Raw genomic sequence first — 115,343 nt, 5'->3', positions numbered from 1 at the left:
GGGGGCCTGGTCCGCCCGGCCGCGGGTGTACCCGGCCTTACGCGTCCGGGGCGGGAAACCTAAGGCACTCAGTCGTCCCTGCCCAGGATCAGCCCCGAGGTGGGGACGCCGGTGCCCGCGGTGACCAGCGTCCTGGCCGCACCGGCGACCTGGTTGACCGAGGTGGAGCGGATCTGCCGGACCGCCTCCGCGATGCCGTTCATCCCGTGCAGATACGCCTCGCCCAGCTGACCGCCGTGAGTGTTCAGCGGCAGTTCGTCGCCCGCCACGAAACCGGCGGCCTCGCCCGGCCCGCAGAAGCCGAACTCCTCCAGCTGCATCAGGACGAACGGGGTGAAGTGGTCGTAGAGGATGCCCACGTCGATGTCGGCGGGAGACAGCCCGGAGGTCCGCCAGAGCTGCCGGGCGACCACTCCCATCTCCGGCAGCCCGGTCAGCCCGTCCCGGTAGAAGCTGGTCATCTGCTCCTGGGCCCGCCCCGCGCCCTGGGCCGCGGCGACGATCACCGCAGGCGTCCCGGGCAGGTCCCGGGCGCGTTCGGTGCTGGTCACGACGATCGCCTGACCGCCGTCCGTCTCCTGGCAGCAGTCCAGCAGCCGCAACGGCTCCACGATCCAGCGCGAGGCGGCGTGGTCGGCGAGCGTGATCGGCTTCCCGTAGAAGTAGGCGGCCGGGTTCCGCGCGGCATGGCGCCGGTCGGTGACCGCGACGTGGCCGAAGACGTCCGGCGTCAGCCCGTACGTATGCAGATAGCGCTGGGCCGCCATCGCCACCCAGGAGGCGGGGGTGAGCAGCCCGAAGGGGAGGTTCCAGCCGAGCGCCGCGCCCTCGGCGGTGGGCTCGCGCCGCTGCACGCCGGAGCCGAATCTGCGCCCGGAGCGCTCGTTGAAGGCGCGGTAGCAGACGACGACGTCGGCCACCCCGCTCGCCACGGCGAGGGCCGCCTGCTGGACGGTGGCGCAGGCCGCGCCACCGCCGTAGTGGATACGGGAGAAGAACGACAGCTCACCGATGCCGGCCGCCTGGGCGACGGTGATCTCGGGGCTGGTGTCCATGGTGAAGGTGACGAGACCGTCGACGTCGGAGGGCGACAGGCCGGCATCGTCGAGCGCGGCCCGCACGGCCTCGACGGCCAGCGTGAGCTCGCTGCGCCCGGAGTCCTTGGAGAACTCGGTCGCCCCGATGCCGACGATCGCGGCCTTCCCGCCCAGCGAATCCGCCCTGCGCACGCTCATCCCGTCACCTCCGGCCGGGCGTCGGGAGCGGAAGCGTCGGAGAGGGGATGCACGGACGCGTCGGAGGTGGCGGGACCGATGGCGACGGGAGCTTCGGGGACGGCGGGCAGAGCGACGGTGACCGTTCCGGCGACGTGGCGGCCCAGGCCGTTCGTACCGACGACCGCCACCTCGGCGACGGGCACGGGACCGGGGGTGAGCGCGGTGACGGTCCCGGTCAACACCATCGTGTCGCCCGGGTAGTTGGGCGCACCCAGGCGGATCGCGACTCCGCGCAGCACCGCGGAAGGACCGAAGTGATCGGTGATGTAACGGCCGACGAGGCCATTGGTCGTCAGGATGTTCATGAAGATGTCCGGCGAGCCCTTCTCCCGGGCCAGCTCGGCGTCATGGTGCACGTCCTGGTAGTCCCGGGAGGCCACCGCCCCCGCGACGATCAGGGTCCGGGTCACCGGAATCTCCAGGGGCGCCAAGGCGTCGCCCACCCGCGCACCGCGCCCGTCCGCCCGCTTCACGATGACTCCCTCTCCTCGGCGGTGCCCGTCAGCAACAGGCCCAACTCCTGGAGTACTTCACTGCCGCACCCCAGATACGCGTCGAGCTGCCGGCCCCAGAGGAAGTGCCGGTGGACCGGGTGATCCAGGTCGGCGCCGGTCCCTCCGTGCAGATGCTGCCCGGCGTGCACGACACGTTTCCCGGCCTCCGAGGCCCACCAGGCTGCCGTCAACGCCTGTGTCGAGCAGGTCAGTTGGTGATCCCTGCGCCACGCCGCCTCGTACGTCGTCACCCGGATCGCCTCGACATCCATGTGTGCGTCGGCGGCGCGCAGCAGGACCGCCTGGTTGGTGGAGAGCGGTCGGCCGAACTGCTCGCGGGTCGCGGTGTGCTCGACGGCCCGCGCCAGCGAACCGGCGCACACCCCGGCCTGCAGACCGGCGAACGCCGTACGCCCGGCGGCCAGCACCGACGCGTAGGCGCCCACGCTCGTACCCGTGGCCGTTCCCGTTCCCGTTCCCGTTCCCGTACGGGCCCCTCCGTCGGACCCGCCCGCCCCGCCCAGCCGTTCGCCGGGCGCGCCGTCGAGGACCAGCCGTCCCGCGGACCACGGAGCCGTGGTGTCCACCGGCAGCACCGTCACCCCCGCGTCACCGGTCCGTACGATCCACAGGCACTGATCGGCATCGGCCACCAGCACATGGGTCGCGTCCCTCAGCCACGGCACATAGGGCACCACCCCGCTGAGCCCCGCCCCCGCGCTTCCCGCACTTCCCCCGCTTCCCCCGCTGACGCCACCGCCACTGCCACTGCCCGACCGCACGCCGCTCCGCGCCGGGAAGGCCCCGGTCGCCACGGCCGTACCGTCGTACAGGTCGGGCAACAGCCGTTCCCGTTGCTCCACCGTGCCGTGCTCGGCGACCGCCAGCACGCCATAGACGCAGGTGGCCGCGAACGGCACCTGCGCCGTGGTCCGGCCCTGTTCCTCCAGGAGCAGCACAAGGCCGAGCAGCCCGATGTCCTCGACGGCTGCGGGCAGCCCCGCCGCGCACAGCTCCTTCCACAGCTCCGTGTCCGTGCCGGTCCCGGCCGCCGCCAGCCGCTCGGGCGTCGACAGATCACCGAAGATCCGCGCGGCGAGCCCCTGCGCGGCGGACTGCTCCTCCGTGGGCGTGAAGTCCATGTCACCCCTCGCTCTCTCGGAAGTTCTCCCGGACGCTCTCCCCCGGATCCCGCAGGTTCCCCGGGTCCCGCAGGTCCCCCGAGTCCCGCAGGCCCCCCGGGTCCCCGCGGAAGACCGGGTCCCCGCGGAACACCGGCAGTTCCAGACCGGGGTCCGTACGCAGGAACTCCAGCCGCACCGGCAGGCCCGTGCGGACCTCGTCGTACGGCACACCGATCACATTGCTGACCATGCGTACGCCCTCGGCCAGTTCGATCAGCCCCACGGCGTACGGCCCGCCCTCACCGGAGGCACTGAAGGCGGGGAACGGCGGGTGGTGCATCACGACATGACTGAAGACGGTGCCCTCGCCGCTCGCCTCGACGGTGTCCCAGTCCTGGCCGCCGCACGCGTTGCAGCCGGGCAGCCACGGGAATCGCAGCGTCCGGCAGTCGCCGCACCGCTGAATCAGCAGCTTGTGTTCGGCGACTCCCGCCCAGAATCCGGCGTTGTCCCGGTTGATCACGGGCCGGGGCCGCAGAGCCGCCGCCCCCGTCCCCGCGCCACCCTGCTGGTCCGCACCACGCCGCTCGACCGCGCCACGCCGCTCGCCCGCGCCACCCTGCTGGTCCGCACCACGCGGCCCGCCCGCGCCGCCCTGTCGCTTCGTCGCGGGCGTGTACTTGAGGATCCGGAAGCGGTGCGTCCCGGCGGGCTCCCCGCCCGCGCGGACATCCATCCGGGTCGTGACGAAGTAGCCCGTCCCCAGCTTGGTGGTCTTGCGCGGCGACACCGACTCGACGACCGCGTCGAAGGTGATCCGGTCGCCGGGGCGGAGCGGCCGCAGATACTCCTGCTCGCAGTCGGTCGCGACCACCGAGGTGTACCCGGCGCCGTCGAGCAGGCCGAACAGCTCCTCGTACGCCGGTGAGCGGTCCGAGTGCCCCGAGAGACCGCCCATCGTCCACGCCTGAAGCATCGTCGGCGGGGCGATCGCGCCGGGCCCCCGGTACGCGGCCCCGGTGTCCCCCATCGCCTCGCACCAGTGCCGGATCATCGCCTCGTTGACCAGGTCCTTGCCGACGCCCGCCGTGGCCGCGGAGCATCCCTCGTACGCCTTCAGCCGCCCGTACAGCTCGTCCGCCGGGGCCGCCGCGCCCGTCGGCCCCGCCGGGCCGCCCGTCATCGCCTGCCCCTCTTCATGCCGAGCCGCATCGTCGCGACGATCTCCCGCTGCACCTCGCTCACCCCGCCCCCGAAGGTGTTGATCTGCGCCGCCCGGTTCATCCGCTCCAGCTCTCCGTCACCGGCCCCGTCGCCGAGGGAACCGAGCGAGCCACCGCGGACCAGCGCCGCCTCGCCCAGGATCTCCTGGCAGATCCGGTACACCTCGACAGCGCTCTCGGTCCCCACGAACTTCACGCCGCTCGCCTCGCCGGGAGCCAGGGACCCCGCCCCCACGGAGCCCACCAGACGCCAGTTGAGCAGGCGCGTCGCCGCCAGCCGGGCGTACGCCTCGGCCAGCCGGGCCCGCACCCACGGCTCGTCGGCCCGCCGCCGGCCCGTCACGGGGTCGGGGGTCCGGACGTGCGCGAGCGCCGCCCCGTAGAAGTCCTCGGCCTGCATCCCGATCGCGGCCAGGGCCACGCGCTCATGGTTCAGCTGGTCGGTGATCAGCCCCCAGCCGCCGTTCTCGGCACCGACGAGGTTGGTGGCGGGGACCCGGATGCCGTCGTAGTACGTGGCCGTCGTGGTCAGCCCGCCCACCGTCTCGATGGGCGTCCAGGAGAAGCCCGGGGCGCTCGTCGGCACCAGGACGATCGAGATGCCGCGGTGCTTGGGCGCCGCCGGATCCGTACGGCAGGCGAGCCAGATCCAGTCGGCCTGCTGGGCGTTGCTGGTGAAGATCTTCTGGCCGTCGATCACCCAGTCGTCGCCGTCCCGCACCGCTTTCGTCCGCAGGGCGGCCAGGTCCGTACCGGCTTCCGGCTCGCTGTAGCCGATCGCGAAGACCAGGTCGCCGCTGAGGATCCTGGGCAGGAAGTACGCCTTCTGCTCCTCGGTCCCGTGCTTCATCAGGGTCGGCCCCACGGTGTTGAGCGTGACCATGGAGACGGGGGCACCGGCCCGGTACGCCTCGTCGAAGAAGACGAACTGCTCGTCCGGCCCCCGGCCCTGTCCGCCGTATTCGACGGGCCAGCCGAGACCGAGCATGCCGTCGGCGCCGATGCGGCGCAGCAGACGGCGCTGCTCGGCGCCCTCCCGGACCTTCGTCGCGGGCATCACATCGCGGAAGTACGTGCGGAGTTCGGCGCGCAGCCGCTGCTGGCGCTCCGTCGGGGCGAGGTGCACGGTGGCGGGCCTCCCGGGCATACGGATCAAGGCTCTGACAGTTTCCTGACTGTCCGTCAGGTTCACTCGCCCTGTCAAGACCGGAGCCACGACCCGTACACGCCGCCACCCGTCCCGCCCCGTCCCACACGGGCACCCGGCGGACCACGGCCCGGCACCCCCGCACCGCCCGACACCGCACCTGGCACTCCAGCACCGCGCAACACCGCACCCGGCACCCCAGCCCTCCGCGGCACCACACGCGACGGCCCGCGCGACGACACCGAAGTGCCGCCCCGCGGGCCGTCGTTCGGCCTTCCGGGACCCACCCCCCAGGGGGCCCCGGAAGGGGGCTCACCAGAAGGGAGTGAAATGCACCGCGACGTTCGTATGGGACTGATTGATCGGCGCGATGGCGGGGCCGTCGACCTGGGCCGAATTGCTCTGGTTCGACGCACCGGCTCCGACGGCCTGCTGCTGCGACGTGGACGAGTTGCCGCCGTTGTTGCCGCCGACACCGCTGCCGCCGACCGTCGCCACGGCCGCGTTCGATCCGTCGTTGGCGAACGAGCCGTTGTCGGCCACGGCCACCCCACCGAAGAGCGCGGCCGCGAGCGGCAGCGCGGCAACAGCGGCGAGGACGCGAGCGGTACGGGTGCTTGCCATGTCAATTCCTCCAGGAACCGAAAATACGGCACATATGCGTCTGATTCCGGGGCAGTTGGCCGACCGTCCCGGCGTTGGTCACGACGTCGCGAGACCAAAGTTGCCCACCGGACCCCGGGCGAATCCCGGCGCCTGACCGATTCCCCCACAAGCGTGAGGAACAACTGATAAACCTCTTACCCGCCCCCGCGACCGAGCCCCTCTTCCCTTCTTCGAACGCTTGTACGAAAATAGATCCATGGCCACCATCGACCGGCAGACCGCCACCCTGGCCCTGGCCCATGCGCTCGCCGCCGCCGAGCGCGGGCTCCCCGTCTTCCCCCTGGCCGCCACCAAGCTCCCCGCGCTGCGCTCCCCCCACCGCGGCGAGAGCCCGCCGGTCCACTGCCGGGGCGCCTGCGGCCTGCCCGGCCACGGCGTCCACGACGCCACCACCGACCCCGCCGCCGTGCGCGCCCTCTTCGCCGCCGCGCCCAGGGCCACCGGCTACGGCATCGCCTGCGGACGTGCCCCGCACCGGCTCGTCGGTGTCGATCTCGACATCGACACCACCGGCGGCAACGACTCCGTGGCCGCCCTCCAACAGCTGGCCTTCCAGCACCTGTTCACGATCCCGCCGACCGTCACGGTGCTCACCCCGAGCGGCGGCCGCCACCTCTGGCTGACCGGGCCCGCCGACATCTCCGTACCGAACTCGGCCGGCCGCCTCGCCCCCGGCATCGACATCCGCGGCACCGGCGGATATCTGGTCGGCCCCGGCTCCGTCACCACCCACGGCATGTACCGCTTCGCCCCCGGCACAGCCGGCCTCGTCCCCGCGCCCTGCCCCCGCGCCCTCCTGCGCCTGCTCACACCCCCCACGCACCCTCCCCGCCCCTCGGGCCACCCCGCGCGCGGGCGCCAGGGGCAGGGCCTGATCCAGTTCGTCCTCGCGGCGCACGAGGGCCAGCGCAACACGCGCCTGTTCTGGGCGGCCTGCCGCGCGTACGAACACGGCTTCGGCGACGAACTCGCGGACGCCCTCACCGATGCCGCCGTCCGCACCGGCCTCACCGAGCACGAGGCCCGTGCCGCCATCGCCTCCGCCGCCCGCCTCACCTCGGGCCGCCCCGGACGCGGCTGAGCGCACGGCCAGCCGACCGGGCCGGGCGGCATGTCCGCATTGCCGGTTCCCGGCAGCGAGCGGCACCTCACAGGTGCCGCCCTCACCCGTGTTCCGCTCGGCCGTCACCGCCGGACAATGCCCGGATGACCCCCGCGAAGACCGACCCGCCCATCCGGAGCAGCCGCACGGCGATACTCGGCGCCTCGGTGTTCGGCCTCCTGTGCGTGCTGGTGGCGACGTGGCTGCTGCTGGTGCCCACGCGCGGGGCACTCGACGAGGAACGTGCCTTCCGGTCGGCGGTCGGGTGCGCGTCGGACGGCAGCGTTCCGGGCGCCCGGGGCGACGACTGCCTGCGGACCGTCGAGGCACGGATCGACCGGGCCGGGAGAGTGGAGCGGGGCCGGAAGACGGCCCGGTTCTGGCTGTACGTCACCGAGGCGGACGGAACATCCACCCGCACCCGCCTCCCGGGCAGCCCGGACGAACACCCGGTCACCCGGCCGGGAACGCGCGTCGACGTCACGTACTGGCGGGACCGGATCCGGTACGTCGACTTCGAGTCCACACGCCGGTACACGAACGCGGACCCCCGCGGCGACTACCGGCTGCCCTGCGCCTTCGGCCTGGGCCTCGGCCTCTACGGGCTGCTCCTCACGTCGGGCGTGTATGTGGCGGCCCGGCGCTCACGGACCTCGGTCCGAGCCTTCTCCTGGCAGGTCAATCTCACCGTCGCGGGAGCGCTCTGCCTCACGGCGCTCGCGGCTGCCGCACCGTGGCTGACCGACAGCGCCGGGTCGGCGTTCCGGCTCGTCGGCCTGTCCGTCCCCGTGGTCCTGGCCGCCTGCTGGACAACCGCCCTGCTCCTGCGCCGCCGAAGGAGCGACGGCGACGACACCATCGCGGTGACACCGTCCGCGCCCACCACGGAACACTGCTTCCCGGGCACGGTCCTGGGCGACATCCCGTACGCGGGCGCCGGCGGCTACCTGGTGGCCGGCCCGGCTCTCCTGGCGTCGACCCCCGACCCGACCGGCACCGCCTTCCGCCGGGAGGTCCCGTCCACCCTGACCCCGGTCCGCGTCCGCCCGCCCTATCTGACGGACCCCGGCCGCCCCGACCACCACTGCTGGGTACTGGAGTGCGAGGACGGCGGCGTACCGGTACTGATCATCACCCGCAAGAAGACGATGCCCCGGGTCCTGGGCGCCCTCCGGCCGACGCCTTCCACCGCCCCGAGGCAGCCCTGACGCCGCGCCCCGCCCGAAGCGGACCAACGACCGTTCCTGCGGCCGCCCCTCAGGAGTTCGGCCGGTCCGTGGGCGCGCCGAGACCATGGCCCGATGACGCAACAGGCGCCCCTGGCACGGCGGGAGAGACGGAACCGGCCGGATTCGAACCGGCGTCCTCACAGTTTTGGAGACCGTGCGCGACGACCTCTGCGCTACGGCTCCGCCCCGCTGGCCATCCTGCCAGCCGAGGGAGCCGACCCTCGCACCAAGGCCCCAGGAACGAGTCGGCCGATCGTCCCGGACGAACCCCACCGCACCACCGCGCACCGAAACGGCCCCCGACCGTTTCACCCGGTCAGGGGCCGTACTCATGGCGGTGGGTGTGGGATTTGAACCCACGGTCACATCGCTGCGACGACGGTTTTCAAGACCGTTCCCTTAGGCCGCTCGGGCAACCCACCCCGCGTCATCGCCCCGTCGAGCCCCGAGACCCGACGGTTCGCCCGGCCCCGCGGCCGGTTCGACGCGTGGGACAGCCTAGCCGGTCAGCTGTCGCCCTTGCGCTCGCCCAGGGTGACTTCGGCCGTCGCGGTCCTGCCGTCGCGCTTGTAGGTGAGCGTGACCTTGTCGCCCGGCTTACGGGTCCAGATCTCGCCGATCAGGGTCGGGCCGCTGTCGACCACGGTGTCGTTGAACTTCGTGATCACATCGCCGGCCTTGAGACCGGCCTTCGCCGCGGGGCCGTTCGGGGTGACCGCGGCGGTGCCGCCCGCGCCCTCGGCCGAGATCGCCGCGCCGCCGGTCTTCTCCTCCATCGTGACCGTCGCGCCGATCACCGGGTAGACCGGCTGACCGGTCCTGATCAGCTGCTCGGCGACGTTCTTCGCCTGGTTGATCGGGATGGCGAAGCCGAGACCGATGGAGCCCGCCTGGGACTGTCCGGCGCTGCCGCCGCTGGTCGACTGGATCGCCGAGTTGATCCCGATGACCGCGCCGCCCGCGTCGAGCAGCGGGCCGCCGGAGTTGCCCGGGTTGATCGAGGCGTCGGTCTGCAGGGCGCTCATGTAGGAGTTCTTGTTGCTGGAGCCGTCGCCGGAGGCCACCGGGCGGTTCTTCGCGCTGATGATGCCCGTGGTCACCGTGTTGGACAGGCCGAACGGCGCACCGATCGCGATGGTCGAATCGCCCACCGCGACACTCTCCGAGTTGCCGAGCGCCAGCGGCGCGAGGCCCGACGGCGGCTTCTTCAGCTTCAGCACGGCGACGTCGTAGCCCTGCGCCCGGCCGACCACCTCGGCGTCGTACTTCTTGCCGTTGGAGAACGTCGCCGTCAGCTGGCCGCTGTCCGCCGCGGAGGCCACCACGTGGTTGTTGGTGAGGATGTGGCCCTCCTTGTCGTAGACGAAGCCGGTGCCCGTACCGCCCTCGCCGTCGCCGCCCTGGGCGTCGATGGTGACCACGCTGGGCAGTGCCTTCGCCGCGACTCCGGCCACGGTGCCGTCCGCGCGCCTGAGGTCCTTCGGGGTGTCGGAGGCCTCGACCGTCGTCGACCCGTTGGAGGAGCCGTCGCCGTTGCGGTCGGCCGCCCAGAAGCCGAGGGCGCCGCCGATGCCGCCCGCGACGAGCGCCGCCACGGCCACGGCCGCGATCAGACCGTTCGCACGGGGCTTGCGCGGCGCGTCCGGCGCCGGAGGGACCGGGGCACCCCACACAGGGCCACCGCCGCCGCCACCGGCGTACGACGGGACGGCGGGCGGGGGAGGCGGCCAGGCACCCGCCGCGGCAGGGGACTGCGGGGCGGGGTAGGGCTGGTGGGCGGGCGACGGGGGTGGCGTCGGCTGCGACTGGGGCAGTGACTGCTCCTGGTACGTGGTGGCGTCCGCGCCGGAATCCGGAACGGAGGTGGCCGCCGTCGGGGGCGTGGCTCCGTCAGGGGTGTGCTCAGGAGCGGCGGCCGGCACTGGAGGTGCGGACGGAACGGACGGTACGGCCGGAACCGCGGTGCCCTCGTTGCCCTCGTTCTCGGTGCTCACAGCTCTTTACTCCTCGGTTCCACTCGGCATTCGGCAAGAGATCCGCTGTGCACGTGTCTGCGGTCAGCTTTTCCCACAGCACGTCAGGCCACTGTAAGCAGGACCTGTGCATCCGCACACCAATCTTTACATCAGACAAAACCGTCCTCCATGACAACGTGCGCGCACCCGCCGTGTCACGGTGACACCATGACTCGGTGACCCACGCACGGCAGCACACCCCGCACACGCCCATCCAGGTCATCGCCCACCGCGGGGCCTCCGACGATGCCCCCGAGCACACCCTGGCCGCGTACCGGAAAGCGATCGAGGACGGCGCCGACGCCCTGGAGTGCGATGTCCGGCTCACCGCGGACGGAGAGCTCGTCTGCGTGCACGACCGCCGGGTGAACCGCACGTCCAACGGCCGCGGCGCCGTCTCCGCCCTGGAGCTCGCCGACCTCGCCGCTCTCGACTTCGGTTCCTGGAAGGACCGCGAGGAGTCACCGGACTGGGATCCGGTGCCGGGCGAGCTCACCTCCGTACTCACCCTCGAACGCCTCCTGGAGCTGGTCACCGAGACCCGGGCGGCCGGGCGGCCCCTGCAACTGGCCATCGAGACCAAGCACCCCACCCGCTGGGCCGGACAGGTCGAGGAGCGGCTCCTCCAGCTGCTCAAGCGCTTCGGCCTGGACGCCCCTGCGGCCGAAGGCACCTCGCCGGTACGCATCATGAGCTTCTCCGCGCGCTCGCTGCACCGTGTGCAGGCCGCCTCGCCCACCCTGCCCACCGTCTATCTGATGCAGTTCGTCTCCCCGCGGCTGCGCGACGGACGGCTGCCCGCCGGGGCGCGGATCGCCGGACCCGGGATGCGGATCGTACGCAGTCACCCCGGGTACATCGAACGGCTCCACCGCGCGGGACACCGGGTTCACGTCTGGACCGTGAACGAACCGGCGGATGTCGAGCTCTGCGCGCGCCTCGGCGTGGAGGCAATCATTACAAATCGCCCGAAACAGGTCCTGTCCCAACTGGGCCGTCTTTAAGATCAGTTACAGGGAGTGCACCGGCGCACTCGTTGCGTGCCCGATCGTTACGAGTGCGTCACCGGTAATGCTTTGGCCGGTTTCCGGTCCGGTCACTCGGGGCATCCAATCCGTGGCGTGGGGCAAAGGAGGTCTCGGGGGTGGCGTTTGTGGTGGCACAAGAAGTGCCCACGTCGTCGAGCATGGCCGTTCCCCATGGCCCTGCCGGCGTGGGACAGGCAAGACATCGGATGCGCGAGCAGTTGCGCGGCAACGGGGTATCCGATGCGGTCCTCGACGACGCGGTCCTGATCCTTTCCGAACTTCTCAGCAATGCGTATCGGCACGGCAGACCGCTGGGGCGGCAGGCCGACGTCGGTGACGGTGACATCCGTGCCGCGTGGCGCGTGGACAGAAAGGGCGGGCTGACCGTCGAGGTCACGGACGGGGGCGGACCGACGCGCCCGATTCCGGCCACCCCTTCGGTGACGGCACGGGGCGGCCGGGGGCTCAACATCATCAGCGCCCTTGCCCAGGAATGGGGCGTACGGGACGGCTCCTCGGGCGAGGTCACCGTCTGGGCCCTGGTCGCCTCCAAGGTCTCCTCCAAGGTTTCCGCCAAGCAGCACCGGCTCAGCGGGCTCGGAGGGCTGGCCGGATTCGACGGCCTGGACTTCGTGGACGCCTTCGACGACGCGAGCTGAACCCGGCCGGGCAATCCCCTCCGCCGTTGCCCATCGGCCGTTGCTCCACGGCGGTTCCCCGCGGTCGTCGCTCCGCGGTCGTCGCGCCGCTCGTTCCGGCACGGTCGCGGCAGACTTTCCGGCAGTGCTTCCCGCCCCGTCGCGGCAGTCGTCCACGCGGGTGTGCCGCTGAGGGTCGGCACGTGCGGCTAGGCTCGCGCCGAGACCGCACTGTCGCAAACGGGAGAATGCCCAGCATGGCCAAGAAGCGCCCTCAGACCAAGGCCGGGAAGCAGCAGCTCAAGGACGGTGAGATCCCGGTGGTCGGGGCCCGTGAGCCCTGCCCGTGCGGCTCGGGCCGCCGTTACAAGGCGTGTCATGGACGCGCCGCCGCCCACGCCGTGACCGAGCTCGTCCACCGCCCCTTCGAGGGCCTGGCCGGTGAGTGCGACTGGGTGTCCCTGCGTGAGCTGGTGCCCGCCGCCACCGCCGAACTGACGCTGAAGGGCGGGCTGCCCGAGGGCGTGCCGTCCGTGACGCTCGCGACCGTCCTGCCGATGGCCTGGCCCGCCCTGCGCCGCGACGACGGCACCGTCCTGCTCGCCCTCCAGAACGACACCTCCTCCGGGGACCTCAGCCGGGACCTCGCGGACACCCTGCAACGGGCGCTGGAGACCGAGCCGGGTTCCCCGGTCGCCGCCCGCCGGGTGCCGGCCGACGGGCCGCGGCTCCAGGATCTGCTCGACCCGGACGCCGCGTTCGAACCGGTCGTCCACTCCGGATTCGAGTTCTGGGTCCCCGACGCGGAGAACGCCACCCCCGAGGTGTCCGCCTCCCTGGAGCGCGCCAACGCCGCGGCGATCCCCACCACCCTGCTCTCCGGCGTCGATGCCGCGTACTGGTGCGAGACCCCGGAGAAGAACCACCTGCGCTGGGTCATGCCGCACCCCGAGGAGCAGCTTCTCGACGCCCTCGCCCGGCTGCACGCCGCGGGCACCTCCTCGCTCGGCGAAGGAACCAGGCTGGTCGGGTCGTTCCGGGCGCACGGGCTGATGGTCCCCGTCTGGGACCTGCCGAGCTCGATGGGCGCCGAGGCGTGCGAGAAGCCCGCGGTGGAGTTCGCCGAACGGCTGGCGGGGGCACTCGCGTCGGACGCCCCCCTCACCGCCGAGGAGCGCCGGGCGCGGGGCGGGCTCACCAACCGCCAAGTGACGCTCAGCTGACAGTGACGACACCTGTGGGCATCTGGTGACTCGCGTCACAACTCCCCGTACTCACAGGTAAATCCCTGTCCGAATAGGCGAGATCGAATTTGCGAACGGCAGATCTCTTGTTACCGTTCTAAAAGCCCGGTCGCTGGTGCATCCCCCGTCGCCAGCGATCGGGCGTCCTCATTTCCGGGTGCGTTCCGGATACGTCGCGCGTACGGCAGCCTCGTGCGCGGCGCCCGCCGCGGAGCCGGGACCGGCCGTTCGGCACCGTCCCCAGGTCGCGGGAACGCCTCCTCTCCCCCATCAATCCGATGCGTGAGACGGCAGATTCGACCAGAAGCGCAGCAGCGGCGGAGCCTCGCCCCCGGACCCGCACCCGTCACGTCGCGGCGATGCGTCCACGTCTCACGCCCCTGCCCATGTCACACGTCACATGTCCGGGCCGGGGACATCCGCGTCGCGGTCACGGACCCCGGGCCGCGCCGGTGCTGTCCGCGGTGATGGAGCGTTCGCATTCGGACAATGGTCCGGGGCCGGAACTCCTATTCGGCACTGCCGAAGAAGAGGCATCGGAGGGTACGTCGGAAAGGTCACCGGAAGGGTCGTCAGAAAGCCTGCTGTCAGCAGATCTTGCCACTGGGGCACGGGATTCCGTATCTTCCGATACCGGTTCCGGACCACCCGGGTTCCCTGTGGAAGCGACCGGGGGAAGCAGTCCGGTGACGACGACCGGAGCCGTGGGGCCGATCATGCGGATTCGCGTCGGCTCCGCCTGGCGACTGTCCGGGAATTCCTGACGGTGGGCCGAGGATATCGGCGGAATACTCCACGCCGGGACGCCGGGCGCCCATTCACCGCAGACCCCGGGCGGCGCGCACCCCTGCGAGTGGGCCGCCCGAATCCGCGTCAGTACGCGAGTCTGCTGCCGCCGTCGGGTGCGCCGGTGCTCGCTTCGACCAGCGCGTCCAGGACCGCCTCCACATCGGGCAGCCAGGGTGCCGCGGACCCGGGGCCCGGCACCCGTTCCCAGTGCGCCTGCCCCGTACCGGCCTCGGACGGCGGCAGGAGGAGATAGCCGCCCTCGCCGTGGAACCGCAGCGAACTGGGCACCCAGTCCTTGGCGTGCAGCAGCTCTCCGAGCCGTTCCAGGGTGTACGGGGCCACCAGCAGCGACCACCGCGTCGGCGTCGCCACCACGGGCCCCAGGCGCAGACCCAGGCGGTCGAGGGCGGTCAGTGCGCTCGCGCCGGCCACGGCGGGCAGGCTCACCGCGCAGGGCGCGCGGCCTCCGGTGGCGAGCAGGACAGGAGCGGTGGGGCGGTTGGCCCACCACCAGCGCACCATGCGCTCGTCGGTGGTGGCCGCCAGGAGTCCGGGATCGAAGGGGTGCGCGCCGGGTACGGCGCACTCGGGGTCGGGGCAGGCGCAGCCGCGATCGCCGCGCGGACCGGCAGCCGCAGAGCCGACTCCGGGGAGCACGGGCCACCGCCATGCCGTGGCACAGATCAGCGCCGCGTCGAGCTGGGCAGGGCCCCCCTTGCGCCGGAGCCTGCGTCGCCTTCCGAGGATCTCGCGCATGAGCGCTCGTTCCTTTCCGTTGAACGCCGAGGTCCACATCGCACCACGTGGGCGTTACCGCACGTGTGCGTCTCTTCGCTGTGCGTACTTGCTCAACAGTTCTGCGGTACGGGCAAGCCGTCGGTACCGAGCGTGAGCCGAGCCGAGCAGAGTGGAGCCGATTTGAGTGGAACCAAGCAGGGTCGAACTGAGCGGAGTCGAACTGGCCTGGCGGAGTCGAACCGGCCGAGCCGGATCGAGGCCGGCCACATCATGGCGAGGTGGCACGCACCTCGCGCGAGCCGTCCCTGGTGCAAACCCCGCCACTCGGGGGCGGAGGTGTAGCCGTCACGGATAAGGACGTCCGGGCCCGCTGCCAGGTTCCGGGGGCGATCACAACTGCCCCTGCTCATCATCGATTACGTACCCAGCATGCCCGGAATGACGCTCCCCCTGGGACTTCGTCCCGAGGGCACCCCCTGTCGAGCACGACCAGTCGACCGCAAATAGCTGCCATAGGGTGCATTTTTTGGCCAAGTTAAGAATCACTTGGACACCACGATTCCCGTGGGGACAATGCTGGACATCAGCTTACTTGTGCGTGTACATGTGGATGCCTTGATAGCGGCGCAGAATGACTTGGGGGTTTGCGATGCTATTCGACGAATCGCACCAGTCGGAAAGCTGGCTGCCATGAGCTCCCTACACCTGCCGAAAGTGGCTGGAATCGATCCCACAGTTCCGGTTTCAACGCACACTGCCGCACCTCTGACGGAAGTGCCTGCCGCCCCCGGAGCCTTCATCCAGGACCGTCTGGCGAGCTGGGTCTCGGATCTCACCACGCTCCACGAGCTCACCGAGCGCCTGGCCGGAACCCGCACCCTCGACGACGCCCTGCACGAGCTGCTGCGGGCCGGAGCCGCCCTGGTCGGCGCCCGTCGTGGACTTCTCGTACTGGAGCCCGCGGACGGTGGCGGACCGTCCATCACCATCGGACTCGGGCTCGCCCACGCCGAGCTCGGCAGCATCGAGACCGTGCCGCGCAGCGTCACCTCCTACGGCCGGATCCTCGACGGGCGGCCGGACGCCGAAGGTCCGCTCACCCACCGCGATCTGCTCGGCGACAAGGGCCTCGACCCCCGCCACCGCGAGGTGGCCGCCCGGCTCGGCTACGCCGCCAGCTACGCGCTGCCGCTCGCCACCGGGACGGGCGGCCGTCTCGGCGCGGCCGTCTGGCTGTACGACGAACCCGCCGAACCCCTGGAGCGTCAGCGGCACCTCGTCGGCCTGTACAGCCGTTACGCCTCCGAGCACCTGGCCCGGCTGCTCGAACTGGAACGGGCCAGGACCGAGGCCGCGCTCCTCGCCGAGGAGCTGCTGCCCACCCGGCTTCCCCGCGTCCCCGGCGTCCGGCTGGCCGCACGCCGTCTGGCCGCGGCCAGGGGCGGCGGCGACTGGTACGACGCCCTGCCGCTGCCGGACAGCGCGCTCGGCCTCGCCGTCGGCTCCGCGGGCGGGACGGGACCGGGCGCCCTGGCCGCCATGGGCCGCCTTCGGGCCGGCCTGCGGGCGTACGCCGTGATGGAGGGCGAGGATCCGGTCGCCGTGCTCTCCGATCTCGAACTGCTGCTCCGGCTGACCGAACCGTCCGGAACCGCGACCGCGCTCTTCGCGTACTGCGAACCCGCGGCCCGCAGGATCGTCCTGTCCGGGGCGGGACACTCACCGCCCCTGGTCACCGGCGAGCGGCGCACCGAGTTCATGGAGACGACCCTGTCCGCCCCCCTGGGCATGCTCGCCTGCTGGGAGGCGCCGAGCGTGGAGTTCACCCCCGAACCCGGCGAGACGGTGCTGTTCTACACGGACGGGCTGCTGCGCCGCACCGGCGACTCGATGGACCGGGCCTTCGCCCGGCTGCACTCCGCTGCCGCCGGGGTGCCCGGGGCCGCCCGCCACGACCCCGCCGCCGTCGCCGACCACGTGCTGGGGACGATGCTGCCCGACGGTCCCGACCGGAGCGACGGCACCGAGGACGTGGTGGTGCTGGCCGTGTACTTCGAGTGACGGCGACGGCCGCCGGCAGCCCGCAGTCCGCGCCGTTCGTCCCACCGCCGCCGCCCCGCGGGCGTCGGAGGTGTAACAGGTCCTTCTGCCCTGGGCCCCCTTCCGTACACCCGTACGATGGAGGCGGTCCAGTGTCGTATCAAGGAGAGACAAATCGTGTCTGAGGAGCTCACCCCGGAGAACCCGGAGCCGGAGACCGAAGAAGCAGAGCCGATCAAGCAGCGGAAGAACGGCCTGTACCCGGGCGTCTCCGACGAGCTTGCCGAGAGCATGAAGTCGGGCTGGGCCGACACCGAGCTGCACGGCCTCGAACCGATCGCCCAGGCGGAGCACACCGCCGCCCGCCGCGCCGCACTCTCCGCGCGCTTCCCCGGCGAGCGCCTGGTCATTCCCGCGGGCAACATCAGGACCCGCTCCAACGACACCGAGTACGCCTTCCGCGCCTCCACCGAGTACGCGTACCTCACCGGTGACCAGACGCACGACGGCGTGCTCGTCCTGGAACCGACGGGCGCCACGGGGCACGACGCGACGGTCTACCTCCTGCCGCGCTCCAACCGCGAGAACGGCGAGTTCTGGCTCGACGGCCAGGGCGAGCTGTGGGTGGGCCGCCGCCACTCCCTGACCGAGGCCGAGCAGCTGCTGGGCATCCCGGCGAAGGACGTCCGCGAGGTGGCGGCCGCACTGTCCGAGGCCACCGGCCCGGTCCGCAACGTCCGGGGCCACGACGCGGGCATCGAGGCCGCCCTGACCGACAAGGTCACCGCGGAGCGCGACGAGGAGCTGCGCGTCTACCTCTCCGAGGCCCGTCTGGTGAAGGACGCCTTCGAGATCTCCGAACTCCAGAAGGCCTGCGACGCCACGGCGCGCGGCTTCGAGGACGTCGTCAGGATCCTCGACCGGGCCGAGGCGACCAGCGAGCGCTACATCGAGGGCACCTTCTTCCTGCGCGCCCGCATCGAGGGCAACGACATCGGCTACGGCTCGATCTGCGCGGCGGGCCCGAACGCCACCACGCTGCACTGGGTCCGCAACGACGGCGCCGTCCGCGCGGGCGAGCTGCTGCTCCTGGACGCCGGTGTGGAGACCAATGACCTCTACACCGCCGATGTGACGCGGACGCTGCCGATCAACGGCACCTTCACGCCGCTCCAGCGCAAGATCTACGACGCCGTGTACGAGGCACAGGAAGCGGGCATCGCGGCCGTCAGGCCCGGTGCCGAGTTCCGCGACTTCCACGACGCCTCGCAGCGCGTGCTCGCCGAGAAGCTCGTCGAGTGGGGTCTGCTCGGGGATCTGTCCGTGGACAAGGTCCTGGAGCTGGGCCTCCAGCGCCGCTGGACCCTGCACGGCACCGGCCACATGCTCGGTATGGACGTCCACGACTGCGCCGCCGCGCGCACCGATTCGTACGTCAACGGCACCCTGGAGCCGGGCGTCTGCCTGACCGTGGAGCCCGGACTGTACTTCCAGGCCGACGACCTGACGGTGCCCGAGGAATACCGCGGCATCGGCGTCCGGATCGAGGACGACATCCTCGTCACGGAGGACGGCAACCGGAACCTGTCCGACAAGCTTCCGCGCCGGGCCGACGAGATCGAGTCGTGGATGGCTCAGCTGAAGAGCTGACCCACCCGCCGACCGGCAGACGGAGGGCGCGCCGCTCAGGACACCATGAGCAGCGCGCCCTCCCGCCATTTGAGGACCTTGTCGAAGCTCACGACCGCGCCCCGGCCCGGACGGTTGCCGAAGTGGACATGGTCGGCGAGCTGTTCGATGAGACCCAGGCCCCGGCCGCTCTCGGCGGTGGGCAGGGGTTGTGCGGCAGGGCGAAGCACGCGCCGGGCGGGAAAGCCCGGCCCCGAGTCGGCGACTTCGATACGGCATTTCTCGCCGTCCAGATACGCCGTGACCCGGTACTGCCCGGAGTCCGTACGGGGCTGCTCGTACCCGGAGTCCTCCCGGCCGCCGCCGTGTTCCACGGCGTTCGCACAGGCTTCGCTGAGCGCGACCGACAGGTCGTAGGAGATGTCCGGATCAACCCCGGCCGTTTCCATGGTGCCGAGCAGAAAACGACGGGCGAGCGGGACGCTCGCAGCTTCGCGCCGCAAATGGAGTGACCACCACATGCTCATGCTCCAGCCTCCTGGCTGCGGCTCGACATACCGATACGTATTGCCGCACAGGGCGCTTCGTAAGCACACAACGGCTGTGAGAGCCCTCATTCGGCGGATGCGAATATTCCGCACAGCGGTGTATGTACGGCCGTGCGATGGTGCGCGCGACGGGGGCGCGGTGCGGCGGGGAACGGCCGCGACGGGGTCGGCCGACCGGCCGCGCGGCCCCCGCGAACAGGTGCAACAAGCACTCTTGGGGACGGAAGTAGATCTTCCGGACCTGCCGTACGGACACCGGGGGCACAGTGCGATGATGTCCCGGCCATGTCCACGCCTGACGCACGTGCCGGAGCCGGTCTGCGGCTCATGAGGGCCGCGGTGTTCGCCGCGGTCTGTGTCGTGCTGTCCGCCGCGGGGCACGCTTTCGCCGCCGGTTCCGCAGTGCCCCTCTGGACGCTGCTCGCCGGTTTCGCCGCGATCTTCGTGATCGCCGCCTCGCTCGCCGGGCGCGAGCGGTCACTGCCCTCGATCGCCGGCGCCCTGGCAGGCGGCCAGCTCGCCCTGCACGCGCTCTTCGGGGCCGGGAGCCATGGCACGGGCGCCGCGAACGCGACCGGCGACCACTCCCTCATCCGGTTCGCCGCCGGGCTCGTGTGCGGCATGGGCCCGTCCCAGCTGAACGCCGCCGAGGCCCACCGCATCGTCACCACCGCGGGGATCGACCCGGAAGCCGTCTCGCAGGGGCACGACCACCTCGCGTCGGCCGGAGCGGCCGGCGCCGGGGCGGTACCCGGAGCCACGGGTACGGCCGGGGCGTACGGGCCGGTGATGGACCTGCTGCCGAACCTGCCCATGTTCCTGGGGCACCTGCTGGCCGCGCTCGCCACCGGCTGGCTGCTGCGGCGCGGCGAGATCGCCCTCTTCCGGCTGGCCACGCTCTCGGCGCACGGCGCCCAGGAGCTGACTGCCGCGGCCCGGCTGCGTGCCCTGCGGGCCGCGCTGGCTCTCGTACGCGCCCTGCGTGCGGGCCTGCCCGGACAGCTCTCGTCCGGGCCGCTCACACTCCGCACGGCCGAAGATGTTCCGGCGCCCGCCACCGGGGACCCTCTTCAGCACATGGTGACCAGGCGCGGGCCTCCCGCCGCGTACGCACTCGCAGCCTGACACGACACCTCCGCTTCGCCGTTCCACCGCTTCTTCGCGGACGGGTGTCGTGCTGCCGTCGCGCACCCGCGCGCCGGACCACCGTTTCCTCGTAGCCCTGTGGAGTGATCCCTGCCATGAACGTTTCACGCATCGCCATCGCGGGCGGCGTCGCCGCGTCCACCGTCCTGCTGCTCGCCGGTCCCGCCGCCGCACACGTCGGCGTGCAGCCGCAGGGCGAAGCCGCCAAGGGCGGTTACGCCACCATCAACTTCAAGGTCCCCAACGAGCGCGACGACGCCTCGACGGTCAAGGTCGAGGTGAACTTCCCGACCGACCACCCGCTGTCGTCCGTGACCCCGCAGGCAGTGCCCGGCTGGAAGATCGACATCACCAAGAGCAAGCTGGCCAAGCCGCTCGACGTACACGGCAAGAAGATCAACGAGGCCGTCTCCAAGGTGACCTGGACCGCGGACGGCAGCGAGATCAAGCCCGGCTACTTCCAGCAGTTCCCGCTCTCGGTCGGCCAGCTCCCCGAGGACGCCGACCAGCTCGTCTTCAAGGCGCTCCAGACGTACGACAACAAGGAAGTCGTCCGCTGGATCGAGGAGCCCAAGGAAGGCGCGCCCGAGCCCGAGAGCCCGGCCCCGGTCCTCAAGCTGACCGCGGCGGCGTCCGACGGCCACGGCGGCGCCGCGGCCGGCAAGGACACCGGCACGGACAAGGCGAGCGACACGGCCGTGTCGTCCAAGGACGAGAAGGCGACCGCCGCGTCCTCCAGCGACAACACCGCCCGCACCCTGGGCATCATCGGCATCGTCATCGGCATCGCGGGCGTCGCCTTCGGCGTGCTCGCGGGCCGCCGCCGTAACGCCTGATCCACCCGTTCCACCACCCGCACCACACTCAGGAAACCCCCATGCGCAGCAAGAAGATGGTGCTGACCGCGGCGTTCGCCGCCGCGGCCGCACTGACCCTGTCGGCCTGCGGCAGTGGTGACGACTCGGCGAAGAAGCCCGTCTCCGACGTCAGCACCCAGCCCACGACCCAGGCCGCGACCGTGCTCGACCAGCCGTTCACCAAGCCCGACCTCGTACTCACCGACACCCACGGCAAGAAGTACGACCTCCGCGAGGCGACCAAGGGCAAGCCGACACTCATCTACTTCGGCTACACCAAGTGCCCCGACGTCTGCCCGCTGACCATGAGCAACATCTCGCTCGCCAAGCGGTCGCTGCCCAAGGCCGACCAGGACAAGCTCCAGGTCGTCTTCGTCACCACCGACCCCGAGCGCGACACCCCGTCCTCCCTCGGCAAGTGGCTCGCGGCGCAGGACCCGTCCTTCACCGGACTCACCGGTGACTTCCCGACCATCCAGGCGGGAGCACGGCAGATCGGCATCGGCATCGACGCGCCGAAGAAGGAGAAGGACGGCACCGTCGTCTCGATGCACGGCGCCCAGGTCATCGCCTTCTCCCCGAAGACCGACCAGGGTTACGTGCTCTACGGCGAGGACACCACGTCCGAGGAGTACGCCAAGGACCTCCCCAAGATCCTCAAGGGGGAGACTCCGTGAACCGCCGCACGGCCCTCGCCGGCGTCCTGGCCCTCACCACCGGGCTGACGCTGGCGGGGTGCTCCTCGGACAGCGAGCCGGAGCTGAAGGTCGTCGGCGCGTTCATGCCGCAGCCCGTCAGCGACATGGCGGCCGCGTTCCTCGTCGTGGAGAACAGCGGCGGCACGGCCGACCGGCTCACCTCGGTGACCAGCCCGCTCTCTGACGACGTCACGATCCACGAGACGAAGAACCAGACGATGCGCAAGGTCACGTCCTTCGAAGTCCCCGCGGGCGGCGAGCTCGATCTTGAACGCGGTGGCAACCACATCATGTTCATGAAGCTCAAGCAGAAGCCCAAGCAGGGCGAGAAGGTCTCCATGGAACTGCACTTCGAGAAGGCCGACCCCATAAAGGTCGACCTTCCCGTGAAGGAGACCACCCACAACCCGAAGAAGCAGTGAGGGACTGACACCCATGACCGCCACCGCCCCGCGCTTCGGGCCGTCCCCGATACGACGGCCGCTCGCCGCGGCCTCGCTCCTCGCCACGCTGATCAGCCTGCTGTTCGGCCTGGTGCTGGCAGGCGCGAGCCCCGCGTCCGCGCACGCCGCCCTCACCGGGAGCGACCCGCAGGACGGGGCGGTGGTGGCATCGGCCCCCAAGGAAGTCACCCTCACCTTCTCCGAGTCGATCGCCATGGGCGACGACTCGATACGGGTCCTCGATCCCAGCGGCAAGCGGGCCGACACCGGCGCGCCGCGCGATCTGAACAGCGGCGGCACCGTGCGCTACGGCGTCAAGCTGCACGCCGGTCTGCCCGACGGCACCTACACGGTGGCCTGGCAGGCCGTCTCCGCCGACAGCCACCCCGTCTCCGGCGCCTTCACGTTCTCCATCGGCGCCCCGTCCGAGACCACGGTCGCCCTGCCCTCCGGCGGAGCGGGCGGCGGTCTCGTCGGCACCCTCTACGGCATCGCGCGCTACGCCGCGTACGCCGGGTTCGTCCTGCTCGTCGGCGGCTCCGTGTTCGTCCTCGGCTGCTGGCAGCGCGGCGCGGCCGCCCGCCCGCTGCAACGTCTCGTCGTACGCGGCTGGATCACCCTCACCGCGGCCACCCTCGCGATGCTGCTGCTGCGGAGCCCGTACACCGGCAGCGGCAAGCTCGCTGACGCCTTCGACCTCGACGGCCTGCAGACCGTCCTCGACACCAAGCCCGGAGCCGCGCTCGTCTCCCGGCTGCTGCTGCTCGGCGCCGGCGCGCTGTTCATCGCCGTCCTGTTCGGGGCGTACGCGAAGCGCGAGGACGAGAAGGTGAAGAAGGACCTCACCTTCGGGCTCGCGACGGGCGGAGCGGTCATCGCCGCGGGCATCGCCGGTACCTGGGCGCTCTCCGAGCACGCGTCGACCGGCATCCAGGCGGGCCTCGCCATGCCGATGGACGTCCTGCACCTGCTGGCCGTCGCCACCTGGCTCGGCGGGCTCGCCGCGCTCCTCGTCGCCCTGTACCGGACGCCGGACATCGGGAGCACGGCGGTACGACGCTTCTCGCGGGTCGCGTTCGGCAGCGTCCTGGTCCTCACGGCGACCGGCATCTACCAGTCCTGGCGCCAGGTCGGGTCCTGGTCGGCACTGACCGGCACCCGGTACGGACAGCTGCTGCTCATCAAGGTGGGACTGCTCGCGGTACTCATCGGACTGGCCTGGATCTCCCGGCGGTGGACCGGCCGGCTGACGGACGGCACGCAGACCGAGGCGGAGACCTCCGGGCAGGGGGAGATCTCCGAGCAGGCGGAGACCTCCGGGGAGGCGACTTCTGCGGAGGGTGCGACTTCCACGGAGGAGCAGGCGGGTCCGGAAGAGTCCGAGGCGCCGGTCGCGGGTGCACGGGAGTCCGAGGCTGAGGTCGCGGGTCCGGATGAGTCCGGGGCGCAGGTCGCTCCCGAGCGCGCCGCCCAACTCGCCCGTCAGCAGGCCGTCCTGACCGCCACGAAGAAGAAGCGGGTCCGCGACGCCGACCCCGAGCGTTCCGGGCTGCGCCGCTCGGTCCTGGCCGAGGCTGCCGTCGCCGTGGTGCTGCTCGCGGTGGCGACGGTCCTGACGTCCACCGAGCCGGCACGCACCGAGGAGGAGGCCGCTCGCGGCAATACGGCGGTGAGCGCACCGGTGTCCGAGGGCCCCGCCGAACTGAGCATGCCCTTCGACACGGGCGCCCGGAACGGCAAGGGGACCGTCCGGATCGAACTCGATCCCGGACGCACCGGCGCCAACGAGCTGCATATCTGGATCGACGGCAGCGACGGGAAGCCGATGGACGTCCCCGAGGTGAAGCTCGCCCTCACCCTGGAGTCCAAGGACATCGGCCCGCTGCCGGTCATCCCCGACCGGCTCACCGAGGGGCACTGGACGGCGAGCGGCGTCCAGATCCCGATCGCGGGTGACTGGAAGGTCGCCGTGACGGTGCGTACGTCGGACATCGACCAGGCCACCATCGACAAGAACGTAGAGATCGGCTGAGCACGGTGAGCAAGAGCACGAAGCGTACGAAGGGCGCCTCGACGGGAGCGGGCGCGGATTCCCGCACCGGCGCCGGTGCCCCCGGGCGCGACCTCGGTGGAGCCGGCGGCCCGGAGCACGGCCGCGGTGGAGCCGGTGGCCCGGAGCACGGCCGCGGTGGAGCCGGTTCCCCTGGGCGCGACCGCGGTCCTGCCGGTACCGGTGGCGTCTCGCGGCGGCGGCTGCTCGGCGGCGCGGGAGCGGCCGGGGCCGCCGGTCTGGTGCTCGGTGCCGCGGGTGGTGCCACCGGGTACGCCGCGACCCGGCCCGACGAGCCGACCGCTCTGACGGCCATCGGGTCCACCGAGGCGATGTTTCACGGGAAACATCAACCGGGGATCACCACTCCGCTTCAGGCCCGCGGCCATCTGGTCGCCTTCGACCTCGCGCCGGGCGCGGGACGAAAGGAAGCCGCCGCCCTGATGCGCCGCTGGTCGGCCGTGGCGGGGGAACTGATGGCGGGGCGCCCGGCCACGGACGGCGGTGCGGACGGGCCCGGCCATGACACCGGGATCGCGCTGGACGCCGGGCCCTCCTCCCTGACGATCACCTTCGGCTTCGGCCGGACCTTCTTCGACCGCACCGGCCTGACCGGCCGCCGGCCCGCCGGGCTCGACCCATTGCCGCCGTTCTCCTCCGACCACCTCGACGCCAGGCGGTCCAACGGCGACCTGTGGGTGCAGATCGGCGCCGACGACGCGCTGGTCGCCTTCCACGCGCTGCGTGCCATCCAGAAGGAGGCGGCGGGAGCGGCCGGGGTGCGCTGGCAGATGAACGGCTTCAACCGCACCCCCGGCGCCACGGAGCGTCCGATGACCGCGCGCAATCTGATGGGCCAGATCGACGGAACCGGCAATCCGAAGCGGGCCGACGACGACTTCGACGAACGGATTTTCGTACCCCCCGCGTCGGATGCTTCGCAGGACTGGCTGGCCGGTGGCTCCTATGCCGTCGTACGACGCATCAGGATGCTGCTGGACGACTGGGAGAAGCTCTCGGTGGACCGGCAGGAGCGGGTCATAGGGCGGCGCAAGGCGGACGGGGCCCCGCTCAGCGGCGGCACCGAGACCACCGCGATGGACCTCGACAAGGCCGGTCCCGATGGGCGGCTCGTGATCCCCGACAACGCCCACGCCCGGATCTCCTCCCCGGAGAAGAACGGCGGCGCGGCCATGCTGCGACGCCCCTTCTCGTACCACGACGGCATCTCGGCGGACGGCACCCCGGACGCCGGGCTGCTCTTCGTGTGCTGGCAGGCGGATCCGTACAAGGGCTTCGTCCCGGTGCAGCGCAAGCTCGACCGGGGCGACGCGCTCTCGCCGTTCCTCCGGCACGAGGCGAGCGGCCTCTTCGCGGTGCCGGGCGGCGCAGCGAAGGGTGAGTACGTGGGACAGCGACTCCTGGAGTCCTGACGCACGGGCCGGTGCGGTGCACCGCGACCGGGGCCGTGGACCGCGACCGGGCGGTGGACCGCGACCGGGGCGGTGCGGGCCGTGTGCCGGGGGACGCGTTCCGGGCCGGGCTCGGAGGCACGGGCCGGGGCGGCCGCCGGGCGGGCGTGGCACCGGCCCGGTCGCATCCTGAGACAGCACGGCAGCCGTCGTACAGCGCATTAGGGTGACCGTATGTCAGCCACGCGCTACGCCTATCTCGGCCCAGAGGGCACCTTCACCGAGGTCGCCCTCCGTACGCTCCCGGAGGCCGCCACCCGGGAACTCGTCCCGATGGTCTCCGTACCCGCGGCCCTGGACGCGGTACGCAACGGGGAGGCGGCGGCAGCGCTCGTACCGATCGAGAATTCGGTCGAGGGCGGTATCACGGCGACGCTCGACGAGCTGACCACCGGCGAACCGCTGATGATCTACCGCGAGGTCCTGCTCTCCATCACGTTCGCGCTGCTGGTGCGCCCGGGGACCAAACTGACGGACATCAAGACGGTCACCGCGCACCCGGCCGCTCAGCCGCAGGTACGCAACTGGATGGCGGCCCACCTCCCGCAGGCGGCGTGGGAATCGGCCGCCTCCAACGCGGACGGGGCACGGCTGGTCCAGGAGGGGCGGTACGACGCCGCCTTCGCGGGCGAGTTCGCTGCGGCGACCTACGGCCTGGAACCCCTCGTGACGGAGATCCACGACGCCGAGAACGCCCAGACGCGCTTCGTCCTGGTGGGCCGCCCGGCCCGGCCCTCCGCGCCGACGGGTGCGGACAAGACGTCCGTCGTGATCTGGCTGGGCCACGACCACCCGGGTGCGCTGCTCGAACTGCTTCAGGAGTTCGCCGTACGCGGGGTCAACCTGATGCTCATCCAGTCGCGTCCGACCGGGGAGGGCATCGGGAACTACTGCTTCGCCGTGGACGCCGAGGGTCACATCGCGGACCGGCGGGTCGGCGAGGCGCTGATGGGGCTGAAGCGGATCTGTCCGAGCGTGCGGTTCCTCGGCTCGTACCCGCGGGCCGGGGTGACGCCGGAGGAGGTGCGCCCGCTGCGGGCGGGGACCTCGGACCGGGAGTTCACGGACGCCTCCGACTGGCTGGCACGCAGCCAGGACGGCCGGATCTGACATTCGGCGGGGAGGGCCGGGCCATCGGTCCGGTCCGACACCGGCGGGAGCCGGGGCACCGGGCTCCCGTACCGCCCCGAGCGGTTGCCCGACGGTCCGACTTCCCGATTTTCCTGTGCCCACAGAGTTATCCACAGGGCAGTCCCTCAACCTGGGGACAAGTCGACACTGCAATGCGACATCATCGACAAATCGCCCCAGCGACCTCAGGCCCCACCAGGGGGGCAGGGGCCGCACGAGCGCCCCCGTGTCACCTCAATTCCCTTGATCAACTCTTTGGGGCGAGCAATTCCCACCCGAATGAGCGTGTGGGGTGGGTTTGGGAGGGAATCCATGAGCCTTCATCCAGCTTCCGGAACACTCCCTTCCGGCATCCACAGAACTTCTTCACAGCCTGTGGATAACTAATTCAACTCACACTCCCCTGTGGACAACATCGGGAACGCCGCCCCTCAACTCCCCTCCCACGGAAGGCCGGTACGTCAAGACCGGACGCCCCTTCTGCCCTGTTCAGGGGAATAGAACACCCTTTATTGACCCCCACGCCCGCCGAACACCCGAGGAACACCCGGCGATTGCCGCCAGGATTATCAATTCCGGCAATTCGGGCAAAGTGACACGCGCGGCAATATCGGTTCGAGTGCCAGAACCCCGCACCGGTAGCCTGGAGGGGTGATTGACCTTCGCCTGCTCCGTGAGGACCCCGACCGTGTTCGCGCCTCCCAGCGCGCCCGTGGAGAGGACGTCGCGCTCGTCGACGCCCTGCTCTCCGCCGACGAGCTGCGCAGGTCGTCCGGCGTCCGCTTCGACGAACTCCGCTCCGAGCAGAAGTCGCTCGGCAAGCTGATCCCCAAGGCATCCCCCGAGGAGCGCGCCGAGCTGCTGAAGAAGGCCGATCAGCTCAAGGCCGACGTGAAGGCGGCCGACGCCGCCCAGGACGAGGCCGACGCCGACGCCAAGCGGCTGCTGCTCCAGCTCGGCAACATCGTCCACGAGGACGTGCCGGTCGGCGGCGAGGAGGACTTCGTCGTCCTGGAGACGCACGGCACCATTCGCGACTTCGGAGCCGAGGGCTTCGAGCCCAAGGACCACCTGGAGCTGGGCGAGAAGCTCGGCGCCATCGACATGGAGCGCGGCGCCAAGGTCTCCGGTTCGCGTTTCTACTACCTCACGGGTGTCGGCGCTCTGCTGGAGCTCGCCCTCGTCAACGCGGCGATCGCCCAGGCGACCGAGGCGGGCTTCATCCCGATGCTGACCCCGGCGCTGGTCCGTCCGCGCGCCATGGAGGGCACCGGCTTCCTCGGCCAGGCCGCCGAGAACGTGTACCACCTGGAGAAGGACGACTACTACCTGGTCGGCACCTCCGAGGTACCGCTCGCCGCGTACCACATGGACGAGATCATCGACGCCGACAAGCTGCCCCTGCGGTACGCGGGCTTCTCCCCGTGCTTCCGCCGCGAGGCCGGTACATATGGCAAGGACACCCGGGGCATCTTCCGCGTCCACCAGTTCGACAAGGTCGAGATGTTCTCGTACGTCGACCCCGCGGACGCCGAGGCCGAGCACCGCAGGCTCCTGGACTGGGAGAAGCAGTGGCTCACCGGCCTCGGACTGCCCTTCCAGGTGATCGATGTCGCCACCGGTGACCTCGGGTCCTCGGCCTCCCGCAAGTTCGACTGCGAGGCCTGGATCCCGACCCAGGGCAAGTACCGCGAACTGACCTCCGCGTCGAACTGCGACGGCTTCCAGGCGCGCCGGCTCTCCGTCCGGATGCGGGAGGGGAAGAAGGTCCAGCCGCTGTCCACGCTCAACGGCACGCTCTGCGCCGTACCGCGCACGATCGTGGCGATCCTGGAGAACCACCAGCTGGCGGACGGTTCGGTACGGGTGCCCGAGGTGCTCCGGCCGTACCTGGGCGGGCGCGAGGTTCTGGAGCCGGTCTCCAAGTGACCTTTCCCTACAAGCTCGTCGCGACCGATCTGGACGGCACGCTGCTGCGTGAGGACCACACGGTCTCCGAGCGCACCCGTGAGGCGCTGGCCGCTGTCACCGCGGCCGGCGCCGCACACATCGTCGTCACCGGCCGCGCGGTCCCGTGGACGCGGCACATCCTGGACGACCTGGGCTACGAGGGCCTCGCGGTCTGCGGCCAGGGCGCTCAGGTCTACCACGCGGGCGAGCACAAGCTCCTGACCTCCCTGACCCTGGACCGGCAGCTCGCCGGGCTCGCGCTGTCCAAGATCGAGGCGGACGTGGGCCCGGTGGCACTGGCCGCGAGCCGGGACGGGCTCGACGGCGAGGTGCTGGTCGGGCCCGGTTACCGGGTCCAGGAAGGCCCGCTCCCGGCCGTGCTCGTGGACGACCCGGCCGAGATGTGGTCCGCCCCGATCAACAAGATCTACATCCAGCATCCGGAGCTCGACGACGACACCCTGGCGAAGAGGGCCCGGGAGGCCGTCGGCAGTCTGGTGAACGTGATCATGGCGGGTCCCGGGGTCGTGGAGATCCTGCCGCTGGGGCTGAGCAAGGCGACCGGTCTTTCGCTGGCCGCCCGGCGGCTGGGCGTGAAGGCCTCGGACACCGTGGCCTTCGGCGACATGCCGAACGACATCCCGATGTTCGGCTGGGCGCGGCACGGTGTGGCGATGGCCAACGCGCACGACGATCTGAAGGCCGTGGCCCACGAGATCACGGCATCGAACGAGGCCGACGGCATCGCGCTGGTGCTGGAGGAGCTGCTGCGGGCTTCCCGCCCGTAGCCGGGGCCGGTCCCAGCCCGGCCCCTCGTAGCCCGGCCCCTCGTAGCCCGGCTGCTCGCGGCGGAGGTGTTCGTGGCGCGGCGCCGTGTGTGACGGTGGTCTTCCGTGGCCGCCGAACGTGACGGTGGTCTTCCGTGGCGGAGGATGCGCGGATCGAACGCGCGCGGGGTTCAGAGCCCCGACGACGGCTTAGCAAGCCGCTGCCTTACCACTCGGCCAATCCTCCGGGAGGGTGGCCGCGCGATGCGCCGGAGGGCCACCCCGGGGGTCCTGCGGCGAGCGGGCGCCCGGTAACCGCTGTCGTTACCGGGGCGTCTGCCGTGGACCGCCCTGCGGGGAACTCGACGGACTCGGACTGTCGGTCATCGCCGCGCTCCTCTCCCGGTCCTGTGGCTTCTGTGCGTCCTACGACTGTGCCCCGTCGGCGGACTGCGGTCCACCGGTTTTCCTCGCGGGGCTGCCCGCGACCCGGAGGGCCGCGGGCAGCGGTGAAGGGACGCCGAGCAGACCGGCCGTGACACGGAGTACGGCGTTGCGCCCGGCATCTGTGGGCCGGGCCGGCCGGTCGTGCGGACCGATGGTCAGCGGCGCCTGTTACGGCGGCGCAGATCCTTCAGCTGGTGGGCGAAATCGTCCATGCGCGCGTCGATACGGGAGATGTCCTGCGAGACGTCCGACAGCCGCAGGCTGATGGCGCCGACCACCTGATGCGTCACGTCCAGCTTCCGGTCGAGGCTGTCGAACCGCTCCGACATCCGGCACAGCACCGGCCCCAGCTCCTGGAGCGCGCTGCCGACTCCGGCGAGGCAGCTCTCGATGCGCGTGACGCGCCGGTCGAGCGAGTCGTACCTCGACCGCAGCTCCTCCTCCGCGTCGAGAAGGTACGTGCGGACGCAGCGGGCGATGTCGCTGTCGCGAAGAAGCATGGCGACGTTGAGGACGGTCCGACGGGTGTAGAGCCGCAGCCGAGCGGCAGCCTGTGGATAACTCTCTCCCTGCGCCCCCTGCTCCCCCTCCCATAGCGACACCATGTCGCTATGGAAGGACCGCAGCTCAGAGCCGCGCAGCAGACGCATCCCATTCTCGGCGAGCTCTTGCTGATGCCGGTCCGTGAGCCTCCTGACCGAGGTTGTGGATACTTCGAAGTACCGGGCCACATCCTCTGTGCGAACGTGAATTCCGTCCGGGAGCATGACAAGGCTCTTGACCTTGTCGAGGATGTCGACGCGCCCCATCCGCTCGACGCGCAGCGCGCGCGATTCGAGCAGGGCGAGTTCCGTGGGCATGGGGTGCCTTTCGTACGCGGGAACGACGAGGGACGGCCCAGTCCCCGGGCTTCAGGGGTGGAGGACGCTCACGGTTGCCACTCACTCGATGACCGGCCCGGTGGACGAGGTCTCACCGGTGCCGGCACTCCCCGATTTCACGAAAGCTACGACGCCACAGAATCCAGTTGCCCCCACGCACCCTGCACAACGAACCGATAACCGCACCGTTACGCGGACAGCGGTCCGCTCATAGGACAACCCCCGCCCATCGGACGGGGGTTGTCCGGCCCCCTGAAGCAGGCCGGGAAGATCTAAAAGAAGTCGCTCACTCCTCGCCGGCCAGCTTCAGGGTGCGCAGCTTCTGACCCGCGTACCAGGTGGCGGCCACCGTGACACCGATCAGCAGCACCGTCGCGAGCGGCATGCCCACGTCGGAGGTGATCGCGCCGTCCCGGCCGACCTTCTCGGCGATCGCGAGGGACCACTGCTGCACGCTGAGGGTCCGCGCCCCGGGCACCAGGCTGCCGAACAGGGCCTCCCACACCAGGGCGTACACCAGGCCGAGGACCACCGCGTGGCGGCTGATCGTGCCCAGCAGCAGGAACAGCGCGCTGTACGCGATCGAGGCGACCAGCGCCGCGATCGTGTAGGCCACGGCGATCTGCTGTCCGTTGCCGTTCAGGACCAGACCGGCGACGAGGGTCGGCAGGGCGGAGAACACCATCGTCACGGCGATGGCCACGATCAGCTTCGTGAAGATGATCGTCGGCCGTTTCACCGGCTTGGCCAGCAGATAGACGATCGATCCGTCGTCGATCTCGGGACCGATGGCTCCGGTACCCGCGATCACGCCGATCAGCGGCACCATCGTGGCGATGGCGAAGCCGCCCAGCACGTTCGAGGCGACCTGGTCATCGGCCCCGGCGAAGGCCCGGACGGCCACGGCAATGGCCACCAGCAGCACGGGCAGGACGAACAGGATGGCGGCCCGGCGCCGGCCGAGCAGGGCCCGGTAGGTGAGCCGGGCGACTGTGGGGTCGTACATGACGCTTCACAGCTCCTTTCAGGCCACTACTCAGGCCGCTACGAGATAGGAAAAGACCGATTCGAGGGACTCGTCGGACGGCGAAACGGTCAGCAGCCGGATGCCCTGTTCCCGTGCCACCCTGGGCAGCAGTTCGGTGAAGCGCCCGAAGTCGACGGCCTGGATCCGCAGCGCCTTTTCGCTCAGGTCGACCTCGATCCCCGCCGTGGACGGGTCGGCGATGAGTGCGGCCGCGAGGGCCCGGTCGTCGCTGGACCGTACGAGATACCGGTGCGGCCGGTCCGTCATCAGGCGGCGGATCTTCCGGAAGTCACCGGACGCGGCATGCCGCCCCGCCACGATCACCTCGATGTGTGTGGCGAGCTGCTCGACCTCTTCGAGGATGTGGGAGGAGAACAGGACCGTGCGCCCCTCCGCCCCCATCTGTCGCAACAGCTCCATCAGCTGCATCCGCTGACGCGGGTCCATGCCGTTGAACGGCTCGTCCAGCAGCAGCACGGACGGCTCGTGAACCAGCGCGGACGCCATCTTCACGCGCTGGCGCATGCCCTTGCTGTACGTCGAGATCTTGCGGTCCTGCGCGTACTCCATCTGAACCGTCGCCAGCGCCCGCTGCGCCTCCGCGGCCCCCAGGCCCTGGAGTTCGGCGTTGGCGACGACGAACTCCTGGCCGGTCAGGAAGTCGTACATGCCCTCGCGTTCCGGGACGATGCCGATCTGCTGGTAGACCGCCTCGTTGCGCCAGATCGGCGCCCCGTCGAGCGTGACCGTGCCCGTCGACGGGGCGAGGAACCCGGCCATCATGTTGATCAGCGTGGACTTCCCGGCACCGTTGGGCCCGAGCAGCCCGGTGACACCCGGCCCCACCGTCATGCTCACGTCGTTGACGGCGACCACATTGCCGAACCAGCGCGAGGTGTGGTCGATCTCGATGGTGGTCACAGCCCGACCCTCCGGTAACGGCGCATCAGGACGGCGTACGAGCCGGCGACGAGCGCGAGAACAACGATCAGATAGACCACCCCGGTGCCCGTCCCCGGGCCTTCCCCGGAGGGGAAGGACGAGGTGGCGCCGAGGAACGCGGTCTGGACGCCGTCGATCAGTGTGATCGGCGAGAAGAGCCCCATCCACTGGACGGCTCCGGTGGACCCCGTCTCCCAGGCGATGGCCTGGACCGTGGACACCGCACCGTAGGAGATGGTCAGCACCGCGATCACCGCGGCGACACCGAACCCGCGGCGCGGGGTCAGCGCGGCCATCACCAGGCCGAGACCGGCGAACAGGACGGACAGCAGCGCCACCGACACCAGCCCCTGGCCGAACCACTTGGTCTGATCGGCGAAGTCGAACTTCGCGAGCAGGGAGCCCACGTACAGGATGAGCAGCGGCGTCCCGGTGAGCACGAACAGCGCCGATGCCATGGCCGCGAACTTGGCGACGACGTAGTCGACCCGTTCGATCGGCCGTGAGAAGTACAGGGGCACGCTCTTGAAGCGGAGGTCCCTGGAGACCGCCTGTGGCGCCTGCGCGGCGATGAAGAGGCCGATGACCGCCTGCAGATAGATCGCGTACGCCGTGTACTTGACCACCAGCTTCGACGCGTCCGGAGTGGCCATGGAGACCGCCACGAGGATCGCCGCGACGAGGGCCATCACACCGAACAGCAGCATCGGCAGCACCTTGGACTTGGCGGAACGGCCCAGTCCGAAGGAGCCCCGGAGGGTCTGCGAGTAGAGCGAGCGCCGCGCGTAGGCGCGGCCCAGACGCGGGCCGTCGTACGAGCGGTACCCGATGTTGTGGATCCGGGAGGTGTCGCTCCCGGTCACGGCCCCGGTCTCAGTGCTCATCGCGACCGTTCCCCTTCTGTTCTCCGGCCCCGGCGGCCACGGAGGCGGTCTGCTCCGCGGTCCGTGCCGCGGGAGCCTGTTCGGTACGGAACACCTCGGCGATGTGGTGGCGCCGCTGCTCCATCCGTACGAGGCCGAGTCCGAGCCCGGCGACGCTGTCGCGGACGATGTCGTACGTCTCCTCGCCGGTCGCCTCGACCAGCAGGATGTGGCCCGCGCCGGGCAGTCCTTCGGCGTCGAGACCGTCGTGGCCGATGAGCGCGACCCCGGCCGCGGCGAGCGCCTGTCGCAGGGCGTCCGTGCCGTCGGGGTGGGTGTCGCTGTCGGTCACCTCGACCGCGAGGGTGGTGGTGGTCTGGGTGAAGTCGCTGGTGGAACTGGACCTCAGCAGGGCGCCGCCGTCGATGACGACGACATGGTCGCAGGTGCGTTCCAGCTCGCCCAGGAGGTGCGAGGTGACCAGCACGGAGATACCGAAGTCGGTGTGGATCCGGCGGATCAGGCCGAGCATCTCGTCACGGCCGACCGGGTCCAGGCCGTTGGTCGGCTCGTCGAGGAGGACCAGTTTCGGGTCGTGGACCAGTGCCTGGGCCAGCTTCACGCGCTGCTTCATACCGGTCGAGTAGCCGCCGATGGGGCGGTAGCGCTCTTCGTACAGGCCCACGTGGCGCAGCGTGTCGGCGGTACGCTCGCGCGCCGCGGTCGGCGGCAGCCCGGACATCCGGGCCATGTGCACGACGAACTCGGTCGCCGAGACGTCCGGCGGCAGGCAGTCGTGCTCGGGCATGTAGCCCACCCGTTCCCGGATGGCGGCGCCGCTGGTCGCGACGTCGAGCCCGAGCACTGCGGCCCGGCCCTCGGTGGCGGGGGAGAGACCCAGCAGGATCTTGATCAGTGTGGACTTGCCGGCTCCGTTGGAACCCACCAGGCCGGTCACACCGGGTCCGATGTCCAAGGAGAGCCGGTCAAGCGCGGTCACCCGGGGGAACCGCTTGCTCAGGCTTTCGGTCGCGATCACAGTCACGTCTACGAAGGTAGTGGTGCGCACCACAGAGGTCGTCAGCCCTGGCGGCTGGTTCCGCCTCAGACTCCAGACGTAGGGACCCGTAGGGGGACCCCACGGAAGAGGAGTCACGAACCTGCGCCGGGGCCGGGGGCGATCGTGCGCCGGGGCCGGGGAACAACCTGTGCCGGGGCCGGGAATCGATCGTGTGCCAGGCCCGGAACCACGCGGCCGAGGGGTTGTCCACAGGTCGGCGCACGCCTCTTGACGTAGCCGCTGGACATTGTCACATTCATCAGTGTCACGTTACGGGCACGTACCGCACACGGCAGGGAACGGACGGTGGCACGGCATGGCCTCGGCGGTGAAGGACGCAACAGCCCTGGAGCTCCAGGGGTTCAGAGAGGTGCAGCGCCTCGCCTACGACTGCGCGGAGGCGGTCGCGGGCCAGCTCAGGCCGGGCGTGACGGAGCGCGAGGCGGCGCGGATGCAGCGCGAGTGGCTGCGCGAGCGGGGGGTGCGGGACTGGTTCCATCTCCCCTTCGCCTGGTTCGGGGACCGTACGGCGTTCGCCGGCTTCAAGGTGCCGCTGCAGTTCTTCCCCACCAACCGGAAGCTGGAGCCGGGAATGCCGTTCATTCTCGACATGGCCCCGGTGTACAAGGGATTCACGGCGGACATCGGGTATTCCGGCTGTCTCGGTCTGAGCCCCCTGCACGACAAGCTGCTGGCCGATCTGGAAGCCCATCGCGACCTGATCCTGCGCGAGGTGCGCGAACGCCGCTCGCTGCGCGCGATCTACGAGGACGTGGAAGGCCTCATGATCAGACAGGGCTACGCGAACCGGCACCGCGCCTACCCCTTCGGCGTCATCGCCCACAAGGTGGACCGCGTGGAAGAACGCCGCTGGTCCCCCCATGTCCTCGGGTTCGGAACCCAGTCGCTCAAGGGCCTGTTGAGCGACGCGCTGCACGGACACCGGGACGGCTGGTCGCCGCTGTGGAGTCCGTACAGCTTCTCCGACCATCCACCGCGGCCCGGACTGTGGGCGGTGGAACCCCACCTCGGATTCCGGGGTACGGGCGCCAAGTTCGAGGAGATCCTGGTCGTCACCGACTCCCGGGACCCCGAGGAGAGCGCCTTCTGGCTGGACGACGATCTGCCGCACGTGCGGCGCTGGGCCGAGGAGAAGGTGGCGGCGTGAATCTGTCAGGAGCGCGTGAGCGCTGGGTCCGCACCGGCGGAATCGAGCTGTGCGTGGCCGAGTTGGGCGACGAGAAGCAGCCGACCGTGGTGCTGGTGCACGGCTACCCGGACAGCAAGGAGGTCTGGTCGGACGTCGCCGTGCGGCTGGCCGAGCGATGGCACGTCGTGCTCTACGACGTGCGGGGGCACGGCAGGTCGACGGCGCCGAAGCCGCTGCGCGGCGGCTTCACACTGGAGAAGCTCACGGACGACTTCCTGGCGGTCGCGGACGCGGTCAGCCCGGACCGGCCGGTGCATGTGGTGGGCCACGACTGGGGTTCGGTCCAGTCCTGGGAGTTCGCCACGGTCACGCGCACGGAGGGCCGGATCGCCTCCTTCACCTCGATGTCCGGCCCTTCCCTGGACCACTTCGGGCACTGGATAAAACAGCGGATGACCCGCCCGACCCCCCGGCGCGTCGGCCAGCTCCTCGGCCAGGGAGCCAAGTCCTGGTACGTGTACATGCTGCATACGCCGGTCCTGCCGGAGCTCGCCTGGCGCGGGCCGCTGGGCAAGCGGTGGCCCCGGATCCTGGAGCGGATGGAGAAGGTGCCCGCGGGCGACTATCCGACGGCCTCCCTGCCGAACGACGCGGCACACGGCGCCTGGCTCTACCGCGACAATGTCCGCGCCCGGCTGCGCAGGCCGCGCGCCGACGCCTACGCCCATGTACCGGTCCAGCTCATCACGCCGACCGGCGACATCTTCCTCTCGGAGAAGCTCTACGACCAACTGGAGCACTGGGTACCCCAGTTGGTACGCCGATCCCTGCCGGCCAAGCACTGGGTACCGCGCACCAGGCCGGACCAGCTGGCGTCCTGGGTCAGTGAGTTCGTCGCGGCGAACGAGACGGCCCGCCGGGAGGGCATGCCGGTGCAGGACACGGTGGCGAAGGGGGCGTACGCCGACCGGTTCGGCGGACAGCTCGTCCTGATCACGGGCGCGGCGGGCGGCATCGGCCGGGCCACCGCCTTCGCCTTCGCCGAGGCGGGTGCCAGGGTGGTGGCCGTGGACCGTGACGCCGAAGGGGCTGCCCGGACGGCGGAGATGGCCCGGCTCATCGGCGCCCCGGCCGCCTGGGGCGAGGCCGTCGACGTGAGCGACGAACAGGCGATGGAGAAGCTCGCGGAGAAGGTCGCCGCGGAGTACGGAATCGTCGACGTCCTGGTGAACAATGCCGGGATCGGGCTGTCGGGCTCCTTCCTGGAGACCACCAGCGAGGACTGGAAGAACGTCCTGGACGTCAATCTGTGGGGGGTCATCCACGGCTGCCGCGTCTTCGGCAAGCAGATGGCCGACCGCGGGCAGGGCGGCCACATCGTCAACACGGCCTCCGCGGCGGCCTACCAGCCCTCCAGGGCACTTCCCGCCTACAGCACGTCCAAGGCGGCCGTGCTGATGCTGAGCGAATGCCTGCGGGCAGAGCTGGCGGAGCGATCGATCGGGGTCAGCGCGATATGCCCCGGCATCGTCAACACCAACATCACCGCGACCACGCACTTCGCGGGGGCCGACGCGGCGGAGGAGAAGCGCCTCCGGCAGCGGACCAGCCGGCTCTACGGGCTCCGCAACTACCCGCCGGAGAAGGTCGCCGACGCCATCCTCAAGGCCGTGGTGCGCAACCAGGCGGTGGTACCGGTGACGCCGGAGGCCCGGGGCGCCCGGCTGCTGTCCAGGATCAGCCCCGGGGTGCTGCGCGGGATCGCCCGGTTGAAGCCGCCGCTGTGAGCGGGCCGAGCGTGTCTTCGGCGACGGAGGACCGGGCACGGCCGGCTGCCGGGACGGCTGCGGGCAGCCGGACGGAACCGGGCGCCCGCGCCGTCACGGGCAGCCGGGCCGGCGCCGAGTACCGGATCGAGGATCTGGCGCATGCGAGCGGCGCCACCGTCCGCACGATCCGTGCCTACCAGGACCGCGGGCTGCTGCCGACACCGGAGCGGCGCGGGCGGGCCAATGTGTACCGCGAGACGCATCTGGCCCGGCTGCGGCAGATCGCCGATCTCCTGGACCGCGGCTACACCCTGGCCAGCATCAAGGAGCTGCTGGAGGCATGGGACGCGGGGCGCGGTCTCGGCGGAGTGCTCGGGCTGGTCGCCGAGGTGCACGGGCCGTGGACGGACGAGGAGGCCGACCGGATCTCCCGGGCCGAGCTCGATGTCAGGTTCGGCGGTGCCCAGGACGACGAAGCGGTAGCGGAGGCGGTGGAGCTCGGGGTACTGGAACGCGTCCCGGGCCGGGACGACGAATTCCTCGTACCGAGCCCCCAGGAGCTGGCCGTGGCGGTCGAGTTGCACGCCGCCGGTGTCCCCCTGCCCGCAATCTCCGCTCACTTGCGGGAACTTCGCGGCCAGGTCGAGCACATAGCGGCACGTTTCCTGGAGTTCACCACCGAGCATGTCTTCGCCCGCTACCTCGGCCACCGTCCCCCGACGGACTCCGACGCGGCGGAGGCGGCCTCCATGGTGCGACGGCTCCGGCCGCTCGCCCAGCAGACGGTGGACGCCGAACTGGCGCGGGCGATGCGGACCTTCGCGACCCGCCACCTGCACCACCACCTCGGGACCGAGGAGTCGTTCATCAACGGTCAGCCCCGTCCGGTGCTCCTGCCCGCCGCCACAATGGAGGCTGTCCAGGACCTTGTTGGCCGGGACAACGTGGCGGCCTTCGTCACGGCCGCTGCCGAACGTGAGGTGCAGGCCAGGACATTGGACGCACTTGCCTCATCTCACGCAGAAGCTAGGAAAGTTGATCAAATGGACTAAACCGCAGTCCACTTGTCCACAGAATCATCAAATTGCCTGTGGATAACCCGAGTTGGCTGTGGATCAAACCTGGGGAAGGAAATTTCTGCCGCGAACTTCGCATGAAATCCGGATGCACCGGGACACGCGTCACGGGCACTCTGACGTGATGGACGAAGCCCGCACCGTGAAGGTGTCCAAGTACCTCTCGAAGCATCTCCGGCACCGGCCCGAGCGCATCGGGATCACCCTCGACGCCAACGGCTGGGTCGCCGTCGACGAGCTGCTGCGGGCGACGGCGCGCAACGGCTTCGCCGTCACCCGTGCCGAACTCGACCACGTCGTCGCCGCCAACGACAAGCAGCGCTTCACGGTGGACGGAGAGCGGATCCGCGCCAATCAGGGCCACACCGTCGCCGTGGACCTCGGCCTGCCGCCTGCCGAGCCGCCCGCGTACCTCTACCACGGCACCGTCGCCCGGGTGCTGGACACGATCCGCAGCGAAGGTCTGCTGCCCATGGACCGCCACCATGTGCACCTGTCGTCCGACCGTGAGACGGCGACGCGTGTCGGCGCCCGCCGCGGGCGGCCCGTCGTCCTCTCCGTGGACGCGGGGGCGATGCACCGTGCGGGTCATACGTTCCGGGTCAGCGCCAACGGGGTCTGGCTCACGGACGCCGTCCCGCCGCAGTTCCTGCGCCTGCCCGGCTGACGCGGCGCGAACGCCGCCCGACAGCCCGGCGCCGTACACCTGCGCGGGGAGGTACCGGCCGGGCTCGGCTACGGCGTCCCGCCGGGGCGACCGGCGGCACCACCTGTCGGGGATGCCCGCCACGCGTATCGGCGGCCGCGGCCGTATCGTCGGGGCCATGCGTCTGAGCACTGTCATTCTGCCCATCTACCGCTGGACCGAAGGCCGTCAGGTCTGGCAGCGCGCCGAGGAGCTTGGCTTCCACGCCGCCTACACCTACGACCACCTGTCCTGGCGGACCTTCCGTGACGGTCCGTGGTTCGGTGCGATTCCGACCCTGACCGCGGCGGCCGCCGCCACCGAGCGGCTGCGTCTCGGCACCCTCGTCACCTCGCCCAACTTCCGCCATCCGGTGACGCTCGCCAAGGACCTGATCACCCTGGACGATGTCTCCGGCGGACGGATCACGCTGGGGATCGGCGCGGGTGGCAATGGATTCGACGCCACGACCCTGCGCCGGAGCGACGAGGAACCGTGGACTCCGCGCGAACGGGCGGACCACTTCGGCGAGTTCGTGCCGCTCCTCGACAAGCTGCTGCGCGAGCCCTCGGTGACGTACGAGGGCGAGTTGTACGCGGCGAACGAGGCCCGGAACATTCCGGGCTGCGTACAGCGCCCCCGGCTGCCGTTCGCGGTCGCCGCCACCGGCCCGCGCGGGCTGAGGCTCGCCGCGCGGTACGGCCAGGCGTGGGTGACCACCGGCGACCCCAAGGTGTTCGAGACCGGGACCCCCGAGGAGTCCGTGGCAGCCATCCGCGGCCAGTTCACGAAGCTCGGCGCCGCCTGCGAGAGCGTCGGCCGGGACGTGGCGGAACTGGACAAGGTCCTGCTCACCGGTTTCACCCCGGACCGCCCGCTGGAGTCGCTCGACGCGTTCGTCGACTTCGCCGGAACCCACTTCGCGCTGGGCTTCACCGAGATCGTGCTCCACTGGCCGGTCCAGGAATCGGACTTCGCGGCGGACGAGAAGGTCTTCGAGCAGATCGCCACCGACGCGCTGGCCCAGCTCGGCTGATCAGCACAGCGGCTCATTTCCGGCATATGCCGGAGGGATGTTCCGCAGCTCAGGGGCGCGCATCCTCAGATGTGCGCCCCTGCGCACGCCCGTGCACCTTCGTACGCGAGAATGAGGCGGTGACCTCAGCTACCGATTCGCCTCTGCCTGCCCTGACCCGGCTGATCGCCACCGACCTGGACGGCACGCTGCTGCGCGACGACAAGACCGTGTCCGACCGCACCGTCGCCGCCCTCGCCGCCGCCGAGGAGGCCGGGATCGACGTCTTCTTCGTCACCGGCCGGCCCGCCCGCTGGATGGATGTGGTGAGCGACCACGTCCACAGCCACGGCCTGGCGATCTGCGCGAACGGTGCGGCGGTGGCCGACCTGCGTGCCGACGGCGAGCTGCTCACGGTCCACCCCCTGGAGCGCGACGCCGCCCTCCACGTCATCCGCACCCTGCGTGAACGCGCCCCCGGCACCTCCTTCGCCGTCGAACTGACCACCGGCATCAACTACGAACCGGCCTACCCGCCGTTCCACCTGGACCCGGGTGCCACGGTGGCCGTCGCCGAGAAGCTGCTCCACGAGGACGCGCCGGGCGCCGGTGCCCCCGTGCTGAAGATCCTCGCCCACCACACCGAGCTCGCCCCCGACGACTTCCTCGCGCTGGCCCGTACGGCCGCCGGGGACCATGCCTCCTTCACCCGCTCCAGCCCTTCCGCGCTCCTGGAGGTCAGTGGGCTCGGGGTCTCCAAGGCCAGCACGCTCGCGGACTGCTGTGCGCGGCGCGGCATCTCGCCCGCCGAGGTCGTGGCCTTCGGTGACATGCCCAACGATGTGGAGATGCTCAGCTGGGCGGGTGCCTCGTTCGCGATGGGCAACGCCCACCCGGCGGCCGTGGCCGCCGCGTCGGGCACCACGCTCACCAACAACGAGGACGGCGTCGCGGTCGTCATCGAACGGATCCTCGCCGCCCGCTGACGTCGCCCGTCCGGGCCTGGGGCGGAGAAACGGCCACTGCCCGTCGGCCCGGACCCGTCAGATCCGCACGCCGTGCTCGCGCAGCCAGCGTGCCGGATCGACGCCGGAACCCAGCTGAGGGGTGAGCCGGACCTCGAAGTGGAGGTGCGGGCCGGTGGAGTTTCCCGTGGTGCCCGACTGCCCCACCCACTGACCCGCCCGCACCCGCTCCCCCTGGTCCACGGTGACGCCCGCCAGATGCGCGTACTGGGTGAAGTAGCCGCCCGTATGCCGCACCAGTACCTCGATGCCGAACGCGCCACCGCAGGAGACCGAGGCCACCCGGCCCGCCCCGACGGAACGCACCGGCGTGCCGATGTCCACGGCGAAGTCCTGCCCGGTGTGCCGGCGCGTCCAGTGCTCGCCGACGCTGTCGAACCCCGCCGACAGCTCGTACGTCTCCACCGGTGTCACCCAGCTCCGGTCGTCGGCCGGGCCGCCCGGCCGCTCGACACGTACGGCCCCCGAGCACTTCCCGGCCGCCACGCTGCGGTCCGCCTCCCCCTGGAGCTGCCACTGGGCCGACTCCAGCCTGGCCGCGATGCCCCGCTTGACGGCGGCCAGCCGGATCGTGCGTACCTCCAGTTCGTGCCAGGCCCGCCGGGCCCGCCGCTCGCCTGCGGCCAGGTCGCGTTCGGCGCTCCGGGCCCGTTCCAGCAGCCGGGCCACCGCCCGCTCCGCCTGCCGGGCCAGCCGGTGCCCGCGCAACAGCTCGTCCGGGTCGTCGGCGAGCAGGAGCCGAGCGGCGTACGAGAGGCCGCCTCCGCCGCCGCGGTACTGGGCGCGGGCGACCCGACCCAGGTCCGAGCGAACAGCCGCGAGGGTCCGCCGCTGCGCCGTGAGCCGTCTCTCGTAACGGCGCGCCGTCGCACGTTGCACGGCGGCGGAGCGCCTGCCCCGCTCGTACGCCTCGGTGGCCCTGGCGGCCTCCTCGTACAGCCGGGCGACCACGGCACCCGCGCCGGGCCGGGGATCGGAAGGGCCGGACGGACCGGGAGCACGGGAAACACCGGGCGGCCCCGAAAGACCCGAAGAACCGGGAGAACCTGAAGAACCCGGAGGACCGGCAGTTCGCGGACGCCGCTCCCCTTCGGCGGCCATCGCGTCGGCTCCCGGCACGGCGGGCAACGTCAGCAGGACGAGCAGAGCACAGACCAGCAGGACGACGAGTCGGTCACGGCGACGGCGACGCCAGCGACAGCGACAGCGACACAGTGCGGCGGAACGCATCTTCGGATCGTCGCCCCCGGCCGCCACGATTCCCGGGACCCCGAGGCGTCGTACGGCCGGTCGGCCTACTCCCCCCGACCGTCAGAGCGGGGCCTCCCACACCACCGTCGTACCACCGCCGTCCTCCCCGATCCCCGGGCCGAACCAGCTCGCCCCGCCCAGGGACTCGGCACGGCGGGCCAGGTTGCGCAGTCCGCTGCGGCGCCCGTCCTGCGGAATGCCCACCCCGTCGTCGGCGACCGAGAGGCGTACCGCGTCGCGCCCGTCCGGCAGGGTGGCCGTCGCGTCGACGACCACGTCGATGAGGGAGGCGTTCGCGTGCCGGAAGGCGTTGGACAGCGCCTCGCGCAGGGCCGCGATGAGGTTCTTCCCGGTGAGTTCACCGACGAGTGAATCGACGGGGCCGAGAAAGCGGTGCGACGGCTTGAAGCCCAGCGGGACCGCCGCCATGTTGATCTCGCGCAGCACGCGGGTGCGCAGTCCCGACGGGGCCTCGGCCGGTTCCTGCTGGAGCGCGAAGATGGCGGTACGGATCTCCTGGATGGTCACGTCCAGTTCGTCGACCGCCCGGCCGACGCCGGTCTGCACCTCGGGGACCTCCGACCGGCGCTGCGCGCTCTCCAGCATCATCCCGGTGGCGAACAGCCGTTGGATGACCAGGTCGTGGAGGTCGCGGGCGATCCGGTCGCGGTCCTCGTAGACGGCGAGCCGTTCCCGGTCCCGCTGTGCTTCGGCCATCATCAGCGCGAGCGCCGCCTGGGAGGCGAACTGGGTGGCCAGCGTCCGTTCCGTCTCCGTGAAGGGACGCCCGCCCCGGGCCCGTGGGGTGGCCAGCGCGCCGAGGACCCGGCCCCCGCTGTGCAGCGGCAGCATCATGCTGGGGCCGAACCGGCCGGCCAGCCTGGTGATCATGCGGGAGTCGGTGGCCGAGTCGTCCATGAACACCGCGTCACCGTCGAGCAGGGCCGCCACCACCGTGCTCTCCGCCGGAATGATCACACCGAGGGCCGCGGAGGGGTCGTCGGCGGAGACGGCGACGATCTCCAGACCGCCCTCCTCGGCGGGCAGCAGCACGATTCCGGCGGCGGAGTCGGCGAGATGGCGGGCCTGCTCGGCGACGACGGCCAGGGCGTCGTCGGCGTCGCCACCGGAGAGCAGCGCGGTGGTCACGGCCACCGAGCCGTCGATCCACCGCTCGCGCTGCCGCGCCGCCTCGTAGAGGCGGGCGTTGCCGATGGCGATCCCCGCCTCCGTGGCGAGCACCCGCACCATGTGCAGGTCGTAGTCGCTGAACTCGCCCCCGTCGTGCTTCTCGGTCAGATAGAGATTGCCGAAGATCTCTCCCTGTACGCGGATGGGCACGCCGAGGAAGGTCCGCATCCGGGGATGGCCGGGCGGGAATCCGGCGACCCGGGGATCGGCCGTCAGATCGGCCAGCCGGACGGGGACAGGATCGTGGATCAGCGCGCCCAGAAGGCCACGGTGCCCGTCGGGGCGGCGCCCGATCTCCCGGGCCACCTCGTCCGGAACCCCGAAGGTGACGAAGTCGGAGAGCCCTTCACCCGCTTCGTCCACGACGCCGATGGCGGCGTAGCGGGCGTGGGCGAGTTCGGCCGCCGTCTCGCAGATGCGGTCGAGCGTGGAGTGCAGTTCCAGGCCCGTGCCGACGGAACGCATCGCCTCCAGCAGTTGCGGGACACGGGCGGTGAGCTCGGTGGAGAGGCCCTGCAGGCTGCGGGTGGCCTGCGTCGCGGCTTCGAGTGAGTCCTTCGGGTCCTGCTCTGGCATGCACCGAGCCTAATTAGTACCGATTGGCAACGAAAGTCGGAACTCCCCTCAGGCCCCTGCCCGAACGGACGTCTCCGCCACGGACGCCTCCGCCATGGACGCCTCCTCCGCGGACGCCTCCTGCATGGACGGCTCCTCCTTGGACGCCTCCACCACCGGCACGGACTTCCGTGCGGGCTCCCCGACGCTCTCGCGCACCGTCTCCCGCTCGCGCTCCAGCATCCGGCGCAGCGGCCCCTCCTGCGCCACGAGCGCGGCGTACGGGCCACGCTGCACCACCCGGCCCGCGTCCATCACCAGCACCTCGTCGACGGCGTCCAGCCCTTCGATGCGGTGGGTGATCAGCACGGTCGTACGTCCCCGGGTCGCCGCCAGCAGGTCCGCGGTCAGGGCGTCCGCCGTTGCCAGGTCGAGGTGTTCCGCGGGCTCGTCGAGGACCAGGACGGGGAAGTCGGCGAGCAGCGCACGGGCCAGCGCGAGCCGCTGGCGCTGGCCGCCCGAGAGCCGCGCTCCGTGTTCGCCCACCAGGGTGTCCAGTCCGTCCGGCAGCCCTTCGGCCCAGTCCAGCAGCCGGGCTCCGGCCAGGGCCTCGCGCAGTTCGGCGTCGGTCGCCCCGGTACGGGCCAGCCGCAGGTTCTCGCGGATGGAGCTGTCGAAGACATGGGCGTCCTGGGCGCACAGCCCGACGAACGCGCGAACCGTGTCCCCCTCCAGCGCGCAGGCGTCGACTCCACCGACCCGGTACGTGCCCTCCCGGGCGTCCAGGAAGCGGAGCAGGACCTGGGCCAGCGTCGTCTTGCCCGCGCCGGAGGGCCCGACGACGGCGACACGCCGTCCGGGCACCAGCGTCAGGTCGACGGACTCCAGGGCGTTCCGCCCCGACCCCGCGTACCGGGCCGTCAGGCCCCGTACCTCCAGCGGGAAGGGTGAGGCGGGCGTCTCGGCCGGGCTCTCGGGTTCCCGCACCGGTACGGGGGCGTCCAGCACCTCGTGGACCCGCTCCGCGCTGCGCCTGACGCGCTGGCGGTACTGCACGGCGAGGGGCAGTCCGGTCACGGCCTCGAAGGCGGCGAGCGGGGTGAGCACCACGACCGCCAGCTCCACTCCCTCCAGCCGTCCGTCGTAGACCGCGGGTACGGCGACGAGGGCGGCGGCCACCACGGTGAGCCCGCAGATCAGGGCGGAGAGTCCACCGCCGAGCGCGGTCGCGGTCGCCGCCCGGGAGGCGATCCGGGTGAGGAGGCCGTCGGCCTCACGCACCCGGGCATGGCGGGCGGGCAGCGCCCCGGCGACGGTCAGTTCCGCCGTTCCGCCCAGCAGATCGGTGACACGGGTGGCCAGCTCGGCACGGGCGGGCGCGAGTTGACGCTCCGCGTGCCGGGCGCAGGCGCCGCTGACCAGCGGTACGCCCACCCCGGCGAGCAGCAGCCCGACGGCGAGCACCACGCCCGCCTCCGGGAGCAGCCAGGCGGTGAATCCGGCGGCGGCCGTTCCGACGAGCACCGCGGTCCCCGCGGGCAGCAGCCAGCGCAGCCAGTAGTCCTGCAGCGCGTCCACATCGGCGACGAGCCGGGACAGCAGGTCGCCGCGGCGCGTCGTGCGCAGTCCCGCGGGCGCGATGCGCTCAAGCCCGCGGTACACGGCCACGCGCAGCTCGGCGAGCATCCTGAGCACCGCGTCGTGGGAGACCAGGCGCTCGGCATAGCGGAAGACGGCCCGGCCGATGCCGAAGGCGCGGGTCGCGGTGACGGCGACCATCAGATAGAGCACCGGCGGCTGTTCGGAGGCGCGGGAGATCAGCCATCCGGAGACGGCCATGAGCCCGACGGCCGAGCCCACGGCGAGGCTGCCCAGCAACAGGGCGAGCGCCAGCTGACCGCGCTGCGCACCGGCGGCCTCCCGGACGCGGGCGAGCACCCGGCCCCCGGACCGGGGGGCGGTCTCGCGCAGCAGCGCGGGCTCGGGAAGGTCCACCGGGTCACCGGCGGCGAACGGTTCCTTACCGGCCGGACGCTGCGACGGTGCTACCGAGGCGTCCCGCTCTCCGTCGGCGGCCGTGGCGGCCCGCTCGGTGTGCTCACGCGGCTCCAGCGTCACCACACGGTCGGCGACCGCCAGCAGCGCCGGACGGTGCACGACCAGCAGCACGGTCCGCCCGGCCGCCAGCCGCCCGACCGCCTCGACGATGCCCGCCTCCGTCTCGCCGTCCAGGCTCGCGGTCGGCTCGTCGAGGAGCAGCAGCGGCCGGTCGGCGAGGAACGCCCGTGCGAGGGCGAGCCGCTGGCGCTGACCGGCCGAGAGCCCGGCACCGTCCTCTCCCAGCGGTGTCCGGACCCCTTCGGGCAGCTCCGCGACGAAGTCGTACGCTCCGGCGTCCCGCAGCGCCGTGGCCACGGCGTCGTCGTCCGCGTCCGGCCTGGCCAGACGCACGTTCTCGGCGATCGTGCCCGCGAAGAGGTGCGGACGCTGCGGCACCCAGGCGATCCGTTCGCGCCAGCGCTCGGGGGAGAGGTCGGCGAGGTCGGTGCCACCGACCCGCACCCGCCCCTCGTCGGGCACCGCGAAGCCCAGCACCACATTGAGGAGCGTGGACTTGCCGACGCCGCTCGGACCGACCAGGGCGACGGTCTCCCCCTGCTCCACGACCAGGGACGCGGCGTCGAGCGACGGTTCGCCACGGCCACCGTGCCGGACCGTCACATCCTCCAGCTCCAGCCGCAGCGACGCGGGGACGGCCCCGGTGCCGGCGGCCGGCGGCTCGGCCTCCAGGACCGAGAAGATCTCCTCGGCGGCCGAGAGTCCCTCCGCCGCCGCGTGGTACTGCGCCCCCACCTGCCGGATCGGCAGATATGCCTCGGGCGCGAGGATCAGGACCACCAGCCCGGTGTAGAGGTCGAGTTCCCCGTGCACCAGCCGCATCCCGATGGTGACGGCGACGAGCGCCACCGACAGCGTCGCCAGCAGCTCCAGGGCGAAGGAGGACAGGAACGCGATCCGCAGCGTCCGCATGGTGGCCCGGCGGTATTGAGAGGTGATCGTGCGGATCGATTCGGCCTGGGCCTTGGCCCGTCCGAAGACCTTCAGGGTCGGCAGCCCGGCGACCACGTCCAGGAAGTGCCCGGAGAGCCGGGACAGCAGCTGCCACTGACGGTCCATGCGGGACTGGGTGGCCCAGCCGATCAGGATCATGAAGAGCGGAATGAGCGGCAGCGTGACCACGATGATCGCGGCCGACACCCAGTCCTCGGTGACGATCCTGGCCAGGACCGCCACCGGCACCACCACCGCGAGCCCGAGCTGCGGCAGATAGCGCGCGAAGTAGTCGTCGAGGGCGTCGACCCCCCGGGTGGCCAGCGCCACCAGGGAGCCGGTGCGTTCCCCGCTCAGCCAGTCCGGGCCGAGCCGCGTGGCCCGTTCCAGGAGCCGGCCGCGCAGTTCGGACTTGACCGCCGCGCTCGCCCGGTACGCGGCCAGCTCGGTGAGCCAGGCGACGAGCGCCCGGCCCAGCGCGACCGCGGCGAGCAGAAGCAGTGGTGTGCGGAGTGCGGAGACCGTCATACGGTCCTCGAACCCGCCCACCACCACCTCGGCGATGAGCATGGCCTGGGCGATCACCAGCGTCGCACCGACCAGTCCCAGTGCCACCACGGCCGCCAGGAAGAAGCGGGTGGCCCTGGCGTACCGGAGCAGGCGCGGGTCGATCGGTTTCACGTGAAACATCTCCCAGAGGGCTCAGTGCGCGACGACACGTACACGTACACGCGCGTACGTCAGTGCGCGTCGGCGATGTGCTGCGTACCGATGCGCTTGCGGAACACCCAGTACGTCCACCCCTGGTACATCAGCACCACGGGCGTCGCGATCCCGGCACACCAGGTCATGATCTTCAAGGTGTACGGGGTGGACGAGGCGTTGGTGACCGTGAGGTTCCAGGCGTCGTTGAGCGAGGACGGCATGACGTTCGGGAAGAGCGTCAGGAAGAGCATGGCGACCGCCGCCGTGATCGTCACGCCCGAAAGTGCGAACGACCAGCCCTCGCGCCCCACCGCGATGGCGCCGATCGCACCGACCAGCGCCACCACGGCGATGATCATCGCGAGCAGGCTCCAGCTGTCGCCGTTGTCGGCCTGGGTCCACACCAGGAAGCCCAGCGCGAGCACCGCGGTGACCAGGCCCAGCTTGAGAGCGAGCTTGCGTGACCGCTCCCGGATGTCCCCGACCGTCTTGAGCGCGGCGAACACCGAGCCGTGGAAGGTGAACAGGAAGAGCGTGACCAGCCCGCCGAGGAGGGAGTACGGGTTGAGCAGGTCCCAGAAGTTGCCGACGTACTCCATGTCGGCGTCGATCTTCACGCCGCGCACGATGTTCCCGAACGCCACGCCCCACAGCAGTGCGGGGATCAGCGAGGTCCAGAAGATCGCGTTCTCCCAGTTGGTCTGCCACCTCTCCTCGGGCCGCTTGGCGCGGTACTCGAAGGCGACACCCCGCACGATCAGACAGAGCAGGATGATCAGCAGCGGCAGATAGAAGCCGGAGAACAGCGTGGCGTACCACTCCGGGAAGGCGGCGAAGGTCGCGCCTCCCGCGGAGAGCAGCCAGACCTCGTTGCCGTCCCAGACGGGCCCGATCGTATTGATCAGGACCCGCCGCTCCTTGCGGTCACGGGCCAGCAGCTTGGTGAGGACTCCGATCCCGAAGTCGAATCCCTCCAGGAAGAAGTAGCCGATCCAGAGGACGGCGATGAGCACGAACCAGACGTCGTGGAGTTCCATCTCTCAGCTCCTCTGCTCTCAGTAGGAGAAGGCCATCGGCCGGTCGGCGTCGTCTTCGTCATGACCGCCGATCTTGGTGGGCGGGTTGAGGTCGGCCTCCGTGAGTTCCGGCGGTCCGGCCTTGATGTACTTCACGAGCAGCTTGACCTCGATCACGGCGAGCACCGCGTAGAGCAGGGTGAAGATGGTCATCGAGGCGAAGACCTCGCCCTGCGAGACACCGGGGGAGACCGCGTCACGGGTCTGGAGCACGCCATAGACGACCCAGGGCTGACGCCCCATCTCGGTGAAGATCCAGCCCCAGGAGTTGGCGATCAGCGGGAAGAGCAGGGTCCAGAGCGCGACGATCCAGTAGAGCTTGGTGAGCTTCGGGCTCAGCGCCTTGTTCTTGAACAGGACCAGATGTGGCACTTCGTCCTCACCGGTACGCATCCCCGGTGGCAGCATGAACTTCTTCCGGGTCAGCCACAGCCCCAGGATGCCGAGGGCGAAGGACGCCATCCCGAAGCCGATCATCCAGCGGAAGCTCCAGAAGGCGACGGGAATGTTCGGCCGGTAGTCGCCGGGCCCGAACTTCTCCTGCTCGGCCTTGTTGATGTCGTTGATGCCGGGGACGTACGAGTTGAAGTCGTCGTCCGCGAGGAAGGACAGTATCCCCGGGATCGAGATCTCCACGGAGTTGTGGCCCTTGCTGACATCCCCGTACGCGAAGATCGAGAAGGGCGCCGAGTTCTGGCCGTCCCACAGCGCCTCGGCCGCCGCCATCTTCATCGGCTGCTGCTTGAACATCACCTTGCCCAGCAGGTCGCCGCTGACCGCGGTGAGCAGTCCGGCGATCACGACCGTGACCAGGCCCACCCGCAGCGAGGTCCGCATCACCGGGATGTGCTTCTTGCGCGCCAGGTGGAAGGCGGCGATGCCGACCATGAAGGCGCCACCGACGAGGAACGCCGCCGTGATGGTGTGGAAGAACTGGGTGAGCGCGGTGTTCTGCGTGAGCACGTGCCAGAAGTCGGTGAGCTCGGCGCGGCCGCGTTCCTTGTTGATCCGGTAGCCGACCGGGTGCTGCATCCAGGAGTTGGCCGCCAGGATGAAGTACGCGGAGAGGATGGTGCCGATCGAGACCATCCACATACAGGCGAGGTGGATCTTCTTCGGCAGCTTGTCCCAGCCGAAGATCCACAGCCCGATGAAGGTGGACTCGAAGAAGAACGCGATCAGCGCTTCGAAGGCGAGCGGTGCGCCGAAGATGTCGCCGACGAACCGTGAGTAGTCGGACCAGTTCATTCCGAACTGGAACTCCTGGACGATGCCGGTGACCACACCCATGGCGATGTTGATCAGGAAGAGCTTGCCCCAGAACTTGGTAGCCCTGAGGTACTTCTCGTTGCTCGTCCGGACCCAGGCGGTCTGCAGGCCGGCGGTGAGCGCGGCGAGCGAGATCGTCAGGGGGACGAAGAGGAAGTGGTAGACGGTGGTAATACCGAACTGCCATCGCGCCAGGGTCTCCGGCGCCAGAGCTAGGTCCACGTCGTCTTCTCCTTAGGTCGCCGTGGTCACAGCGGCAGCTTGCCCTGTTAATCCCGTCAATCACGGGACGAACCGTGACACGCTTGTGAACGCGTTCACATTCACAAGCATTATGGCGCACAGACTTTCGGGGCGTTCGTGCGGGGTACCCCTCTTCGGGCTTTCAGCACGATCCCCCCGCAATCCACCGGGAACGCCCCCGGACAGCACGGTGGCCCCGGACCCCGCAGGTCGGGGTCCGGGGCCACCGGTGGACGTACTGGCGCGACCGGCAATGGCCGGCCGCCACGGCCGAGGGCAACCGATCGCCGCCGATCGCCGCTCAACGCTGTCGGCCGAAGCCGCGCGGCGCCTCTCCGCGACAGCCGCGCGCGGCACTCCCCTGCTACAGCCGCGCGCGGTACTCCTCCGCCACCTTCAGGAACAGGTCGTTCGCCTCGCCCTCCCCGACCGAGACCCGCACTCCCTCACCGGCGAACGGCCGCACCACGACACCGGCCTTCTCGCAGACGGCGGCGAAGTCGCCGGTGCGGTCGCCGAGCCGCAGCCAGACGAAGTTGGCCTGGGACTCCGGAACGGTCCACCCCTGCCCCACCAGCCCCTCGTACACCCGGGTCCGCTCGCCGACCAGGAAGCCGACCCGTCCCAGCAGTTCGTCCTCGGCCCGGAGCGACGCGACCGCCGCGTCCTGCGCGAGCTGGCTGACGCCGAAGGGGACGGCCGTCTTCCGCAGCGCGGCGGCCACCGGCTCATGGGCCACCGCGAACCCGACCCGCAGCCCTGCCAGGCCGTACGCCTTGGAGAAGGTCCTCAGCACCGCCACATTGGGCCGGTCCCGGTAGATCTCGATGCCGTCCGGCACCTCGACATCACGGACGAACTCCCGGTACGCCTCGTCGAGCACCACCAGGACATCGCCCGGCACCCGGTCCAGGAACCGCTCCAGCTCGGCCCTGCGCACAGCGGTGCCGGTCGGGTTGTTCGGGTTGCAGACGAAGATCATCCGGGTCCGGTCGGTGATCGCGTCCGCCATCGCGTCGAGATCGTGCACCTCGCCGTCGGTCAGCGGCACCTTCACCGAGGTCGCCCCGCTGACCTGGGTGATGATCGGGTACGCCTCGAAGGAACGCCAGGCGTAGATGACCTCGTCGCCGGGGCCCGAGGTGGCCTGGAGCAGCTGCTGGGCCACACCGACCGATCCGGTACCGGTCGCCAGATGGGCGAGGGGCACACCGAAGCGTTCGGCCAGCTCGTTCATCAGAGCGGTACACGCCATGTCCGGGTACCGGTTGAAGTCCGCAGCCGCGGCCAGCGTGGACTCCAGCACGCCGGGCAGCGGCGGATACGGGTTCTCGTTGGAGGACAGCTTGAAGGCGACCGGTCCATCGGCGGCGGCCGGCTTGCCCGGCACATAGGCAGGCACACCGTCCAGCTCGGCACGCAGCTTGGGGCTCGTCTCGCTCACCGCAGGTCCTCCTAGGTCATCCGCACGCATCAATACTGCTCACCTTATGAGGATTGGGCCCTGCTGCGAATGGCGGGAGCGAGGAATCGTTCGAGGGGGGAGCGTTTCTCCGTCCCGACGCACGCCGGTGGCTCACTCCGTGGCGCGCGTCCCCCGAAGTGGTGAGTTGAGACCTCTTCGAAACATCGAACATTTAGTAGGCCCACACCGTCCGACACATGACACACTGAGGTTCAGGCACCCAACACCCTTTACTTGCAAGGCATTTGGTCGACGATGACCATGCAGAAACGTGCCTGTCAACGTGCGCATATGCGACCGGCCTGACCACCCCTCCGAGCCCTACTATCGGCTCGCCATGACAGCAGCAGGGAAGCACCAGGTGAGCCGGACGGAGACACCCCGGCGCAACAGCCGGCCGGGACGGGCGGGTATCCGGGACGTGGCCGCCGCGGCCGGGGTCTCGATCACGACCGTCTCCGACGCGCTCAACGGCAAGGGCAGGCTCCCGGACGCCACCCGCCGCCATGTCCGCGAGGTCGCAGAGCGCCTGGGCTACCGCCCGTCCGCCGCGGCCCGAACCCTCCGTACCGGCAGGTCCGGCCTGATCGGCCTGACCGTGACCACCTACGGGAATGAACCTTTCACCTTCACCGAATTCGCGTACTTCGCGGAGATGGCCAGAGCCGCGACCTCCGCGGCCCTCGACCGCGGATACGCCCTCGTCATCCTCCCCGCCACCTCCCGCCACGACGTCTGGTCGAACGTCGCACTCGACGGCACCGTCGTCATCGACCCCTCCGACCAGGACCCGGTCGTCACCGAACTCGTACGCCAGGGCCTGCCCGTCGTCTCGGACGGCCGCCCGGCCGGGACGCTTCCGGTCACCGCCTGGGTCGACAACGACCACCGGGCCGCCGTGCTCGATCTCCTCGACCACCTCGCCGCCGCCGGAGCGCGCCGTATCGGCCTGCTGACCGGCACCACCACCGACACGTACACCCGGCTGTCCACCACCGCGTATCTCCACTGGTGCGAGCAGGTGGGCCAGGACCCGGTCTACGAGTCCTACCCGGCCCACGACCCCTGCGCGGGTGCGGTCGCCGCCGACCGCCTCCTCGCCCGCCCGGACCGCCCCGACGCCGTCTACGGGCTCTTCGACCCCAACGGGACCGATCTGCTGGCGGCCGCCCGCCGCTACGGTCTGCGGGTCCCCGAGGACCTGCTGCTGGTCTGCTGCAGCGAGTCCACCGTGTACGCGAGCACCGAGCCGCCCATCACGACGCTCTCGCTCAAACCGCACCGCATCGGCACAGCCGTGGTCCAGCTCCTCATCGACGCCATCGAAGGCGTCGAACACGACGGTCCGGTGGAGCAGGTGATACCGACGGAGCTCATCGTCCGGACCTCCTCGCAACGGCGTCCGCCCCGCACCACCGTCAGTCCGCCACGATCGCCGAGCGGGGACTGATCGTATTATTCCGGACCAATTGGCCGGTGAACCGTGCGTGCGCCCGGATTCACCACCCCTGGTGCGTCACACAGCACGATCCGCATTCCTATGATGGGCGCACGACACCGCGGACCACCTCTACCAGGCACGGCCCGTCAGGTGTACGGCGGCGCGACGGTGGTGGAGGGGTCGATGACTCAGGGGGCCGGTCAGGAACCCGTGGTGCGGACGGCGACGTTGCGCGACTTCCGCGTACCGCCGTATGCGCAGACGCCCGTGCCTCGGCACCCACCGCACCCGGGCAACGCCCTGCCCGGCGACGAACCGCCGGAGGGTTACACGCCCACCGAACGCGATCTTCCCGTCATCCATCGCGGCGACACCGTCCAGGCGCGGACCGCCGCGGCCCCGCAGGCCGTTCCCGCTACGGAGCGCGGACCGCTGTTTGTCGTGGGTGACGTCCACGGCTATCTGGACGAGCTGCTGGCCGCCCTCGCCGAACAGGGTCTCGTCGACGCCGACGGCAACTGGACCGCGGGCAACGCCCGGCTGTGGTTCCTCGGTGACTTCACGGACCGCGGCCCGGACGGCATCGGCGTCATCGACCTCGTCATGCGCCTCTCCGCCGAGGCGGCGGCCGCGGGCGGCTACTGCAAGGCCCTCATGGGAAACCACGAGCTGCTGCTGATCGGCGCCAAGCGGTTCGCCGACACCCCGGTCAACTCCGGAGCCGGCACCGCCACCTTCCAGGCCGCCTGGCTGCTCAACGGCGGCCAGAAGACGGACATGGAGCGGCTCCAGGACGTCCACCTCCAGTGGATGTCCCGGCTCGACGCGGTCGTCGAGGAGGACGGGCACCTGCTGATGCACTCCGACACGACGGCGTACCTCGACTACGGGTCCACCATCGAGGACGTCAACGACACGGTGCACGCCATTCTCACCCGCAACGACGCCGACGAGTGCTGGGACCTCTTCCGCAAGCTCACCAAGCGGTTCGCCTTCCGCGACGAGGGCGGCTCCCAGGCGGTGCGCGAGCTGATGACGACCTATGGCGGACAGCGCGTCGTCCATGGTCACAGCCCCATTCCGTATCTGCTCGGCGAGGTCGGCTCGGAGGACGGCGAGAACGGCGCGGGACCGGTGGTGAACGGTCCGCATGTGTACGCCGACGGGCTCGCCATCGCCATGGACGGCGGAGTGACCATGGCCGGAAAACTACTGGTGGTCCAACTCCCCCTGCATGACTGAGGGCTGTCGGGGAAGGCGCATCCACGACCTGACTCCGCCGATCACCGGGCCCAATTACGGAAAGCCCCTGTCACCCCGTGCCGTGAGCGCTCTACCATCGGCGTATCAGTAGCAGGCTCTCCTCCGTTTCCGCCCGATCGCCCGGCCACCGCGGCGCATCAGGCCCTACGGAGCATCGGGGGATGCATATGACTAGCGCTCCGCACCTGCTGGCCGAGGACCGCCCCGAGTACGAGCGGATCCTCGGTGACGCACTTCGTCATGCTCATGAACGCCCGGATCTGGACGGCGTCGGGGACCGTCTCAATACGGAACAGCTGCGCACCATGGCGCTGAACGCCACGGACCTGATCACCGCGGCCGCCGCCACGGAGTACGAGCACTATGTGCGCGCCCGCGGCGAGCTGCGTACGCCCACGGGTGCGGCGGACCAGGACGAGGAGCAGGAACCGGACCTCGGTACACCGCTGGACGGCACGGACCGGACGGGCGGGATAGGCGCGGCCGTCACGGTCCTGGCTCCGGTCCTGGCGGGGACGGCCTCTCTGATCTTCCTGCTGGTCGGCTATGTACTGAAGGCCGTCAGTCCGTCGCTCGCCTTCGCCGGCACCATGGTCACGGCCGGGTGGTTCTTCGGGGCCCTCGCCGCGGTGGCCAGCCTCGTCGCCGCCACGGGGCTGCTGGTCACCGCGCTGCACAACGGCGCGTCCTCGCTGTCCGCCGAGAACGAGGAGCAGGAGCTTCCGGAAGAGATCGCGCGGGCCAGGGAGGCCTGGCGCCACGCCCTGCTGGAACGCGGCATCCTGCCGTTCCTGCGGGACGCCCTGGACGATCCGACCGCCGGTCCCGCCGCCCGGACCCCGCACCGCTCCCCGAACCGCATCCCGAAGATCGGCTACAGCAGCCCGGACTTCTCCGGTCCGGAGGACGGCCCCTCGGCGGGACCACGGCCGACCTTCACCAGCCCCGACTTCACGAGCCCGGACTTCGGCGGCCCCGAGCACCAGCCGGACTGACGCCCCCGGCCGGCGGCCAACACCCGCCGCCCACCGCCCGTCGGCCACCGCCCGTCGTCCACCGCCCCCGGCCGGTGAGCGACACCCCGCGCGCATCAGGCAGCCCGTGCCCGCCCCGCGCACGCCCGCGCGGACATCCGGTGATGTCTCGACGGACCGTGGAAGGCAGCCCGCCCGCGCACGCCCGCGCGGACACGGCAAAGGCCGGGGCAGCTCGCGCTGCACCCGGCCCGTGCGGTGTTCCGGCCCGTGACGGGCCGGAGCGGTGAATCAGATGCCCTGCGGAGCCAGCTTCGGGTTGGCACCGTACTCGTTCGCCTCGTACTTGCCCTCGGTGGCCAGGAAGACCAGCAGGATGATGCCGCCGACCAGCGGGACGAGCGAGATCAGGATCCACCAGCCCGAACGGCCGGTGTCGTGCAGCCGGCGCACGACGACCGCGATCGAGGGGACGATGACCGCGACGAGGTAGATGTAGTACGGGATCTGCGTGCCTATCACCCCGCCGATGACCATCAGGATCACGGCAGCGATGAAGTTGAAGAGCACGAACATCCAGTACTCCTTGCGGCGTGCGCGACCGCTGAAGCCTGCGTAGTTCTTGAGTACGTCCAGGTACCAGTTCATGGTGATTCCCTCCCCGGGCCCCCCGTGCGAGGGCTCACATTTTCCAGCCAGGCATGCCGGAAAGTAAGGCACAGATAAGGACGCGGTCAAGCGCAGGCGGGCCCGGGGCGAAACGTACATCCAGCTGCAGCTCTACCGTGTCCATACCGTCGCTCAACCAGTGCGGAATCCATGGCAAATAGCTCTTCCATGGCTGAAACGGCCTGTTGCGGACAGTTGTTGACACCCCCGTGTACCGGAGCACGGCGTCGCTCCGGGCGCAAAGGCCCCTGGGGCGAAGCCGCCAAGTCCCTCCGTGCGCGCTGCGGTTCCGCATACCCCGGACCCCTCCCCCGGAGCCGGGGAGCCGTACGAGCGCGGCAGCGTTGAGCGCCCGACGTGACCAGCCACTCGGCCACGCGGCCCTACCGCACTCCCGCTGAGGGCCAGAAGCGACAGCAACCGCACCGGGCCCTCCACCCGCCGCCTCCGGTATGACGTCCTACGATGCGTCAGTCTCCGGCGGATCCGGATCACCGTGCGGCAAGGGAAGTCCATGCGCCTGTCCAGCTACGTCAAGAAGGCCACCGTGAGCGCGGCGGCGATACCCCTCTTCGCCGGATGCACGGGGGAACAGAGTCCGGGTGGGACCGTGGAGCAAGCTGCGGAGATGCCTGCCTCCTGGACGGACCTGCCGGTGCGGACGGGCGCACGGGACGTCGTCCACACGGACACCGACCACCGGTCCTACGCCGTCAGGATCACGGTCAAGAGCCTGGTCCGGGGCTCGGAGGAGGACATGCTGGGGGCGCGCGTGGACAAAGAGCTGAAGGGCATGGTCCCCCACTACCTCGGCTTCGAGGTCACCAACACCGGTCGGACGAGGATCCCCGCTGCCTACATGGTGGACAGCGGCTTCGCTCTGAACGGCACCGACTGGGCGCGCGGGGAGAAGGTCCACGTCAGCGGCGGCAGGGCAGACGGGGTCGACCTGCCCTGCGCGGACACCGCTCCGAAGACGCTGGCTCCCGGCGACTCGTACGACACATGCGTGACCTACGCGCTGCCCGAGGGCGTAGGCGTGCTGTCGCTGACGCACAACGCCGACGGCTACCTCGACGAGGGCGGCGCGGTCGCCACCTGGCCCGTCGAGGGCGGCCTCAAGGCGGCGTCCGCAGGGCTGGCGGAGCCGGGCGACCTCGTCCGCGTCCGGTGGGACACCGACGAGGACGGCGTCCTCGAACTGCCGGCCACGCTGAAGTCCGTACGCCGGGGCAGCACGGCCGACCTCGCGGGTCTGGACCTCGGCCTCAACGAGAAGGAGCGGCGCGGCGTCCCGTACTACGTGTCGGTCACCTACACCAACACCGGCCCGAAAGACCTCTACGCCGACCAGGCCGACCGAGTCCGCCTGCTCACCGAGGGCGGTCGGCGGATACGGGGGAAGACCCCCTTCGTCCTCGACACGAAGATCCCCGGCTGTCCGTCCGACTGGGTCGCCCGGACGGTCCCGCCGGGCGACAGCGTGACGGAGTGCAGCATCCACCTGGTGACGGACGACGGCGACAAGCCGTTCGCGGTGGGTTTCGCGGAGGCGGGCCGGCCGGGACCGGTGGCCTGGCGGGCCCCCCTCCGCTGAGGCGCCCAGGTCAGCCGGCCGACCTGCCGCCCGTCTCCGCGATCGGCAGATAGACCCGGTTGCCCGAGGCCGCGAACTCCTTCGACTTCTCCGCCATGCCCGTCTCGATCTCCGCCCGCGAACCGCCGTGCTCGCGCCGGATGTCCTGGGAGATCTTCATCGAGCAGAACTTCGGCCCGCACATCGAGCAGAAGTGCGCCGTCTTCGCCGGTTCGGCAGGCAGCGTCTCGTCGTGGAACTCCCGCGCCGTGACCGGGTCCAGAGCCAGGTTGAACTGGTCCTCCCAGCGGAACTCGAACCGCGCGTCCGACAGCGCGTCGTCCCAGTCCTGCGCCCCGGGGTGCCCCTTGGCGAGGTCAGCCGCATGGGCCGCGATCTTGTAGGTGATCACGCCGGTCTTCACGTCGTCCCGGTTGGGCAGCCCCAGGTGCTCCTTGGGCGTGACGTAACAGAGCATCGCCGTCCCCCACCAGGCGATCATCGCCGCGCCGATGCCGGAGGTGATGTGGTCGTACGCCGGAGCGACATCGGTGGTCAGCGGGCCGAGCGTGTAGAACGGCGCCTCCTCGCAGATCTCCTGCTGGAGGTCGATGTTCTCCTTGATCCTGTGCATCGGGACATGGCCCGGTCCCTCGATCATCGTCTGGACGCCGAACCGCTTGGCGATCGTGTTCAGCTCGCCCAGCGTGCGGAGTTCGGCGAACTGCGCCTCGTCGTTGGCGTCGGCGATCGACCCGGGGCGCAGGCCGTCGCCCAGCGAGTACGTCACGTCGTACGTCGCGAGGATCTCGCAGAGCTCCTCGAAGTGGTCGTACAGGAAGGACTCCTTGTGGTGCGCGAGGCACCAGGCGGCCATGATCGAACCGCCGCGGGAGACGATGCCGGTCTTGCGACGGGCGGTCAGCGGCACGTACGGCAGGCGCACACCGGCGTGCACCGTCATGTAGTCGACGCCCTGCTCGGCCTGCTCGATGACCGTGTCCTTGTAGATCTCCCAGGTCAGCTCCTCCGCCCGGCCGTCGACCTTTTCGAGTGCCTGATAGAGGGGGACGGTGCCGATCGGCACCGGGGAGTTGCGCAGTACCCACTCACGGGTGGTGTGGATGTTGCGCCCGGTGGAGAGGTCCATGACCGTATCGGCGCCCCATTTGGTCGCCCAGGTCATCTTGTCCACCTCTTCCTCGATGGAGGAGGTGACGGCGGAGTTGCCGATGTTGGCGTTGACCTTCACCAGGAACCGCTTGCCGATGATCATCGGCTCGATCTCCGGGTGGTTGACGTTCGCGGGCAGCACGGCCCGGCCCGCGGCGATCTCCTCGCGTACGACCTCGGGCCCGACGTTCTCCCGGATCGCGACGTACTCCATCTCAGGGGTGATCTCGCCCCGTCGGGCATACGCGAGCTGGGTGACGGGGCGCCCGTCCCGACTGCGGCGCGGCTGGCGCGGGCGGCCGGGGAAGACGGCGTCGAGGTTGCGCAGCCCGCCGCGCGGCGAGGTGTGCTTGAGCCCGTCGTCCTCGGGGCGGCCCGGACGGCCGGCGTACTCCTCGGTGTCACCGCGGGCGATGATCCAGTTCTCCCGCAGCGGTGCGAGCCCGCGGCGGACGTCGGTGTCGATGGAGGGATCGGTGTACGGCCCCGACGTGTCGTACAGCGTCACGTCGTCGCCGTTGGTGAGGTGCACCTGACGGACCGGCACCCGGAGGTCCGGGCGCGAGCCCTGGACGTATCCCTTGTGCCATCCGATGGACTTCCCGGCCTCGTCGTCCGGTGCGTCCTGACCCTGCTGCGCATGACGCGCATCCCGGTCATTCTGCTTCGAGGCAGGCGTGCGTGCGTCCGATGTGGTCATGAGACCTACTCCCTACGCCGGCATTACCCGGTAACAGGTTCGGCGGTCGGCGCAGCATGTCCCGTACGGAGTACGGAGGTCAGCGCCCTCTCAGCCCGGTGCTCCGAGCTCCCGCGTGTGCAAAGGTGCCACCACGCTAGCGCCCTTCCTGGCGAGCTGACCAGAGGACCCCTCCCGTTCTTGCGATGATCGCCCCGTGACATCCCCCCAAAGCGACCCCGCACCCCACGACCACGCCCACGGCCACTCGCACAGTCACGGCCCCGCCGCGCCCGTCTCGAAACATCTGCGCAAGGTGATCGCGGCCGTACTGATCCCCTTCGCCGCCGCGGTCGTCGTCGGCCTGCTGGTCCTCTGGCCGGACGGCACCCCGGCCCACGAGCGCACGGGCGTCGGCTTCGACCGGCAGACGCAGCAGGGCAAGGTGGTCCGGGTCGACAAGGTCGACTGCAAGGACGTCAACGCCGCCCAGGTGCCGCCGACCGGTGACACCTCCACGCCGTCCGGGCGCGAGGCGGTCAACGAGCAGTCCGGGCTGTGCGAGAAGGCCACGATCGAGGTGACCACCGGAAAGGACAAGGGCCGCACATTCGTCGAGGTCGTCCAGCCCGACGCGCCCCGGCAACTGCGGCAGGGACAGGGCGTGGTCGTGGCGTACGCGCCCGACGCCCCCCACGACCTCCAGTACTCGGTGACCGATGTGAACCGCACGGTGCCGATGGCTCTGCTCGCCGGGATCTTCGCCCTCGCGGTCGTCGTCGTGGGCAGGCTGCGCGGGGTGATGGCACTGGTGGCGCTCGCCGTGTCGTTCGCCCTGCTGACCCTGTTCATCCTGCCGGCGATCCTTCAGGGGTCGAATCCCCTGGTCGTCGCGGTGATCGGGGCCAGCGCCATCATGCTGGTCGCCCTCTACCTGTGCCACGGGCTGACGGCCCGTACGTCCGTCGCGGTCATCGGCACACTGATCTCACTGCTGCTGATCGGGCTTCTCGGCTCGCTCTTCATCGGCTGGGCGAGCCTGAGCGGCAACACCGACGACAACACCGGTCTCATCCACGGGCTGTACCCGGACATCGACATGAGCGGCCTGCTGCTGGCAGGCGTCATCATCGGCTCGCTCGGAGTGCTCGACGATGTGACCGTCACCCAGACCTCGGCGGTCTGGGAGCTCCATCAGGCGAACCCGACGATGGGTTGGCGGGGGCTGTACCGGGCAGGTATCAGAATCGGACGGGATCACATCGCCTCGGTCGTCAACACCCTGGTGCTCGCCTACGCGGGCGCGGCACTGCCGCTGCTGCTGCTCTTCTCGATCGCCCAGAGCAGCGTGGGAACGGTGGCCAGCAGCGAACTGGTGGCTGTGGAGATCGTCCGGACGCTGGTCGGTTCGATCGGACTGGTCGCCTCGGTTCCGGTGACCACGGTGCTCGCCGCACTGGTCGTCTCCGCGGACCGCACAGGGCTCGGCGCGGAAGCCGGAGCTCCTGCACCCGTACGGACCGGGAGGGGCCGTCGTCGCAAGGCGTAACCGCGGACGACAGACAGACAACCCGTTCGGCCGACACTCTGTTGCTCTACAACCGACGCCTCATGTCTCCAGCGGGCGCCGTGCTTCTCTCTCAGCCGGCGTTCTGCTCCTCGGCGAGGATCCGGCCGAGTGCCTCTTCAAGGTTTCCGTCGAAGTCACCCAGCGTGTGCTCCTGCCCCAGCGGCACCAGCTTGTCCGTCCGGTCGAGGAACGCGACGAGGGGTGCCGTGCCGGCCCGGAACAGCGCGCGATCCGCGCCGACCTGGAGCCGGATGTGTACATCGCTCAATCCTTCGGGCTCGGTCGGCCCGATGTGTACATCGCCGTCGCCACTGGGGCTATTAAGACCGTCCAGAAGCAGCTCGCGGCCGAATGCCCAGGTCACAGGGGCATCGCCGGGCAGGTGAAAGGTCATCCGGATCGCATACGGATCGCTGACCTCGTACCGGAGCTCCACCGGAATTCGGAACGAGAGCTCCTCGGAGACGAGGAAGCTCATCATGACCTCTGCTTGAACCGACTCACGCATCGTTCAACCCCGCAGTAGATGAAACTGGCCAGGAATGATCCCCCATGGCCCTATTGACGCCATCGTGGTGCACGCGATAGCAGATCACAAGGAGTGATTTTTCAGATACTGATAGAGAACACGAACGAACGCAAGAGGCTCGCCACTTCGCCACGTAGTTGTTCGACTGCGGGGAGCAACCGATCTTCCTGGTCAAGGGGTACAGAAATGGCCACTGCGGCGAGCGTGCTACCTGCGGTAATCGGGATGGCGGCGCAGACCGTACCCAGTGCGTACTCCTGTCGCTCAATGACAGGTTCCGCACGCTCCATCGATCTGAACCGCTCAAGAAGCGACTGTCGATCTCGCACTGAGTAACGGGTCAGAGGTTGGACCGGATGGCGGTCCAGATGGTCCTCGCGGGCCTTCTCGTCGAGCTGGGCCAGCAGACACTGACCGATCGCATGCGCGTGCCCGGTCTCCCGGAACGCGGCCCACTCGTCCACCGCGGGGGCGGCGGGGGTGTCCGCGACCGCGATGAGCTCGATCTCACCCTCGCGGTAGACGGCGCAGTACACCGGCGCGCCGATGGCATCGCGCAGATGCGCGAGCGAGTCGCCGACGGTGCCTCGACGTTTCTGCACTGCTGGCAGACCAGTCAGTTTCTCAGCGGCTGCGCCGAAGACGAAGACACCGTTCTCCCGGCGGAGATAGCCCTCATGGGTCAGGGTGCGCAACAGGTGGTACGCGGTCGGGAGCGGAAGGCCCGCCTCCCGCGCCAGCTGCTTCGCGGGCGCTCCGTCCCGATGGGCGCCCACAGCCTCCAGCAGCCTCAGCGCCCGCTGAACCGAGCCGATCAGCGTCGGGACAGCGGCATTCGTTGCCGTGGTCAAAGGTCACCCCCAGGCATGGTGACGGGCGGTCAGCCCTCCCATGGGGGCCGCCCCCACGGGCCTGCCGCGAACCTGGGGTCCGGAGACCGGACGGACGTACAAACCACTGGTCATGGTGGTGACGGACTGTTACGTCCCAGAGGGCGGCAGCGGTGCCCCACTGTATCCGTATGACCCGTTCGGGGTGCGGTTTCCTGGGGGACTTAGCTCAGCTGGGCTAATCGTCGTAACTGTCCGTGGTCGCGGGTAGATGTCGCACCCGCTGCCGACCGGGGCCTCCTCCACGGATACGCGCCCCCACCGGTCTCCTCCGCCGGCCGACCGGCGAGGACGGTCGCCGCTACCGGTCGCCTCGCGAGGACCCGTAGCCGCTACCAGTCGCCTCGCGAGGAGGAGGACGACATGAACTTCCGGACGAGGAAGACGACACCGCCCACCAGGACGACGAAGACCAGCACCTTGAAGAGCAGGCCGATGACGAACCCGACCACGCTGGCGATCAGGCCGCCGAACACGACGATCGCGATGATGGGCACCGCGACCCACTTCACCCACCAGGGCATCCCCGCGAATATCTCCCGCACGGCCATCGCCTTTACCTCGTCTCTGTGAGTTCCTGCTTCGATGCTAGAGGCGCGGGAGTGGCCGGCGGGGGCCCCGGAGCCCTTGAACTCCCCTGATCCACCCCCTAGGGAACCCGGGGTCCGGGACTCAGCTCTCGGGCGGTGAGAAGACCACCATCACCCGGAGGTCCTCGGTGATGTGGTGGAACTTGTGGGCCACTCCGGCCGGTACGTACACGACGCTTCCCCTGCCGACCTGCGTCGTCTCCATGCCGACCGTGATCGCCGCCCGGCCGCTGACGACGAAATACACCTCGTCCTGCTGGTGGGGCTGTTGCGGATCGAGTTCACCGGCGTCCAGGGCGTACAGGCCGACGGACATGTTCCGTTCCCGCACGAACTGCAGATACGCGCCGTCGTTGGCGGCCCGCTCCGCCTCCAGCTCGTCCAGTCTGAATGCCTTCACGGCCCGTCCGCCCCTCGTACCCGTAGTGCCGGTGTCGGCCACCCGATCATGTCTGCCACGATCAGACACATGAAGAATTTCCTAGTCAAGACGATCGCCAACGCGGGTGCGCTGGCCGTGGCCATCTGGCTGGTCCAGGACATCACCCTCGACGGGGGCAGTACCGGCCGCAAGGCCCTCACCCTGATCGTGGTGGCCCTGCTCTTCGGCCTGGTGAACTTCCTGGTGAAGCCGGTGGTGAAGCTGCTCACCTTCCCGCTCTTCATCCTGACGCTCGGACTGATCACCCTGGTGGTCAATGCCCTGATGCTGATGCTGACCTCCTGGCTGGCCGGCCTGTTCGATCTCAGTTTCCATGTCGACGGGTTCTGGACCGCCGTACTCGGTGGCTTGATCATTTCTGTCGTGTCCTGGGCACTCAACGTCGTCCTGCCCGATGAGGACTGACCTCCGGGGCCCCGGAGCCGGCTCCGGGGCCGCTTGAGACAGTGCGGTGCGGACCGGTGGTACGCCGGGGAGAGAAGTGAGGAAGCAACATGAGCACCATGGGTGACGGAACACGGGCGGTGCGGGCGGGGCTTCCCGAACCGGAGCAGTACGAACCCACCCTGCCCGGTCCGGTTTTCGCCGCGCACTTCCATCTCTCCGGCGCACCCGTCGGCCCCTACACCTACGGCCGGGACTCCAACCCGACCTGGACGCATCTGGAGCGGGCCATCGGCGAGCTGGAGGCGCCGGGGGAGGAGGTCGGGACCACGGTCTTCGCCTCCGGTATGGCCGCGATCTCGGCCGTGCTGCTGTCCCAGGCACGCACGGGCGACACCGTGGTACTGCCGGACGACGGCTATCAGGCGCTGCCACTGGTCCGTGAGCAGCTGGAGGCCTATGGCGTCGAGGTGCGGACCGCGCCCACGGGAGGCGACGCTCAGCTCGCGGTCCTGGAGGGCGCCAAGCTGCTGTGGATCGAGACCCCGTCCAACCCGGGCCTCGATGTCTGCGACGTACGACGGCTCGTCGCCGCCGCGCACGCGGTGGGCGCGCTGGTCGCCGTCGACAACACCCTGGCCACCCCGATCGGCCAGCGCCCGCTGGAACTGGGCGCCGACTTCTCGGTGGCCAGCGACACCAAGGGCATGACCGGACACGGCGACATCCTGCTCGGCCATGTGACCTGCCGCGACCCCGAGCTGTCGGCAGGGGTACGGCGCTGGCGCAAGGTCGTCGGAGCGATTCCGGGCCCCATGGAGGCATGGCTCGCCCACCGCTCCCTGGCGACGCTGCAGCTGCGGATCGACCGTCAGTGCGCGACCGCGCTGGCGCTCGCCCAGGCGCTGGGCAGACGCGCCGAGGTGACCGGGCTGCGGTATCCGGGGCTGCCCACCGACCCCTCGTACCCCAACGCCGTACGTCAGATGCGGCGCTTCGGTTCCGTCGTGTCGTTCGTGCTGGCCGACCGGGAGACCGCCGAGCGGTTCCTGGCCGGGCTGCGGCTGGTCGACGACGCGACGAGCTTCGGCGGCGTACGCTCCACCGCCGAGCGCCGAGGCCGGTGGGGCGGCGACGCCGTACCGGAAGGCTTCATCCGCTTCTCGGTCGGCGCGGAGGACCCGGAGGACCTGCTGGCCGATGTCGAGCGGGCCCTGGACGAGGCGGCTCGCTAGGCGGTGCGCCGCGGAGCGGCATGCCGGAGCGGCGCCGGGCCGTGGATCTTTCGCCGTACGTCATGACGGGGCATGGCGGTCCGAGCCTCCCCCCTCGTGGCTCGGACCGCCCCGGTTCTCCATGCGCTCTCCGCCACTCCCCGCATGAAGCACCGCCTGGACAAGGCTAGTTGACTCTGCGTCAGTGTCCAATCACAGTAGCGGCAGCGGCCTATCGACATATCTATCGCTGTCCGGGACCGAGGCGGCGCGCTGCCGGGAGGGGGCAGGACATGGACCTGACTCTGCTGCGCACGTTCGTGACCGTGCACCGGGCGGGCTCCTTCACGCGCGCCGCCGCCCTCCTCGGGCTGTCCCAGCCCGCTGTCACCTCGCAGATCCGCACCCTGGAACGGCAGCTGGGCCGTCCGCTCTTCCTGCGCAGAGCCCGTGGAGTGACCCCGACCAGCATCGGCGACGAACTCGCCCACCGGGCGGCCCCCCATCTGGACGCGCTGGTCGAGATCGCCGAGACCGGGCTCGACGAGGAGTCGGGCGTACGGACACTGCATCTGGCCGGTCCGCCGGAGTTCACGTCCGTCCGTGCGCTGCCCGCTCTGGCCCCCCTGGTCTCCCAGGGCCTCGCACTGCGCAGTTCCTTCGTCCCGAACGCCGAGGAGACGCTGGAGGGGCTGGCAGCCGGACATCACGATCTGGCCATCACCACGGCCCGGCCGCGCGGCGGGCTGCTCACCTCGACACCGCTCTGCGACGAGGAACACGTGCTGGTGGCCGCGCCCCGCTGGGCCGGGCGGCTGGGACCCGGAACGCTGCGGCACAAGGGCCCCGTGGTGCTGGAGCAACTGCCGGTGGTCGAGGTGCACGAGAGCCTGCCGCTCGTCTCCCGTTACTGGGCCGCCGTCTTCGACAGCCGGCCCGCCGCGTCCGCCACCGTCATCGCTCCGGACCTGCGGGCGGTCCTGGAGTGCGCGGTGGCGGGTGCCGGGCTCGCCGTCCTGCCGCGCTACCTCTGTGAGCGGGCGCTGGAGCGGGGTGAGGTCGTGGCCCTGCTCGACCCCCCGGTCCCGCCGCTGCGCACGTACTTCGTGGCCGTACGGACCGGCACGCTCGCCCTGCCGCACATCTCGCGGGCGCACGAATGGCTGGTCCGCGCCGCTGTCGCCTGGTGACCCGACGGGCGGCGGGCGTTTCAGAACCCGTTTCCCGGGCCACGCTCTTGCCATGACCGAACGTCCTGTGGTCAAGCGCACCGCACGTGCCATCCTGCTCGACGGTGAGGACCTCGTCCTCATCAAACGCACCAAGCCGGGGGTGGATCCGTACTGGCTCACGCCCGGCGGCGGGGTCGAACCGGAGGACGCCACCGTCGTGGACGCCCTGCACCGCGAGGTCGACGAAGAGCTCGGTGCCAAGGTCGTCGATGTGGTGCCCTGTTTCGTCGATACCGTCGAGCACATCGCGGACGGCGGGGTGACCGGCGTGAAGGTTCAGCACTTCTTCGTCTGCCGACTGGAGTCGATGGACCCGTCGCGCCGCCACGGCCCCGAGATCGACGAGCCCTGCGGGGAGTACGAGATCGTCCGGGTGCCCTTCAGCAGGGTCGGGATCGCCGCGGTCCATCTCGTACCGCTGTCGCTGCGGCACTATCTGGACGGCAATATCGAAGGGGTACGGGCCATGCACGCGCCCGACCTGGGCTGAGGCGGCGCGGGCGGGAACAGCGAGCGGGAGCCACGGACATCGGAGCCTCCAGTCGCGGCGCTCTGCTGTCCGGCTGCATGAGCAGCGCTCTCTGCGCCCGAGCCCGCGGGCCGCGTACGTACGCCGAGTTCAGTACAGGCGGATACTCCCGTCGGCAGACGACCGGTCCCTCCGCGCTTGGCACCGTGTTTCACGTGAAACCACTCAAGCGTCCCGTTCGCCGGGGTCTCCTCGTCGCCCATGTCGCCGTCTCCGTGAGCTGGCTCGGACTCACCGTCGGTCTGCTGACTCTCGGTGTCGCGGCGTTCGTCACCGGGGATGCCGGCACCGCTCAGGCGGCCACCCGCGCCATGAAGATCTTCGGGGACTGGCTGGTGATCCCGGTGGCCCTCCTCTCGCTCCTCAGCGGCCTGGTGCTGGCCCTCGGCACCCCCTGGGGGCTCGCGCGTCATCGCTGGGTCTGGACGAAGTTCTGGCTGACCCTGATCACGGCGGGACTGTCGGTCTTCTCGCTGCGCCCCGGGATCGACGAGGCTGCCACCAGCGGCGTCGTGGACATCGATCTGATCATCGCGCCTTCGGTGGCCACGGCCACCTACCTCTCCATCACGGCCATCTCGGTGCTCAAGCCCTGGGGGCAGACCCAGCGCGGCCGGCGCCTGCGGGTCTCGGCCAGTTCCGCCAAAACGGTGGACGAGCGATCACCGCATCGGACAGCCTGACCTTCATGCACCGCCCACTGCCCCGGCCGCTCGCCGAACTGCCCATCCGACGTCTCACCCGGGGCGACCTGGTCGCCTGCGCGGATCTCTGCGAGGACCGCGGGTGGCCACGCGACGAGCACCGATGGGGCCTGCTGCTCTCCGCCGGTACGGGGTACGGCATCGATGCCCCCGACGGCAAGGGCCTGGTGGGAGCCTGCGTGGTGACCTCGTACGGGCCTCGGCTCTCCGCCATCGGCATGCTGCTCGTAGCCGGACGCTACGCCCGGCAGGGAGTCGCACGGAACCTGATGCGGTACGTGATCGAGGCCGCCGGAAGCACGCCTCTCTCGCTGTACGCGACAGCCCAGGGGCAGCCGCTGTACGAACAGCTCGGTTTCGGGGTCGTGGGCCGGGCGGAGCGCGTCAGCGGCTATTTCCGGCCGGACGGCGGGGCGAGCGGTGCCGCCACGGTCCCGTCCGCCGTGACCACCCGCCCGGCCTCGGCGGACGACCTTCGGGCCATGGTCAGGCTGGACCTCGCGGTCTTCGGTACCGACCGGACCCACATCATCGCCCGGCTCCCGGCATTCTCCGACCGGCTGCGGGTCGCGGAAGCCGACGGCGAGCTCATCGGCTACGCGGCACTCTGGCCCAGTGGAAACGCCCATGCGCTCGGCCCGTTGATCGCTCGGGACACGGCCACGGCCAAGGCACTCGTCAGCTCGCTCGCCGCGACGACGGACCGCCCCCTGCGGGCGGATATCGACGCACGCCACGAGGAGCTGCTCGGCTGGTTCGAGGAGCACGGCCTGGAGCAGGGCTCCCGTACGGCTGTGATGACGTACGGGAACCCCGGCCTGCCGGGTGACTGGGCCCGCCGCTTCGCCCCGCTGACCGTCGCGACGGGCTGACGGGGCGCCGCCGAGGGGCGGCTGTCAGAGGAGTGCGTCCGCGGCAGCCGACGCGAACCCGTGGTCCTGCTCGGGTGCGCCTCCGCCGACACCGATGGCCCCGACCAGCCGGCCGTCACGGCGGACGGGAACGCCGCCCGCGATGAAGAGCAGCGGCCGGTCGAGCGCGGTCGGCAGCGTGTGGAAGAGCCCGCCGGGCTGAACCGCGTCGACGAGGTCCGCGGTGGGAGCGTTCAGCTGAAGCGCCGTGTACGCCTTGCGGGTGCTGGTCTCGCCCGCGATGAGTACGGCCCGGTCGTCCCGCCGGAAGGCCAGCGGATGACCGCCCGCGTCGAGAACGGTGACGGCGACGGTGACACCTGCGGCCTCGGCGGCGGTACGGGCCGCCTCGACCAGTGCCTCGGCATCCTGGATGGTCAGCGGGGCAACGACGGTGGTGGGGGTGGTGGTGCTCATGGGGACTGCTCCTGTCGGTACGTGGTGCGTGGTGCGTGATACATGGGGGGTGCGCGTCGTGTGGCGTGCTGGGCGCGGGTGTGCGGTGAGGGCCGCGCCCGCCGGTGGGGCGGGGGTTCAGGGACGGGTCGCGGGGACGGCCACCGGCTCGGGGCTGTGCGCGGCGACGGCCACCGGTTCGGGGGTGTGCGCGGCGACGATCCGGCCGCGGACGGCGGTGCGGCGCTCCAGGGTGCTGGAGACGACGGCCAGCACCAGGGCGGAGGCGGCGAGCGCGGCGCCGACCCAGTTGGGTGCGGTGTAGCCGAGGCCCGCGGCGATCACGAGTCCGCCGAGCCAGGCGGACAGGGCGTTGCCGAGGTTGAAGGCTCCGATGTTGACGGCGGAGGCGAGGGTGGGCGCACCCGCTGCCTGGTCGAGAACCCGCTTCTGCAGTGGTGGCACGGTCGCGAAGCCCAGGGCGCCGATCAGCACGACGGTGACGGCTGCGGCGATCTTGTTGTGGGCGGTCATGGTGAACAGACCCAGCACCACGGCGAGCGCGCCGAGCGACACGTACAGCAGCGGCATCAGGTGGCGGTCGGCGAACTTTCCGCCGATCAGATTGCCACCGACCATGCCGAGCCCGAAGAGAACCAGCAGCCAGGTGACGGAGGACGTGGAGTATCCGGCGACCTCGGTCATCATCGGGGTGATGTAGGTGATCGCGGCGAAGACTCCGCCGAAGCCCAGGACGGTCATCGCCATCGCGAGCAGGACCTGGACGTTGCGGAACGCGGCCAGTTCATGACGGATGCGTACGCCTTCGGCCCTGGGCTGGTCGGGTACGAGTTTCGCCACACCGAGAAGACCGATCACGCCGAGTCCGGCGACGATGAAGAACGTGGTCCGCCAGCCGGCGGTCTGTCCGATGAAGGTGCCGAGCGGTACACCGACCACATTGGCGACGGTGAGCCCGGTGAACATCATGGCGATGGCCCCGGCCTTCTTCTGCGGGGCGACCAGATCGGCCGCGACGACCGATCCGATGCCGAAGAAGGCTCCGTGGGCGAGCGAGGCGATCACCCGTCCGGCGAGCATGACGCCGAAGACCGGGGCGACGGCGGACACCACGTTGCCCACGATGAACAGCCCCATCAGGAGCATCAGCATGCGTTTACGGGTGACCCGGGTGCCCAGCATCGTCATCAGCGGAGCGCCGAGCACGACACCGAGTGCGTAACCGGTGACGAGGAAGCCCGCGGTGGGGATCGACACCTGGAAGTCCGCGGCAACCTCAGGGAGCAACCCCATGATCACGAACTCGGTGGTTCCGATACCGAATGCCCCGATGGCGAGAGCGAGGAGCGCGAGCGGCATGGGTTTCACCTTCCCTGAAGATTGCGTCTGCGCCTAACAAGCGTCCACAATAATTGCAGACGCTGGTTAATTGCAAGCGCGGGCTATTGCAGACGTCCCCTATCCTGGAGGAACGCAGCTCCCGCACGGAGGAGAGACCCATGACCGCGACCGACCCCGCACTGACCGCCCTCTCCCAGGGCTGGTGCGCCCTCTCCCTGCTCCACGGAAAGATCGAGGGGCACATCGAACGGGCACTGCAGACCGGTCACGGCCTCAGCGTGCGGGAGTACTCGCTGCTGGGGGTCCTGAGCCGGCAGCACAGCGGGCCGGGCGGACATCTCCAGATGAAGCAGGTCGCCGACGCCGTCGTCCTGAGCCAGAGCGCCACCACCCGGCTGGTCACCCGCCTGGAGGACCGCGGCCTGCTGACCCGGTACCTCTGCGACACGGACCGCCGCGGGATCTACACCGACGTCACCGACGCCGGTCTCGCCCTGCTCGATGAGGCCCGGCCGACCAATGACACCGCGCTGCGCGCCGCCCTGGACGAGGCCGCCGAAAACCCCGAGCTCGCCCCGCTCGTCAGGACGGTCGAAGCGCTGAAGGTCCCCGTGTAGCACCCGCGAGCTGCGTATTGTGCCGATCATGAGTGATCTTGAGATACGTCCCGCTGTTGTCGACGACCTCGCGGCGGTCGTGGCCATGCTCGCCGACGACCCGCTGGGCGCACAGCGCGAGTCGCCCGACGACCTGACTCCGTACCGGGCCGCGTTCCAGCGGCTGGCCGAGGACCCGAACCAGCATCTTGTCGTTGCCGTGCGCGAGGACCGCGTCGTCGGGACGCTGCAACTGACCGTGGTCCCCGGGCTGTCCCGGCGCGGCGCCACGCGCTCGATCATCGAGGGCGTCCGCATCCACGGCGACGAGCGCGGCAGCGGTCTCGGCACCCAGTTGATCCAGTGGGCCGTGGACGAATCCCGCCGCCAGGAGTGCCAGTTGGTCCAGCTGACATCGGACGTCACCCGTACCGACGCACATCGCTTCTACGAGCGGCTCGGGTTCACCGCCAGCCATGTGGGCTTCAAACTGACGCTCTGACCGAACGAACGGGCACCCTTCATCGGCGCCGGCACCAGTGGAGGGTGCGTGTTTCACGTGAAACACGCACCCTCGGACGATCAGCTGCCGAGCCCGCGCCAGCCGCCCTCGTCCACACCGCCGGGAACGGCCGCCCCCGCGTCGTAGGGCTCCCGGGTGAAGACGAACGACCCCAGGTCGAGGTGGTCCACCGTCCCGTCCTCGGCGCGCACGATGCGCAGGGTCTCCCCCGCGTAGTAGCCGCTGAGGCCCGTCCAGGTCCCGTCCGGCTCCGCACGGAAGGCCGCACCACGACCACTGGTACGCAAGGGCTGCAACTCCAGACCCCGTTCCGCGACCAGCCTCAGCGCGAATGCGTGGGTGCCCCAGTACCAAGGGCCGGTCAGAGCCACCAACTCGGCGTCGGCCTCGGCCTCGGGCAGCGGGCGCCACGGCTCCGGGATGCGCGGCTCCGCCTCGGCGACGATCTGCACGAGGTCGGCGGCCACCACACCGGCGAGCAGCCCGGCCGTCGTGTTGGTGAGCACGACCGCGGCGACGTCGTCCTCCACGCTGAACCACAGCGCGGCGAGGAAGCCCGGCAGCGACCCCGTGTGCCCGACAAGAGTGCGCTCGTCCTGCCGGATGACCTGGAGGCCGAGACCGTAATTGCCGTACCAGTCACCGGACTCGGACGGTGCGGCCGGTTCACGCATCTCCCGCACCGAGGCGGCCCGCAGCACCCGCTCGTCCCCCTCGGCGAGGAAGGCGGAGAACCGGAGGAGATCGGCCGCGGTCGACCAGAGCTGACCGGCCGGCGCCATCAGGCCGAGGTCCTCCGCCGGTTCGGGCAGCATGACGTCCGCCCAGGGGTGCACGGCCCAACCGCCCGCGTGCGGTGCCTCCGGCCGGACCGTCGTACGGTGCATGCCCAGCGGCTCCAGGATCTCGCGGCGCAGCACCTCCTCCCACGACGCTCCGCGCACCGCCTCGATCAGTGAACCGAGCAAGGTGTAACCCGGGTTGGAGTAGTGGTGGCGATGGCCGGCCTGGTGCATGTGGGGCTGCTCACCGAGGACATCGGCGAGCTCGGGACGCTTGGTCCCCGGCGTCCGCTCCCACCAGGGAGCCGGCGTCTCGGCCCCCAGGCCCGCGCTGTGCCCGAGGAGCTGGAAGACCGTCGCGCTGCCCACGCCGGTGCCGGGAAGGTGCTTCTCCAGTTGGTCGTCCAGATGGATCAGGCCCTCGTCGCGCAGCCTCAGCACCAGCACGGCGGTGAACGTCTTGGTGATGGAGCCGATCCGGAACTGCGTATCGGTATCCGGGGCATGCCCCTCGACACAGCTGCGCGCGCCGCTCCAGACCGGCTGTCCCTGCCGCTGGACCGCGGCCACGAGTGAGGGCGTACGCCCTTCCACCTGCGCGGTGGCGGTGCGGTGCAGCAGGGCGCGCCGAGTACTGGGAAGCAGTTCTTCACTGGGGGAGGTCATGGTCAACAACTACCCGGCGCCCCGGCTCGGGGCGAGCCCTTTTCGCCGGACGCGGAAGGCGCTCGCCACGAGGGCGCCCGGCACGGGACGGCGACCTCGGGCCGAAGGGCCGGAAAGGAAGCCGGAGCGGCACCGGGAGGCTCAGCGCTTGCGGCTGTACGTCCTGACCAGCACCCCGTTCTCGAACGTGCGAACGTCCCTCAGCTCGAACTCGGTGACCGCGAAGCCGGACCCGAACATCGGCATCCCACTGCCGTACACCAGGGGATATGTCTTGATCACGAGCTCGTCGACCTCGTCCAGCAGTTCCCCCGCCAGCTGGGAGCCACCGCAGAGCCAGATGTCCAGCTCGCCGTCCTCGGCCTTGAGCTCCCTGACCCTGGCGACCAGATCCTCGGAGATGAGCTCCACATTCGGGTCGGGTGACTCCTTGAGCGTCCGGGACGCCACGACCTCCCGCAGGTGGCCGTACGGGCTGGTGGTCCCGGAGTCGAGCGCCAGCTGGTAGCTGGACCGCCCCTGGATCACGGTGTCGAAGCGCTGGGACTTCGCGTCCTGGAGCCCGAGCGACTCACGGCCCTGGACCGCGATCGTCTCCGGATACCCCGATGTGAGGAACCCGAGGAACTCCTCGCTCACGAAGGGGTACATCGTTGTCGCATCACCCTGGGGATCGCCGATGAACCCGTCGATCGAGCAGGCGATGAAGTACGTGAGCTTTCGCATGTGTTCCCCGTTCCACGTTCGGCGCAGGCCGAAATGTCCTGTTCACGGTGGCAGCGGCGGCTTGGCGCCCCGCACCGCGACCACTTCACTTATAGTGCTTCACATGTAGTGGTTAAGCAAGCCTCTTTTCCGGAGAGGCGATCGGACGGAGGAGAGGACCATGGCGAAGAACCCCGAGCGCAGAACGGCGCTCACGGACGCGGCGATCGAGGTACTGGCGCACGAGGGGGCCCGCGGGCTCACTTTCCGCGCCGTGGACGCACGGGCGGGTGTGCCGGTGGGCACGTCGTCCAACTACTTCAGCAATCGCGACGACCTGTTCATGCAGGCGGGCGCCCGCATCAACAGCCGCATGACCCCCGACCCGGCCAAGGTCGAGCGGGCGATGCGCCCGGAACCCTCCCGCGAACTGGTCGCCGACCTCATGCGCTGGCTGGTCCAGCGCATGGCCGAGGACCGCACCGGCTACCTGGCCATGCTGGAGCTCCGCCTGGAGGCCACCCGCCGCCCCGCCCTGCGGGCACAGCTGACCCGTACGGTGCGTACGGCATTCGACGAGAGCTCCGACTTCCACCGGGACGCGGAACTCCCGGGCGACAACGACGTGTTCCTGGTCCTCTACCTGGCCATGACCGGCGTACTCCTGGAGCACTTCACGCTGCCCGACATGCTGGCCGACACCGCTCTCGACCAGTTGGTGGAGACGGTCGTCACGCGCATCGTGCCCGCGCGGTAGGACGCGCCGGGCCGGCCACCGAGGGAGCGGTGTGTCAGTGGTGGGCGGCCATGTGGGCGAGGGTCTGTTCGGCGCTGTCGGGGGCGAAAGCTCCGTCGATGCCTTCAGCGGCGCCCTCGGCCGCCTCGATGGAGCGCGGCAGGAGGATCTCCTCGTAGGCGGTGACGGCGTCATCGAGGGAGCCGTGGCCGATGAGGGCCTGGGCGAGGTCGGCGCCGTCACGCATGGCGAGGTTGGCGCCCATACCGGAGAACGGGGACATCAGATGGGCGGCGTCGCCCAGCAGGGTGACGCCGGGGGTGTGGTCCCAGGTGTGGGGGACCGGCAGGGCGAACAAGGGGCGGTTGGTGTAGCCGGTGTCGGTGTCGGTGATGAAGCCGCACAGGGCGGGGCTCCAGTCGGCGAAGCGTTCCAGGAGGGCGTCGCGGACGGCGTGGGGGTCGGCCGGATCGACGCCTGCCCGCCGGTACCAGTCCTGCGGGGTGCGCATGCCGACGTAGACGCGGATGTGACCGCCGCTGTTGCGCTGGGCGACGATGCCGAGGTTGTCGTCCAGAGCCATCATGGTGCCGTCGCCGGTGAGGGCGGCCAGTGCGGGGTGGCGCAGGGCGGCGTCGTGCAGGCCGGTTTCGACGAAGGTGACGCCGGTGTAGACGGGGACGGCGTCGGACAGGACGCGGCGTACGCGCGACCAGGCACCGTCCGCTCCGACGACCAGGTCGGCATCGCTGCTGACACCGTGGGCGAAGTGCAGACGGTGGCGCCCTTCACCGAGCGGTTCGGCGCGCTCCAACCGGTGGCCCCACCGGACGGTGCCGGGGTTGAGGGAGCCGAGGAGGAGGTCGCGCAGCCTCCCTCGGTCGATCTCGGGCCTGCCCCGGCCCTCCTGGGGCGGGGCAGCGTCGAACAGTGTCTGCCCGTCGCGCCCGACCAGGCGCCACTGCTCACCCTCCGGGCGTGCCAGCGGGGTGAAGTCGTTCCACAGGCCGGCGGCACGCAGGGCGTACTGGCCGGTGTCCGGGTGCATGTCGAGGGTGCCGCCCTGGTCGCGGGCGGTCGCGGAGGCGTCGAGGTCGTGGACGGTGACGTCGATGCCGTGGCGTTGGAGGATGCGGGCGCAGATCAGACCGCCGGGTCCGGCGCCGATGACGGCGATGCGGGCAGGGGTGTGGTTCATGTCGTCTCCATGTGCTGCGGAAGTGGCGGCGAACATCACTGGCCACCGCTGTGAGGGAATCGGAGAGGTCGAGGGACGTCCGGCCGGTGCGATCCCGGCGGGCCCTCCGCCTCCACAAAAGCACGATCACTACAAAAGTGCAACGGTGCAACTTTTTAGATCAGACAACTTTGTGTATGATGTAGGAATGACGACTCCCATGGGGCGGCGTGAACGCAAGAAGGCCGCCACACGCCAGGCGCTCGCCGACGCCGCGCTGCGCCTTTTCATCGCACGCGGCTATGACGCGGTGACCCTGCACGACATCGCCGAGGCGGCCGACGTGTCCACCACCACGCTCCTCAAGCACTTCCCGGGCAAGGAGGCCCTCGTCTTCGACGAAGAGGCCGAGCAGGAGGCCGGACTCGTCGCCGCCGTTCGCGACCGCACGCCCGGCACGACCATCCCCGAGGCCCTGTGCGCGCACGTCAAACGGGTCCGGGTCCGCGCCGAGGACTCCGATGCCGACGCCGACTACACCGGCTTCCTCAACCTGGTGACCAACACCCCCGCCCTCAGCGACTACGCCCACCGCATGTGGATGCGCCACCAGGACGCCCTCGCCCACGCCATCGCCCACGACACCGGCGTCCCGCCCGACGACCTGCGCAGCGCCGCCCTGGCCCGCTTCGCCCTGGAGACCTCCGCCCTCGCCCACAGGGCCACGGATCCCGCACAAGCCGTCGACATCGCCTTCGATCTCCTCGAACGCGGCTGGGGCACCCCGGCCCAGCGGCCCGGCACCGGCCAGAACTGATCACCACCATGCGCGAGGAGCCGATCACTCCCACCGCGCAGCATTCCTAGTTCAGCACGCTGGGTTCCTCGTGCCGGAGCAATCGCTGGGCAACGAGCTCGGAGCGGGTCAGTTCGAGCAGCCGCCCCATCCAGTTCCGTCCCCGAGCGTCGGGGACATCTCTCCAGAAGGGCGAGTCCGAGAGGCCGGTGTAGCTGATCCTGGCGTCCCCTGTGGAAACGAGGACCTGGGCGATTTCAGGGTGCTGAGTGAACTTCGCGCGAAGGAGCTCCGCCATGACCGCGAGCCGGACGTCGGGCCAGTCACTCCGGTGCGTGGCCCGGCCACCCAGGTCGCGTGCCTCTCCGCCGGAAACCGCATCCCGGATTGCGCTTCTGTCGGAAGCGTCGGCTGCCGATAGCGCCCAGTACCCATGCACCACGGACGCATAGGACTCGCCGGCAAACACGATCCGTGCGGGGAAGTCGTTGCGGAGCATGAACAGACCCGGCTGTTCGGGCCACCCCTGTGGGTAGACGGTTTCGCGCGAGATCAGAGCCGGTCGGCCGGTTTCCGAAGGATCGTCGGCATGCCGGACGGCTCGCCACTCCTGCTCGCTCCGGACCCCCTGATCCCCGCGGCCGAAGTAGTCCAGGGCGTCCTGATGCAGCTCCGCCGTCACTACCGGGCCATCGCCGTCGACGGCCTCACCCATGTTCGTGAGCAGGATCCGCAAGGGACGGTCCTGGCGATCCATATCTCCGAGGACATAGATCCGAAGATGCGGCGGAACCGCCAGATATGCCGCTCGGAGAAGTGCTCGGTTGGACTCGTCCGGCTCCTGCTGAAAGCGTCGGATCGCATCCCAGCAACGATGCCCGGCAGTTGGCCGCTCATTGAGTGCTTCGATGCGGTCGGCGACTTCCAGGAGAAACCCCTCCGGTGTCAGCGGTTCGCCGTGCCGAGAGGCCCATATCGATGGTTCGTCGGGGAGCGGTGGAGCCTCAGGGTCGGTCACCGCCAATCGGCCCGTTGCCAGCAACTTCCCGAGGCCGGCCAGGTCCGTACGTTCTTCGCAGGTGATCGCTCCGTCCGCGAAGACGATCAAGTCGTCGAGGTGGTACTCACCGCCCGGCCGATTCCGCCGCCAGACGTGGCACCAGGCCCCATCGATCCTCTCTCCGTCCACCACCCGATACGTCGGTCCCCGCCACGTCATGAGCGCACGCTATCGCCTGCGAGACGACCATGGGCGTGGCAAGGAAGTCCCCCGTGCCGCTGCTTCCCGCCCGGCCGGGAACTGGGGTGGAATGTTCGAGGAGGGCCAGAGCGCTGCGGGCGAGACGCAGGCTCGGTGGCTGACCCGAATCGGACCCACCAGCCGGAATCAGGTCTGGGCCATGTCCACGAAGCGGGAGTAGTGGCCCTGGAAGGCCACGGTGATGGTGGCCGTCGGGCCGTTACGGTGCTTGGCCACGATCAGGTCCGCCTCGCCGGCGCGCGGTGACTCCTTCTCGTACGCGTCCTCCCGGTGCAGCAGGATCACCATGTCCGCGTCCTGCTCGATGGATCCGGATTCACGCAGGTCGGAGACCATGGGCTTCTTGTCCGTACGCTGCTCGGGTCCACGGTTCAGCTGCGACAGGGCGATGACGGGGAGCTCCAGCTCCTTGGCCAGCAGCTTGAGGTTTCGGGACATGTCCGAGACCTCCTGCTGTCGGCTCTCGGCCCGTTTCGAGCCGCCGGACTGCATCAGCTGCAGGTAGTCGATGACCACGAGCTTCAGGTCGTTGCGCTGCTTGAGGCGACGGCACTTCGCGCGGATCTCCATCATCGAGAGGTTCGGCGAATCGTCGATGTAGAGCGGGGCGGCCGAGACGTCCGGCATTCGCCGCGCGAGCCGTGTCCAGTCCTCGTCGGTCATCGTGCCGGAACGCATGTGGTGCAGGGCCACCCGCGCCTCGGCGGACAGCAGACGCATCGCGATCTCGTTGCGTCCCATTTCGAGCGAGAAGATCACGCTCGGCAGATTGCTCTTGATCGAACAGGCTCGTGCGAAGTCCAGGGCCAGCGTGGACTTACCCATGGCGGGACGCGCCGCGATGACGATCATCTGGCCGGGGTGCAGCCCGTTCGTCAGGGCATCGAGGTCGGTGAAGCCGGTCGGTACACCGGTCATCTCGCCGCTGCGTGAACCGATCGCCTCGATCTCGTCGAGAGCGCCCTCCATGATGTCGCCGAGGGGCAGATAGTCCTCGCTGGTGCGCTGCTCGGTGACGGCGTAGATCTCGGCCTGTGCGGAGTTGACGATCTCGTCGACGTCCCCGTCGGCCGCGTATCCCATCTGCGTGATCTTCGTGCCGGCCTCGACGAGCCGTCGGAGCACGGCCCGCTCGTGGACGATCTCCGCGTAGTACGAAGCGTTGGCCGCGGTCGGCACCGACTGGACGAGGGTGTGCAGATACGGCGCTCCGCCGACCTTGGTGATCTCACCGCGCTTGACCAGTTCGGCGGCGACCGTGATCGGGTCGGCCGGCTCTCCCTTGGCGTAGAGGTCGAGGATCGCCGTGTAGACGGTCTCGTGGGCCGGACGGTAGAAGTCGTGGCCCTTGATGATCTCCACGACATCGGCGATGGCGTCCTTGGACAGCAGCATGCCGCCGAGCACCGACTGCTCGGCATCGAGATCCTGCGGAGGCACCCGCTCGAAGCCGGGAGAGCCGCCGTCCCAGCTGTCCTCCGAGCCCCGGTCGTGCCGGTCGTCACGGCTCTTGCGGTCTCCGCGGCGCTGACGGGCGGGCAGACGGTCACTGGGACCGGTGTCGGCCCAGGGGTCGTCCAAAGGCTCGGGAATGCTCACCGGGCCACCTCCTCCCGTCCGCTTCGCGGACCTAGCCATGCCACTCTTTCTTACGGCACGGCACCGACAAACAGGCCGCCCGACTCCGCTTCCGGCGCGTCGAGTTCTGCGGGATTCCGAGGCCGGAACGGAGTGCGGGCGCCGGACCACGGTAGGCCGCTCCGCACCGTCAGCCAATCTGGTTATCCACAGGGCATGTGGACGACGGACCAGATGCTGTGGAGAACCCCGCCGAACCTGTGCACGGACCGGGGGACAGCACTGTGGACAAACTCATAGCCACTCGACCATCAAGGCCCTGACCTGCACGTTCCCCATCCACCGACTGTGGGGGAGAAAAACTTTTCCCCTCGATTCAAGATCGCTGCAAACCGTGCACACCTGAGCGCACAACCGTGACCCAAGTAAGGACTGCAATGGCATTGCATCTCTTACCTGTGGAAGATTAGATTGGCCCCCATGTCCCAGGCGCCCGCGACCCCTCCATCCAGCCGCAGAAGGCACGACCGCGAGATCATCGCGCTCGCTGTGCCCGCCTTCGGCGCGCTCGTCGCCGAGCCTCTTTTCGTGATGGTCGACAGCGCCATCGTCGGCCATCTCGGCACCCCTCAGCTCGCCGGTCTGGGAGTCGCCGCCGCACTGCTGATGACCGCGGTGAGCGTCTTCGTCTTCCTCGCGTACGCCACCACGGCCGCCGTCGCGCGCCGGGTCGGGGCCGGAGATCTACCGGCCGCCATCCGTCAGGGCATGGACGGCATCTGGCTCGCGCTGCTGCTCGGCGCGGTCGTGATCGCGCTGACCCTCCCCTCGGCCCCCTGGCTGGTCGAGGTCTTCGGCGCATCCGACACCGCGGCCCCGTACGCCACCACATATCTGCGGATCTCCAGCCTCGGCATCCCGGCCATGCTCGTCGTGCTCGCCGCGACCGGCGTCCTGCGTGGCCTCCAGGACACCCGCACTCCGCTCTACGTCGCCATCGGCGGATTCGCCGCCAACGGCGTACTCAACGCGGTCCTCGTCTACGGCGCCGGCCTCGGCATCGCCGGATCCGCCTGGGGCACCGTGATCGCCCAGGTCGGCATGGCGGCCGCCTATCTGATCGTGGTGGTACGAGGGGCGCGCAGGCACGGAGCCTCCCTGCGCCCCGACGCAGCGGGGATCAGGGCCAGCGCCCAGGCGGGTGTTCCCCTGCTCGTCCGTACGCTGTCGCTGCGCGCCGTCCTGATGATCGCCACCGCCGTCGCCGCGCGCCTCGGCGACACCGATATCGCCGCGCACCAGATCATCCTCTCGCTCTGGAGCCTCACGGCCTTCGCCCTGGACGCGATCGCCATCGCGGGACAGGCCATCATCGGCCGCTACCTCGGGGCGAACGACGCCAAGGGCGCACGCGAGGCATGCCGTCGTATGGTCGAGTGGGGGATCGGGTGCGGTGTGGTGCTCGGCGTACTGATCGTGCTCGCCCGCCCCCTGTTCATCCCGCTCTTCACCGGCGACCCGTCCGTCAAGGACACGCTGCTCCCCGCGCTTCTGGTGGTGGCGGTCTCCCAGCCCATCGCCGGAGTGGTCTTCGTCCTGGACGGTGTACTGATGGGAGCGGGCGACGGACGCTATCTCGCCTGGGCCATGCTGGTCACGCTGGCCGTGTTCGCTCCGGTCGCCCTGCTCGTTCCCGCCTTCGGCGGCGGCCTCACCGCACTCTGGTGGGCGATGACTCTGATGATGGTGGTCCGACTGGTGACTCTCTGGCTGCGTACCCGGTCGGGCCGCTGGATCGTCACCGGCGCCACACGCTGACCCCGCGTGCCTCCGCGAGCCGGTCACCGGTGCGGCAGGCACCCTCGCACCCCCGTGCCCCGAAATCGCTCCCGTCCACCCCGGCCCCGGCAGCTGTTTCACGTGAAACGAGCTGTCGTTTCACGTGAAACGACGAAGGGCCGCACCCCATGGGGTGCGGCCCTTCACCTAGCTCTGCTGAGCTCTGCCCTTAGGCAGCAACGACCTCGATGCCGAGCTTCGCTGCGACCTCGGGGTGCAGACGCACGGACACCTGGTGTCCGCCGAGCGTCTTGATCGGCGAGCCGAGCTCGACGCGACGCTTGTCGACGTCGGGGCCACCGGCAGCCTTGATCGCCGAGGCGACGTCGGCCGGGGTGACGGAACCGAAGAGACGGCCGGCGTCGCCGGAGCGAACAGCCAGACGGACCTTCACGGCCTCGAGCTTGGTCTTGATCTCGTTGGCCTGCTCGATCGTCGAGATCTCGTGGATCTTGCGGGCGCGGCGGATCTGCGCCACGTCCTTCTCGCCGCCCTTGGTCCAGCGGATGGCAAAGCCACGCGGAACCAGGTAGTTACGGGCGTACCCGTCCTTGACGTCGACGACGTCGCCGGCGGCACCGAGGCCAGAGACCTCGTGGGTGAGGATGATCTTCATGCTCTTGTCACCCTTCCCTTATCGCGCGGTGGACGTGTAGGGCAGCAGCGCCATCTCACGGCTGTTCTTGACTGCCGTGGCGACGTCACGCTGGTGCTGCGTGCAGTTGCCGGTGACGCGGCGGGCACGGATCTTGCCACGGTCGGAAATGAACTTCCGCAGCATGTTCGTGTCCTTGTAGTCCACGTACTGGGTCTTGTCCTTGCAGAATGCGCAGACCTTCTTCTTAGGCTTGCGCACAGGCGGCTTCGCCATGGTGTTTCTCCTGTGTGATCAAGAAGTGGGGGTACGAGCTGCCCTAGAAGGGCGGCTCGTCCGAGTAGCCGCCGCCGGAGCCACCGGAGCTGCCGGAACCGCCGGAGCTTCCGCCCCAGCCGCCTCCGCCGCCCTGCTGGCCCCCGCCCTGCTGGCCGCCTGCCGGCGCGCCGGTCGCCCACGGGTCGTCGGCGGGAGCACCGCCGCCACCCTGCTGGCCGCCGCCACCGGGACCGCCGCCCCAGTTGCCGCCGCCCTGCTGGCCGCCGCCGCCGCCGTATCCACCCTGACCGCCCTGGCCACCGCGACCGGTGGTCTTGGTGACCTTGGCCGTGGCGCTCTTGAGACTGGGGCCGACTTCCTCGACGTCCAGCTCGTAGACCGTGCGCTTGACGCCCTCACGGTCCTCGTAGGACCGCTGCTTCAGCCGGCCCTGCACGACGACGCGCATGCCTCGCTGGAGCGACTCCGCGACGTTCTCCGCCGCCTGACGCCAGACCGAGCAGGTGAGGAACAGGCCTTCGCCGTCCTTCCACTCATTGGTCTGCCGGTCGAAGATGCGGGGAGTGGACGCGACACGGAACTTCGCGACCGCCGCACCGGACGGGGTGAAGCGCAGCTCGGGGTCGTCGACGAGATTGCCGACGACCGTGATGACGGTCTCGCCTGCCATGGGTGAACCTCTCGGCGGGGATTGCTTCTGGCTGCTTGCTGCTACTCGAACCCGATGACCACTGAGCTAGAAGCTCAGTGGGTCTCGGGACGGAGGACCTTGGTCCGGAGGACCGACTCGTTCAGGTTCATCTGGCGGTCGAGCTCCTTGACGATCGCAGGCTCGGCCTGCAGATCGATGACCGAGTAGATGCCCTCGGGCTTCTTCTTGATCTCGTAAGCGAGCCGACGACGGCCCCAGGTGTCGACCTTCTCAACCTTTCCGTTGCCCTCACGGACAACGGAGAGGAAGTTCTCGATCAGCGGGGAGACTGCTCGCTCCTCGAGATCGGGGTCGAGGATGACCATCACCTCGTAGTGACGCATGTGGAACCCACCTCCTTTGGACTCAGCGGCCACGGTCGTTCCGTGGCAGGAGGGTCGTGATGCGTAAGCAACAGTGTCTCCGAGTAAAACAGCCGCCACTGACAATTCGCTCGGTGAAGAGGGACTCGCAGTGCTGGCCTGGGCAGACACCGGTGCAGACCGTACAGAGTACCTGTAGACCGGCTTCGGGTTGAAATCCGGTGCCCGGAGGACGCAATCTGTACACATCGGGTGTGAGCGGCGCTACAGTGCGCCGCCTTCCGGCCAGGAGGTACTCCATGGCACAGGCAATTCGATCCCGCTCATCCGTCTCTCTCTTCGCCACGGACGGCAAGGCTCATCCGCTCCAGGACACCCTGGTGGCTGTGACCCTGGTGCTCGGCGCTCTCGCCTTCGTGACGGCGATGTTCCACAGCCTGCACCTGATCAGTTCGTGGGCCGGGCTGATCGGCATTCTCACGGGCGCCTACGGGCAGTACGTCTCGGTGACCACCCGCGAGAGGTTCGCGCTGATCCTGGGCCTCGGCGCGTCCGGCGTCGGATTCTTCCTCGGAATGGCCCATGGCGGCCTCTTCGGAGGCGTGATCGGCTGAGTACGGGCCGCGCCCGACCGGGCACCGGCCCTTCGCGGCCGGCGCCCGGTCGGGCGGGGCCAGACCGGGCGCTCCTCGGTCACAGTAGGCTTCGGCGCGAGAGCCGGAGCCCCTGACCGATGGGGACACACCTGCCGAGGAGCCCCCCGCATGAGCCTGACCCTGAGGACCATCAGCCGAGAGCAGCATCTGGCGTACATCCAGAGTCTCTCCTCGGCCAGTCACTGCCAGGTCCCGGCGTGGGCTGATGTGAAGACCGAATGGCGCTCGGAGAATCTGGGCTGGTTCGACAGGAACGGCGAGATGGTGGGCGCCGGCCTCGTCCTGTACCGCCAGCTGCCCAAGATCAAGCGCTACCTCGCGTACCTCCCCGAGGGCCCGGTCATCAACTGGTACGCACCCAACCTGGACGAGTGGCTCCAGCCGATGCTCGCCCACCTCAAGCAGCAGGGCGCCTTCTCGGTGAAGATGGGCCCGCCCGTGGTCATCCGTCGCTGGGACTCGGCGGCCATCAAGTCCGGCATCCAGGACCCCGAGGTGAAGCGCCTGCGCGACGTCGAGGCCACCCACATCGAGCCGCGCGCCTTCGAGGTGTCGGACCGGCTGCGCAAGATGGGCTGGCAGCAGGCCGAAGACGGCGGTGCCGGCTTCGGTGACGTACAGCCCCGCTACGTCTTCCAGGTGCCGCTGGCGAACCGCTCCCTGGAGGACGTCCTCAAGGGCTTCAACCAGCTCTGGCGACGCAACATCAAGAAGGCCGACAAGGCCGGTGTCGAGGTCGTCCAGGGCGGCTACGAGGACCTCGCCGAGTGGCAGCGGCTGTACGAGATCACGGCCGTGCGCGACCACTTCCGGCCGCGCCCGCTCTCGTACTTCCAGCGGATGTGGACGGTGCTCAACTCCGAGGACCCCAACCGCATGCGCCTCTACTTCGCGCGGCACAACGGTGTGAACCTCTCCGCGGCGACGATGCTCGTCGTCGGGGGCCACGTCTGGTACTCCTACGGCGCGTCCGACAACATCGGCCGCGAGGTCAGGCCCTCGAACGCGATGCAGTGGCGGATGCTGCGCGACTCGTACGCGATGGGCGCGACCGTCTACGACCTGCGCGGCATCAGTGACTCGCTCGACGAGACCGACCACCTCTTCGGCCTGATCCAGTTCAAGGTCGGCACGGGCGGCGAGGCCGTCGAGTACGTCGGCGAGTGGGACTTCCCGCTCAACAAGCTGCTGCACAAGGCGCTCGACATCTACATGTCGCGCCGCTGACCTCCGGTGGCATCGGTGACGAAACCGGTGCCACTCGCTTCAATGGACACTCCACCAAGTACCGCACACCTCCGACTCCACCGCAGCCACCAGAAAGGTTCCGGGCCGGCCATGGCGCTCTCCCTCTACGTCGACACCGCGCGCTGGCGGGCGCACCAGAAGTCCGTGATCGACCAGTTCCCCGGACTCGTACCGGTCTGCAAGGGCAACGGTTACGGCTTCGGCCACGAGCGGCTCGCCGACGAGGCGATCCGTTTCGGTTCCGACACGCTCGCCGTCGGGACCACCTACGAGGCAGCCCGGATCAAGGACTGGTTCAGCGGCGACCTGCTCGTCCTGACCCCCTTCCGGCGGGGCGAGGAGCCGGTCCCGCTGCCCGACCGCGTCATCAGGTCCGTCTCCTCCGTCGACGGTGTGCACGCCCTGGTGGGCGCACGGGTGGTCATCGAGTGCATGAGCTCGATGAAGCGCCACGGCGTGAAGGAGGAGGAGCTGGGGCAGCTGCACGCCGCCATCGAGGACGTACGGCTCGAAGGCTTCGCCCTCCACCTGCCGCTGGACCGCACCGACGGCTCCGACGCGGTCGAGGAGGTCATCGGCTGGATGGACCGGCTGCGCGCGGCCAGGCTGCCGCTGCACACCATGTTCGTCAGCCATCTGCGCGCCGAGGAACTGGCCCGGCTCCAGCAGCAGTTCCCGCAGACCCGCTTCCGCGCCCGCATCGGCACCCGGCTCTGGCTCGGCGACCACGACGCGACGGAGTACCGGGGCGCCGTCCTGGACGTCACGGCAGTCGCCAAGGGCGACCGGTTCGGCTACCGCCAGCAGAAGGCCGCCTCGGACGGCTGGCTGGTGGTCGTCGCCGGCGGTACGTCCCACGGCGTCGGACTGGAGGCTCCGAAGGCCCTGCACGGGGTGATGCCGCGGGCCAAGGGCGTCGCACGCGCCGGACTGGCGACGGTCAACCGGAATCTCTCGCCGTTCGTCTGGGCGGGCAAGCAGCGCTGGTTCGCCGAGCCGCCGCACATGCAGGTGTCGATCCTGTTCGTGCCCTCGGACGCGCAGGAGCCGAAGGTGGGCGACGAGCTGGTGGCCCATCTGCGCCACACGACGACCCAGTTCGACCGTCTCGTGGACCGCTGACCCGTCCCGTACCCCTGCGGCCGGGTGACCCGGCCGCAGGTCAGTCGGCGGCGGCCCTGCTGTGCGCCGTGCCCCACTCCACCCGCGGTCCCTCGACCGCGGGTGCCGTGTGCCGGGACGGATGCACCACGGGCCCCAGGACGAACGCGTCCGGTGCCTTGTCGAGGACTCCGCCCGACGGATCGTCCGAGCCGTCGGTCCGCACGCCGTCCCGCTCGGGCAGCAGGATGTCCCGTACGACCACGGCGCAGAGGTACAGCGTTCCCAGCAGGTGCAGGGCGATCACGACCTGGTAGCCCTGCTCGGGCAGCCCCTGGTGCTTGTCGCCGCTGGTCGTGTACGCGAGGTACAGCCAGATCCCCATGAAGTACATGACCTCGCAGGCCTGCCAGATGAGGAAGTCCCGCCAGCGCGGCCTGGCCAGCGCGGCCAGCGGGATCAGCCAGAGCACGTACTGCGGTGAGTAGACCTTGTTCGTCAGGATGAACGCGGCCACCACCAGGAACGCGAGCTGGGCGAACCGGGGCCTGCGCGGGGCCATCAGCGCCAGCCCCGCGATCCCCGCGCAGAACACGACCATCAGCAGCACCGACGCCGTGTTGACGGTGTCGACCTCGATGGCCTTTCCGGTGCGCTGCGTGATGATCAGCCAGAACGAACCGAAGTCGATCGGCCGTTCCTGACTGAAGGTGTAGAACTTCTTCCACCCCTCGGGGGCGAACACCATCACCGGCACGTTGACCACCAGCCAGGCCCCCGCCGCGCCCAGGGCCGCCATCGAGAACTCCCGCCATTTGCCCGCCCGCCAGCACAGCACGAACAGCGGTCCGAGCAGCAGGACCGGGTAGAGCTTGGCGGCCGTCGCGAGGCCGATGAGGATGCCGAAGGCGAGCGCCCGGCCCCGGGACCACATGAGCATCGCCGCGGCCGTCAGGGCGACGGCCAGCAGGTCCCAGTTGATCGTGGCGGTGAGGGCGAAGGCGGGGGCGAGGGCGACCAGCAGCCCGTCCCAGGGGCGCCGCCGGTGCGTACGGGAGGTGCACACCGCGATGACCACGGCACAGATCATCAGCATGCCCGCGTTGACCATCCAGTACATCTGCTCGCGCTGCTGGATGGGGTCGCTGTCCGGCGTCAGCGTCAGCCAGGCGGCGACCTGCATGAACACCCCGGTCAGGACCGGGTATTCGAGGAACTGCATATCGCCGGTGAGCCGGTCGAAGTACGGCGTGAGGCCGTCGGCGAAACCGCGCCCGGCGAAGAGATGCGGAATGTCGGAGTAGCAGCCGTGGGTGTACTGCGAGGTGGCGCCCCTGAACCAGGCCCACTCGTAGCAGGGGATCTTCTGCACCATGCCGAGTGCGAACATCCCGATCGCCACCAGAGCGATGACCCGCACGGGAGTCAGGGGGCCGTCGCCGAGCCGCGCCCAGCGGCCCACCCGCCCGCCGATCAGCTCGCTGCCGGCCGCGGCGACCTCGTCCTGCCGCGTGGGCCGTACGACGGGCCGCTCCTGGTGCACGCTCGTGTCTTCTGCGCTTGGCATGCCGCACATCCTGCCGTACGGGACTGTGAGAGAGATGTTTCACGGGCCTGGAACACGGAGAGGGCCGCCGCACCGGGTGGTGCGGCGGCCCTCTTAGGAACGGCCCTCTTAGGAACGGCTCTCCTGGGGGCGACCCTCGTGGGCGCGGTCCTCGGCCGGTCGGCTTATGGGGCGGTTAGCCTCCGCCGCCCCACAGAGTCCCGTTCCCGTTCCCGTTCGTCCCGTTGGCGCCGTCCGTCGCGCCCTCGGCCGCACCGGAGTTGGCGCCTCCCTCAGTGCCTCCCCCGTCACCGCCCGCGGTCGTTCCGGTGGTGTCCCCACCGTTCGCACCGCCATTGGCGCCCGCGTTGGCGCCACCGTTGGCATTGTTGCACTCCCAGTCGAGCGGGTTGCAGGTGTTCGTCGGTGTGGGTGACGCCGTGGTGGGGTCGGGCGACGGCGTCGGGGGCGGCTCGGTGGAGGGGGTCGCCGACGGCGTCGGGCTGGGCGTCGGGGTCGGGCTGGCCGCGCCGCCGCCGTAGAGCGTCTCGCCCAGCGGCTGCGGCTCCGGGAAGCGCACGACGTCCTTCTTCTTCATCGCTTCGGCCATGTAGTCGTGCCAGATCGACGCCGGGAACGAGGCACCGTGGATCTTCTTCTCGCCACCCGTACCGAACATCTCCAGGAACTCGCGGTTCTTGCTGTTCTCGTCGTCGTCCAGCCGGAACATGCTGATGGCGGTCGAGACCTGCGGGGTGTAGCCGACGAACCAGGCCGACTTGTTGCCGTCCGTCGTACCCGTCTTGCCCGCCACGTCGCGGCCGGGGAGCCGTGCGGGCCTACCCGTACCGTTCTCGACGACGTTCTTCAGTACGTCGCTGACGTTGTCCGCGATGGCGGGGTCGAAAGCGCGCTTGGACTTCTTCTGGTGCCGGTAGATGACGTTGCCCTTGTACTTCACCTCCTTCACCGAGAACGGCTCGTTCTGCTGGCCGCTGGTGGCGAAGGTGGAATAGGCGCCGGCCATCCGGATGGCGCTGGGCGAGGACGTACCGATGGAGTACGACGGCACGGTCGAGTTCGCCATGTACTCGTCGTCACGCAGACCGGCGGCGAGGGCGACGTCCTTGACCTTGTCCGTCCCGACATCCATGCCGAGCTGGACGTAGGGGGAGTTCGCGGACTCCTGCATGGCGTACCGCAGGTCGATGTCGCCGTAGTCGTGGTTGCCGTCGTTGGTCTGGAGCCACTTGTTGTTCTTCTCGTCCTGCCAGACCTCGCCGTTGTACTTCTTGATCTCCAGCCGGTCGTCACCGTTGTAGACGCTCTTCGGGGACACCGGGGTGCGCGACGACTCGCCCTGGTCGGGGCCCAGCGCGGGATCGCGCTTGCCGTACTGCATCGCCGCGGCCAGGACGAACGGCTTGAAGGTCGACCCGACCTGCGCGCCGGTCGGGTCGGCGTTGTTGGTGTAGTGCTGGGTGGCGTCCTGACCGCCGTACGTGGCGAGCATGGCACCGGTCTTCGCGTCCACCGACGCGCCGCCGAACTGCACATGGGTGTCGGTCTTCGGGCGCTCCTTCGGGTCGATCTTCGCCTTGTAGACCTTCTCCACCGCGGCGCTGAGGGCGTCGACCTTGTCCTTCTCGAACGTGGTGTGGATCTCGTAGCCGCCCAGAGCGAGGGCTTCGGCGTCGACCTTGGGGCTGCTGTTGTTGATGAAGTACTTCTTGGCGAGGTCCACCAGGTAGCCGATCTGACCGCCCAGCTGGGCGTCCTTCTTCGGCTTCTTCGGCATCGGGAACTTCTTGTACGTGTCGCGTTCGGCCTGCGTCATCCGGCCGTCCTTGACCTCCTCGTCAAGGATCCACTTCCAGCGCGCCTTCGCCCGCTCCGTGTTCTTCGCCGCGGAGGCCTTCTCCTTGTCGACGTCGGGAGCACCGGCGGGGTCGTAGTAGCTCGCACCCTTGAGCAGCGTCGCCAGGAACGCGCACTCGCTCGGGTCGAGCTTGGAAGCGTCCTTGCCGTAGTACGTGCGGGCCGCGGCCTGGAGGCCCGACGCGCCGCGTCCGTAGTAGGAGACGTTCAGATAGCCCGCCATGACGTCGTCCTTGTCGCCATTGCTGCCGACCTTGAGCGTGATGAACAGTTCCTTGAACTTGCGGCTGAGCGTCTGTTCCTGGCTGAGCATCGAGTTCTTCACGTACTGCTGCGTGATGGTCGAGCCGCCCTGGGTCTCACCGCCCTTGGCCATGTTGAACAGGGCGCGGGCGATGCCCATCGGGTCGATGCCCCGGTCGTCCTCGAACGTCTTGTTCTCGGCCGAGATGACGGCGTTCCGCATCGCCACGGGGATCTGTTCGTAACTGATCACCTGACGGTTGACTTCGCCTCCGGTCGCCACCATCTGCGTACCGTCGGCCCAGTAATAGACGTTGTTCTGCGCCTTGGCCGCGTCGTTGACCTTCGGAGGGACGACCATCGCGTACGCGAGCCCGGCCGCGCCCATCAGCAGTCCGAGGAAGCTCAGACAGACGCCGGAGACCAGCCTCCACGACGGCACCCAGCGACTGAACCCGTATTTCCCGTGGCGCGGATAGTCGATGAAGCGCTTCTTGCCGGGGCGGCTGTCACCACGCCCCCGGCCGCGCGGGCCGTCGTGCCCGCCTCCGCCGCCACCGCGCCGTCGGCCGCCCCCACCGCCCGCGCCGGCTCCATGGCCCGCCTCCTCGGCTCCGCGCCGACGTCCGCCGCGCTGAGCGGCACGACGGGCCTCGGCGCGGCCGCCGTAGGGGCGCCCCTCGCCGTGCGACTCGGAAGGTGACTCGTTTGTTGCTCTGCGTGACGGTGCTGCGCGGCGTCCTGTTGGCTGCTGGGCGGCTCGTCTGGCCGCGGCACGCCCGCTGCCTTCCGGCTGAGGCGATTTGCGACGGTGCTCGCTCATGGAACGACTACTCCTCGGGCAGGCGAGAGCGCCTGGAAGCGGCAGTTGAGATCCGGTCCCCCCGAATTACGGACAAGCCCTGCGGAAGGCTCACCCGCAGCACATCCGGCAGTCCGCGATGACTGACGCCCGGCGGCGCCACTCGGTTCCCGGTGATCTGCATGCCGCACAGACTACGCACGGTCAAAACCCGCCTAGGGCCGAAGTTCACCCCAAACAACGCAAGTCGCTTCCTAAGAATTCGTGATGTGACGCCGTTCACGAAGGCTCCCCTTGTCGAACCGTGCGGACCGATCTATCGTGCTGATGTATCGACTCGATACATCAGCACGGCATAAGTTCGACGTACGAGCTCCACGGGAGCACTCGGAGCAGGAGGAGGCGAAGGTGAGCAGACGCTCCGGCATCCTCGAATTCGCCGTCCTCGGTCTGCTCCGCGAGTCCCCGATGCACGGGTACGAGCTGCGCAAACGCCTCAACACATCGCTCGGGATCTTCCGCGCCTTCAGTTACGGCACCCTCTATCCCTGCCTCAAGACGCTGGTCGCCAGTGGCTGGTTGATCGAGGAGCCGGGAAGTGCGCCGGCGGACCTTCAGCCGGCCACCGGCCGGACAGCGGCACCCGCCTCTTCACTCGCAGGGCGCCGCGCCAAGATCGTCTACCGGTTGACGGCGGAAGGTAAGGAGCACTTCGAGGAGCTGCTCTCGCACACCGGGCCGGACTCCTGGGAGGACGAGCACTTCGCGGCACGCTTCGCCTTCTTCGGACAGACGGAACGCGACGTGCGGATGCGCGTGCTGGAAGGCCGGCGCAGCAGGCTGGAGGAGCGTCTGGAGAAGATGCGAGCCTCCCTCGCCCGTACCCGTGAACGGCTCGACGACTACACGCTTGAGCTGCAGCGACACGGCATGGAGTCCGTGGAGCGCGAAGTGCGCTGGCTGAACGAGCTCATCGAGAGCGAGCGGTCGGGACGGGATCAGCGACGATCCTCGCCCGAGGGCTCCGCTCAGCAGGACACATCTGGAGAGACGGGCGGCCTGCCCCGGCACCGGGGTAACACCCCGCCGGATCCGTCCGACGACACCGCCAAGTGAAGTCCCCGCAGATCCGCAGGACTTCATCCTTCATCGGTCATACCGAGAACACACAGGGAGCAACCGGAATGGGTTCGGTTCGCGTAGCCATCGTAGGCGTGGGCAACTGCGCCGCCTCGCTGGTGCAGGGCGTCGAGTTCTACAAGGACGCCGATCCGGCCGGCAAGGTGCCCGGTCTGATGCACGTCCAGTTCGGCGATTACCACGTCAGCGACGTCGAGTTCGTCGCCGCCTTCGACGTTGACGCGAAGAAGGTCGGCCTCGATCTCGCGGACGCCATCGGCGCCAGCGAGAACAACACCATCAAGATCGCCGACGTGCCGAACACGGGCGTGACCGTCCAGCGCGGTCACACCCACGACGGTCTCGGCAAGTACTACCGCGAGACCATCGAGGAGTCCACCGAGGCGCCGGTCGACATCGTCCAGACCCTCAAGGACAAGCAGGTCGACGTCCTCGTCTGCTACCTGCCGGTCGGTTCCGAGGTCGCTGCGAAGTTCTACGCGCAGTGCGCCATCGACGCCAAGGTCGCGTTCGTCAACGCTCTCCCGGTCTTCATCGCCGGTACCAAGGAGTGGGCGGACAAGTTCACCGAGGCCGGTGTCCCGATCGTCGGCGACGACATCAAGTCCCAGGTCGGCGCCACCATCACGCACCGCGTGATGGCGAAGCTCTTCGAGGACCGGGGCGTCGTCCTGGACCGCACGATGCAGCTGAACGTCGGCGGCAACATGGACTTCAAGAACATGCTCGAGCGTGAGCGCCTCGAGTCCAAGAAGATCTCCAAGACGCAGGCCGTCACCTCGCAGATCCGTGACCGTGAGCTCGGTGCGGACAACGTCCACATCGGTCCCTCGGACTACGTGGCCTGGCTGGACGACCGCAAGTGGGCGTACGTGCGCCTTGAGGGCCGTGCCTTCGGTGACGTTCCGCTGAACCTTGAGTACAAGCTCGAGGTGTGGGACTCCCCGAACTCCGCCGGTGTCATCATCGACGCCGTGCGTGCGGCGAAGATCGCCAAGGACCGCGGCATCGGTGGCCCGATCCTCTCCGCGTCCTCGTACTTCATGAAGTCCCCGCCGGTCCAGTACTTCGACGACGAGGCCCGCGAGAACGTCGAGAAGTTCATCAGCGGCGAGATCGAGCGCTGAACCGGCCCGCACGGCTGACAGCCTCACCAGGGCGATGAGCGGCGACGCTCCTCCCCTGCCTCACGTCGGGGGTCCCCGGGCAATCCGCCCGGGGGCCCCCGACGTGTGTGACGCTTGCTCACATGCCTGTCGCGCGTGATCTGCGCATACTCCTGCGCCTTCGGAACTTCCGTCGCCTCCTCGCCGTGCGACTCCTCTCCCAGTCGGCGGACGGCGTCTATCAGGTCGCCCTCGCCGCGCACGTCGTCTTCTCTCCGGAGAAACAGACCTCGGCCGGCGCCATCGCCTCGGCGATGGCCGTGCTCCTTCTCCCGTACTCACTGATCGGCCCGTTCGCCGGCGTACTGCTGGACCGCTGGCCGCGCCGTCAGGTCTTCCTCTACGGCAACCTGTTGCGGGCGACCCTCGCCTGTTGCACGGCTCTGCTGATCCTCGGCTCGGTGCCCGACTGGCTCTTCTACGCCTCGGCCCTCTGTGTCACCGCCGTCAACCGCTTCGTCCTGGCCGGACTCTCCGCGGCCCTGCCACGCGTGGTCGACGCCGACCGCCTCGTCATGGCCAACTCCCTCTCCCCGACGGCCGGTACGCTCGCGGCCACCGCGGGGGGCGGTCTCGCCTTCGTCGTACGCCTGGTGGCCGACGAGTCCGATGCCGCGGTGGTCCTGCTGGGCGCGCTGCTCTACCTCCTCTCCGCAGTGGCTTCACTGAGCCTGCCCCGAGGACTCCTGGGACCGGACCCCGACGGAAGCCCACTGCGGCTGCGGGCGGCACTGGCGGTCACGGCCCGAGGGCTCGTCGCCGGACTGCGCCATCTGGCGGAACGCAAGGACGCGGCCCGCGCGCTGGCCGCCATGACCGTGCTCCGCTTCTGTTACGGCGCTCTGACCGTGATGGTGCTGATGCTGTGCCGCTACGCCTGGTCGGACAACGAGTCCGACGGCCTCGCCCTGCTGGGCCTGGCCGTGGGCATCTCCGGGGCGGGCTTCTTCGTCGCCGCCGTAATCACCCCGTGGGCGGTGGGGCGCGTCGGCCGGTACGGCTGGATGGTGGTGTGCGCCGGGACGGCAGCCGTCCTGGAACCCGCGCTGGGGCTGTCGTTCGCCCTGGTGCCGACGCTGATCGCCGCGTTCGTTCTCGGAGTCGTGACGCAGGGCTCGAAGATCGCGACGGACACGGTGGTGCAGACCGGGGCGGACGACTCCTTCCGCGGCAGGGTCTTCTCGCTCTATGACGTGCTGTTCAACGTCGCGTTCGTGGGCGCCGCGGCCATGTCGGCCCTGCTGCTGCCCCCGAACGGGAAGTCGGTCACCGTGGTGGCGGGAGTGGCGGTGCTCTACGCGGCCGTCGCGGTGGCGATGTTCCGATGGAGGCGCACGAGCACGGAGTCGTAGCGTGCACGAGGGGCGTTGTTTCACGTGAAACAACGCCCCTCGGTCCGCGGCGGTCGGTGATGTTTCACGTGAAACATCACCGACCGGGTACTCAGCTCTGCGCGGCCCACCACTCCCTGAGCGCCGCTACCGCCGCATCGTGCTCCATGGGCCCGTTCTCCAGACGCAGCTCCAGCAGGAACGCGTACGCCTTGCCGATCACCGGTCCGGGACCGACATCCAGCACCCGCATGATCTCGTTTCCGTCCAGGTCCGGGCGGATGGAGTCCAGCTCCTCCTGCTCCTGCAGCAGGGCGATGCGCTCCTCCAGCCCGTCATAGGTCCGCGAGAGAGCATTCGCCTTGCGCTTGTTCCGCGTCGTGCAGTCCGACCGGGTCAGCTTGTGGAGCCGCTCCAGCAGCGGCCCCGCGTCGCGCACATACCTGCGCACCGCCGAGTCGGTCCATTCGCCGTCGCCGTAGCCGTGGAAGCGCAGATGCAGTTCCACCAGCTGCGAGACGTCCTTGACCATGTCATTGGAGTACTTGAGTTCAGTCATCCGCTTCTTGGTCATCTTGGCGCCCACCACTTCATGGTGGTGGAAGGAGACCCGGCCGTCCTTCTCGAAGCGACGCGTCCTCGGCTTGCCGATGTCATGGAGCAGCGCCGCAAGCCGAAGGACGAGGTCGGGGCCGTCCTCCTCCAGATCGATGGCCTGCTCCAGGACGGTCAGGGAGTGCTCGTAGACGTCCTTGTGACGGTGATGCTCGTCACTTTCGAGCCGCAGCGCGGGAAGCTCCGGCAGCACCCGGTCGGCCAGACCCGTATCGACCAGCAGCCCCAGCCCCTTGCGGGGGTGTGAGGAGAGAAGCAGCTTGTTGAGTTCCTCACGGACCCGCTCGGCCGAGACGATCTCGATGCGGCCGGCCATCTCCGTCATGGCCGTCACGACCTCGGGGGCGACCTCGAAGTCCAGCTGTGCGGCGAACCGGGCGGCCCGCAGCATGCGCAGCGGATCGTCGGAGAAGGACTCCTCGGGCGTGCCCGGTGTACGCAGCACTCGTTCCGAAAGGTCCCTGAGGCCGCCGTGCGGGTCGATGAACTCCTTCGCCGGCAGAGCGACGGCCATGGCGTTGACCGTGAAGTCGCGACGCACGAGGTCTTCCTCGATGGAGTCGCCGTAGGAGACCTCCGGCTTGCGTGAGGTCCTGTCGTACGCCTCCGACCGGTAGGTCGTGACCTCGATCTGATAGCCGTCCTTCTGGCAGCCGACGGTGCCGAAGGCGATCCCGACCTCCCACACCGAGTCGGCCCACGGACGCACGATCCTGAGCACGTCCTCGGGGCGGGCGTCGGTGGTGAAGTCCAGGTCGTTCCCGAGCCTGCCGAGCAGCGCGTCGCGAACCGAGCCGCCCACCAGGGCGAGGCTGAATCCGGACTCCTCGAATCGGCGGGCGAGGTCGTCTGCGACCGGGGACACCCGCAGCAGCTCACTCACTGCGCGGTGCTGCACCTGACTCAGGGCGCTGGCGTTGTCTTCGTTGGCGTTCGGCACAACAGAAAAGGTTACGTGCATGGACCGGCCCGGACGTCATCGTTTACGGGGACCCTGCAAGACTCTCCCGATCATGTGGCTCGGACCCCAGCACTTAGCCCCGGCGCACATCGTTACCATGCGTGGACGCAGAACCGACAACGATCGACAGCAGTTGACGACGACGAGGGACGGGCAGGCGCGTGGCCGAGGCGGCAGACATCCAGGGGATCAGTCCCGCTCCTGCCCGCCGGTGGCTGCGGCGCACCGTCTCCGTGATCGTCGGGGCTCCGTTGCTGGCCGGGCTGCTGCCCGGTCTCCTGGCCGGTCCGACGGCGCATGCCGCAGAGACCGGCAAGGCGCCCACCGGCTCCCGTACGGTCGCCGTCTCCCTGAACACGCTCTCCCCGAGCGCACCGGTGGAGGGGGACACACTGACCGTTTCCGGCACCCTCACCAACAAGGGCAAGGCAACGATCAACGACGCCGAGGTCGATCTGCGGGTGGGCCCGCGGCTCTCCGGCAGGGGCGAGATCGATGATGCGGCCAAGCGCACCGGTTACGTCCCCGGAGTCGATCCGGTCGAGATCGGCGGCAAGTACACGCTGAAGGTCCCCGAGCTGCGCAGCGGAATCAGTCAGGACTTCACACTCGCCGTCCCCGTCGACAAGCTGGATCTGGACGACTCGGGCGTCTACCAGCTCGGTGTCTCGCTGTCGGGCCGGACCTCGGGTTCCGCATACGAGCAGGTGCTCGGCATCCAGCGTTCCTTCCTTCCCTGGCAGCCCGAGGACACCGACAGCAAGACCAAGCTGACGTTCCTCTGGCCGCTGATCACTTCCCCGCACGTGACGGCGGAGACGGGATCGGACGAACAGCAGACGCCGGTCTTCGCGAACGACGACCTCGCCATGGAGCTGGCCCCGGGCGGGCGGCTGGAGCAGCTGGTCTCGCTGGGACGGCAGCTTCCGGTGACCTGGGTCATCGACCCGGACCTGCTGGCCGGTGTCGACGCGATGACGGGGAACTATCAGGTCAAGGTCGGTGACACCACGGTCCCGGGGAAGAACCAGGCCGTCGCCAAGCAGTGGCTCACCTCGCTGGAAGCGGCGGTGGAGGACGGCAAGGTGATCGCGCTGCCGTTCGCCGACCCCGACCTGGCCTCCATCGCCCACCGCGGCAAGAACGTCTCCGGCACCCTGAGCCATCTGCAGACCGCTTCCGAGGTGGCCGCGTCGACGGTGGAGACCGTCCTGCACGTGAAGCCGTCCACGGACTTCGCCTGGCCCGTGAACGGGGCCGTCGACCCGTCGATCGTCGACATCGCCACCTCTGCGGGTGCACACAAGATCATCGCCCGCAGCGACAGTCTCCAGCAGACCGACAACCTGCCGTACACGCCGACCGCGGCCCGGCCGATCGGCGGCGGCACCACGGCGGTCGTCGCCGACGCCAGGCTCTCCACCGCGTTCGACGGCGACATGTCGAAGGCCGGCGCCTCGACCCTGGCGGTCCAGAAGTTCCTCGCCCAGACGCTGGCGCTGACCGAGCAGGCCCCGGACAACGCGCGCAGCGTCGTCGTGGCGCCGCAGCGGATCCCCACGGCCTCCCAGGCCCAGACGATGGCCCGCGCCCTGCAGGCGCTCGGCCAGGGCCACTGGACGCAGCCCCTCGACCTGGTGGCGGCGGCCGAGGTGAAGCCCGACGCGAAGGCCACCACCAAGGTGCCCAGGGCCTCCGCGTACCCGAAGAAGCTCCGCAAGCAGGAACTGCCCACCCAGGCGTTCCAGGACATCAGGACCACCCAGGACTCGCTCAACAGCTTCCGGGTCATCCTCACGCAGCCCGAGCGGGTCGTGACCCCCTTCGGCAACGCGATCAACCGCTCGATGTCGACGTCCTGGCGCGGCAGGACGCTGGAGGCACAGCAGTACCGTGACGCGGTACGCACGTATCTGCAGAGCCTCGCCAATGAGGTCCAGCTCATCGCGAAGTCGGACGTCACCCTGTCCGGCCGCAGCGCGACGATCCCGGTGACGGTGCAGAACAAGCTGGTGCAGGGCGTCGACCATCTGGTGCTCCGGCTGACGTCGGACAACCTCCGGCTCAAGTTCAACGACGACGGGGCCGTGGCCCAGCTGCCGGTCAAGATCTCGGGCGGGCACAGCCAGTCCGTGAAGTTCGACGCGGCGACCAGCGCCAACGGTCAGGCGCACGTCACGGCACGTCTCTTCACCGAGGACGGAACCCCGTACGGCGAGGAGATGACCTTCACCGTGAAGGTCTCCGAAGTGACCCCCACCGTGCTGCTGGTGATCGCCGGCGGACTGCTGCTGCTGGTCCTCGCGGGCGTCAGGATGTACAGCCACCGCAAGCGCACCGTCGCGGGCGTCGCGGCGGACGACAACGGCGGCGAACCCGAGCAGCCGAGTGACCCGGCCTCGGACACCGGTCCGGAAAGCGGGGCACCGTCGGGAACTGGTGAGAAAGTGGACCGTTGAGCGATGTCTGTCGTGGCCGGTCGGCCGGGGACGATGAGGTGGGGTTTCGATGAACGCGCCGTACGACGGTGACCGCGGCCAAGGCGCGGGCGGAGCAGGATCTACCGGCGGGCCCCCGGTACCCCCGGGTGCCGGCCAGGACGGCCCGGTGCCCCCCGACCCGTACCTCCAGCACGCCTACGAGCACGACCCCTACCGGGCGCAGGACCTCGCCGCCCAGGACCCGGTGAACGAGGCGCTGTACGACCGTGCCTCGCACCCGCCGCCGCCCCCCGGCACCTACCAGGAGCCGCAGCCGCTCTACCAGCAGCCGCCCGCGGCTCCGTACGCCCCCGACCCACGTCTCTGGGCGCAGACCCCGCCGCCCGAGCCCGCGGGCCCCTCCCGCCACCTCCCGTACGGGGACAACGCGGCGACCACCCAGTTCGTCGGCGTCGATGCCCTCGTCACACAGGCGTCCGAGAATCACGAGGAGCCGGACGCGTTCGCGCATCTCTTCCGCGACCAGGAAGGGACCGGGAGGCCACCAGGGCCGCCCGAGCCGGAAGCCGCCCCGGCGCCGGTACCGCCGAAGTCCGGCGGCCGGGCCTCCGGCCTGCTCAAGTCCAGCGCGCTGATGGCGGCCGGAACCCTCGTCTCCCGGCTCACCGGATTCGTCCGCAGCCTGGTGATCACCGCCGCGCTGGGTGCCGCGCTGCTCGGTGACAGTTTCACCATCGCGTACACCCTGCCGACGATGATCTACATCCTCACCGTGGGCGGTGGCCTCAACTCGGTCTTCGTACCCCAGCTCGTCCGCTCCATGAAGGACGACGAGGACGGCGGCGAGGCCTACGCCAACCGGCTGCTCACCCTGGTGATGGTCGCGCTCGGCCTGATCGTCGCTGCCGCGGTCTTCGCCGCGCCGCTGCTGATCCATCTCATGTCGAGCACGATCGCGAACGACGCGGCGGCCGACAGTGTGGCCGTCACCTTCGCCCGCTACTGCCTGCCGACCATCTTCTTCATGGGCGTGCACGTGGTGATGGGGCAGATCCTCAACGCCCGCGGAAAGTTCGGCGCGATGATGTGGACCCCGGTCCTCAACAACATCGTCATGATCTTCACGTTCGGCATGTTCATCTGGGTCTACGGCACCTCCGCCGAGTCCCGGATGGGGGTCGAGACCATCCCGCCGGAGGGCGTCCGGCTGCTGGGCATCGGCACCCTGCTCGGACTGGTCGTCCAGGCCCTCGCGATGATCCCCTACCTGCGGGAGGCAGGCTTCCGCTTCCGCCCGCGTTTCGACTGGAAGGGCCACGGCCTCGGCAAGACGATCAAGCTGGCCAAGTGGACCGTCCTGTTCGTCCTCGCCAACCAGGCGGGCGTCCTCGTCGTCACCCAGCTCGCGACATCGGCCGGCAAGCTCGCCGGCAAGGACGGCACGGGCTTCCTCGCCTACTCCAACGCCCAGCTGATCTGGGGCATGCCGCAGGCCATCATCACCGTCTCCGTGATGGCCGCGCTGCTGCCCCGCATCTCGCGCGCCGCCCACGACAACGACCCCGGTGCGGTCCGCGACGACATCTCGCAGGGCCTGCGCAACTCCGCGGTCGCCATCGTGCCGGTCGCCTTCACGTTCCTCGCTCTCGGGCTGCCGATGTGCACCCTGCTGTACGCCTCCAGCGGCACCGAGGCCGCACGGTCCATGGGCTTCATCCTGATGGCCTTCGCCCTCGGCCTCATCCCGTACTCCGTGCAGTACGTCGTGCTGCGCGGGTTCTACGCCTACGAGGACACCCGTACCCCCTTCTACAACACGGTCATCGTCGCCGCCGTCAACGCCGCGGCCTCCGCACTGTGCTACGTCGTGCTTCCCGCCCGGTGGGCGGTCGTCGGCATGGCGGCCTCGTACGGGCTGGCCTACGCGGTCGGTGTCGGTATCGCCTGGCGCCGCCTGCGCAACCGGCTGGGCGGCGACCTGGACGGTGCCAAGGTCGTGCGCACGTACGCCCGGCTCTGCCTGGCGGCGCTCCCCGCGGCCGTCGTCGGCGGCGGCGTGGGCTTCGTGCTTCTCGAAGTCCTCGGCGAGGGGGCCCTCGGTTCACTCGCCGCGCTGATCTGCGGCGGCATCGTCCTCCTGAGCATCTTCTTCGTAGCCGCGAAGAAGATGCGCATCGAAGAGGTCAACGGCCTGGTGGGTATGGTCCGAGGACGGCTCGGACGCTGAATAAGCGTCCTTCCGCACAACCATCGCCGGAGTCCGCGTGTCGTGCATAGCACCGGAGTGTGGGCACAATTGGCGTGACTGTGCAGAGCTGGCTGGCATCGCGCAACGGATGGGGAGGCAGGAACGACGGTGGCGGAACGTAGCACAGCTGCCGTCGACGTGGCCGACAACAGCGGCGACGAGCCGCTGACCGCCAAGGCGGACGAGGCCACGACCGACGGTACGACGGAAGCCAAGGACACAGCGGGCGAAGACCCCAAGGGCGCGGACGGTGAGCGGGAACCCTCCGCCGCCGTCCCGGCGACGCCCGATCTGCACAGCGGCCACAAACTTGCCGGACGCTACCGGCTCGAAGAATGCGTCACCCGTCTGGACGGTTTCAGCAGCTGGCGCGCTGTCGACGAGAAACTGCGCCGCGCGGTGGGCGTTCATCTGCTCCCCGCCGACCATCCGCGTGCCCGCTCCGTGCTGGCCGCGGCACGCTCGTCCGCCCTGCTCGGCGACCCTCGCTTCGTGCAGGTCCTGGACGCCGTCGAGGAGGACGACCTCGTCTACGTCGTCCACGAATGGCTTCCGGACGCCACCGAGCTCACCGCTCTGCTGGCCGCCGGACCGATGGACGCCCACGACGCCTACCAGCTCGTCAGCCAGGTCTCCCAGGCCATGGCGGCCGCCCACCGCGAGGGCCTGGCCCACCTCAGGCTCACGCCCGGCGCCGTCCTGCGCAGCTCGACCGGGCAGTACCGCATCCGCGGCCTCGCCGTGAACGCCGCCCTGCGCGGCATCACCGCCGAGCGCCCGCTGCGTGCGGACACCGAAGCGATCGGCGCCCTCCTGTACGCCGCGCTGACCCAGCGCTGGCCGTACGAGGACGACGCCTACGGTCTCTCCGGGCTGCCCAAGGGCATGGGCCTGATCGCTCCGGATCAGGTCCGGGCCGGCATCCACCGCGGTCTCTCCGAGCTCGCCATGCGCGCGCTGGCCAACGACGGCGCCACAGCCTCACGCCAGGAACCGCCGTGCACCACTCCTGACGAACTGGCCAAGGCCGTCGCGGCCATGCCGCGCATCCTGCCGCCCGAGCCCACCTTCACGGCACCGCCCGAGTACCAGCGCACCACCTACCAGCAGGGCACCTACGGCCGCCCGTCGGCCCGCCCCGTCTCGGCGACCCAGCCCGTGATGGCGCCCCCGCCGCCCCCGCTCCAGAGCCGTACCGGCAAAGCCCTCAAATGGGCCGTGTCCGCGCTGCTCATCGCCGCCCTGGGGCTCGGCAGCTGGCAACTCGCCGAAACGCTCCTCGACAGCCGCAACGACTCCTCGGACCCCGGCACCACGCAGACGACGAAGAACGAGGGCGACGAGAAGCCCAGGCCCGCCAAGCCGCTCCGCATCGCCGGAGCGACGGAGTTCATGCCCAGCGGGTCCGGGATACAGCAGGAGGATGTGCCCAAGACCATCGACGGCCTGCCCGGCACCTCGTGGATCACTCCGCAGTACCGGGGATATGCCAACTTCGGGAACCTCACCAACCGCAAGCAGGGCAGTGGCATCATCGTCGACCTGGGCAGCGTCCAGGACGTCACCGGCATCGAAGTAGCCATGTACCGCAGCGGCCAGGGCGCCGAGGTACGGGCGGCCGCACCGGAGGCATCCGCACCGTCGGCGCTCACCGACTTTCCCCAGCGGCTCGTCGAGCAGACGACGGCCGGGGGCACATTGAGCGGGAAGCTGACCGAGCCCCTGCGGACCCGCTACATCCTGGTCCGCATCACCGAGCTCCCGACGGACGGATCACCCGACCGGTTCCGCGGCGGGATCTCGGAGATCTCCGTCATGGGCTGACAGCTCCGGGTGGGGAGGCAACCCCTCGCCACCGGAGCTGCGCCCATCGACCCCGTTGATCTTGAGGAAGACGCCCCTCTTCAGCATCACTCCACGGTTTCCGGGTACCTCTACGCGGTCACAGCCACCGTTCACGGAGACATCGCACCAGCCTGAGCGACGGCCGCGGCAAGGGTTGCGGCACCAAGGCTCATGGCGGCAGCCTTCTTCCCATTGGGCACACCCGCATACGATCTGGCCAAGAAAGGGGGGACGGTGGCCTTCGATCCGTCAGCTCCACTCAGCGACGCGGAACTGCTCGCCCAGCACGTCGCGGGCGAACCGGACGCCTTCGGTGAGCTCGTACGCCGCCATCGCGACCGACTGTGGGCCGTGGCGCTGCGCACCCTCGGGGACCGGGAGGAAGCGGCCGACGCCGTCCAGGACGCCCTGGTGTCGGCCTTCCGGGCCGCCCACACCTTCCGCGGCCAGTCCGCTGTGACGACCTGGCTGCACCGCATCACGGTCAACGCCTGCCTCGACCGCGCCCGCAAGGCGGCCTCTCGCAAAACGGCGCCGGTCGACGACGCCGAGCGACTGGATCAGCTCCTGGAACCCCACGAGTCCGCCGAGGCTCCTGCGGAACGCCAAGATCTGCACCGCCAGCTCCTGGCGGCCCTGGCCACCCTGCCCGCCGAACAGCGCGCCGCCCTCATCCTGGTCGATATGCAGGGCTACCCCGTCGCGGAGGCGGCTCGCATTCTCGATGTGCCGACCGGCACCGTGAAAAGCCGCTGCGCACGCGGCCGGGCGAGACTGGTCCCCCTTGTCACCCATCTGCGCGGTGACAACGGGGATAGTGGCGGCCTCGCCGTGGGAAGGAACCGGACGCCCGGGACATCCGTCCCACCAGCGTCAGGACCAAAGGACGCAGGAACAAGTGATCCTGCTGCTGTTAAGGGAGGAGGTGGGCGCACGTGACAGCCACGACGGACACCGCTCAGCACCCGGACGTCTCGGAGATCTCCGACCTCACCGAAGGACTTCTCTCCCCTTCCCGCGCAGCGGAAGTGCGCAGCCATGTCGACGGCTGCGCACTCTGCGGTGACGTCCGCACCTCGTTGGAGGAGATCCGCGGGCTGCTCGGCACGCTCCCGGGCCCTCAGCCGATGCCCGAAGACATCGCCGGACGCATCGACGCCGCTCTGGCGGCAGAAGCCCTTCTCGACGCCACCGTCCCCGAAAGCACGGCCGATGTTTCACGTGAAACATCGTCGCCCACCGAGGACCTCGCCCCCCGGACGACCGCCCTCCCGGACCAGCGCACCGGCTCTTCCCCCGCCGGCCGCCCCGCAGGGCGCCCACGGGCCGCCACAGGACCGGGCCGCCACCCCTCCCGGCGCCGCCGCCGCGCAGTGATCATCGGCACGGCGTTCGGCGCTGCGGTGATCGCCATGAGCGCCTTTCTCCTCCAGCAGCTCCAGACCCCGCAGGACACGGCAAGCAGCCAGGCGGACAGCAGCGCCGCCTCGGCGGACAGCAGCACACAGACCTTCGCGGAGGGCACCCTCGAAGGCAGGGTGCAGGGCCTGCTGAGCAGCACAGCGGCCTCGGAGAGTCCCGACGGCCAGAAGCAGCAGCCGGAGGCCGGCACCAAATCCACCAATGAAGTCGGCGCTCCCGACTCCTCCGCGCCCAAGAAACCGCTGCGTACCCCTACCGTGACAGTGCCCCCGTGCGTTCAGCAGGCCACCGGCCGGAACACCCCGGCTCTGGCTCTCGACAAGGGCCGCTACCAGGGAACGGGCGCCTTCCTCGTCGTCCTGCCCCATGCCACCGACGCCACCCGCGTCCAGGCGTACGTCGTCGATGCCACCTGCGTCGACGCCACGCCCGAGGCCAAGGGCCGACTGCTGCTCACCCACTCCTACGACCGCCCCTGACAACGGCCCCGGCACGTCGGGAATGCATCCCCCGTAGGATCCGTTGGGTGGGGTGAGAGTCGTTGAACCGGCCCCAGTAGGCAGTAGGCAGTCTGCAGAGACGAGGAAGTAACCCGTGAGCGACGTCCGTAATGTGATCATCATCGGCTCCGGACCGGCCGGTTACACGGCCGCCCTCTACACCGCGCGGGCATCGCTGAAGCCGCTGGTCTTCGAGGGCGCCGTCACCGCCGGCGGTGCGCTGATGAACACCACCGACGTGGAGAACTTCCCCGGCTTCCAGGACGGCATCATGGGCCCCGAGCTCATGGACAACATGCGCGCGCAGGCCGAGCGCTTCGGTGCGGAGCTCGTCCCGGACGATGTCGTCTCCGTGGACCTCACCGGCGACATCAAGACCGTCACCGACACCGCCGGCACGGTCCACCGTGCGAAGGCCGTCATCGTGACCACCGGCTCCCAGCACCGCAAGCTCGGCCTGCCGAACGAGGACGCCCTCTCCGGACGTGGCGTCTCCTGGTGCGCCACCTGCGACGGCTTCTTCTTCAAGGACCACGACATCGCCGTGGTCGGCGGCGGCGACACCGCCATGGAAGAGGCGACCTTCCTCTCCCGGTTCGCCAAGTCCGTCACGATCGTCCACCGCCGTGACTCCCTGCGCGCCTCCAAGGCCATGCAGGACCGGGCCTTCGCCGACCCGAAGATCAAGTTCGCGTGGGACAGCGAGGTCGCCGGGGTCCACGGTGAGCAGAAGCTCTCCGGTCTGACCCTGCGCAACACCAAGACCGGCGAGACCTCGGAGCTCCCCGTGACCGGCCTGTTCATCGCCGTGGGCCATGACCCGCGCACCGAACTCTTCAAGGGTCAGCTCGACCTCGACGACGAGGGCTACCTCAAGGTCGAAGCCCCCTCGACGCGTACCAACCTGACGGGTGTCTTCGGTGCGGGAGACGTCGTCGACCACACCTACCGACAGGCCATCACCGCTGCCGGTACCGGATGTTCCGCGGCTCTGGACGCCGAGCGCTTCCTCGCCGCGCTCGCCGACGGCCAGCTCGCCGAGCCGGAGAAGACCCCGGCAGTCTGATCTTCCTCATCTCACCCCACCACGAGAGACTAAGGAGGCCGCCGTGGCCGGCGACCTGAAGCACGTTACTGACGACACTTTCGACGAAGTGGTCCTGAAGAGCGAGAAGCCTGTACTGGTGGACTTCTGGGCGGCCTGGTGCGGCCCCTGCCGCCAGATCGCCCCCTCGTTGGAGGCCATCGCCGCCGAGCACGGCGACCAGATCGAGATCGTCAAGCTCAACATCGACGAGAACCCGGCCACCGCCGCCAAGTACGGTGTGATGTCCATCCCGACACTCAACGTCTACCAGGGCGGCGAGGTCGCCAAGACGATCGTCGGTGCCAAGCCGAAGGCCGCGATCCTCCGCGACCTCGAAGGCTTCATCGGCCAGTAAGCACCACCCTGCGCGATGTTTCACGTGAAACGGGCCCACCCCTTCAAGGGATGGGCCCGTTTCGTGTCTCGGAGACTGACTGCTCAGAGCGGACGCAGTACCGGCTCCTTCTGTACCGCTCCCAGCAGCCGGTCCAGAGCGAGCTCGACGTCCTCCTTCCAGGAGAGCGTCGTCCGCAGCTCCAGCCTCAGCCGCGGGTACGTCGGATGCGGCCGCACCGTCTTGAATCCGACCGCAAGCAGATGGTCCGCTGGGAGCACACAGGCAGGCTCCTTCCACCGGGCGTCCCCGAACGCCTCAATGGCCTTGAATCCCCGCTGCAACAGGTCCTTGGCCACGGTCTGCACCATGACACGTCCCAGCCCCTGCCCCTGGTATCCCGGTGTGATCCACCCCGTGATGAGCTGAACGGCATCGGGGGAGACGGGGCTGGTGGGAAACGCGGTCGCCCGCGGGACATACGCGGGCGGCGCGTAGAGAACGTAGCCGACCGACACATCATCGACCTGAACGACCCGGCCGCAGGAACCCCACTCCAGCAGCACAGCGGAGATCCAGGCTTCCTTTTCCAGCTCGGCCCTGCCCGCTTTTACTGCGGCTTCCCCACTGACCGGATCAAGTTCCCAGAAGACGCACGATCGGCAACGCTTGGGGAGATCCGGAAGGTTGTCCAGTGTGAGCGGTACGAGTCGACGCCCCATGAAGGCGATTCCTCACTTCCTTCGCCCGCCGCCTCGCGTGCGGCTGTCAGCGCGCTCCGTTCGCGGAACAGACTGCCGACGAAACCTCCGACGGCCCCCAGGCCCAACCCGATGGTCATCAGTCGGCTGCGGCTCACTGCTCGCACGGTCTCCGGCCTCCTCTGAGATGGATCCAGGTGGATGCGCCATACCAGAACGCATCGTATCCACCCAGAGTTGATGCGGAAACCGAGAGAGAGCAAAGGGCGGGCTGTGTTCCGGCATTCGCCGGAACACAGCCCGCCCCACACGGGTCCTTCGACCTCAGCCGTCCGCGTCCTCTTCCGAGCCCTCGGCGAGTCCACGCTCCAGCACACGCCCCTCGCCCGGTGCGAGGCTGCCGAGAATCCGGTCCAGATCCTCCATCGAAGCGAACTCGACGACGATCTTGCCCTTCTTCTGGCCGAGGTCGACCTTCACCCTCGTCTCGAACCTGTCGGAGAGCCTGGATGCCAGATCGCTCAGGGCGGGCGACACACGCCCGCCGGCCCTCGGCCCCTTCGACTTCGGCGAGCTCGTGGGGCTCGACCCCATGAGCGTCACGATCTCCTCGACCGCGCGCACCGAGAGCCCTTCGGCCACGATGCGATGAGCCAGCCGGTCCTGCTCCTCGGAGTCATCGACGGACAGCAGCGCGCGGGCGTGACCGGCCGAAAGCACTCCCGCCGCGACCCTTCGCTGCACGGGCGGAGACAGCCGCAGCAGGCGCAGCGTGTTGGACACCTGCGGACGGGACCGCCCGATCCGGTCGGCCAGCTGATCGTGGGTGCATTTGAAGTCCTTGAGGAGCTGGTCGTACGCAGCCGCCTCTTCCAGCGGGTTCAGCTGAGCCCGGTGAAGGTTCTCCAGGAGAGCGTCCAGGAGCAGTTTCTCGTCGTCCGTCGCCCGGACGATGGTCGGAATCCGCTCCAGACCCGCCTCACGGCAGGCCCTCCAACGACGCTCACCCATGATGAGCTCGTAGCGGTCCGGACCCACCTTCCGCACGACGACGGGCTGGAGGAGACCGACCTCCTTGATGGAGGTGACCAGCTCGGCAAGAGCGTCCTCATCGAACACTTCACGAGGCTGACGGGGGTTCGGCGTAATCGATCCGATGGGGATCTCGGCGAAGTACGCCCCGGCAGAAGCCGTCGTGTCGGCAGCCGTCTCCCGCTCGGCCTCCGGGGCACTCGGCTCCGGCACCACCGATGCCTGCGGGAGTGTGGTCACCTTCGCGGCAGCCACTCCACGCTCGGCCGTCAGCACCGGAACCGTCCCGGGCGACGTCGAGCCGCCTCCCGGAGACGACACCTGCTTCTCCTGCGGAGCCGCGGGGATCAGCGCACCGAGCCCACGCCCCAACCCTCTACGACGCTCACTCACTGAATGCCCTCCGAGATGCTTTGCTGGCTGTTCTGACTACCCGTGTGGGCATGCTGGGCCTCGTAGTGCACCCCGACGCCCCTCAGGGCGATCTCACGTGCCGCCTCAAGATACGACAGCGACCCGCTGGATCCCGGGTCGTAGGTCAGCACGGTCTGCCCATAACTCGGTGCCTCCGAGATACGCACCGACCGCGGAATGCTTGTCCGCAGCACTTCCTTGCCGAAGTGGGTGCGCACCTCCTCGGCGACCTGCGAGGCGAGCCTGGTCCTGCCGTCGTACATCGTCAGCAGGATCGTCGACACATGCAGATCCGGGTTCAGATGTCCCCGGACCAGGTCGACATTCCTCAGCAGCTGCCCCAGTCCCTCCAGCGCGTAGTACTCGCACTGGATGGGGATCAGCACCTCGGCTCCGGCGACCATGGCGTTGACCGTCAGCAGACCGAGCGAGGGCGGGCAGTCGATGAGGATGTAGTCCAACGGCTGTTCATACGCCTGGATCGCCCGCTGAAGCCGGCTCTCCCGCGCCACCAGTGACACCAATTCGATCTCCGCACCGGCGAGATCGATGGTGGCGGGGGCGCAGAAGAGACCTTCGACGTCCGGGACCGGCTGAACCACCTCGGAGAGGGGCCGGCTCTCCACCAGGACGTCATAGATGGAGGGAACCTCGGCATGGTGGTCGATTCCCAGAGCCGTGGAGGCGTTGCCCTGCGGGTCGAGGTCGACCACCAGAACACGCGCGCCGTGCAGTGCCAGGGACGCGGCAAGGTTGACCGTCGAGGTCGTCTTGCCGACCCCGCCCTTCTGGTTGGCCACCACCATGACGCGGGTCTGGTCAGGGCGGGGCAGCCCCTCGCCGGCGCGGCCAAGGGCCTCAACCGCCAGCTGGGCCGCACGACCGATGGGTGTGTCGTCCAGCGGCGGCGGTGTTTCACGTGAAACACCCTCCCCCGCGGACTCGGTTCGGGGACCGGGGACCGGATCGGTCATCGGTCCCGCGATGTTGGCGTCGGACCGCAAGGATTCACTCTCCTCGACTTCAGGCTCGCAATGAACAGAGCCTGCCATGCTTTCGGGGTCGTGAACCAGCGAGGCCCGCTGTTCTGTGGATGAATCCACGTCTGTGGACAACTCGGTAGCCCTAACGGGCTTGCGGTCGCGCGGCGTGGCAGCCGCGCGGCCGCGGCTGATGATTCCCTGCAGCAGAGAGCGACGTTTCACGTGAAACACGATGCCCCCGCATCGCTACTACCAGGCCACGACACTCCGCACGAGGTACGTACAGCCTCATTACCGGAGCATTGCTGATAGACCGAACGAACCGGTACGTAACGGACTTCAGCGTTTCGTCACCCCGTCCATCCGACCGCGTCAGCGACGCCGACGCGTACGTCCCACCCGCGCGGCCTTGGCCCTCTTTGCGGCGAACCTCACACCACCGGGGCTCTCCCCGACCACCACACGCACCACCGTGGACGTCGGATCGACCACGCCCTCACCGACGTGCAGCACCTCGGTCTCGACCACCCCGAGCTTGCTCAGGGCGGCACGAGCGCCCTGGATCTCCTCCGCCGCGGTGTCGCCCTTCAGCGCCAGCATCTCTCCGTACGGGCGCAGCAGGGGCACGCCCCAGCCCGCCAGCCGGTCCAGCGGGGCCACCGCGCGAGCCGTCACCACATGAACGGGCTGCAGAGTCCCGAGAACTTCCTCGGCACGGCCACGGACGACCGTCACATGATCCAGTCCCAGCAGCTCGACGACTTCCTGGAGGAAGTTCGTCCGTCGGAGCAGCGGCTCCAGCAGGGTGATCTTCAGATCCGGGCGCACCAGAGCAAGCGGGATACCGGGAAGGCCGGCCCCCGAGCCCACGTCGCACACCGTGACCCCCTCAGGAACCACCTCGGAGAGCACCGCGCAGTTCAGCAGGTGACGCTCCCAGAGCCGCGGCACCTCACGCGGCCCGATCAGACCGCGCTTGACCCCGGCATCCGCAAGGAGCTCCGCGTACCGGACGGCTTCAGGGAAGACCTCTCCGAATACCGCCTGCGCCTCTTCAGGTGCCTGGGGGAGCTCTGCTGCCTCCGTCACGGGGACCGTCCTTCCGTACCGCACTAACGCACTGTGGGTGGCTGACTATCAGGCTGACAAAGATCGGCCCCGCCTGCGAACAGACGGGGCCGACAGTACAAGGATCCGGTCAGGCCGGGAGAACGACGACGAAGCGCTGCGGCTCCTCGCCCTCGGACTCGCTCCGCAGACCGGCTGCCGCGACCGCGTCGTGCACGACCTTGCGCTCGAACGGCGTCATCGGGTCCAGCTTCTTCGGCTCGCCCGAGGTCTTCACCTCGTCCGCGGCCTTGGCACCCAGCGCGGCGAGGATCTCGCGCTTCTTGGCCCGGAAGCCGCCGATGTCGAGCATCAGACGGCTCCGGTCACCGGTCTCCCGGTGGACGGCCAGCCGCGTCAGCTCCTGAAGCGCCTCCAGCACCTCGCCGTCGCGCCCCACGAGCTTCTGCAGTTCACGTGCCGAGTCGCTGATGATCGAGACCGCGGCCCGGTCCGCCTCGACGTCCATGTCGATGTCGCCGTCCAGGTCGGCGATGTCGAGCAGGCCCTCAAGGTAATCGGCTGCGATCTCCCCTTCCTGCTCAAGGCGGGTCAGAGTGTCGCTGCCCTCAGCGGCCGTGGAGGTGGTGCCTTCCGTCACGGATGGACTCCTTCTTACTTCTTGGACGGGTGCTTGGGCCGCTGCGGGCCCTTGCGCTGTCCGGACTTGGCTTGGCGTGAGGAGCCGGACGCGGGCTTGCCCGCCGCCTTCGGCTTGTCGTCGTCCTGCGAGGCGTCGCTCTTCTCCAGCGAGGTCTTGGAGCCCTTCTCGGCCGAATCGGCCGGGTCGGAATCCTTGGCACCACCGGCCGTGGCGGCCCCGGTCTGGCGCTTCGCCTTGGTCTGCCGCTTGGGCTGGTGCCGCTTCTGCGCACCGCCGCCCTCGGCCTCGGCCACGGCCGTATCGCTCTTGGCCACCGTGCCGTCCTCCTGAGCCGCGAGACCCAGCTTGCCCAGACCGGTGATGAACTTGCGCTCGATGTCATTGCGGTCCGGGCCCTTGGCGACGATCCGCTTGATCATGTTGCGCCTGGTCCGGCCGCGGACCTCGCCATGAGCGGTCACGCTCTTCAGCAGACGCCCCAGGTACTGGTCCTGCGCCTTGCTGCCCGGCGTCGGGTTCTGGTTGATCACGTACATCTGCTGACCCATGGTCCAGACGTTGGTGGTCAGCCAGTAGACGAGGACACCGACGGGGAAGTTGATACCCATCACGGCGAAGATGACCGGGAAGATGTACATCAGCATCTTCTGCTGCTGCATGTACGGGGTCTTCACCGTCAGGTCGACGTTCTTCGTCATCAGCTGGCGCTGCGTGAAGAACTGCGACGCGGACATCATCACGATCATGATCGCGGTGACGACGCGGACGTCGGCCAGCGAAGCCTGGAGAGAGGCGACCTTGTCAGCACTGTCCGTGAACTTCGCGGCCAGCGGGGCACCGAAGATGTGGGCCTGACGCGCGCTGTCGAGCAGCGACTGGTCGATGGCGCCGATCTTCTTGCCCGAGGCGATGGCCGAGAGCACGTGATACAGGGCGAAGAAGAACGGGGACTGCGCCAGGATGGGAAGGCACGAGGAGAGCGGGTTGGTACCCGTCTCCTTGTACAGCTTCATCATCTCTTCGGACTGACGCTGTTTGTCGTTCTTGTAGCGCTCCTGGATCGCCTTCATCTTCGGCTGGAGCACCTGCATGTTCCGGGTCGACTTGATCTGCTTCACGAAAAGCGGGATCAGGCAGATCCGGATCAGCACCACCAGGGACACGATGGACAGGCCCCAGGCCCAGCCCGTGTCATCACCGAACATCGCTCCGTACAGCTTGTGGAACTGGACGATGACCCATGAGACAGGTGTGGTGATAAAGCTGAACAGACTGGCAATCGTGTCCACTAATCAGGCTCCTTGAGCTTTGGACGAGGTCTCTGTGGCCGGGCTCAGGGGTTCGGAGACCGACCCCCCGGGCGGCACATCAGCGGCGGAGTCCCCGCCCTTGCCGCCGCGCAGAGCGTTGCGCAGCAACTCGTGCCAGCGCGGACGCTTGCGTGGCGGGACATGATCCACACCGCCGGGTGACCACGGATTGCATCGCAGGATGCGCCATGCGGTCAGCGCTGTTCCCTTGATCGCACCGTGTCGGTCGATCGCCGTATATCCATAGTGGGAACACGACGGGTAGTAACGGCAGACAGGCCCGAGGAGTGGGCTGATCGTCCACTGATACAGCTTGATGAGAGCCAGCAACGGGTACTTCATCGCGCGCCCCCTCCCAGGAGCCGCTGCAGGGCGGCGTCCAGGTCTCGGGCCAGCTGTGCATGGTCGGCGTCGCCCGATCCGGGCAGCGCTCGTACGACAACAAGGCTACCGGGGGGCAGCTGAGCCAGCCGTTCGCGGACCAGATGACGAAGCTGTCGCTTCACCGCTGTGCGTACGACCGCTCCACCCACAGCTTTGCTGACAACGAAACCCGCACGCGGCGGGGGAACAGTCTCCCCAGTCACGTGCGGGTCCGTTGCACCGCTGCATAGATGGACGACGAGTAGCGGACGTCCGGCTCGACGTCCTCGTCGTACCGCGGTCGCGAAGTCCTCGCGCCGCCTCAGCCGATTCTCGGTAGGCAGCACGTCATGACCTGTAAACGATCAGGCGGACAGGCTGCTGCGGCCCTTGCCACGGCGGTTCGCGAGAATCGCACGGCCGGCACGGGTACGCATACGCAGCCGGAAGCCGTGGGTCTTGGCGCGACGACGGTTGTTCGGCTGGAAGGTGCGCTTGCTCACTCGGGGGCTCCAGAAATGATTCGTGTGTTGGCGGGACATCGCCTGGCTGTCACCGTGCGCCCACGAGGAACTCGCGTAAACGCCTTAGTGCACCGCTTCACAATCACAGATCGTGATCTTTGCCCATCGGAGGCAGGCGGCAGCAGCCATCGACAACTCGACCTGGTCACGGTACGCGCGGCTACGCCATCCGGTCAAACCGGCCCCGCACGGGGCACCGCTATGCACAGCCTGTGGACAACAACTTGAACCACGCGGGTCGGCCTGACTACCTTGGCTGAACTCCGGTTCTTTTCCTTCCCGCCTGCCGGGCCTCACCCGACCCGACCCATCCCGTCCCGAGAACCACACATTCGTGGGACCTGCGAGAGAGCGTGCCCTGTGGCTGACGTACCTGCCGATCTTGCCGCAGTGTGGCCACGCGTGCTGGAACAACTCCTCGGGGAGGGCCAGCAGGGCATCGAGCCGAAGGACAAGCAGTGGATCGAGCGCTGCCAGCCGCTGGCACTCGTCGCCGACACCGCACTGCTGGCCGTCCCGAACGAATGGGGCAAGCGCGTCCTGGAGGGCCGGCTCGCGCCGCTCATCAGCGAGACGCTGACCCGTGAGTGCGGCCGCCCCATCCGGATCGCGATCACCGTCGACGACTCCGCCGGCGAACCGCCCACCCCGCCGGCGCCCCCGATGCACCAGCAGTCCCACCAGGGCCAGCAGGCCCACCGTTACCAAGGGCAGCAGCACGACGACTCTCCGCACAACGACGGGTACGACGGATACGGGCACCGGCCCTCGGACGACGGCATGCCGACCGCCCGCCCGGCCTACCCCGACTACCAGCAGCAGCGCCCCGAGCCCGGCGCCTGGCCCCGCACCCAGGAGGACCTCTCCTGGCAGCAGCCCCGGCACGGCGGATACCAGGACCGCGAGCAGCCCTCCGACCAGTGGCGCGAGCCGTACGGCACCGGGCGGCCCCAGCAGCCGCAGCACGACTACCGGCCGCAGCCGCCGGAGCGCCAGGGCTACGAGCAGCAGCGCCCCGACCGCCACGACATGCAGGAGCAGCAGCCCCAGCACCGCCAGGGCGGGCCCGGCCCCGGCCGCACCGGAGGCGGCGGTCCCGGTCCGATGGGCGCCCAGTCGGCGCCGCCGCCCGGTCCCGGCGAACCCCATGCCCGGCTGAATCCGAAGTACCTCTTCGACACGTTCGTCATCGGCGCCTCCAACCGGTTCGCGCACGCCGCGGCCGTCGCCGTCGCCGAGGCTCCGGCGAAGGCGTACAACCCCCTCTTCATCTACGGGGAGTCGGGGCTCGGCAAGACCCACCTGCTGCACGCCATCGGGCACTACGCGCGCAGCCTCTATCCGGGCACCCGGGTGCGGTACGTGAGCTCGGAGGAGTTCACCAACGAGTTCATCAACTCGATCCGTGACGGCAAGGGCGACACGTTCCGCAAGCGCTACCGCGACGTGGACATCCTGCTGGTCGACGACATCCAGTTCCTGGCGAGCAAGGAGTCGACGCAGGAGGAGTTCTTCCACACCTTCAATACGCTCCACAACGCCAACAAGCAGATCGTGCTGTCCTCCGACCGGCCGCCCAAGCAGCTGGTGACCCTGGAGGACCGGCTGCGGAACCGTTTCGAGTGGGGCCTCACCACCGATGTGCAGCCGCCCGAGCTGGAGACGCGCATCGCGATCCTCCGTAAGAAAGCGGTCCAGGAGCAGCTCAACGCCCCGCCGGAGGTGCTGGAGTTCATCGCCTCCCGTATCTCGCGCAACATCCGCGAGCTGGAGGGCGCGCTGATCCGGGTGACGGCCTTCGCCAGCCTCAACCGGCAGCCGGTCGACCTCGGGCTGACCGAGATCGTGCTCAAGGATCTGATCCCGGGCGGCGAGGACTCGGCTCCGGAGATCACCGCACCGGCCATCATGGCGGCGACCGCGGACTACTTCGGTCTGACGGTGGAGGACCTGTGCGGATCCTCCCGCAGCCGCGTCCTGGTGACGGCGCGCCAGATCGCGATGTATCTGTGCCGCGAGCTGACGGACCTCTCCCTGCCGAAGATCGGCGCGCAGTTCGGCGGCCGCGACCATACGACGGTGATGCACGCGGACCGCAAGATCCGGGCGCTGATGGCGGAGCGGCGCTCCATCTACAACCAGGTCACCGAGCTCACCAACCGCATCAAGAACGGCTGACGCACCGACTCGCCCCGCACGCCTGCCGACAGAACCGCCCCGCCTCTCTATGGGGCACCAGGCGAATCGGACGTACGAAAGGCGCCCCGGAAGGACTCTCCACGGTCCTTCCGGGGCGCCTTTTCGTCGTCGGCGACCCGTCGGTACGGCAGTCCGCACCCGTCGGCACGGCAGCCGGCACCCGCCGCCAGGGCAGTCGGCACCCGTCGTACGGGGTCGACACGCCCGGCGCGACGGCCTTCGTGAGTGTTCCGGATGCCTCCAGATGCCCTCCGGAAGGCGGCCAGAAGCCCTCGG

Annotated in this window: 102 protein-coding genes and 3 tRNA genes; 53 read left to right on the top strand and 52 right to left on the bottom strand. The window is 69.6% G+C overall.

The annotated features are described in order from the left end of the window. Window positions 1-68: 68 nt before the first annotated feature. The 6 genes from OG251_RS20175 to OG251_RS20150 form a co-directional block, all read right to left on the bottom strand. On the bottom strand, window positions 69-1,235 hold the full coding sequence (locus OG251_RS20175; RefSeq protein ID WP_073727571.1) for a lipid-transfer protein: 1,167 nt from the start codon (window positions 1,233-1,235) through the stop codon (window positions 69-71). Then, on the bottom strand, window positions 1,232-1,750 hold the full coding sequence (locus OG251_RS20170) for a MaoC/PaaZ C-terminal domain-containing protein (protein WP_326678497.1): 519 nt from the start codon (window positions 1,748-1,750) through the stop codon (window positions 1,232-1,234). Before OG251_RS20170 ends, OG251_RS20175 begins: the two co-directional genes overlap by 4 nt. Next, entirely contained in the window at window positions 1,747-2,913 is a 1,167-nt protein-coding gene (locus OG251_RS20165) for an acyl-CoA dehydrogenase family protein (RefSeq protein WP_326678496.1), read from the bottom strand. Before OG251_RS20165 ends, OG251_RS20170 begins: the two co-directional genes overlap by 4 nt. 1 nt (window position 2,914) lies before the next feature. Beyond that, on the bottom strand, window positions 2,915-4,078 hold the full coding sequence (locus tag OG251_RS20160; protein WP_326678495.1) for a bifunctional MaoC family dehydratase N-terminal/OB-fold nucleic acid binding domain-containing protein: 1,164 nt from the start codon (window positions 4,076-4,078) through the stop codon (window positions 2,915-2,917). After that, window positions 4,075-5,244: an acyl-CoA dehydrogenase family protein gene (locus tag OG251_RS20155; RefSeq protein WP_326681326.1), complete on the bottom strand. Its 1,170-nt coding sequence runs from the start codon at window positions 5,242-5,244 to the stop codon at window positions 4,075-4,077. The genes OG251_RS20160 and OG251_RS20155 overlap by 4 nt, the downstream gene beginning before the upstream one ends. Window positions 5,245-5,577: 333 nt before the next feature. Beyond that, complete coding sequence (locus OG251_RS20150) at window positions 5,578-5,889, bottom strand: hypothetical protein (RefSeq protein ID WP_326678494.1); 312 nt, start codon at window positions 5,887-5,889, stop codon at window positions 5,578-5,580. Between the two features lie 238 nt (window positions 5,890-6,127). On the opposite strand from OG251_RS20150, the gene OG251_RS20145 reads away from it, so the two are divergent. Then, window positions 6,128-7,012, top strand: coding sequence for a bifunctional DNA primase/polymerase (locus OG251_RS20145; protein WP_326678493.1), 885 nt, complete (start codon window positions 6,128-6,130; stop codon window positions 7,010-7,012). A gap of 125 nt (window positions 7,013-7,137) precedes the next feature. Then, window positions 7,138-8,241: a hypothetical protein gene (locus OG251_RS20140; RefSeq protein ID WP_326678492.1), complete on the top strand. Its 1,104-nt coding sequence runs from the start codon at window positions 7,138-7,140 to the stop codon at window positions 8,239-8,241. A gap of 129 nt (window positions 8,242-8,370) precedes the next feature. Here OG251_RS20140 and OG251_RS20135 read toward each other — a convergent pair. The 3 genes from OG251_RS20135 to OG251_RS20125 all read right to left on the bottom strand — a co-directional run bounded on the left by OG251_RS20135 (window position 8,371) and on the right by OG251_RS20125 (window position 10,256). Beyond that, window positions 8,371-8,445 (bottom strand) — tRNA-Trp (locus tag OG251_RS20135). A gap of 149 nt (window positions 8,446-8,594) precedes the next feature. Further along, window positions 8,595-8,684, bottom strand: a tRNA-Ser gene (locus OG251_RS20130). 84 nt (window positions 8,685-8,768) lie between these two features. Beyond that, on the bottom strand, window positions 8,769-10,256 hold the full coding sequence (locus OG251_RS20125; RefSeq protein ID WP_326678491.1) for a S1C family serine protease: 1,488 nt from the start codon (window positions 10,254-10,256) through the stop codon (window positions 8,769-8,771). 197 nt (window positions 10,257-10,453) lie between these two features. Here OG251_RS20125 and OG251_RS20120 point away from each other — a divergent pair, with 197 nt between their 5' ends. The 3 genes from OG251_RS20120 to OG251_RS20110 all read left to right on the top strand — a co-directional run bounded on the left by OG251_RS20120 (window position 10,454) and on the right by OG251_RS20110 (window position 13,166). Continuing rightward, window positions 10,454-11,281, top strand: a complete 828-nt coding sequence (locus tag OG251_RS20120; RefSeq protein WP_326678490.1) for a glycerophosphodiester phosphodiesterase — start codon at window positions 10,454-10,456, stop codon at window positions 11,279-11,281. Window positions 11,282-11,421: 140 nt separating this feature from the next. After that, complete coding sequence (locus OG251_RS20115) at window positions 11,422-11,964, top strand: ATP-binding protein (RefSeq protein ID WP_442818351.1); 543 nt, start codon at window positions 11,422-11,424, stop codon at window positions 11,962-11,964. 236 nt (window positions 11,965-12,200) lie between these two features. After that, entirely contained in the window at window positions 12,201-13,166 is a 966-nt protein-coding gene (locus OG251_RS20110) for a DUF5926 family protein (protein ID WP_266804517.1), read from the top strand. Between the two features lie 894 nt (window positions 13,167-14,060). Here OG251_RS20110 and OG251_RS20105 read toward each other — a convergent pair. Further along, the gene (locus tag OG251_RS20105) at window positions 14,061-14,732 is read right to left on the bottom strand and encodes a bifunctional DNA primase/polymerase (protein WP_326678489.1); all 672 of its coding nucleotides are present in this window, start codon (window positions 14,730-14,732) and stop codon (window positions 14,061-14,063) included. 555 nt (window positions 14,733-15,287) lie between these two features. Between OG251_RS20105 and OG251_RS20100 the strand changes: the two genes are divergently transcribed. After that, window positions 15,288-16,775, top strand: coding sequence for a PP2C family protein-serine/threonine phosphatase (locus OG251_RS20100; RefSeq protein ID WP_326678488.1), 1,488 nt, complete (start codon window positions 15,288-15,290; stop codon window positions 16,773-16,775). Window positions 16,776-16,931: 156 nt separating this feature from the next. Further along, window positions 16,932-18,404, top strand: a complete 1,473-nt coding sequence (locus OG251_RS20095) for an aminopeptidase P family protein (protein WP_326678487.1) — start codon at window positions 16,932-16,934, stop codon at window positions 18,402-18,404. A 35-nt stretch (window positions 18,405-18,439) separates the two neighbouring features. Here OG251_RS20095 and OG251_RS20090 read toward each other — a convergent pair whose 3' ends face one another. Then, window positions 18,440-18,910 carry an ATP-binding protein gene (locus tag OG251_RS20090; RefSeq protein WP_073727592.1) on the bottom strand — a complete coding sequence of 157 codons (471 nt, stop codon included), beginning with the start codon at window positions 18,908-18,910 and terminating at the stop codon, window positions 18,440-18,442. 306 nt (window positions 18,911-19,216) lie between these two features. Here OG251_RS20090 and OG251_RS20085 point away from each other — a divergent pair, with 306 nt between their 5' ends. The 9 genes from OG251_RS20085 to OG251_RS20045 all read left to right on the top strand — a co-directional run bounded on the left by OG251_RS20085 (window position 19,217) and on the right by OG251_RS20045 (window position 29,466). Beyond that, window positions 19,217-20,056, top strand: coding sequence for a hypothetical protein (locus tag OG251_RS20085; protein ID WP_326678486.1), 840 nt, complete (start codon window positions 19,217-19,219; stop codon window positions 20,054-20,056). A gap of 116 nt (window positions 20,057-20,172) precedes the next feature. Beyond that, window positions 20,173-20,913, top strand: coding sequence for a YcnI family copper-binding membrane protein (locus tag OG251_RS20080; protein WP_326678485.1), 741 nt, complete (start codon window positions 20,173-20,175; stop codon window positions 20,911-20,913). A gap of 41 nt (window positions 20,914-20,954) precedes the next feature. Continuing rightward, on the top strand, window positions 20,955-21,611 hold the full coding sequence (locus tag OG251_RS20075; protein ID WP_326678484.1) for an SCO family protein: 657 nt from the start codon (window positions 20,955-20,957) through the stop codon (window positions 21,609-21,611). Continuing rightward, entirely contained in the window at window positions 21,608-22,054 is a 447-nt protein-coding gene (locus OG251_RS20070) for a copper chaperone PCu(A)C (RefSeq protein ID WP_326678483.1), read from the top strand. The genes OG251_RS20075 and OG251_RS20070 overlap by 4 nt, the downstream gene beginning before the upstream one ends. A gap of 13 nt (window positions 22,055-22,067) precedes the next feature. Next, the gene (locus OG251_RS20065) at window positions 22,068-24,107 is read left to right on the top strand and encodes a copper resistance CopC/CopD family protein (protein WP_326678482.1); all 2,040 of its coding nucleotides are present in this window, start codon (window positions 22,068-22,070) and stop codon (window positions 24,105-24,107) included. Window positions 24,108-24,328: 221 nt separating this feature from the next. Further along, entirely contained in the window at window positions 24,329-25,558 is a 1,230-nt protein-coding gene (gene efeB, locus OG251_RS20060) for an iron uptake transporter deferrochelatase/peroxidase subunit (protein WP_442818425.1), read from the top strand. Window positions 25,559-25,771: 213 nt separating this feature from the next. Continuing rightward, on the top strand, window positions 25,772-26,707 hold the full coding sequence (pheA, locus tag OG251_RS20055) for a prephenate dehydratase (protein WP_326678480.1): 936 nt from the start codon (window positions 25,772-25,774) through the stop codon (window positions 26,705-26,707). 672 nt (window positions 26,708-27,379) lie between these two features. Further along, window positions 27,380-28,657: a serine--tRNA ligase gene (gene serS, locus OG251_RS20050; protein ID WP_326678479.1), complete on the top strand. Its 1,278-nt coding sequence runs from the start codon at window positions 27,380-27,382 to the stop codon at window positions 28,655-28,657. Beyond that, window positions 28,654-29,466, top strand: a complete 813-nt coding sequence (locus OG251_RS20045) for an HAD family hydrolase (RefSeq protein ID WP_326678478.1) — start codon at window positions 28,654-28,656, stop codon at window positions 29,464-29,466. The genes serS and OG251_RS20045 overlap by 4 nt, the downstream gene beginning before the upstream one ends. Window positions 29,467-29,601: 135 nt before the next feature. Here the strand turns inward: OG251_RS20045 and OG251_RS20040 are convergent. The 6 genes from OG251_RS20040 to OG251_RS20015 all read right to left on the bottom strand — a co-directional run bounded on the left by OG251_RS20040 (window position 29,602) and on the right by OG251_RS20015 (window position 34,677). Continuing rightward, window positions 29,602-29,692, bottom strand: a tRNA-Ser gene (locus OG251_RS20040). A 355-nt stretch (window positions 29,693-30,047) separates the two neighbouring features. Next, window positions 30,048-30,752, bottom strand: a complete 705-nt coding sequence (locus tag OG251_RS20035) for a hypothetical protein (RefSeq protein ID WP_326678477.1) — start codon at window positions 30,750-30,752, stop codon at window positions 30,048-30,050. Window positions 30,753-31,059: 307 nt separating this feature from the next. Beyond that, window positions 31,060-31,779: an ABC transporter permease gene (locus OG251_RS20030; protein WP_326678476.1), complete on the bottom strand. Its 720-nt coding sequence runs from the start codon at window positions 31,777-31,779 to the stop codon at window positions 31,060-31,062. A 30-nt stretch (window positions 31,780-31,809) separates the two neighbouring features. Then, entirely contained in the window at window positions 31,810-32,721 is a 912-nt protein-coding gene (locus tag OG251_RS20025; RefSeq protein ID WP_073727614.1) for an ABC transporter ATP-binding protein, read from the bottom strand. Continuing rightward, window positions 32,718-33,626 carry an ABC transporter permease gene (locus OG251_RS20020; RefSeq protein ID WP_326678475.1) on the bottom strand — a complete coding sequence of 303 codons (909 nt, stop codon included), beginning with the start codon at window positions 33,624-33,626 and terminating at the stop codon, window positions 32,718-32,720. Before OG251_RS20020 ends, OG251_RS20025 begins: the two co-directional genes overlap by 4 nt. Further along, window positions 33,616-34,677 carry an ABC transporter ATP-binding protein gene (locus OG251_RS20015; protein ID WP_442818350.1) on the bottom strand — a complete coding sequence of 354 codons (1,062 nt, stop codon included), beginning with the start codon at window positions 34,675-34,677 and terminating at the stop codon, window positions 33,616-33,618. Before OG251_RS20015 ends, OG251_RS20020 begins: the two co-directional genes overlap by 11 nt. Before the next feature lie 304 nt (window positions 34,678-34,981). Here OG251_RS20015 and OG251_RS20010 point away from each other — a divergent pair, with 304 nt between their 5' ends. The 6 genes from OG251_RS20010 to OG251_RS19985 all read left to right on the top strand — a co-directional run bounded on the left by OG251_RS20010 (window position 34,982) and on the right by OG251_RS19985 (window position 41,346). Continuing rightward, a complete protein-coding gene (locus OG251_RS20010) occupies window positions 34,982-35,833 on the top strand; it encodes a M24 family metallopeptidase (protein ID WP_326678474.1) in 852 nt (283 codons plus the stop codon). Beyond that, on the top strand, window positions 35,830-37,602 hold the full coding sequence (locus OG251_RS20005) for an SDR family oxidoreductase (protein ID WP_326678473.1): 1,773 nt from the start codon (window positions 35,830-35,832) through the stop codon (window positions 37,600-37,602). Before OG251_RS20010 ends, OG251_RS20005 begins: the two co-directional genes overlap by 4 nt. Before the next feature lie 125 nt (window positions 37,603-37,727). Continuing rightward, window positions 37,728-38,636 carry a MerR family transcriptional regulator gene (locus tag OG251_RS20000; RefSeq protein WP_326681324.1) on the top strand — a complete coding sequence of 303 codons (909 nt, stop codon included), beginning with the start codon at window positions 37,728-37,730 and terminating at the stop codon, window positions 38,634-38,636. Between the two features lie 148 nt (window positions 38,637-38,784). After that, complete coding sequence (locus OG251_RS19995) at window positions 38,785-39,327, top strand: RNA 2'-phosphotransferase (RefSeq protein ID WP_326678472.1); 543 nt, start codon at window positions 38,785-38,787, stop codon at window positions 39,325-39,327. 157 nt (window positions 39,328-39,484) lie between these two features. Further along, window positions 39,485-40,381 (top strand): LLM class flavin-dependent oxidoreductase, encoded by an 897-nt coding sequence (locus OG251_RS19990; protein ID WP_326678471.1) that lies wholly within the window; start codon window positions 39,485-39,487, stop codon window positions 40,379-40,381. Between the two features lie 119 nt (window positions 40,382-40,500). Continuing rightward, window positions 40,501-41,346, top strand: coding sequence for a Cof-type HAD-IIB family hydrolase (locus OG251_RS19985; RefSeq protein ID WP_326678470.1), 846 nt, complete (start codon window positions 40,501-40,503; stop codon window positions 41,344-41,346). A 57-nt stretch (window positions 41,347-41,403) separates the two neighbouring features. On the opposite strand, the gene OG251_RS19980 is transcribed toward OG251_RS19985, so the two are convergent. The 6 genes from OG251_RS19980 to hisC all read right to left on the bottom strand — a co-directional run bounded on the left by OG251_RS19980 (window position 41,404) and on the right by hisC (window position 52,170). Next, window positions 41,404-42,615 (bottom strand): M23 family metallopeptidase, encoded by a 1,212-nt coding sequence (locus tag OG251_RS19980; RefSeq protein WP_442818349.1) that lies wholly within the window; start codon window positions 42,613-42,615, stop codon window positions 41,404-41,406. An 81-nt stretch (window positions 42,616-42,696) separates the two neighbouring features. After that, window positions 42,697-44,403, bottom strand: a complete 1,707-nt coding sequence (locus OG251_RS19975) for a sensor histidine kinase (protein ID WP_326678469.1) — start codon at window positions 44,401-44,403, stop codon at window positions 42,697-42,699. A gap of 48 nt (window positions 44,404-44,451) precedes the next feature. Then, window positions 44,452-48,114 carry a thiol reductant ABC exporter subunit CydD gene (gene cydD, locus OG251_RS19970; protein WP_326678468.1) on the bottom strand — a complete coding sequence of 1,221 codons (3,663 nt, stop codon included), beginning with the start codon at window positions 48,112-48,114 and terminating at the stop codon, window positions 44,452-44,454. Window positions 48,115-48,173: 59 nt separating this feature from the next. Continuing rightward, on the bottom strand, window positions 48,174-49,175 hold the full coding sequence (gene cydB / locus OG251_RS19965; protein ID WP_326678467.1) for a cytochrome d ubiquinol oxidase subunit II: 1,002 nt from the start codon (window positions 49,173-49,175) through the stop codon (window positions 48,174-48,176). Between the two features lie 18 nt (window positions 49,176-49,193). Then, window positions 49,194-50,705 carry a cytochrome ubiquinol oxidase subunit I gene (locus OG251_RS19960; RefSeq protein ID WP_326678466.1) on the bottom strand — a complete coding sequence of 504 codons (1,512 nt, stop codon included), beginning with the start codon at window positions 50,703-50,705 and terminating at the stop codon, window positions 49,194-49,196. A 385-nt stretch (window positions 50,706-51,090) separates the two neighbouring features. Beyond that, window positions 51,091-52,170, bottom strand: coding sequence for a histidinol-phosphate transaminase (gene hisC / locus OG251_RS19955; protein ID WP_073727636.1), 1,080 nt, complete (start codon window positions 52,168-52,170; stop codon window positions 51,091-51,093). Between the two features lie 358 nt (window positions 52,171-52,528). Between hisC and OG251_RS19950 the strand changes: the two genes are divergently transcribed. The 3 genes from OG251_RS19950 to OG251_RS19940 all read left to right on the top strand — a co-directional run bounded on the left by OG251_RS19950 (window position 52,529) and on the right by OG251_RS19940 (window position 55,890). Beyond that, complete coding sequence (locus OG251_RS19950; RefSeq protein WP_326678465.1) at window positions 52,529-53,641, top strand: LacI family DNA-binding transcriptional regulator; 1,113 nt, start codon at window positions 52,529-52,531, stop codon at window positions 53,639-53,641. A gap of 174 nt (window positions 53,642-53,815) precedes the next feature. Continuing rightward, window positions 53,816-54,874, top strand: coding sequence for a metallophosphoesterase (locus OG251_RS19945; RefSeq protein WP_326678464.1), 1,059 nt, complete (start codon window positions 53,816-53,818; stop codon window positions 54,872-54,874). 182 nt (window positions 54,875-55,056) lie between these two features. Continuing rightward, on the top strand, window positions 55,057-55,890 hold the full coding sequence (locus tag OG251_RS19940) for a hypothetical protein (RefSeq protein ID WP_326678463.1): 834 nt from the start codon (window positions 55,057-55,059) through the stop codon (window positions 55,888-55,890). 270 nt (window positions 55,891-56,160) lie between these two features. Here the strand turns inward: OG251_RS19940 and OG251_RS19935 are convergent, their stop codons facing one another. Then, window positions 56,161-56,517 (bottom strand): DUF805 domain-containing protein, encoded by a 357-nt coding sequence (locus OG251_RS19935; RefSeq protein ID WP_326678462.1) that lies wholly within the window; start codon window positions 56,515-56,517, stop codon window positions 56,161-56,163. Between the two features lie 535 nt (window positions 56,518-57,052). Here OG251_RS19935 and OG251_RS19930 point away from each other — a divergent pair. After that, window positions 57,053-58,135 carry a hypothetical protein gene (locus OG251_RS19930; RefSeq protein WP_326678461.1) on the top strand — a complete coding sequence of 361 codons (1,083 nt, stop codon included), beginning with the start codon at window positions 57,053-57,055 and terminating at the stop codon, window positions 58,133-58,135. Window positions 58,136-58,145: 10 nt separating this feature from the next. Here OG251_RS19930 and thiC read toward each other — a convergent pair whose 3' ends face one another. Beyond that, complete coding sequence (gene thiC / locus OG251_RS19925; protein ID WP_326678460.1) at window positions 58,146-59,987, bottom strand: phosphomethylpyrimidine synthase ThiC; 1,842 nt, start codon at window positions 59,985-59,987, stop codon at window positions 58,146-58,148. 196 nt (window positions 59,988-60,183) lie between these two features. Here thiC and OG251_RS19920 point away from each other — a divergent pair, with 196 nt between their 5' ends. Beyond that, window positions 60,184-61,515: a YibE/F family protein gene (locus OG251_RS19920; protein WP_326678459.1), complete on the top strand. Its 1,332-nt coding sequence runs from the start codon at window positions 60,184-60,186 to the stop codon at window positions 61,513-61,515. Window positions 61,516-61,606: 91 nt separating this feature from the next. Here the strand turns inward: OG251_RS19920 and OG251_RS19915 are convergent, their stop codons facing one another. The 4 genes from OG251_RS19915 to OG251_RS19900 all read right to left on the bottom strand — a co-directional run bounded on the left by OG251_RS19915 (window position 61,607) and on the right by OG251_RS19900 (window position 63,945). Next, a complete protein-coding gene (locus OG251_RS19915; protein WP_073727652.1) occupies window positions 61,607-62,044 on the bottom strand; it encodes an SsgA family sporulation/cell division regulator in 438 nt (145 codons plus the stop codon). Window positions 62,045-62,145: 101 nt separating this feature from the next. Next, complete coding sequence (locus tag OG251_RS19910) at window positions 62,146-62,916, bottom strand: IclR family transcriptional regulator (protein ID WP_326678458.1); 771 nt, start codon at window positions 62,914-62,916, stop codon at window positions 62,146-62,148. A gap of 371 nt (window positions 62,917-63,287) precedes the next feature. Then, window positions 63,288-63,500: a DUF5326 family protein gene (locus OG251_RS19905; protein WP_326681323.1), complete on the bottom strand. Its 213-nt coding sequence runs from the start codon at window positions 63,498-63,500 to the stop codon at window positions 63,288-63,290. Between the two features lie 127 nt (window positions 63,501-63,627). Next, a complete protein-coding gene (locus tag OG251_RS19900) occupies window positions 63,628-63,945 on the bottom strand; it encodes a cupin domain-containing protein (protein WP_073727656.1) in 318 nt (105 codons plus the stop codon). A 69-nt stretch (window positions 63,946-64,014) separates the two neighbouring features. Between OG251_RS19900 and OG251_RS19895 the strand changes: the two genes are divergently transcribed. The 6 genes from OG251_RS19895 to OG251_RS19870 all read left to right on the top strand — a co-directional run bounded on the left by OG251_RS19895 (window position 64,015) and on the right by OG251_RS19870 (window position 68,922). Beyond that, window positions 64,015-64,392: a phage holin family protein gene (locus OG251_RS19895; RefSeq protein WP_266804570.1), complete on the top strand. Its 378-nt coding sequence runs from the start codon at window positions 64,015-64,017 to the stop codon at window positions 64,390-64,392. An 89-nt stretch (window positions 64,393-64,481) separates the two neighbouring features. After that, on the top strand, window positions 64,482-65,606 hold the full coding sequence (locus OG251_RS19890; protein WP_326678457.1) for a cystathionine gamma-lyase: 1,125 nt from the start codon (window positions 64,482-64,484) through the stop codon (window positions 65,604-65,606). A 272-nt stretch (window positions 65,607-65,878) separates the two neighbouring features. After that, window positions 65,879-66,775, top strand: a complete 897-nt coding sequence (locus tag OG251_RS19885; protein ID WP_326678456.1) for a LysR family transcriptional regulator — start codon at window positions 65,879-65,881, stop codon at window positions 66,773-66,775. Between the two features lie 52 nt (window positions 66,776-66,827). Then, window positions 66,828-67,307: an NUDIX domain-containing protein gene (locus OG251_RS19880; protein ID WP_073727664.1), complete on the top strand. Its 480-nt coding sequence runs from the start codon at window positions 66,828-66,830 to the stop codon at window positions 67,305-67,307. A gap of 194 nt (window positions 67,308-67,501) precedes the next feature. Then, the gene (locus tag OG251_RS19875) at window positions 67,502-68,029 is read left to right on the top strand and encodes a DUF2269 domain-containing protein (RefSeq protein WP_326678455.1); all 528 of its coding nucleotides are present in this window, start codon (window positions 67,502-67,504) and stop codon (window positions 68,027-68,029) included. Between the two features lie 5 nt (window positions 68,030-68,034). After that, a complete protein-coding gene (locus OG251_RS19870) occupies window positions 68,035-68,922 on the top strand; it encodes a GNAT family N-acetyltransferase (RefSeq protein ID WP_326678454.1) in 888 nt (295 codons plus the stop codon). Between the two features lie 24 nt (window positions 68,923-68,946). Here the strand turns inward: OG251_RS19870 and OG251_RS19865 are convergent, their stop codons facing one another. Further along, window positions 68,947-69,378, bottom strand: coding sequence for a GlcG/HbpS family heme-binding protein (locus tag OG251_RS19865; protein ID WP_326678453.1), 432 nt, complete (start codon window positions 69,376-69,378; stop codon window positions 68,947-68,949). A gap of 117 nt (window positions 69,379-69,495) precedes the next feature. After that, window positions 69,496-70,737, bottom strand: coding sequence for an MFS transporter (locus tag OG251_RS19860; RefSeq protein ID WP_326678452.1), 1,242 nt, complete (start codon window positions 70,735-70,737; stop codon window positions 69,496-69,498). A 140-nt stretch (window positions 70,738-70,877) separates the two neighbouring features. Here OG251_RS19860 and OG251_RS19855 point away from each other — a divergent pair, with 140 nt between their 5' ends. Both OG251_RS19855 and OG251_RS19850 read left to right on the top strand, forming a co-directional pair. Then, a complete protein-coding gene (locus OG251_RS19855; RefSeq protein WP_326678451.1) occupies window positions 70,878-71,336 on the top strand; it encodes a MarR family winged helix-turn-helix transcriptional regulator in 459 nt (152 codons plus the stop codon). A 28-nt stretch (window positions 71,337-71,364) separates the two neighbouring features. Continuing rightward, window positions 71,365-71,817, top strand: a complete 453-nt coding sequence (locus OG251_RS19850) for a GNAT family N-acetyltransferase (protein WP_326678450.1) — start codon at window positions 71,365-71,367, stop codon at window positions 71,815-71,817. Window positions 71,818-71,897: 80 nt separating this feature from the next. Here the strand turns inward: OG251_RS19850 and OG251_RS19845 are convergent, their stop codons facing one another. After that, on the bottom strand, window positions 71,898-73,286 hold the full coding sequence (locus tag OG251_RS19845; RefSeq protein WP_326678449.1) for a serine hydrolase domain-containing protein: 1,389 nt from the start codon (window positions 73,284-73,286) through the stop codon (window positions 71,898-71,900). Between the two features lie 141 nt (window positions 73,287-73,427). Beyond that, entirely contained in the window at window positions 73,428-74,012 is a 585-nt protein-coding gene (locus OG251_RS19840; RefSeq protein ID WP_326678448.1) for a dihydrofolate reductase family protein, read from the bottom strand. A gap of 160 nt (window positions 74,013-74,172) precedes the next feature. Between OG251_RS19840 and OG251_RS19835 the strand changes: the two genes are divergently transcribed. Further along, entirely contained in the window at window positions 74,173-74,748 is a 576-nt protein-coding gene (locus tag OG251_RS19835) for a TetR/AcrR family transcriptional regulator (protein WP_326678447.1), read from the top strand. A gap of 34 nt (window positions 74,749-74,782) precedes the next feature. On the opposite strand, the gene OG251_RS19830 is transcribed toward OG251_RS19835, so the two are convergent. Next, window positions 74,783-75,925 carry an FAD-dependent oxidoreductase gene (locus OG251_RS19830; protein ID WP_326678446.1) on the bottom strand — a complete coding sequence of 381 codons (1,143 nt, stop codon included), beginning with the start codon at window positions 75,923-75,925 and terminating at the stop codon, window positions 74,783-74,785. Window positions 75,926-76,112: 187 nt separating this feature from the next. Here OG251_RS19830 and OG251_RS19825 point away from each other — a divergent pair, with 187 nt between their 5' ends. Continuing rightward, a complete protein-coding gene (locus OG251_RS19825; protein WP_326678445.1) occupies window positions 76,113-76,721 on the top strand; it encodes a TetR/AcrR family transcriptional regulator in 609 nt (202 codons plus the stop codon). Between the two features lie 46 nt (window positions 76,722-76,767). Here the strand turns inward: OG251_RS19825 and OG251_RS19820 are convergent, their stop codons facing one another. Both OG251_RS19820 and dnaB read right to left on the bottom strand, forming a co-directional pair. Further along, the gene (locus OG251_RS19820; RefSeq protein WP_326678444.1) at window positions 76,768-77,919 is read right to left on the bottom strand and encodes an NADAR family protein; all 1,152 of its coding nucleotides are present in this window, start codon (window positions 77,917-77,919) and stop codon (window positions 76,768-76,770) included. Window positions 77,920-78,087: 168 nt separating this feature from the next. After that, on the bottom strand, window positions 78,088-79,560 hold the full coding sequence (gene dnaB, locus OG251_RS19815; RefSeq protein ID WP_326678443.1) for a replicative DNA helicase: 1,473 nt from the start codon (window positions 79,558-79,560) through the stop codon (window positions 78,088-78,090). Between the two features lie 459 nt (window positions 79,561-80,019). Here dnaB and OG251_RS19810 point away from each other — a divergent pair, with 459 nt between their 5' ends. Then, window positions 80,020-81,357 (top strand): MATE family efflux transporter, encoded by a 1,338-nt coding sequence (locus tag OG251_RS19810; protein ID WP_326678442.1) that lies wholly within the window; start codon window positions 80,020-80,022, stop codon window positions 81,355-81,357. Window positions 81,358-81,547: 190 nt separating this feature from the next. On the opposite strand, the gene rplI is transcribed toward OG251_RS19810, so the two are convergent. The 4 genes from rplI to rpsF all read right to left on the bottom strand — a co-directional run bounded on the left by rplI (window position 81,548) and on the right by rpsF (window position 83,287). Then, a complete protein-coding gene (gene rplI / locus OG251_RS19805) occupies window positions 81,548-81,994 on the bottom strand; it encodes a 50S ribosomal protein L9 (RefSeq protein WP_073727690.1) in 447 nt (148 codons plus the stop codon). A gap of 18 nt (window positions 81,995-82,012) precedes the next feature. Continuing rightward, complete coding sequence (gene rpsR, locus OG251_RS19800) at window positions 82,013-82,249, bottom strand: 30S ribosomal protein S18 (RefSeq protein ID WP_003967857.1); 237 nt, start codon at window positions 82,247-82,249, stop codon at window positions 82,013-82,015. Window positions 82,250-82,292: 43 nt separating this feature from the next. After that, window positions 82,293-82,922: a single-stranded DNA-binding protein gene (locus tag OG251_RS19795; protein WP_326678441.1), complete on the bottom strand. Its 630-nt coding sequence runs from the start codon at window positions 82,920-82,922 to the stop codon at window positions 82,293-82,295. A 74-nt stretch (window positions 82,923-82,996) separates the two neighbouring features. Beyond that, the gene (gene rpsF / locus OG251_RS19790; RefSeq protein ID WP_073727694.1) at window positions 82,997-83,287 is read right to left on the bottom strand and encodes a 30S ribosomal protein S6; all 291 of its coding nucleotides are present in this window, start codon (window positions 83,285-83,287) and stop codon (window positions 82,997-82,999) included. A gap of 278 nt (window positions 83,288-83,565) precedes the next feature. Here rpsF and OG251_RS19785 point away from each other — a divergent pair, with 278 nt between their 5' ends. From OG251_RS19785 to OG251_RS19775, 3 genes are all read left to right on the top strand, one after another. Further along, entirely contained in the window at window positions 83,566-83,880 is a 315-nt protein-coding gene (locus OG251_RS19785; RefSeq protein ID WP_326678440.1) for a hypothetical protein, read from the top strand. A gap of 150 nt (window positions 83,881-84,030) precedes the next feature. Continuing rightward, window positions 84,031-85,149, top strand: coding sequence for a lipid II:glycine glycyltransferase FemX (locus OG251_RS19780; RefSeq protein WP_326678439.1), 1,119 nt, complete (start codon window positions 84,031-84,033; stop codon window positions 85,147-85,149). Between the two features lie 111 nt (window positions 85,150-85,260). After that, window positions 85,261-86,292, top strand: coding sequence for an alanine racemase (locus OG251_RS19775; RefSeq protein ID WP_073727700.1), 1,032 nt, complete (start codon window positions 85,261-85,263; stop codon window positions 86,290-86,292). 40 nt (window positions 86,293-86,332) lie between these two features. On the opposite strand, the gene OG251_RS19770 is transcribed toward OG251_RS19775, so the two are convergent. After that, window positions 86,333-87,847: a glycosyltransferase family 87 protein gene (locus OG251_RS19770; RefSeq protein ID WP_326678438.1), complete on the bottom strand. Its 1,515-nt coding sequence runs from the start codon at window positions 87,845-87,847 to the stop codon at window positions 86,333-86,335. A 166-nt stretch (window positions 87,848-88,013) separates the two neighbouring features. After that, the gene (locus OG251_RS19765) at window positions 88,014-90,380 is read right to left on the bottom strand and encodes a transglycosylase domain-containing protein (protein WP_326678437.1); all 2,367 of its coding nucleotides are present in this window, start codon (window positions 90,378-90,380) and stop codon (window positions 88,014-88,016) included. Window positions 90,381-90,404: 24 nt separating this feature from the next. On the opposite strand from OG251_RS19765, the gene OG251_RS19760 reads away from it, so the two are divergent. From OG251_RS19760 to OG251_RS19745, 4 genes are all read left to right on the top strand, one after another. Next, complete coding sequence (locus OG251_RS19760; protein ID WP_326678436.1) at window positions 90,405-90,641, top strand: hypothetical protein; 237 nt, start codon at window positions 90,405-90,407, stop codon at window positions 90,639-90,641. Between the two features lie 507 nt (window positions 90,642-91,148). Further along, window positions 91,149-91,856, top strand: a complete 708-nt coding sequence (locus OG251_RS19755; protein ID WP_326678435.1) for a PadR family transcriptional regulator — start codon at window positions 91,149-91,151, stop codon at window positions 91,854-91,856. A gap of 68 nt (window positions 91,857-91,924) precedes the next feature. Further along, window positions 91,925-93,007, top strand: coding sequence for an inositol-3-phosphate synthase (locus tag OG251_RS19750; protein WP_326678434.1), 1,083 nt, complete (start codon window positions 91,925-91,927; stop codon window positions 93,005-93,007). Window positions 93,008-93,129: 122 nt separating this feature from the next. After that, entirely contained in the window at window positions 93,130-94,398 is a 1,269-nt protein-coding gene (locus OG251_RS19745) for an MFS transporter (RefSeq protein WP_326678433.1), read from the top strand. Between the two features lie 91 nt (window positions 94,399-94,489). Here OG251_RS19745 and OG251_RS19740 read toward each other — a convergent pair whose 3' ends face one another. Beyond that, window positions 94,490-95,932 (bottom strand): CCA tRNA nucleotidyltransferase, encoded by a 1,443-nt coding sequence (locus OG251_RS19740; protein WP_326678432.1) that lies wholly within the window; start codon window positions 95,930-95,932, stop codon window positions 94,490-94,492. 182 nt (window positions 95,933-96,114) lie between these two features. Here OG251_RS19740 and OG251_RS19735 point away from each other — a divergent pair, with 182 nt between their 5' ends. The 7 genes from OG251_RS19735 to trxA all read left to right on the top strand — a co-directional run bounded on the left by OG251_RS19735 (window position 96,115) and on the right by trxA (window position 105,851). Continuing rightward, a complete protein-coding gene (locus OG251_RS19735; RefSeq protein WP_326678431.1) occupies window positions 96,115-98,412 on the top strand; it encodes a DUF6049 family protein in 2,298 nt (765 codons plus the stop codon). A gap of 49 nt (window positions 98,413-98,461) precedes the next feature. Continuing rightward, on the top strand, window positions 98,462-100,621 hold the full coding sequence (gene murJ / locus OG251_RS19730) for a murein biosynthesis integral membrane protein MurJ (RefSeq protein ID WP_326678430.1): 2,160 nt from the start codon (window positions 98,462-98,464) through the stop codon (window positions 100,619-100,621). A gap of 129 nt (window positions 100,622-100,750) precedes the next feature. Continuing rightward, the gene (locus OG251_RS19725) at window positions 100,751-102,466 is read left to right on the top strand and encodes a protein kinase family protein (RefSeq protein WP_326678429.1); all 1,716 of its coding nucleotides are present in this window, start codon (window positions 100,751-100,753) and stop codon (window positions 102,464-102,466) included. Between the two features lie 255 nt (window positions 102,467-102,721). After that, window positions 102,722-103,426, top strand: a complete 705-nt coding sequence (gene sigM, locus OG251_RS19720; RefSeq protein WP_326678428.1) for an RNA polymerase sigma factor SigM — start codon at window positions 102,722-102,724, stop codon at window positions 103,424-103,426. Beyond that, on the top strand, window positions 103,423-104,388 hold the full coding sequence (locus OG251_RS19715) for a zf-HC2 domain-containing protein (RefSeq protein WP_326678427.1): 966 nt from the start codon (window positions 103,423-103,425) through the stop codon (window positions 104,386-104,388). The genes sigM and OG251_RS19715 overlap by 4 nt, the downstream gene beginning before the upstream one ends. 115 nt (window positions 104,389-104,503) lie before the next feature. Then, window positions 104,504-105,475, top strand: coding sequence for a thioredoxin-disulfide reductase (gene trxB / locus OG251_RS19710; protein ID WP_073727726.1), 972 nt, complete (start codon window positions 104,504-104,506; stop codon window positions 105,473-105,475). A gap of 43 nt (window positions 105,476-105,518) precedes the next feature. Then, the gene (gene trxA / locus OG251_RS19705) at window positions 105,519-105,851 is read left to right on the top strand and encodes a thioredoxin (RefSeq protein ID WP_073727728.1); all 333 of its coding nucleotides are present in this window, start codon (window positions 105,519-105,521) and stop codon (window positions 105,849-105,851) included. A gap of 83 nt (window positions 105,852-105,934) precedes the next feature. Here the strand turns inward: trxA and OG251_RS19700 are convergent, their stop codons facing one another. The 9 genes from OG251_RS19700 to rpmH form a co-directional block, all read right to left on the bottom strand. Then, window positions 105,935-106,552, bottom strand: coding sequence for a GNAT family N-acetyltransferase (locus tag OG251_RS19700; RefSeq protein WP_326678426.1), 618 nt, complete (start codon window positions 106,550-106,552; stop codon window positions 105,935-105,937). Between the two features lie 303 nt (window positions 106,553-106,855). After that, window positions 106,856-107,956, bottom strand: a complete 1,101-nt coding sequence (locus tag OG251_RS19695; RefSeq protein WP_326678425.1) for a ParB/RepB/Spo0J family partition protein — start codon at window positions 107,954-107,956, stop codon at window positions 106,856-106,858. Continuing rightward, complete coding sequence (locus OG251_RS19690) at window positions 107,953-109,029, bottom strand: ParA family protein (RefSeq protein ID WP_323137912.1); 1,077 nt, start codon at window positions 109,027-109,029, stop codon at window positions 107,953-107,955. The genes OG251_RS19695 and OG251_RS19690 overlap by 4 nt, the downstream gene beginning before the upstream one ends. A 303-nt stretch (window positions 109,030-109,332) precedes the next feature. Beyond that, the gene (rsmG, locus tag OG251_RS19685; protein WP_073727736.1) at window positions 109,333-110,049 is read right to left on the bottom strand and encodes a 16S rRNA (guanine(527)-N(7))-methyltransferase RsmG; all 717 of its coding nucleotides are present in this window, start codon (window positions 110,047-110,049) and stop codon (window positions 109,333-109,335) included. A 109-nt stretch (window positions 110,050-110,158) separates the two neighbouring features. Then, window positions 110,159-110,668, bottom strand: coding sequence for a Jag family protein (locus OG251_RS19680; RefSeq protein ID WP_326678424.1), 510 nt, complete (start codon window positions 110,666-110,668; stop codon window positions 110,159-110,161). A 14-nt stretch (window positions 110,669-110,682) separates the two neighbouring features. Further along, window positions 110,683-111,960: a membrane protein insertase YidC gene (yidC, locus tag OG251_RS19675; RefSeq protein WP_326678423.1), complete on the bottom strand. Its 1,278-nt coding sequence runs from the start codon at window positions 111,958-111,960 to the stop codon at window positions 110,683-110,685. A 3-nt stretch (window positions 111,961-111,963) separates the two neighbouring features. After that, a complete protein-coding gene (gene yidD / locus OG251_RS19670; RefSeq protein ID WP_073727742.1) occupies window positions 111,964-112,323 on the bottom strand; it encodes a membrane protein insertion efficiency factor YidD in 360 nt (119 codons plus the stop codon). Continuing rightward, window positions 112,320-112,691 carry a ribonuclease P protein component gene (gene rnpA / locus OG251_RS19665; protein WP_326678422.1) on the bottom strand — a complete coding sequence of 124 codons (372 nt, stop codon included), beginning with the start codon at window positions 112,689-112,691 and terminating at the stop codon, window positions 112,320-112,322. Before rnpA ends, yidD begins: the two co-directional genes overlap by 4 nt. 18 nt (window positions 112,692-112,709) lie before the next feature. Next, window positions 112,710-112,847 carry a 50S ribosomal protein L34 gene (gene rpmH, locus OG251_RS19660; RefSeq protein WP_003967884.1) on the bottom strand — a complete coding sequence of 46 codons (138 nt, stop codon included), beginning with the start codon at window positions 112,845-112,847 and terminating at the stop codon, window positions 112,710-112,712. Window positions 112,848-113,228: 381 nt separating this feature from the next. Here rpmH and dnaA point away from each other — a divergent pair, with 381 nt between their 5' ends. Continuing rightward, window positions 113,229-115,046 carry a chromosomal replication initiator protein DnaA gene (gene dnaA, locus OG251_RS19655; protein WP_073727747.1) on the top strand — a complete coding sequence of 606 codons (1,818 nt, stop codon included), beginning with the start codon at window positions 113,229-113,231 and terminating at the stop codon, window positions 115,044-115,046. Window positions 115,047-115,343 lie beyond the last annotated feature (297 nt).

Origin of the sequence: Streptomyces sp. NBC_01237 (assembly GCF_035917275.1) — a bacterium.
In the GTDB taxonomy this organism is placed as follows: Bacteria; Actinomycetota; Actinomycetes; order Streptomycetales; family Streptomycetaceae; genus Streptomyces.
The sequence above is the reverse complement of the archived record's forward strand: the minus strand, read 5'-3'. Positions and strand labels throughout refer to the sequence as shown.

What these genes read in the sequence shown, in the direction of transcription:
- OG251_RS20035 (WP_326678477.1), bottom strand. Translation starts at nt 30,752, where the DNA reads ATGCCCACGGAACTCGCCCTGCTCGAATCGCGCGCGCTGCGCGTCGAG.
- murJ (WP_326678430.1), top strand. Translation starts at nt 98,462, where the DNA reads ATGAACGCGCCGTACGACGGTGACCGCGGCCAAGGCGCGGGCGGAGCA.
- OG251_RS20080 (WP_326678485.1), top strand. Translation starts at nt 20,173, where the DNA reads ATGAACGTTTCACGCATCGCCATCGCGGGCGGCGTCGCCGCGTCCACC.
- OG251_RS19770 (WP_326678438.1), bottom strand. Translation starts at nt 87,847, where the DNA reads ATGTGCGGCATGCCAAGCGCAGAAGACACGAGCGTGCACCAGGAGCGG.
- OG251_RS19820 (WP_326678444.1), bottom strand. Translation starts at nt 77,919, where the DNA reads ATGACGTGGCGGGGACCGACGTATCGGGTGGTGGACGGAGAGAGGATC.
- OG251_RS19690 (WP_323137912.1), bottom strand. Translation starts at nt 109,029, where the DNA reads ATGGCAGGCTCTGTTCATTGCGAGCCTGAAGTCGAGGAGAGTGAATCC.
- rplI (WP_073727690.1), bottom strand. Translation starts at nt 81,994, where the DNA reads ATGAAGATCATCCTCACCCACGAGGTCTCTGGCCTCGGTGCCGCCGGC.
- OG251_RS19870 (WP_326678454.1), top strand. Translation starts at nt 68,035, where the DNA reads ATGCACCGCCCACTGCCCCGGCCGCTCGCCGAACTGCCCATCCGACGT.
- OG251_RS19745 (WP_326678433.1), top strand. Translation starts at nt 93,130, where the DNA reads ATGCCTGTCGCGCGTGATCTGCGCATACTCCTGCGCCTTCGGAACTTC.
- OG251_RS19945 (WP_326678464.1), top strand. Translation starts at nt 53,816, where the DNA reads ATGACTCAGGGGGCCGGTCAGGAACCCGTGGTGCGGACGGCGACGTTG.
- OG251_RS19935 (WP_326678462.1), bottom strand. Translation starts at nt 56,517, where the DNA reads ATGAACTGGTACCTGGACGTACTCAAGAACTACGCAGGCTTCAGCGGT.
- OG251_RS19830 (WP_326678446.1), bottom strand. Translation starts at nt 75,925, where the DNA reads ATGAACCACACCCCTGCCCGCATCGCCGTCATCGGCGCCGGACCCGGC.
- OG251_RS19845 (WP_326678449.1), bottom strand. Translation starts at nt 73,286, where the DNA reads ATGACCTCCCCCAGTGAAGAACTGCTTCCCAGTACTCGGCGCGCCCTG.
- OG251_RS19860 (WP_326678452.1), bottom strand. Translation starts at nt 70,737, where the DNA reads ATGCCGCTCGCGCTCCTCGCTCTCGCCATCGGGGCATTCGGTATCGGA.
- rpsR (WP_003967857.1), bottom strand. Translation starts at nt 82,249, where the DNA reads ATGGCGAAGCCGCCTGTGCGCAAGCCTAAGAAGAAGGTCTGCGCATTC.
- yidD (WP_073727742.1), bottom strand. Translation starts at nt 112,323, where the DNA reads ATGAAGTACCCGTTGCTGGCTCTCATCAAGCTGTATCAGTGGACGATC.
- OG251_RS19890 (WP_326678457.1), top strand. Translation starts at nt 64,482, where the DNA reads ATGAGCACCATGGGTGACGGAACACGGGCGGTGCGGGCGGGGCTTCCC.
- OG251_RS19995 (WP_326678472.1), top strand. Translation starts at nt 38,785, where the DNA reads ATGGACGAAGCCCGCACCGTGAAGGTGTCCAAGTACCTCTCGAAGCAT.
- OG251_RS19940 (WP_326678463.1), top strand. Translation starts at nt 55,057, where the DNA reads ATGCATATGACTAGCGCTCCGCACCTGCTGGCCGAGGACCGCCCCGAG.
- OG251_RS20100 (WP_326678488.1), top strand. Translation starts at nt 15,288, where the DNA reads ATGCTGGACATCAGCTTACTTGTGCGTGTACATGTGGATGCCTTGATA.
- OG251_RS19865 (WP_326678453.1), bottom strand. Translation starts at nt 69,378, where the DNA reads ATGAGCACCACCACCCCCACCACCGTCGTTGCCCCGCTGACCATCCAG.
- OG251_RS19775 (WP_073727700.1), top strand. Translation starts at nt 85,261, where the DNA reads ATGGCGCTCTCCCTCTACGTCGACACCGCGCGCTGGCGGGCGCACCAG.
- OG251_RS19880 (WP_073727664.1), top strand. Translation starts at nt 66,828, where the DNA reads ATGACCGAACGTCCTGTGGTCAAGCGCACCGCACGTGCCATCCTGCTC.
- OG251_RS19975 (WP_326678469.1), bottom strand. Translation starts at nt 44,403, where the DNA reads ATGCCAGAGCAGGACCCGAAGGACTCACTCGAAGCCGCGACGCAGGCC.
- OG251_RS20085 (WP_326678486.1), top strand. Translation starts at nt 19,217, where the DNA reads ATGTCCACGCCTGACGCACGTGCCGGAGCCGGTCTGCGGCTCATGAGG.
- OG251_RS19950 (WP_326678465.1), top strand. Translation starts at nt 52,529, where the DNA reads ATGACAGCAGCAGGGAAGCACCAGGTGAGCCGGACGGAGACACCCCGG.
- OG251_RS19990 (WP_326678471.1), top strand. Translation starts at nt 39,485, where the DNA reads ATGCGTCTGAGCACTGTCATTCTGCCCATCTACCGCTGGACCGAAGGC.
- rpsF (WP_073727694.1), bottom strand. Translation starts at nt 83,287, where the DNA reads ATGCGTCACTACGAGGTGATGGTCATCCTCGACCCCGATCTCGAGGAG.
- OG251_RS20140 (WP_326678492.1), top strand. Translation starts at nt 7,138, where the DNA reads ATGACCCCCGCGAAGACCGACCCGCCCATCCGGAGCAGCCGCACGGCG.
- cydB (WP_326678467.1), bottom strand. Translation starts at nt 49,175, where the DNA reads ATGGAACTCCACGACGTCTGGTTCGTGCTCATCGCCGTCCTCTGGATC.
- OG251_RS19835 (WP_326678447.1), top strand. Translation starts at nt 74,173, where the DNA reads ATGGCGAAGAACCCCGAGCGCAGAACGGCGCTCACGGACGCGGCGATC.
- OG251_RS19840 (WP_326678448.1), bottom strand. Translation starts at nt 74,012, where the DNA reads ATGCGAAAGCTCACGTACTTCATCGCCTGCTCGATCGACGGGTTCATC.
- OG251_RS20010 (WP_326678474.1), top strand. Translation starts at nt 34,982, where the DNA reads ATGGCCTCGGCGGTGAAGGACGCAACAGCCCTGGAGCTCCAGGGGTTC.
- OG251_RS19915 (WP_073727652.1), bottom strand. Translation starts at nt 62,044, where the DNA reads ATGCGTGAGTCGGTTCAAGCAGAGGTCATGATGAGCTTCCTCGTCTCC.
- OG251_RS19780 (WP_326678439.1), top strand. Translation starts at nt 84,031, where the DNA reads ATGAGCCTGACCCTGAGGACCATCAGCCGAGAGCAGCATCTGGCGTAC.
- OG251_RS19850 (WP_326678450.1), top strand. Translation starts at nt 71,365, where the DNA reads ATGAGTGATCTTGAGATACGTCCCGCTGTTGTCGACGACCTCGCGGCG.
- OG251_RS20145 (WP_326678493.1), top strand. Translation starts at nt 6,128, where the DNA reads ATGGCCACCATCGACCGGCAGACCGCCACCCTGGCCCTGGCCCATGCG.
- OG251_RS20090 (WP_073727592.1), bottom strand. Translation starts at nt 18,910, where the DNA reads ATGAGCATGTGGTGGTCACTCCATTTGCGGCGCGAAGCTGCGAGCGTC.
- thiC (WP_326678460.1), bottom strand. Translation starts at nt 59,987, where the DNA reads ATGACCACATCGGACGCACGCACGCCTGCCTCGAAGCAGAATGACCGG.
- OG251_RS20030 (WP_326678476.1), bottom strand. Translation starts at nt 31,779, where the DNA reads ATGTACGACCCCACAGTCGCCCGGCTCACCTACCGGGCCCTGCTCGGC.
- OG251_RS19700 (WP_326678426.1), bottom strand. Translation starts at nt 106,552, where the DNA reads ATGGGGCGTCGACTCGTACCGCTCACACTGGACAACCTTCCGGATCTC.
- OG251_RS19855 (WP_326678451.1), top strand. Translation starts at nt 70,878, where the DNA reads ATGACCGCGACCGACCCCGCACTGACCGCCCTCTCCCAGGGCTGGTGC.
- OG251_RS20160 (WP_326678495.1), bottom strand. Translation starts at nt 4,078, where the DNA reads ATGACGGGCGGCCCGGCGGGGCCGACGGGCGCGGCGGCCCCGGCGGAC.
- OG251_RS20020 (WP_326678475.1), bottom strand. Translation starts at nt 33,626, where the DNA reads ATGAGCACTGAGACCGGGGCCGTGACCGGGAGCGACACCTCCCGGATC.
- OG251_RS19825 (WP_326678445.1), top strand. Translation starts at nt 76,113, where the DNA reads ATGACGACTCCCATGGGGCGGCGTGAACGCAAGAAGGCCGCCACACGC.
- OG251_RS20105 (WP_326678489.1), bottom strand. Translation starts at nt 14,732, where the DNA reads ATGCGCGAGATCCTCGGAAGGCGACGCAGGCTCCGGCGCAAGGGGGGC.
- OG251_RS19785 (WP_326678440.1), top strand. Translation starts at nt 83,566, where the DNA reads ATGGCACAGGCAATTCGATCCCGCTCATCCGTCTCTCTCTTCGCCACG.
- OG251_RS20175 (WP_073727571.1), bottom strand. Translation starts at nt 1,235, where the DNA reads ATGAGCGTGCGCAGGGCGGATTCGCTGGGCGGGAAGGCCGCGATCGTC.
- OG251_RS20150 (WP_326678494.1), bottom strand. Translation starts at nt 5,889, where the DNA reads ATGGCAAGCACCCGTACCGCTCGCGTCCTCGCCGCTGTTGCCGCGCTG.
- OG251_RS20075 (WP_326678484.1), top strand. Translation starts at nt 20,955, where the DNA reads ATGCGCAGCAAGAAGATGGTGCTGACCGCGGCGTTCGCCGCCGCGGCC.
- OG251_RS20065 (WP_326678482.1), top strand. Translation starts at nt 22,068, where the DNA reads ATGACCGCCACCGCCCCGCGCTTCGGGCCGTCCCCGATACGACGGCCG.
- OG251_RS19750 (WP_326678434.1), top strand. Translation starts at nt 91,925, where the DNA reads ATGGGTTCGGTTCGCGTAGCCATCGTAGGCGTGGGCAACTGCGCCGCC.
- OG251_RS19980 (WP_442818349.1), bottom strand. Translation starts at nt 42,615, where the DNA reads ATGCGTTCCGCCGCACTGTGTCGCTGTCGCTGTCGCTGGCGTCGCCGT.
- OG251_RS19885 (WP_326678456.1), top strand. Translation starts at nt 65,879, where the DNA reads ATGGACCTGACTCTGCTGCGCACGTTCGTGACCGTGCACCGGGCGGGC.
- OG251_RS19810 (WP_326678442.1), top strand. Translation starts at nt 80,020, where the DNA reads ATGTCCCAGGCGCCCGCGACCCCTCCATCCAGCCGCAGAAGGCACGAC.
- pheA (WP_326678480.1), top strand. Translation starts at nt 25,772, where the DNA reads ATGTCAGCCACGCGCTACGCCTATCTCGGCCCAGAGGGCACCTTCACC.
- OG251_RS19795 (WP_326678441.1), bottom strand. Translation starts at nt 82,922, where the DNA reads ATGGCAGGCGAGACCGTCATCACGGTCGTCGGCAATCTCGTCGACGAC.
- OG251_RS19930 (WP_326678461.1), top strand. Translation starts at nt 57,053, where the DNA reads ATGCGCCTGTCCAGCTACGTCAAGAAGGCCACCGTGAGCGCGGCGGCG.
- OG251_RS20110 (WP_266804517.1), top strand. Translation starts at nt 12,201, where the DNA reads ATGGCCAAGAAGCGCCCTCAGACCAAGGCCGGGAAGCAGCAGCTCAAG.
- OG251_RS20165 (WP_326678496.1), bottom strand. Translation starts at nt 2,913, where the DNA reads ATGGACTTCACGCCCACGGAGGAGCAGTCCGCCGCGCAGGGGCTCGCC.
- OG251_RS19895 (WP_266804570.1), top strand. Translation starts at nt 64,015, where the DNA reads ATGAAGAATTTCCTAGTCAAGACGATCGCCAACGCGGGTGCGCTGGCC.